This window comes from Alteromonas sp. ABH4_452 (assembly GCF_056311825.1).
The window spans coordinates 2,935,828-3,051,170 of the sequence record NZ_CM149973.1; the positions used below are offsets into that span (position 1 = coordinate 2,935,828).

The 115,343-nt window shown below is 44.4% G+C and carries 88 protein-coding genes, 7 tRNA genes and 1 pseudogene (2 of these 96 only partly in view); 33 read left to right on the forward strand and 63 right to left on the reverse strand.

All coding sequences use genetic code 11. From position 1 onward, the window contains the following. From ACYX4N_RS12605 to ACYX4N_RS12615, 3 genes are all read right to left on the reverse strand, one after another. Positions 1–1,214, reverse strand: the 5' portion of a protein-coding gene (locus ACYX4N_RS12605) for a S41 family peptidase (RefSeq protein WP_474807170.1). 442 nt of this gene lie to the left of the window's left edge; the window shows 1,214 of its 1,656 coding nt (coding positions 1–1,214); its start codon is at positions 1,212–1,214; the stop codon falls past the left edge of the window. Between the two features lie 188 nt (positions 1,215–1,402). Then, positions 1,403–4,528 (reverse strand): efflux RND transporter permease subunit, encoded by a 3,126-nt coding sequence (locus tag ACYX4N_RS12610; RefSeq protein ID WP_476054259.1) that lies wholly within the window; start codon positions 4,526–4,528, stop codon positions 1,403–1,405. A gap of 8 nt (positions 4,529–4,536) precedes the next feature. Next, complete coding sequence (locus tag ACYX4N_RS12615) at positions 4,537–5,715, reverse strand: efflux RND transporter periplasmic adaptor subunit (protein ID WP_476054260.1); 1,179 nt, start codon at positions 5,713–5,715, stop codon at positions 4,537–4,539. Positions 5,716–5,888: 173 nt separating this feature from the next. Between ACYX4N_RS12615 and ACYX4N_RS12620 the strand changes: the two genes are divergently transcribed. After that, entirely contained in the window at positions 5,889–6,839 is a 951-nt protein-coding gene (locus ACYX4N_RS12620) for a LysR family transcriptional regulator (RefSeq protein ID WP_474807175.1), read from the forward strand. A 44-nt stretch (positions 6,840–6,883) separates the two neighbouring features. On the opposite strand, the gene ACYX4N_RS12625 is transcribed toward ACYX4N_RS12620, so the two are convergent. Further along, complete coding sequence (locus tag ACYX4N_RS12625) at positions 6,884–7,960, reverse strand: SMP-30/gluconolactonase/LRE family protein (protein WP_476054261.1); 1,077 nt, start codon at positions 7,958–7,960, stop codon at positions 6,884–6,886. A gap of 226 nt (positions 7,961–8,186) precedes the next feature. On the opposite strand from ACYX4N_RS12625, the gene ACYX4N_RS12630 reads away from it, so the two are divergent. Then, a complete protein-coding gene (locus ACYX4N_RS12630; protein WP_476054262.1) occupies positions 8,187–8,765 on the forward strand; it encodes a demethoxyubiquinone hydroxylase family protein in 579 nt (192 codons plus the stop codon). A gap of 60 nt (positions 8,766–8,825) precedes the next feature. Here ACYX4N_RS12630 and ACYX4N_RS12635 read toward each other — a convergent pair whose 3' ends face one another. From ACYX4N_RS12635 to ahpC, 4 genes are all read right to left on the reverse strand, one after another. Further along, on the reverse strand, positions 8,826–10,316 hold the full coding sequence (locus tag ACYX4N_RS12635; RefSeq protein WP_476054263.1) for a PepSY-associated TM helix domain-containing protein: 1,491 nt from the start codon (positions 10,314–10,316) through the stop codon (positions 8,826–8,828). A gap of 10 nt (positions 10,317–10,326) precedes the next feature. Next, a complete protein-coding gene (locus tag ACYX4N_RS12640; RefSeq protein ID WP_476054264.1) occupies positions 10,327–10,863 on the reverse strand; it encodes a hypothetical protein in 537 nt (178 codons plus the stop codon). Positions 10,864–11,169: 306 nt separating this feature from the next. Continuing rightward, entirely contained in the window at positions 11,170–12,768 is a 1,599-nt protein-coding gene (gene ahpF / locus ACYX4N_RS12645; RefSeq protein WP_476054265.1) for an alkyl hydroperoxide reductase subunit F, read from the reverse strand. A 174-nt stretch (positions 12,769–12,942) separates the two neighbouring features. After that, entirely contained in the window at positions 12,943–13,500 is a 558-nt protein-coding gene (ahpC, locus tag ACYX4N_RS12650; protein WP_461851522.1) for an alkyl hydroperoxide reductase subunit C, read from the reverse strand. 300 nt (positions 13,501–13,800) lie between these two features. Here ahpC and ACYX4N_RS12655 point away from each other — a divergent pair, with 300 nt between their 5' ends. Then, positions 13,801–15,129 carry a DUF2252 family protein gene (locus tag ACYX4N_RS12655; protein WP_476054266.1) on the forward strand — a complete coding sequence of 443 codons (1,329 nt, stop codon included), beginning with the start codon at positions 13,801–13,803 and terminating at the stop codon, positions 15,127–15,129. 319 nt (positions 15,130–15,448) lie between these two features. Beyond that, on the forward strand, positions 15,449–18,031 hold the full coding sequence (locus ACYX4N_RS12660; protein ID WP_476054267.1) for an ExeM/NucH family extracellular endonuclease: 2,583 nt from the start codon (positions 15,449–15,451) through the stop codon (positions 18,029–18,031). Between the two features lie 170 nt (positions 18,032–18,201). On the opposite strand, the gene ACYX4N_RS12665 is transcribed toward ACYX4N_RS12660, so the two are convergent. Beyond that, on the reverse strand, positions 18,202–19,887 hold the full coding sequence (locus ACYX4N_RS12665; protein WP_476054268.1) for a response regulator: 1,686 nt from the start codon (positions 19,885–19,887) through the stop codon (positions 18,202–18,204). Between the two features lie 225 nt (positions 19,888–20,112). Then, entirely contained in the window at positions 20,113–20,784 is a 672-nt protein-coding gene (locus tag ACYX4N_RS12670) for a 2OG-Fe(II) oxygenase (protein ID WP_476054269.1), read from the reverse strand. A 408-nt stretch (positions 20,785–21,192) separates the two neighbouring features. On the opposite strand from ACYX4N_RS12670, the gene ACYX4N_RS12675 reads away from it, so the two are divergent. The 5 genes from ACYX4N_RS12675 to ACYX4N_RS12695 all read left to right on the forward strand — a co-directional run bounded on the left by ACYX4N_RS12675 (position 21,193) and on the right by ACYX4N_RS12695 (position 27,090). Continuing rightward, complete coding sequence (locus ACYX4N_RS12675; RefSeq protein WP_118495164.1) at positions 21,193–22,749, forward strand: carbon-nitrogen hydrolase family protein; 1,557 nt, start codon at positions 21,193–21,195, stop codon at positions 22,747–22,749. Between the two features lie 206 nt (positions 22,750–22,955). After that, the gene (locus ACYX4N_RS12680) at positions 22,956–23,762 is read left to right on the forward strand and encodes a hypothetical protein (protein ID WP_474856116.1); all 807 of its coding nucleotides are present in this window, start codon (positions 22,956–22,958) and stop codon (positions 23,760–23,762) included. 157 nt (positions 23,763–23,919) lie between these two features. Then, on the forward strand, positions 23,920–24,678 hold the full coding sequence (gene rluF, locus ACYX4N_RS12685) for a 23S rRNA pseudouridine(2604) synthase RluF (RefSeq protein WP_476054270.1): 759 nt from the start codon (positions 23,920–23,922) through the stop codon (positions 24,676–24,678). A 49-nt stretch (positions 24,679–24,727) separates the two neighbouring features. Next, the gene (locus ACYX4N_RS12690) at positions 24,728–26,149 is read left to right on the forward strand and encodes an MHYT domain-containing protein (protein WP_476054271.1); all 1,422 of its coding nucleotides are present in this window, start codon (positions 24,728–24,730) and stop codon (positions 26,147–26,149) included. Positions 26,150–26,259: 110 nt separating this feature from the next. Continuing rightward, positions 26,260–27,090, forward strand: coding sequence for a GGDEF domain-containing protein (locus ACYX4N_RS12695; protein WP_476054272.1), 831 nt, complete (start codon positions 26,260–26,262; stop codon positions 27,088–27,090). A gap of 95 nt (positions 27,091–27,185) precedes the next feature. Here ACYX4N_RS12695 and rpsO read toward each other — a convergent pair whose 3' ends face one another. The 13 genes from rpsO to ACYX4N_RS12760 form a co-directional block, all read right to left on the reverse strand. Continuing rightward, positions 27,186–27,455 carry a 30S ribosomal protein S15 gene (rpsO, locus tag ACYX4N_RS12700; RefSeq protein WP_012518257.1) on the reverse strand — a complete coding sequence of 90 codons (270 nt, stop codon included), beginning with the start codon at positions 27,453–27,455 and terminating at the stop codon, positions 27,186–27,188. A gap of 123 nt (positions 27,456–27,578) precedes the next feature. Further along, positions 27,579–28,550 (reverse strand): tRNA pseudouridine(55) synthase TruB, encoded by a 972-nt coding sequence (gene truB, locus ACYX4N_RS12705; protein ID WP_476054273.1) that lies wholly within the window; start codon positions 28,548–28,550, stop codon positions 27,579–27,581. Continuing rightward, positions 28,551–28,952, reverse strand: a complete 402-nt coding sequence (gene rbfA / locus ACYX4N_RS12710) for a 30S ribosome-binding factor RbfA (protein WP_118495169.1) — start codon at positions 28,950–28,952, stop codon at positions 28,551–28,553. Between the two features lie 113 nt (positions 28,953–29,065). Then, a complete protein-coding gene (gene infB, locus ACYX4N_RS12715) occupies positions 29,066–31,672 on the reverse strand; it encodes a translation initiation factor IF-2 (RefSeq protein ID WP_474856108.1) in 2,607 nt (868 codons plus the stop codon). 24 nt (positions 31,673–31,696) lie between these two features. Then, positions 31,697–33,193, reverse strand: coding sequence for a transcription termination factor NusA (gene nusA, locus ACYX4N_RS12720; protein ID WP_476054274.1), 1,497 nt, complete (start codon positions 33,191–33,193; stop codon positions 31,697–31,699). A gap of 45 nt (positions 33,194–33,238) precedes the next feature. Further along, positions 33,239–33,697, reverse strand: a complete 459-nt coding sequence (gene rimP / locus ACYX4N_RS12725) for a ribosome maturation factor RimP (protein WP_476054275.1) — start codon at positions 33,695–33,697, stop codon at positions 33,239–33,241. Positions 33,698–33,998: 301 nt separating this feature from the next. After that, positions 33,999–35,000 (reverse strand): response regulator, encoded by a 1,002-nt coding sequence (locus ACYX4N_RS12730; protein ID WP_476054276.1) that lies wholly within the window; start codon positions 34,998–35,000, stop codon positions 33,999–34,001. A gap of 14 nt (positions 35,001–35,014) precedes the next feature. After that, entirely contained in the window at positions 35,015–38,341 is a 3,327-nt protein-coding gene (locus tag ACYX4N_RS12735) for an MHYT domain-containing protein (protein ID WP_476054277.1), read from the reverse strand. 189 nt (positions 38,342–38,530) lie between these two features. Further along, a tRNA-Met gene (locus ACYX4N_RS12740) sits at positions 38,531–38,607 on the reverse strand. A gap of 53 nt (positions 38,608–38,660) precedes the next feature. After that, positions 38,661–38,737: transfer RNA gene (locus ACYX4N_RS12745), tRNA-Met, on the reverse strand. Positions 38,738–38,790: 53 nt separating this feature from the next. Beyond that, positions 38,791–38,867, reverse strand: a tRNA-Met gene (locus tag ACYX4N_RS12750). A gap of 203 nt (positions 38,868–39,070) precedes the next feature. Continuing rightward, complete coding sequence (locus tag ACYX4N_RS12755) at positions 39,071–39,373, reverse strand: 4a-hydroxytetrahydrobiopterin dehydratase (RefSeq protein ID WP_476054278.1); 303 nt, start codon at positions 39,371–39,373, stop codon at positions 39,071–39,073. Between the two features lie 193 nt (positions 39,374–39,566). Further along, complete coding sequence (locus ACYX4N_RS12760; protein ID WP_476054279.1) at positions 39,567–42,272, reverse strand: TonB-dependent receptor; 2,706 nt, start codon at positions 42,270–42,272, stop codon at positions 39,567–39,569. Between the two features lie 420 nt (positions 42,273–42,692). On the opposite strand from ACYX4N_RS12760, the gene ACYX4N_RS12765 reads away from it, so the two are divergent. After that, positions 42,693–43,676 (forward strand): mechanosensitive ion channel family protein, encoded by a 984-nt coding sequence (locus tag ACYX4N_RS12765; RefSeq protein WP_476056446.1) that lies wholly within the window; start codon positions 42,693–42,695, stop codon positions 43,674–43,676. A gap of 18 nt (positions 43,677–43,694) precedes the next feature. Next, a complete protein-coding gene (locus ACYX4N_RS12770; RefSeq protein WP_081765829.1) occupies positions 43,695–43,859 on the forward strand; it encodes an entericidin A/B family lipoprotein in 165 nt (54 codons plus the stop codon). 155 nt (positions 43,860–44,014) lie between these two features. Here ACYX4N_RS12770 and ACYX4N_RS12775 read toward each other — a convergent pair whose 3' ends face one another. After that, on the reverse strand, positions 44,015–44,470 hold the full coding sequence (locus tag ACYX4N_RS12775; protein WP_476054280.1) for a MaoC/PaaZ C-terminal domain-containing protein: 456 nt from the start codon (positions 44,468–44,470) through the stop codon (positions 44,015–44,017). A gap of 230 nt (positions 44,471–44,700) precedes the next feature. On the opposite strand from ACYX4N_RS12775, the gene ACYX4N_RS12780 reads away from it, so the two are divergent. The 3 genes and pseudogenes from ACYX4N_RS12780 (at position 44,701) to ACYX4N_RS12790 (ending at position 47,482) form a co-directional block, all read left to right on the forward strand. Beyond that, complete coding sequence (locus tag ACYX4N_RS12780) at positions 44,701–45,603, forward strand: LysR family transcriptional regulator (protein WP_474807214.1); 903 nt, start codon at positions 44,701–44,703, stop codon at positions 45,601–45,603. A 189-nt stretch (positions 45,604–45,792) separates the two neighbouring features. Next, positions 45,793–46,812 (forward strand): annotated as a pseudogene (locus tag ACYX4N_RS12785) (CobW family GTP-binding protein). 277 nt (positions 46,813–47,089) lie between these two features. Next, positions 47,090–47,482: a DUF3718 domain-containing protein gene (locus tag ACYX4N_RS12790; RefSeq protein ID WP_474856094.1), complete on the forward strand. Its 393-nt coding sequence runs from the start codon at positions 47,090–47,092 to the stop codon at positions 47,480–47,482. A gap of 151 nt (positions 47,483–47,633) precedes the next feature. Here the strand turns inward: ACYX4N_RS12790 and ACYX4N_RS12795 are convergent, their stop codons facing one another. Together ACYX4N_RS12795 and ACYX4N_RS12800 are read right to left on the reverse strand one after the other, a co-directional pair. Beyond that, positions 47,634–49,151: a mannitol dehydrogenase family protein gene (locus tag ACYX4N_RS12795; protein WP_476054281.1), complete on the reverse strand. Its 1,518-nt coding sequence runs from the start codon at positions 49,149–49,151 to the stop codon at positions 47,634–47,636. Between the two features lie 10 nt (positions 49,152–49,161). After that, positions 49,162–50,877 carry a purine-cytosine permease family protein gene (locus ACYX4N_RS12800; RefSeq protein WP_179983210.1) on the reverse strand — a complete coding sequence of 572 codons (1,716 nt, stop codon included), beginning with the start codon at positions 50,875–50,877 and terminating at the stop codon, positions 49,162–49,164. A 458-nt stretch (positions 50,878–51,335) separates the two neighbouring features. Here ACYX4N_RS12800 and ACYX4N_RS12805 point away from each other — a divergent pair, with 458 nt between their 5' ends. From ACYX4N_RS12805 to ACYX4N_RS12820, 4 genes are all read left to right on the forward strand, one after another. Further along, positions 51,336–52,031: an HAD family hydrolase gene (locus ACYX4N_RS12805; RefSeq protein ID WP_476054282.1), complete on the forward strand. Its 696-nt coding sequence runs from the start codon at positions 51,336–51,338 to the stop codon at positions 52,029–52,031. Beyond that, positions 52,024–52,980 (forward strand): sugar-binding transcriptional regulator, encoded by a 957-nt coding sequence (locus ACYX4N_RS12810; protein ID WP_474835839.1) that lies wholly within the window; start codon positions 52,024–52,026, stop codon positions 52,978–52,980. Before ACYX4N_RS12805 ends, ACYX4N_RS12810 begins: the two co-directional genes overlap by 8 nt. Positions 52,981–53,337: 357 nt before the next feature. Further along, complete coding sequence (locus tag ACYX4N_RS12815) at positions 53,338–53,736, forward strand: DUF3718 domain-containing protein (RefSeq protein WP_474807234.1); 399 nt, start codon at positions 53,338–53,340, stop codon at positions 53,734–53,736. A 310-nt stretch (positions 53,737–54,046) separates the two neighbouring features. Next, on the forward strand, positions 54,047–54,445 hold the full coding sequence (locus tag ACYX4N_RS12820) for a DUF3718 domain-containing protein (RefSeq protein WP_118495189.1): 399 nt from the start codon (positions 54,047–54,049) through the stop codon (positions 54,443–54,445). Positions 54,446–54,662: 217 nt separating this feature from the next. Here the strand turns inward: ACYX4N_RS12820 and ACYX4N_RS12825 are convergent, their stop codons facing one another. The 4 genes from ACYX4N_RS12825 to ACYX4N_RS12840 form a co-directional block, all read right to left on the reverse strand. Then, positions 54,663–55,424 (reverse strand): alpha/beta hydrolase, encoded by a 762-nt coding sequence (locus tag ACYX4N_RS12825; protein ID WP_476054283.1) that lies wholly within the window; start codon positions 55,422–55,424, stop codon positions 54,663–54,665. A gap of 152 nt (positions 55,425–55,576) precedes the next feature. Next, on the reverse strand, positions 55,577–57,376 hold the full coding sequence (locus ACYX4N_RS12830) for an acyl-CoA dehydrogenase C-terminal domain-containing protein (protein ID WP_474807236.1): 1,800 nt from the start codon (positions 57,374–57,376) through the stop codon (positions 55,577–55,579). 9 nt (positions 57,377–57,385) lie between these two features. Next, positions 57,386–58,567, reverse strand: a complete 1,182-nt coding sequence (locus tag ACYX4N_RS12835; protein WP_476054284.1) for an acetyl-CoA C-acyltransferase — start codon at positions 58,565–58,567, stop codon at positions 57,386–57,388. Positions 58,568–58,763: 196 nt separating this feature from the next. Then, positions 58,764–60,887, reverse strand: coding sequence for a 3-hydroxyacyl-CoA dehydrogenase NAD-binding domain-containing protein (locus ACYX4N_RS12840; protein ID WP_476054285.1), 2,124 nt, complete (start codon positions 60,885–60,887; stop codon positions 58,764–58,766). A 243-nt stretch (positions 60,888–61,130) separates the two neighbouring features. Here ACYX4N_RS12840 and ACYX4N_RS12845 point away from each other — a divergent pair, with 243 nt between their 5' ends. From ACYX4N_RS12845 to ACYX4N_RS12855, 3 genes are all read left to right on the forward strand, one after another. Then, complete coding sequence (locus ACYX4N_RS12845) at positions 61,131–62,045, forward strand: haloalkane dehalogenase (protein WP_476054286.1); 915 nt, start codon at positions 61,131–61,133, stop codon at positions 62,043–62,045. A gap of 61 nt (positions 62,046–62,106) precedes the next feature. Further along, positions 62,107–62,871 (forward strand): SDR family NAD(P)-dependent oxidoreductase, encoded by a 765-nt coding sequence (locus tag ACYX4N_RS12850; RefSeq protein ID WP_476054287.1) that lies wholly within the window; start codon positions 62,107–62,109, stop codon positions 62,869–62,871. A 180-nt stretch (positions 62,872–63,051) separates the two neighbouring features. After that, a complete protein-coding gene (locus ACYX4N_RS12855; protein WP_476054288.1) occupies positions 63,052–63,330 on the forward strand; it encodes a hypothetical protein in 279 nt (92 codons plus the stop codon). A 17-nt stretch (positions 63,331–63,347) separates the two neighbouring features. On the opposite strand, the gene ACYX4N_RS12860 is transcribed toward ACYX4N_RS12855, so the two are convergent. Both ACYX4N_RS12860 and ACYX4N_RS12865 read right to left on the reverse strand, forming a co-directional pair. Next, the gene (locus tag ACYX4N_RS12860) at positions 63,348–63,689 is read right to left on the reverse strand and encodes a CCC motif membrane protein (RefSeq protein ID WP_474807246.1); all 342 of its coding nucleotides are present in this window, start codon (positions 63,687–63,689) and stop codon (positions 63,348–63,350) included. A gap of 77 nt (positions 63,690–63,766) precedes the next feature. Next, positions 63,767–64,132: a DUF4870 domain-containing protein gene (locus ACYX4N_RS12865; protein WP_476054289.1), complete on the reverse strand. Its 366-nt coding sequence runs from the start codon at positions 64,130–64,132 to the stop codon at positions 63,767–63,769. A 183-nt stretch (positions 64,133–64,315) separates the two neighbouring features. On the opposite strand from ACYX4N_RS12865, the gene ACYX4N_RS12870 reads away from it, so the two are divergent. The 3 genes from ACYX4N_RS12870 (at position 64,316) to ACYX4N_RS12880 (ending at position 70,079) form a co-directional block, all read left to right on the forward strand. Beyond that, positions 64,316–66,136 carry a M2 family metallopeptidase gene (locus ACYX4N_RS12870; RefSeq protein WP_476054290.1) on the forward strand — a complete coding sequence of 607 codons (1,821 nt, stop codon included), beginning with the start codon at positions 64,316–64,318 and terminating at the stop codon, positions 66,134–66,136. Positions 66,137–66,298: 162 nt separating this feature from the next. Further along, positions 66,299–69,253, forward strand: coding sequence for a ligand-binding sensor domain-containing diguanylate cyclase (locus ACYX4N_RS12875; RefSeq protein WP_476054291.1), 2,955 nt, complete (start codon positions 66,299–66,301; stop codon positions 69,251–69,253). Positions 69,254–69,446: 193 nt separating this feature from the next. Beyond that, on the forward strand, positions 69,447–70,079 hold the full coding sequence (locus ACYX4N_RS12880; protein ID WP_476054292.1) for an SDR family oxidoreductase: 633 nt from the start codon (positions 69,447–69,449) through the stop codon (positions 70,077–70,079). Positions 70,080–70,149: 70 nt separating this feature from the next. On the opposite strand, the gene ACYX4N_RS12885 is transcribed toward ACYX4N_RS12880, so the two are convergent. From ACYX4N_RS12885 to yceD, 14 genes are all read right to left on the reverse strand, one after another. Next, entirely contained in the window at positions 70,150–70,707 is a 558-nt protein-coding gene (locus ACYX4N_RS12885) for a pyridoxamine 5'-phosphate oxidase family protein (protein ID WP_476054293.1), read from the reverse strand. 34 nt (positions 70,708–70,741) lie between these two features. After that, positions 70,742–71,521 (reverse strand): TatD family hydrolase, encoded by a 780-nt coding sequence (locus tag ACYX4N_RS12890; protein ID WP_476054294.1) that lies wholly within the window; start codon positions 71,519–71,521, stop codon positions 70,742–70,744. A 59-nt stretch (positions 71,522–71,580) separates the two neighbouring features. Further along, complete coding sequence (gene holB, locus ACYX4N_RS12895; protein WP_476054295.1) at positions 71,581–72,468, reverse strand: DNA polymerase III subunit delta'; 888 nt, start codon at positions 72,466–72,468, stop codon at positions 71,581–71,583. Continuing rightward, positions 72,468–73,157 (reverse strand): dTMP kinase, encoded by a 690-nt coding sequence (gene tmk / locus ACYX4N_RS12900; RefSeq protein WP_476054296.1) that lies wholly within the window; start codon positions 73,155–73,157, stop codon positions 72,468–72,470. Before tmk ends, holB begins: the two co-directional genes overlap by 1 nt. A gap of 81 nt (positions 73,158–73,238) precedes the next feature. Continuing rightward, positions 73,239–74,258 carry an endolytic transglycosylase MltG gene (mltG, locus tag ACYX4N_RS12905; RefSeq protein WP_476054297.1) on the reverse strand — a complete coding sequence of 340 codons (1,020 nt, stop codon included), beginning with the start codon at positions 74,256–74,258 and terminating at the stop codon, positions 73,239–73,241. A 170-nt stretch (positions 74,259–74,428) separates the two neighbouring features. Beyond that, complete coding sequence (gene pabC, locus ACYX4N_RS12910) at positions 74,429–75,286, reverse strand: aminodeoxychorismate lyase (RefSeq protein WP_474856056.1); 858 nt, start codon at positions 75,284–75,286, stop codon at positions 74,429–74,431. A gap of 219 nt (positions 75,287–75,505) precedes the next feature. Next, a complete protein-coding gene (gene fabF, locus ACYX4N_RS12915) occupies positions 75,506–76,744 on the reverse strand; it encodes a beta-ketoacyl-ACP synthase II (protein WP_476054298.1) in 1,239 nt (412 codons plus the stop codon). Positions 76,745–76,824: 80 nt separating this feature from the next. Next, a complete protein-coding gene (acpP, locus tag ACYX4N_RS12920; protein WP_012518211.1) occupies positions 76,825–77,064 on the reverse strand; it encodes an acyl carrier protein in 240 nt (79 codons plus the stop codon). A 199-nt stretch (positions 77,065–77,263) separates the two neighbouring features. Then, complete coding sequence (gene fabG / locus ACYX4N_RS12925; protein WP_476054299.1) at positions 77,264–78,004, reverse strand: 3-oxoacyl-ACP reductase FabG; 741 nt, start codon at positions 78,002–78,004, stop codon at positions 77,264–77,266. Positions 78,005–78,013: 9 nt separating this feature from the next. Beyond that, complete coding sequence (gene fabD / locus ACYX4N_RS12930; protein ID WP_476054300.1) at positions 78,014–78,943, reverse strand: ACP S-malonyltransferase; 930 nt, start codon at positions 78,941–78,943, stop codon at positions 78,014–78,016. A gap of 85 nt (positions 78,944–79,028) precedes the next feature. Then, complete coding sequence (locus ACYX4N_RS12935; protein WP_071814538.1) at positions 79,029–79,994, reverse strand: beta-ketoacyl-ACP synthase III; 966 nt, start codon at positions 79,992–79,994, stop codon at positions 79,029–79,031. Then, complete coding sequence (plsX, locus tag ACYX4N_RS12940) at positions 79,991–81,016, reverse strand: phosphate acyltransferase PlsX (protein ID WP_474807267.1); 1,026 nt, start codon at positions 81,014–81,016, stop codon at positions 79,991–79,993. The genes ACYX4N_RS12935 and plsX overlap by 4 nt, the downstream gene beginning before the upstream one ends. Before the next feature lie 15 nt (positions 81,017–81,031). Further along, entirely contained in the window at positions 81,032–81,202 is a 171-nt protein-coding gene (gene rpmF, locus ACYX4N_RS12945) for a 50S ribosomal protein L32 (protein ID WP_012518206.1), read from the reverse strand. A 3-nt stretch (positions 81,203–81,205) separates the two neighbouring features. After that, positions 81,206–81,739: a 23S rRNA accumulation protein YceD gene (yceD, locus tag ACYX4N_RS12950; protein ID WP_014976324.1), complete on the reverse strand. Its 534-nt coding sequence runs from the start codon at positions 81,737–81,739 to the stop codon at positions 81,206–81,208. A gap of 153 nt (positions 81,740–81,892) precedes the next feature. Between yceD and ACYX4N_RS12955 the strand changes: the two genes are divergently transcribed. Then, the gene (locus tag ACYX4N_RS12955; protein WP_476054301.1) at positions 81,893–82,513 is read left to right on the forward strand and encodes a Maf family protein; all 621 of its coding nucleotides are present in this window, start codon (positions 81,893–81,895) and stop codon (positions 82,511–82,513) included. Positions 82,514–82,551: 38 nt separating this feature from the next. Here the strand turns inward: ACYX4N_RS12955 and ACYX4N_RS12960 are convergent, their stop codons facing one another. After that, positions 82,552–83,259, reverse strand: a complete 708-nt coding sequence (locus ACYX4N_RS12960; protein ID WP_476054302.1) for an HAD-IA family hydrolase — start codon at positions 83,257–83,259, stop codon at positions 82,552–82,554. Positions 83,260–83,262: 3 nt separating this feature from the next. Continuing rightward, positions 83,263–84,204 (reverse strand): 23S rRNA pseudouridine(955/2504/2580) synthase RluC, encoded by a 942-nt coding sequence (gene rluC / locus ACYX4N_RS12965; RefSeq protein WP_474807273.1) that lies wholly within the window; start codon positions 84,202–84,204, stop codon positions 83,263–83,265. A gap of 812 nt (positions 84,205–85,016) precedes the next feature. On the opposite strand from rluC, the gene rne reads away from it, so the two are divergent. From rne to ACYX4N_RS12990, 5 genes are all read left to right on the forward strand, one after another. Then, the gene (rne, locus tag ACYX4N_RS12970) at positions 85,017–88,433 is read left to right on the forward strand and encodes a ribonuclease E (RefSeq protein WP_476054303.1); all 3,417 of its coding nucleotides are present in this window, start codon (positions 85,017–85,019) and stop codon (positions 88,431–88,433) included. Between the two features lie 104 nt (positions 88,434–88,537). Continuing rightward, a complete protein-coding gene (locus ACYX4N_RS12975) occupies positions 88,538–89,671 on the forward strand; it encodes a phosphotransferase (RefSeq protein WP_476054304.1) in 1,134 nt (377 codons plus the stop codon). Between the two features lie 161 nt (positions 89,672–89,832). Then, a complete protein-coding gene (locus ACYX4N_RS12980) occupies positions 89,833–91,419 on the forward strand; it encodes a sensor histidine kinase (protein WP_476056447.1) in 1,587 nt (528 codons plus the stop codon). A 27-nt stretch (positions 91,420–91,446) separates the two neighbouring features. Then, positions 91,447–92,124, forward strand: a complete 678-nt coding sequence (locus ACYX4N_RS12985) for a response regulator transcription factor (protein ID WP_474856046.1) — start codon at positions 91,447–91,449, stop codon at positions 92,122–92,124. An 82-nt stretch (positions 92,125–92,206) separates the two neighbouring features. Then, the gene (locus ACYX4N_RS12990; RefSeq protein ID WP_476054305.1) at positions 92,207–93,016 is read left to right on the forward strand and encodes a haloacid dehalogenase type II; all 810 of its coding nucleotides are present in this window, start codon (positions 92,207–92,209) and stop codon (positions 93,014–93,016) included. A gap of 150 nt (positions 93,017–93,166) precedes the next feature. Here ACYX4N_RS12990 and ACYX4N_RS12995 read toward each other — a convergent pair whose 3' ends face one another. After that, entirely contained in the window at positions 93,167–93,631 is a 465-nt protein-coding gene (locus ACYX4N_RS12995; RefSeq protein WP_476054306.1) for a GNAT family N-acetyltransferase, read from the reverse strand. Positions 93,632–93,965: 334 nt separating this feature from the next. On the opposite strand from ACYX4N_RS12995, the gene ACYX4N_RS13000 reads away from it, so the two are divergent. After that, complete coding sequence (locus ACYX4N_RS13000; RefSeq protein ID WP_476054307.1) at positions 93,966–96,290, forward strand: FdhF/YdeP family oxidoreductase; 2,325 nt, start codon at positions 93,966–93,968, stop codon at positions 96,288–96,290. Positions 96,291–96,357: 67 nt separating this feature from the next. On the opposite strand, the gene fdhD is transcribed toward ACYX4N_RS13000, so the two are convergent. The 5 genes from fdhD to topA form a co-directional block, all read right to left on the reverse strand. Next, positions 96,358–97,137, reverse strand: coding sequence for a formate dehydrogenase accessory sulfurtransferase FdhD (gene fdhD / locus ACYX4N_RS13005; RefSeq protein WP_476054308.1), 780 nt, complete (start codon positions 97,135–97,137; stop codon positions 96,358–96,360). Continuing rightward, a complete protein-coding gene (gene mobA, locus ACYX4N_RS13010) occupies positions 97,127–97,753 on the reverse strand; it encodes a molybdenum cofactor guanylyltransferase (RefSeq protein WP_476054309.1) in 627 nt (208 codons plus the stop codon). Before mobA ends, fdhD begins: the two co-directional genes overlap by 11 nt. A gap of 100 nt (positions 97,754–97,853) precedes the next feature. Further along, positions 97,854–98,669 carry a leishmanolysin-related zinc metalloendopeptidase gene (locus ACYX4N_RS13015; RefSeq protein ID WP_476054310.1) on the reverse strand — a complete coding sequence of 272 codons (816 nt, stop codon included), beginning with the start codon at positions 98,667–98,669 and terminating at the stop codon, positions 97,854–97,856. A 366-nt stretch (positions 98,670–99,035) separates the two neighbouring features. After that, on the reverse strand, positions 99,036–99,587 hold the full coding sequence (locus ACYX4N_RS13020) for a DUF2058 domain-containing protein (protein WP_476054311.1): 552 nt from the start codon (positions 99,585–99,587) through the stop codon (positions 99,036–99,038). A 137-nt stretch (positions 99,588–99,724) separates the two neighbouring features. After that, a complete protein-coding gene (gene topA, locus ACYX4N_RS13025; protein ID WP_476054312.1) occupies positions 99,725–102,385 on the reverse strand; it encodes a type I DNA topoisomerase in 2,661 nt (886 codons plus the stop codon). Between the two features lie 395 nt (positions 102,386–102,780). On the opposite strand from topA, the gene astB reads away from it, so the two are divergent. Then, the gene (astB, locus tag ACYX4N_RS13030; RefSeq protein ID WP_476054313.1) at positions 102,781–104,121 is read left to right on the forward strand and encodes an N-succinylarginine dihydrolase; all 1,341 of its coding nucleotides are present in this window, start codon (positions 102,781–102,783) and stop codon (positions 104,119–104,121) included. Positions 104,122–104,317: 196 nt separating this feature from the next. Here astB and ACYX4N_RS13035 read toward each other — a convergent pair whose 3' ends face one another. Continuing rightward, positions 104,318–107,557, reverse strand: a complete 3,240-nt coding sequence (locus ACYX4N_RS13035; protein ID WP_476054314.1) for a beta strand repeat-containing protein — start codon at positions 107,555–107,557, stop codon at positions 104,318–104,320. 114 nt (positions 107,558–107,671) lie between these two features. On the opposite strand from ACYX4N_RS13035, the gene ACYX4N_RS13040 reads away from it, so the two are divergent. Further along, on the forward strand, positions 107,672–109,018 hold the full coding sequence (locus ACYX4N_RS13040) for a dicarboxylate/amino acid:cation symporter (RefSeq protein ID WP_476054315.1): 1,347 nt from the start codon (positions 107,672–107,674) through the stop codon (positions 109,016–109,018). 329 nt (positions 109,019–109,347) lie between these two features. On the opposite strand, the gene ACYX4N_RS13045 is transcribed toward ACYX4N_RS13040, so the two are convergent. From ACYX4N_RS13045 to ACYX4N_RS13080, 8 genes are all read right to left on the reverse strand, one after another. Next, a complete protein-coding gene (locus ACYX4N_RS13045; protein WP_476054316.1) occupies positions 109,348–110,574 on the reverse strand; it encodes a lipoprotein-releasing ABC transporter permease subunit in 1,227 nt (408 codons plus the stop codon). Then, positions 110,561–111,271 (reverse strand): lipoprotein-releasing ABC transporter ATP-binding protein LolD, encoded by a 711-nt coding sequence (gene lolD / locus ACYX4N_RS13050; RefSeq protein ID WP_476054317.1) that lies wholly within the window; start codon positions 111,269–111,271, stop codon positions 110,561–110,563. Before lolD ends, ACYX4N_RS13045 begins: the two co-directional genes overlap by 14 nt. 87 nt (positions 111,272–111,358) lie before the next feature. Continuing rightward, a complete protein-coding gene (locus tag ACYX4N_RS13055; RefSeq protein ID WP_476054318.1) occupies positions 111,359–112,912 on the reverse strand; it encodes an EAL domain-containing protein in 1,554 nt (517 codons plus the stop codon). A gap of 334 nt (positions 112,913–113,246) precedes the next feature. Beyond that, positions 113,247–113,323: transfer RNA gene (locus ACYX4N_RS13060), tRNA-Asp, on the reverse strand. A 32-nt stretch (positions 113,324–113,355) separates the two neighbouring features. After that, positions 113,356–113,432 (reverse strand) — tRNA-Asp (locus ACYX4N_RS13065). A gap of 30 nt (positions 113,433–113,462) precedes the next feature. Continuing rightward, positions 113,463–113,539, reverse strand: a tRNA-Asp gene (locus ACYX4N_RS13070). Between the two features lie 30 nt (positions 113,540–113,569). Further along, a tRNA-Asp gene (locus ACYX4N_RS13075) sits at positions 113,570–113,646 on the reverse strand. 216 nt (positions 113,647–113,862) lie between these two features. Continuing rightward, positions 113,863–115,343: the 3' portion of a TIGR03503 family protein gene (locus ACYX4N_RS13080; RefSeq protein ID WP_476054319.1), read on the reverse strand. 25 nt of this gene lie beyond the right edge of the window; 1,481 of the gene's 1,506 nt are visible here — the last part of the coding sequence; its start codon lies beyond the right edge, outside the window — the gene reads right to left on this strand; its stop codon occupies positions 113,863–113,865.

Genomic DNA, 115,343 nt, shown 5'->3' on the forward strand with positions numbered 1-115,343 from the left:
ACATCTATGCCTCGAAGCGCGTTCATTACCGCTTCACTGGCTGAACAGGTTGCATCTGTTGAAATTACGTAAACACGAGTCAGTGAAAGGCTCGGTAGTAACGTATCGGTAAGCCGTCCGGCGTTGTAATCGATAACATTGCTGTAAAAAGGCGTAGGACTAATATTGTCGCCGGTTACAGGGTTAGTCGTTGGGTTCTTGTCGTTAAATTGCAAAGTTTCAAACGTAGCGTTGTTCGTTTGATTTGGACCCGCTACCATATAAGAAAGCTGAGAAGCTAACGCCAAACGTCCCCCACCGTTGTAACGCAGATCCATGACTAACTCGGTTACATTCTGCTCAACAAAGGTATCAAATGCCTCGATTAACCCTTCCTGCGCGGTAACAATGAAGGTATTAAATTGGAAGTAACCTGTTTTACCGTTTTCGGTATCGAACACCTTAACGTTTTGCACCGGCGTTTCGCTCACATCAGCAGAAGTTATATCTACAGACATAGTCGTACCGTCAATCAGCTCAAACTCAAAGCTCGTAGTGGTTCCGGCATCATCAGGAAACAGTCCATCGTTTAAAGCGTTTACACCTTGTTGGGTATTGTCATTAACGAAATCAACGCCGTTAATACTCACAACCTTAGCGCCTCGCGGCACATTCGCTGCAGCAGCAGGTGAACCAGGCTCTGTGAACCGCACCGTTAGCTCTCTTGGTACCGTGTTTGAGCCAAATTCCCAATCAAAACCAAAACCTGACGATATGCCAGATTGAGATAGCTCGTTATATTCAGCAGTATCTTGTGAAAAATGAAAATTGTCTTTAGGCGTGCCGCTTGGCGTTAATTCATTGGTTTTTAACTGGTCGAAGTATGCCAATACTGAAAAGTTTTCTGGGTCGTTGTCGTCTACTTCGTCATACCATAAGTAGGTGTCGTTAGTCCAAGAACGCAGCCAGAGCTTTTCATCCATTGCAGTACCTTGGGTATCTGGATAAGCACTTCCTGTAAAAGGGTCGATTCCAGTTCTTGGCGTTTCACATTTGGCGATGAAGTCAGATTGTGGCTCATAGACACCCGCTTCCCACTCAGGCTCAGAGGTAACGGGAGTCGTTGGTGTTGTAGCTACTGGCGAGGAATTAGATGATCCACCACCTCCCCCACACCCTGCTAATAGAGAAATCGTCACCGCTAATGCAACTGAAGAATACACATACGCTTTCATAGTTCTAACATGTCCTTATTGTAAATGGCTAACTAAGGCCTACAGCTCAATACTCAAACAATAGCATAGCCGATAATGACATATCCTTATAAACCTAACTACATAACAAAAGTTTAAAATGTTTCTAATTGTAAAATCAACGAACGTTAGCTTAAGGGCGTGGCACTGCCCTTAAGCCAAGCGCTAGGTCAGTGTTTTTTAGCTAAAAGCGCGTAAAACACAGGCGTAAATATTAATCCAAACACCGTAACGCCAATCATGCCGAAAAACACTGCGTTACCCATCGCATGACGCATTTCCGCGCCTGCACCACTGGCTAACACAAGCGGAACTACGCCTGCGGTAAACGCGAACGACGTCATTAAAATTGGGCGTAATCGCTGACGGCAGGCGGCGATAATTGCGTCCATATAATGCATACCGTCCATTTGCTTCTCCCTTGCAAATTCCACCATAAGTATGGCGTTCTTAGAGGCAAGCGCCACTAAGACGACCAACGCTATTTGGGTAAATATATTATTATCACCACCCAAAATAAATACACCAAACAATGCGGATAATATTGTCATTGGCACTATCATGATGATGGCTAACGGTAAGCGTAAGCTCTCATACTGAGAGGCCAGCACCATGAATACGAAAATAATAATAAGAGGAAACACAAAGACCATAGTATTACCGGCTAGTATTTGCTGGTAGGTCATATCCGTCCACTCATAATCAATACCCGCTGGCAAGACCTGAGTTAACACTGCCTCTATTGCCGCCTTTCCTTGGTCAGAGCTATACCCTGGTGCTGGGCTACCGTTTAATTCGGCGCTAATGTATCCGTTGTAATGTTGAACGCGATCTGGCGCGGTAATGGGTTCCACCGAGACAACTGAGCCTAAAGGCACCATATTTCCTTGAGCATTTTTAACTTCAAGCCTAAGTATTTGTTCCTCACGCTCTCTAAATTGACTGTCTGCCTGTGCAGTTACCTGATAAGTGCGTCCAAACATGTTGAAGTCATTTATGTAAGCAGAGCCCAAATAAACCTGTAGCGTTGTAAAAAGTGCCTCTAAATCTATACCCTGTATAAGCGCTTGCTCCCGGTCGATTGTTAAATTCATTTGGGGCACTTGAATACGGAAACTGGAAAATAAGCCGCTTAGCGCCGGGTTTTCGTTACCCACTTTTATAACCTCTTGAAGCGTGGCAAACATTTTCTCAAAGCCCACGTTCCCCCTATCCTCTAACTGCAGTTTAAATCCTCCGGTAGAGCCTAACCCAAGAATCGGGGGCGGTGTAAACACTGCGACAAATGCTTCGTCAATATCGGCATACGCCTTGTTAAGTTTCGCCGCAATTGCCGACGCCGTCATATCCTCGCTCTGACGCTTATCAAAGTCTTCAAGTGGAACAAACACCATTGCACTATTTGGGCTGTTACTTGGCCCGTTAATGGAGCGCCCCGGAAACGCTACAGTATTCAGCACCCCAGGTACGTCTAACGCAATTTTTTGCATTTCTACGGCGACGTCTTCAGTTCTGTCGAGGCTAGACGCATCAGGCAGCTGTGCAATTGCGATTAAGTACTGTTTGTCTTGCTGGGGAATAAAGCCCCCGGGAATAGAAGAAAATAAAGCCCCAGTTGCACTTAACAATGCAACATACACCACCATTACCGCACCGCGTTTACCCAATAATTTGCCGACAAAAGCCTCATAATACTTCGCACTTTTGTCAAATACTCTATTGAATGGCGTAAACAACCTTTTCCCAAGTAAACGATTAAGGAACAGGGTAATTTTATCGTCTGGCGCATCGTGACCTTTTAACAACAGCGCCGATAACGCAGGGGACAACGTAAGTGAATTAATGGTAGATATAATGGTTGATATGGTTATGGTTACGGCAAACTGTTTGTAGAATTGACCGGTTACACCGGTAATAAAAGCCGTGGGGATAAATACCGCACAAAGCACAAAGGCAATAGCGATAATGGGCCCACTGACCTCAGACATAGCACGCTTAGTTGCGGTTAGCGGATCGTAACCAGCTTCAATGTTTCGCTCGACGTTTTCAACCACAACAATCGCATCATCAACCACAATACCAATAGCGAGCACTAGGCCAAACAAAGACAAGGTATTAATCGATAACCCGAGCAGGTGCATTACCGCAAAGGTGCCTATTAAAGACACGGGAACAGCAATCAGCGGAATGATAGATGCGCGCCATGTTTGTAAAAACAAAATGACGACAATGACCACTAAGACAATAGCTTCGAATAAGGTATCAATAACGGCATCAATCGAGCCGCGTACAAACAGCGTGGGATCGTAAGCGATATTGTATTCCATTCCAGGAGGAAAATTTTGCGCTAACCGTGCCATGGTTGCTCTCACATCGTCTGATAAAGCGATTGCATTTGAACCCGGGCGCTGAAAAACAGGTAAACCAACCGCGGGCTCAGCGTCTAGCATAGCTCTTAATGCATAGTTTTCTGAGCCAAGCTCTATTCTGGCCACGTCTCCCAATCGGGTTAACTGGCCGTTATCGCCAACCTTAAGTACAATATTTTCAAACTCTTTAACGCTTTCCAAGCGGCCTTTTACATTAAGCAGTGTTTGAAACTGAATAGATTCATGGGCAGGTTGTGCCCCCAATGCACCCGCAGAAATCTGCTTATTTTGCGTACTTATAGCCTGAAAAACTTCACCTGCGGTAATGTTTCGACTTGCAAGCGCATCAGGGTCTAGCCACACGCGCATAGCGTATTTGGCACCGCCATTTAGCATGGTGTCGCCAACGCCAGGTAGCTTTTTAAGCTCGTCGATAATGTACATGTCGGCATAATTTGCAATGTAGCTTACATCCAGAGAGCCATCTGGCGAATACAACTGTATGCCCATAGCGAGATTAGGAGACGCTTTTTCAGCGGTAACCCCCAAGCGCTGCACTTCTTCAGGTAAGCGGGATAACGCATTGCTTACACGATTCTGGACCTGTACTTGCGCGACATCTAAATCTGTCCCTAAGGCAAAGGTTACAGTTATTGTTAAGCCTCCATCACTAGTTGCTAGTGAAGAGTGATACAACATATTTTCTAAACCATTAAGCTCTTGCTCAATAGGTGTAGCTACGGTTTGCCCGATAACCGTTGGATTCGCGCCTGGGTAACTTGCGTTGATGACCACCGTTGGTGGCACAACCGCAGGGTATTCGCTAACAGGTAATTGCTTCATTGCAATAAGCCCGGTAATGACAAACACCAAAGAGATCATTGAAGCAAAGATTGGACGTGTTATAAAAAAATGTGAAAACTTCATAGCACTTCCTAACGCTTAGCCGTAGTCGCTACAGATAAACTGGCAGCGGGGAAATCAGCAGCCAACAAACTGCTTTTCCCTACGTCGATTTGCGATTTCCTCGGTGCTACTTTAGCACCACTTGAAACACTTCCGGCGCCATGAATAGCGATGACTTCACCCTTTGATAAACCATTTTTGATTTGTCTGAACTGGCCGAATCGTTCACCAATATCTACTTTGCGATATTGCAGTACATTGTTTTCATCAAGGGTCAGTACAAACTTGTTTTCAAGATCAGTACCCAATGACGTCTCAGGTACAAACACGCTCTCTTCAGGGGCGCCTAGAGGAAGCCTCACTCTGACAAATGCGCCAGCTTTCAGGTTGTTATTGCTCTGCTCGAACACCGCACGAACGCGAAGCGTACCTGTTTGACTATCAATTTGGTTATCGACAAAGTCGATGTCGCCTATATGTGTAAATTCGCTTTCACCAAGTAACTGCATTGCTACCTGTGAATGAGGTTGTGAATCAGAAGCAAAAAATGCATTCCACGTTCGCTCGTCAATGTCGAAATAGGCGTAGCGTTTTGCGTCTGAAACAATCGAAGTGAGAACGGATTGCGCGCTAACCACATTGTTGCCCTGAGTTATAAAGGCGCGAGATACTATTCCTGAAATAGGCGCAGTGACCTTTGTATAGGATAAGTCGAGCTGAGCACTGTGAAGCTGCGCTTTTAACGCAGACAATTCAGCTTGGCGCTGATGATAAGTGGATTGACGAGCGAGGGCCTGTTCTTGCGAAAGCACCCGCTTAGCGGCCAGCTGCTCTCCTCGTTCAAACTCACTTTTAGCCTGAGCCAGTGCTGCTTCAGCACCGGCAATCTGTGACTCTATAGTTTCCACTCGACTTTTAAACTGTTCATCATCGATAGTAAAAAGCACACCCCCTTTACTTACCCTACTTCCTTCTTTAAAGCGCACCTCCTCAACAATGCCTGATATTCTCGGCATTAATTGAACGACTTCTGGCGCTTCAAGGCGAGAGGTATAGGTTTTCCAAGACTGAGCAGCGAGAACGGCAACGGGCGCTACATCCACAGCAGGCATTTTTTCCTCGACCGCTGTAGCATTATTTCCCGCCCCACAGCCCTGTAAAAACAGAAATGTGGCAATTATTAAACCTGAGGTTATGGCTGCTTTCATATTCACTCTCCCAATCTTTGTGTACCAAATTGCGGCAAGTATAAAGCGTCAATTAATGCCTAAAAACACGCATTCAGACATCAATTTGTTGCCCATTTTGCAACAAAGAATTAAAGTTTGGCGTAAGCCTTTGATGAGATAGCCGTAAAAGACAAATTAAACTGAGAACGATAATGGACACAGCAAGCCGATTACTTTTATTTTTAGACGTTGTTGAACATGGCTCACTAATGGGAGCCGCAGAATCAAGGAAGATTGATCGCTCTGTAGTGTCAAAACAAATTAGCAAGCTAGAAGATGATTTAGGTGTTCGTTTACTTAATAGAACCACACGTTCGATTTCTCTTACCGCTGCCGGTGGCGAAATGATAAAAAAGGCGTCTGAGCTTAGAATGCTAATGCAAGATACCTTTACCGTGGCAGAAAACTTTCACAGTGAACCTACGGGTCTACTGAAGATAGCGGCAGCTCCGCTAATAGGCCGGCGTTATTTGCAACCGGTTATCAATCAATTTCAAAAAGACTACCCCCAAGTCGACATAGAATTGCGTTTAGACTCAAAAGTGGCAGACGTAGTCTCTGAAGGCATCGACCTTGCTTTTCGTGTGGGAGAGCCTAAAGACGGCTCGTTCATTGCCAGGCGTATAGCCCCAAATAGGATGATCATTGCCGCGGCACCCGCATTTATAAAAACCTACGGCATGCCCTCAACAATTGGAGACCTTAAGCACCTGCCAGCAGCTACCTTTGTTAGCGCGAACGCGCGTATTAAGGAAATTCACTATTTTAACAAGCAAGGTCATCCGTGCACTCAGCCAATGAAAAGTGTGTTTAGCGCCAACGATGGTGAAGTATTAATAATGAAAACACTAACCGGTGACGCTTACTTTGCAGGTCCGTGCTTTATTCTGGGTGATGAAATTGCAAAAGGAGAGTTGATCCCATTAGTCACGGATACACACTTGGCCGAATACAGCGGCATGTACGCCGTTTATCCCCACCGTGACCTGCCAAAAAGGACACTGCTTTTTTTCAACGCAGTGCGTGAATATATTGGCGAAAAAGTCCCTATTTGGGAAAGTAATATAAAAGGCTTTGAAAATATGTATCGCGCACGTACTTAAAGCAATGCGCTTCCCTCTATCTAACTCGCTTGCATACTTTATATTTACTGATGCTGCACCGGCAAAAGCCCAACGCTCTTAGCCGTGAGACTGCTAATAAAAAGCCCCTCATCAGTTTTTATCGCGCCTGTCACAAAGGGGAAAGCGCCGGTAGGGTCTTGCCAACTTTGTGCTATCTCACCTTTTTCGCTTAATTCTATAAGGTGCCCATAAGACTGCCCTTGAGGACGCATAAAACCGGGAAGGCGCTGTACTATTTTTCGAATAAATGGTTTATCAGACAGCATATCGACAGGGGCTGAGCGCGGCGACGCAAGACCAATGTAGTAGTTGCCATTATCTGCACGGCTGATGTTGTCTGGAAAGCCTGGCAAGTTATTAATAAGCACGTCGACTTGACCTTTATTTGGTCCCATAAGCCAATAACGCAGCACACGGTATTTTCCGGTTTCGTTAATCAATATCGATTGCTCATCGTGACTAACTGCCACACCGTTCGCGAATACCAACTTATCCATGAGTATTACACTATTGCCAGTGTCGGGGTTGTACTCGATTAACCTGCCATTACCTTGGTGTTCGAATATCTCAAGCAAGCTAGCATTAAGGGTACCCCCAAAGTCTTGTGCCGGAAATTTAGTGGTCGCGTCGGTAAAATAGATGTTGCCGTTTTGAGCTATATCTACATCATCTGCATAAACGACAGGTGTATTGTTTACCTTATCAACCAGCACAGAGACCTTGCCCGCTGAATTAATTTTAAGTAACCCAAGGTGGGCGTCAGCGACAACAAGGTTGCCTTTATTGTCATATTCAATGCCTAAGGGGCGACCGCCCGTATTTACCCAAGGGGAAAAAGTATCCTCGCCTCTCTTCTTCAAAAGAATAGTGCCAGAATGACTCGATGTTGCTAACGTGCCATTTTGGTTCGAGGCAAAATCTTCTGGCCCATAGTCATTGCCCATGTTAACGAGCGTTAACTGAGATAGTCGTGTGTTTTTTGCAAATTTGCCTTCAAACCCCTTATCGACGGGTGCTTGCCAAGCAACTGGCGCTATTGGTAAAGGCCACAATAGTAGGTAAAGGACGATGGATATAGCTATGAACCACATTACTTTCATTAGAATTTTGCCTTTTAAAAACGCTTCCCATTTACAGGCGTTCAGTTTTTTCACCATACCAAGCAAAGTTTCAACACTCCCCTTTCGTTTTTGAATAGTCAACTATTACTCATGCCCTATTCCGAACCTTTTACTCGACATCGCTTTTTATGCATTACAAATTCGTAAAGTAGCATCTATAAATAACGTTCGCGCGTTTCATAATAAAATGCAGTAGAGGTACATCATGTCATTTTATTCAAGAACACTCGAAGCTTCATACGCTAAGCAGATAGACAGAGAACTAAGAGCAAGTCACGCTGGAGAAACTGGCGCGGTATGGATATATAGAGGCGCACTATGTGCTGAATTTAGTCTAAGTTTGTTTAAAATAGTGCGTCCAGCAAGTGAAACTACGGGCTTTATTTACCAGCACTTAAAAACTGAAAAGCAACACCTTGAGATTTTCGAAACTGAAATGCCACGTTTCAGAGGGAGCTTTATTCTCCCTCTTTGGATTGGGGCTGGATTTATGACAGGCTTTATTCCTCGCTTGTTGGGCAAAAATTGGTTTTTTTATACCATTTACTGTGTCGAACAATTTGTCGATACCCATTATGAAAAACAGTGTAGCCAACTCGTGATGCAACCTAACCCGCCTTCGAACGTCATCGACAGGTTTAAGCGATGCCAGATGGACGAGCAGCACCACAGAGACGAGGCAGAATCCTTAATGGCCGCAAAAGCATCGCTACCTATGAAAATGTGGGGGCGCTTGGTAAAAGCAGGCTCATCAACGGCGGTTTCCATTGCGAAGATCATTTAAGCGAGTTACCGACGTATTACATATGTAATACTGAGACCTCACATGGCGCATTTAAAACTTCTAAACACGCGCCTCTTCACTGTTAACTTGGCTCACCCGCGCATCACTATCATTCCCATCATTCTTTGCTTCTGCTCGATTAGCGCTAACGCGTTTTATTAACGTGCGTGAACGATATAAGCTCCAAATGACATAGCCCGCCATAGGAATATTTAGTTGTAGCGAAGAAATAGTGAATGCAGCACTGCCGTGAACAGCCACGTAAGCAATAAGTAAAACTAGTACGCTTAGCCCCGAAATTAGTAACCAGATTGGCTTAGTTAAGGGTTTTATTGCTACCGTCATTGCAGTATTAAGCACCACCAACCCCCAAAATACTGCAATGAGTGAACCTGCAAAGAACATATCAACCACCGCGGTTAAGGCTAACGCACTGACACTTCCCCAGACTATGCTATACCAAAGCCGACTTGCCAAAGGTGGGTGTGCTTTTTTAGACAGCCAAATTTCCATTCCAGAAACGCAAAGCATAGTTAGCATTACGCCAAGAATAAAAAACAACCATTTGCTGGTCATGCCGGCAAAGTCGCCGAAATGTAAACGATACATGGCCCAGAATATTTGCTTACCCCATTCTCCATCTTCGTAACCAGCGTCACCAATGTAGTTGCCCGCTGTATCGAAACGATAGCCTTCTGCGTAAATCATGCGGTTTGGCGCTTTGGCATAAATTTCAATAAATTGCTCTGGCTCGCCGACCTCGTGTACGGTTAAAAAAATTGGCGACTTTTCAGGCGCGAGCGTTTCCATTTGCGCGAAGGCTTTTCCAATAGCAGGTTTACCTTCTTGTGGGGCGATGACCGGGTCTGGCGTGAAAATTTGGTTTATTACCGCATCTCTATCGCCGCCATAGTTCACGGTGGCAACTAACACTAAAATAATACCGGCCAAACCAAAGTAAGTTCCTGTTATGCCAATCACTAAATGAAAGGGCGCAGCCCACAGACCAAAGCGGTTGTGCAAGTCAATCTGGGCTTGCTGGCCATTACCGCCTCTTCTCAGCTTGAATGCATCTTTGCCAATCCGTTTATGGGCAATAATCCCCGTAATAACTAAGGTACATATAATGGCACCAAGGGCACTGACTAAAATCATCCCCCAGCTATGCGGCAAGTTTAAATACAAATGCAAGTCCACCAGCATTTGCGTGAAAGACACGCTTTCTTCTTCAAGTAAATTACCTTCACTATCCGCAAAATACGCTACATGATCGTTTTCAACCACCAACCGTGGAATATCGGATGTAGGAAACACAACAAAGAGATGGTGAGACTCTTCGGTATGTTTAGCTAGGAAGCTATCCATAGCTTTTTCAATCGCCTGCGGAGAAACATTCTCCATCTCTTCAATATGAGGCTGCTCCCACCTTTCGAACTCTAGGTGAAATACGGCAACCGTTCCTGAAAGGCATACTAAAAAAAGCAGTACACTTAAAAAAACACCAACCCAAGTATGTGCGTTTAATGCATTTTGTTTTGTTATTTTATCCATCGAAATTCACCTACATGGGGAAGAAGATAAGAATTGGTACGCATAGCGCGGCCAAGCCTGCGTAAGCACCAATGACTTTAAATTTGTGAGAGGTAGCAAGGTAGTGATAAACGAATAGCCCCCACAAAACTGGCAATAGAACCGTACCAATGGCTAACTGCCCTGCGATAGAAAATGGAAGCAGCGCGCATACACCTAGCGTTATTAGAACGCTGACCACCAATAGAGCAACCAGTACCACGAAATAGTTTGCAACATTTGCCAATACAGTACCTCTTGCAAAGTCAAAGCTTCGCGGCTGAGGTACGTTTTTAGGCTGTGGCAAAAACGTTTGATTGAATGCGATGAACGGCCAGACAAGAATTGCAGGAATACATAACGCATATAGTACGCCAAACTCCCACCCTTGGACGAACGACCAGAATACCGCCGAAACTAGCCATACGGCTAAACCTAAATAAAGATAAGTTGACGCTTGCTCACGCCAGCTTTTATAAACAACCCCTAAGGCTGCGAACGTTAACCCACCTGCTGCAACTGAAAGCATGATGATTCCTTAAATGAATAAACAAGCGATGCGCTTCTCTCCTTTTTTTGAATAGAATAAGGATAGTCACCACTTTATGTATAATTTAACAAATTCTCACACAAATGATAACTAGTATCATTATTATTACCTTTAATTTAAATGCCGTTTTCTTATTAATGGTGAAAATTGGAATGAAATCGCGCACCAGAAGCAACTTCAATTAAAAAATAGCCCCAAGATATAAATTAAAGTTAGCGCACACAAAAAAGCCGAACTAACTAAGTTAGTTCGGCTTTTTTACATATTTGAGTTAGATGCTACATACTAAATGTATTCTGCAGCTTCGCTCTCGTCTTCAGTCTCAACCACTTCATGGCTAAGCAGGTATTCAAAGGCGGCTAGTGATGCTTTAGCCCCCTCGCCCATCGAAATAACGATTTGCTTATAAGGTACTGTTGTCACGTCACCCGCAGCAAAAATACCAGGTTCAGAAGTATGACATTTAGTATCAATAATGATTTCACCATACTGCGTCATCTCTACCGTGTCCTTCATGAACTGACTGTTCGGTACAAGGCCAATTTGAACAAATACACCGGAAAGTTCGCGTGTATGGACTTCATTGGTTGAACGGTCTTGGTATTCAATTGCGTTCACTTTGCCATTCTCGGCCGTGATTTGGCGTGTAGCCGCATTTTTAATAATGGTAATGTTATCGCGCTTTTCTGCTTGGTCGATAAGTACCTGGTCCGCTTTAAGCTCTGGCATAAATTCAAACACCGTTACTGATTTTACGATACCAGCCAAATCTAGTGCTGCTTCAATACCCGAGTTACCACCACCAATAACTGCAACATCTTTACCTTTAAAGAAAGGACCATCACAGTGCGGGCAATACGCTACACCATTACCTACGTTCTCACGTTCACCTGGAACACCGAGTTCTCTCCAGCGTGCGCCGGTTGCTACAATAACCGTACGGGTGCGAATTTGCTCGCCTGAAGAAAGTGTAATAGTTTTAATATTACCTTTTTCTATGCTATCGACACGTACGTGCTCTTTAAGCGTGATGTCGTAATCGCGAACGTGCTCCATTAAGTTACCTACAAGTTCAGGGCCTGTTGTTTTGGGTACAGAGATCAAATTTTCTATGCCCATAGTGTCTTTTACCTGACCACCGAAAGTTTCAGCAACAATGGCTACTTTAAGGCCTTTACGTGCACTGTAAATTGCTGACGCAACACCCGCTGGGCCGCCGCCAATAACAGTAACGTCTTGAAGCGGCAGTGCGTCGCCTTTATTTGCCTCTTTAAGGCTAGGGTCGCGCTCGATAAGTTTGTTGATAAGTACTGAACCATCAACTTTACCGTTCGCGAATAGCTCGCCATTAAGGTAAACGCTAGGTACACCTTGAATGTCGCGCTCTTGAATTAAGTTTTGATACAGCCCACCGTCAATCATTTCGGTCTTAATGTTAGGATTAATCAAAGCGAATTGATTAAGTGCCTGAACGACTTCTGGGCAGTTGTGACAGCTTAAGCTGATAAATACTTCAAAGTTAAGCGGTTCTTTAACCGCTTTAACCAGTGTTTGAACACTATCATCTAGCTTAAGTTCAGTGCCTGCTGCATGCAGCATAGCAAGTACAAGAGAATTAAACTCATGGCCACCCGGGATTCCTGAGAAACGAATTCCAGTATCTTCACCGTCAGCCTCTAATAAAAAGCTGATTGCGCTGCGTAGTTCACCATTAGTTTCACGCTCTTCTACGTTTAGCTTTTCGCTTACTGAAGCAATGTCGGACAGAAACTTCACAAGCTCTTCGCGCTTGCTATGTTCACCGGTCTGTACGACAAAGGTTACGTTTTTTTGCATTGACTCAGCATATGATTTCAATGCTTGTAAAATTTCTTTAGTTAACACGGTTATTCTGCCTTATTTTCGACACGCCGATCCCCGCCAACCATTTAATAGGTCAACAACATAAGCGGAAATTGGAAATTAATATCAGGGAGTGGAGCCCCACTCCCTATAAACTATCTGCCTAACACTTCTACTAACGTTTATCCTGTTGTGCTAGGCACTAAGCGGTGCTGCTTAGATTTTGCCTACAAGGTCAAGAGAAGGTGCAAGTGTTTCTTCACCTTCTTTCCATTTTGCTGGGCAAACTTCACCTGGGTTGTTTGCTACATATTGAGCAGCTTTAACTTTACGTACTAGGTCGTCTGCGTCACGGCCAATACCTTCAGAGGTGATTTCCATTGCTTGTACGATACCTTCTGGGTCAACAACGAATGTTGCACGGTCAGCAAGACCCATAGTTTCGCGCATACAATCGAAGTTACGCGTGATTTCGCCAGTAGGGTCGCCGATCATTGCAAACTTGATCTTGTTGATCGTGTCTGAAGAATCGTGCCATGCTTTGTGAGTGAAGTGTGTGTCAGTAGATACTGAGAATACTTCTACGCCACGAGACTGAAGTTCTTCGTACTTATCAGCGATGTCGCCAAGCTCAGTTGGGCAAACAAATGTGAAGTCAGCTGGGTAAAATACGAAAACTGCCCATTTACCTTTGATGTCTTCGCTGCTTACGTCTACGAATTCGCCGTCTTTAAATGCAGTCGCTTTAAAAGGTTTGATAGCAGTATTAATCAATGCCATGTTTAATTCTCCATTTGGTTTAAATTTTCCAGATGCTTAATGCATACGGATACAAACTTTACGTTTATTTTGTCGACATGGTTTTGCAGTTTTGTGAAGATATTCACTTGTTGCGAAATCTATGTCTCTCGAAACTGGTGATAAGAATAGCGCGCATCACTTAAAAAAACTAATTAGTAAATATGAATCGCTTAATCAGGTTATTGAATTGAACGATGAAAATAGAATCAATTAGCTAATCGGCACGCGACACAACCCTGTTTATAGCTTTAATACAAGCAGTGTGAGGAACATATGACAAATACCCGAATTCACCTCATTTCAGAAGAAATTGAGCGTATTGATAATCACAAACCATCGCGAAGCTTGCCAAAACATATAAAGATGGCTACCAGCCCCTTTGTATTTTATCGAGGCAGCGCTCAGTTATTCTACGCAGATATCAAAGCGGGCCTGATTAATTTTCCCAAAGAATGCGACTCTATACCACTTACCAGCGTGATGGGCGACTGTCATACTTCTAATTTTGGTTTTCTTACCGAAGAAGGCTCTCACGGAGATACAGTAATTTTTTCTCCCAATGATTTTGATGATGCATGTGTGGGCAAAGCACACTGGGACATACTTCGCTACCTCACCTCATTGCGTCTTGCTCAGCTACACTGTAGCGGTATAGTGGAAGGTAAGTATTCTGGGGAAGATATCGATATTACTAAACCCGTAGTTACTCATCAGCAAGTTATTAGTGCACAAAATGCATTTCTAAAGGAATACGCGCACACCTGCGACCGAGCAGTAAAGAATGCCAAAGTGCTAAACGAGGCGATAGACTATAGTCCCGCTAATGTGCCGAGTAAGCTAACAAAGCTTTACAAAAAAGCAAAAGCCCGTAGTGCTGGCGGTGAAGACTTTACGGTTAAAAGTGCGCTTGCTAAAGCGGTGAGTTTTAATGGCACGACGCTGGGCTTTAAACCCAACAGTGAAAAGTTCGCCCCTCTGAGCGAAGACGAGTATAAAACATTACACGACGCGTTTGCTCCTTACATGGACGATTCTATCGTTGATATTGTTAAACGCCTGAACGCAGGAACTGGTTCCGTAAATATGGCGCGCTATTACTTTTTAGTCGGGCCGTCTAAACCGCATAACGAAACGAGCTTTGCGCATTGTCATATTGTAGAAGTTAAACAACAGCGCGTTGCTGCACCTATTCATTATTTCCCTACCATTAACCCTGTCAATCGTCTGAACGCTGCCCACCTTACCGCACGTTGCCAACGACGAATGCAAAGAAAGCCGGACCTTGTTCTTGATGAGGTAAAATTTAGGGACGCTCATTATTTAATTCGCTCAAGACATCACGCTAAAGTGGGTATTGATCCTCAAGATATTGCAATGGGCAATAAGGCCCTTAACGGGGGCTTTGAATATTTCGCACAACTATGCGGTTATAGCTTGGCACTGGCGCATTGCCGTGGAGATAGAAGAAGCACGCGGTTTGCCCAATCAGCCTCAAATGCCTTTTCTCAATCAAGAGACTTGCTTGTGAAAATAGCAAATCTTTATGCAGATCAAGTCGTTGATGATCACGCTTTATTCTCCCGTCACCTCGAATCAAACTAAAACGAAGCTTGATGTAATAAAAACGTAATTCGCGCTCATAAAATGGCTATAGCGTTATTTAAAGGTTAGGTAAGGCTACAAAAGTGATTTAACAGTATAAGTAAGTTTACTTATACCTCCTATGCTGTTGATTTACTTAAGCTATTTTAAAAACAGCTTGAATAAGATTAAGTTATTTCTATTAATCATAAACTTCCCTACGGTAGAACAAGCAATACGAAAATTGCTCGTCACAGGGTGCTCTGCTCATTCAGACTTTACAACAAAAATACTAGTACCTGTGATTTAAAAAATAATGAAACTACAAAGGGAAAATGACGTGAGAACATCATTAACTTTACTATCTGCAGGAATAATCTCTGCACTTTCTTCTACCGCTATTCAAGCCAACGATTTAGTTATTAGTGGTGTTATTGACGGGCCATTAAGTGGCGGTGTTCCAAAAGCTGTAGAACTTTTCGTTGTTAACGATATTGCAGACTTATCTACCTATGGTATTGGTGCAGCGAACAACGGTGGTGGAACAGATGGAGAAGAGTTCACCTTCCCAGCTGGCACGTCTGCAAGCGCTGGCTCTTACATCTACGTAGCATCAGAAATTGATGGGTTTACCGCATTTTTCGGCTCTGCACCAGACTACGATACATCTGAATTAGGAATTAATGGTGACGATGCTATAGAGCTTTTCAAAGATGGCAGCGTTATTGATACGTTTGGTGATATCAACACCGACGGCAGCGGCACCGCATGGGAATACTTAGATGGTTGGGCATACCGTACGTCGGGCCAAACGGCTAATGGCGGCAGTTTTGAAGCGTCTAACTGGACTTACAGTGGTGTTGACGCGCTTGACGGTTCAACCACAAATGCAGATGCAGCCAGCCCCTTCCCTACCGGCACCTTCACCACTGAAGGCGGTGGTGAAGTTATTGAAGAACCAGAAGAGCCTGCCATTGAGCTAGGAATGTGCGGCGATGATGCAACACTAATAAGTGCAATTCAAGGCAGCGAAAGTAGCTCTGCTGAAGTTGGCAATAGCCATATTGTCGAAGCTATCGTTACTGGCACCCGTGCTGATGGTTTCTTTATACAAGAAGAAGCAGCGGATCACGACGGTGATGAAAACACATCTGAAGGTTTGTTCGTAGACGGCAGTGTTGAAGTTGAAACTGGCAACCTAGTACGCCTTTACGGTGAAGTCGAAGAAAACTACGGCATGACGACCCTTGCCATGGATAGCGATGTTGCTGCACTTGATTGTGGTGCAACTGATGCTGTTGCGGCGGTAGAGATTGCTATGCCGTACGAACTTGACCTTGAATCGGTTGAAGGTATGGTTGTTAGCGTGACTGACGCGACAGTAACAAGCACGAACAACCTTTGGCGCTATGGCGAAATCGTTGTTAGTGACACAATTAAACGCCAACCAAGCGATGTGGCAGCGCCATTGTCAGATGCTTACACAGCCGCTGTTGAAGCAAGCGAAACAAGCCTGCTTACAATTGAAGATAACAGCAGTTCTCAGTACCCAGATGCTTTGAGTTTCTTCCCTACTTTCAGCTACGCTAATGCTATTCGCATTGGTGATTCGGTTTCTGCTGCAGGTCCACTAAACTACAGCTTTGGTACTTATAGAATTAACCCTAGAGACATTATTGAAGTCACTTCAACCCGTGAAGCGAACCCTGTTGTAACAGAAGGCAACTTATCAATTGCAACTTTCAACGTGCTTAACTACTTCAACGGTGAAGTGGACGCTAACGGCGATGTAACCTTCGATTATGACGAAAACCGTGGTGCAGATGACGCAGTAGCGTTTGAATTGCAACAAGGTCGGATCGTAGAAGCTATTGTTAACCTTAATGCTGACGTTGTTGGCCTAATGGAAATTGAAAACGATGGTTTCGGTGAAGATAGCGCTATTCAGGCACTAGTTAATGCTATTAATGCAGAGCTAGGTGAAACTGAACAGTACTCATTTATTGCCACTAGCGATGGTAGCGAAGTTGGTACAGATGCTATCACTGTAGGCCTGCTATACAAAGCTTCTGTAGTAACACCAGAAGGCGACGCTATTATTGTTGATATGCCAGTACAACAAATTGACGAAGATAGTCTTGCACAAATGCGCCCTAGCCTTCTTCAATCTTTTGTACACACTGAAAGTGAAAAGTCGTTCCTAGTATCAGTGAACCACTTTAAGTCTAAGGGTTCGCAGTGCGCTGAAGACATTGCCGAAGAGCCGTCTGAAATTACTACAATTCAGGGTAGCTGTAACGCGTTTCGCGTATCGGCAGCCGTCACATTAGGTAATGCTTTAAGCGATGAAAATCTGCCAGAGCGTAAGATAATCTTAGGCGACTTGAACGCGTACAGTGCTGAAGATCCTGTTGCTGTACTTACCGACTATACACCTGAAGCTCGCGGATACACCATAACTACTGCGGTAAATACAGAAATGGACGAGGGCGCTTCTGTTGAAGTTGAATCTAGCTTCGGCTATCACAATTTAGCTGAAGAATTTGATGCAGAAGGCTTCTCGTATTGGTTCTATGGTACAGAGCAAGTAGGTAGTTTAGACCACGTACTAGCAAGTGAAGCCATGCTTGAAGACGCTATTGATGGTGCTCACTGGAATATCAACTCAGTTGAAGCCTACCAGCTACAGTACGACCAAGCGCTTCGTTATTATGCTGATGAAGACGGCTACGCGTTCACTGATGTGGGTCCATTCAGAAGTTCAGACCATGACCCGTTTGTTGCAACTTTCGATCTACAAGCGGATGTAGTTGACGATGAAGAAGACGATAACGACAGCTCAGGTGGCTCAATGGGAGGAATTCTTGCTCTGTTAGCCGCAGCAATTGGCTTTCGCCGTCGTGCTACTGTTGCTAAAAAATAACAGAAGAAAGGATTAAACCCTTCTTAAAATAAAAAAGCTGCCTTGAAATTCAAGGCAGCTTTTTTTATGTTTTCATTTTGCCGTTGTGTGTACATGATTAGCGGCGTTTAAACTTTTATCTAGCCCTTTATAGTAGCTTCGCAAGCTTTAAAAACGGACAACATTCCAAACTACGCTTTAGCGACAACCACGCCGACTAAATCCGCCGCATTGGTATCATCCACTTCAATGCCAATTCGAGCGATATACTGATCCCGTTTTTCCGCTTGGGTCGCCGATAACTCTTCAGAACAGAGTAATTTGGCGGCACGCTGCGCAGAGTTCATTTGTTCTTCACTAAGACCACTGTCTAGGTGCATTTGAGTAATGACTTTAAGCAGGCTTAACGCGATCTGTTTGTCTTTGGGTGACAAGGTCAAGGCCTGTCTTAAATTGTTATAAGCGGGAATAAGGCGATTTTCTTTGTAATTTACAGCCGCCATCTGCTTAAGCTCTTTAGTAGTAAACTGAATCTCGGTACGCTCAATAGACTCTTGATTCAGATACTCATTAACCACTTGTGAGGTAAAAGTATCACCTTCTATCTGCTTTCTCAGTTTATCTAAAATACTAACACAGTGTTCACGCATGCCCAGTTCATGGAAGGCTTTCATCTTATCTAAACTATCTTCCATTGACAGTCCATCAGTAGACGCTGAGCGATCCTTCATTAACTTTTCAGCCTCGCGTTTCTCGTCTCTAAGACATAGTACTCGGGACTTAACCACATCCATTTGCTCAGCAAGCTGATTCTGCATACCTTTCTGCTGCCTAAGCTCATCAAGCTCACTTTCGGCGCGTTTAAGGTACTTGTCACCTTCAGCGTTTCCTAAGCTTGTAGCCAAATCAATGGTAGAGCGAATAACATTGAGCGTAAGTTGAGGGGAGTCATGAATAGAATTTTTGGCAAACTTAGCCATATTCTGCACCGCAGAGAGTTGGCCAGCTTTATCATGGTTGAGCCTGGCTAGGTCCCACAAGCGCTTGTTTCGCTCAATATTACGGGGCGCAAGCCGACTTGCCTCTTTCATTTGCTCGTACGCAATATCAAACTGCTCTTTTTCAATAAAATATTGTGCGAGCAAATCAAAAGTTAAGAAGCGCGTATCGGGCCGCTGAAGCAGATCATCAACCAGCAACTGCGCTTCTTCTAGTTCATCTTGGCGTAACAATGAGCGCGTAAGACCAATATGAATCCAAGCGTGATCCATGCTCTGCAATAGTGTTCTAAAGTAATCCTCTGCTGTTTCATAGTCCCGTAACTGCAATAAACAGTCACCAATAAGGCGTTTTATTCTGGTGTGGTACTCTGAAAGCGAGGGATCTTTTAGTTGTCGCTCAGCATAATACATCGCCGTTGAATAGTCGCCAGCATGCATGCAATGCAGCATTTTATGCAGTTTCAAGCGAACTTGTATTAGGTATTCTAAGCGCGCTTCAATCTTATTGCGCTGTAATGGTTTAACCCAAAAATCATCCGGCTGCAGTTCTACAATACAGTTAACAAGCTCAGGCGATGTCTCGGCACTAAGAAAAATAACCGTTGTGGTATCGTTAATGTGGTTGAGGTGCTTAAGTTCTTCAAAAAGATGAAAGCCATCTTTATCGTGACTTACGTTAAACGCTAGTAATACAAAGTCATACTGCCTTGCCTCACATAATCTCTTGGCATGGAACGCGTTGAATGCACTACTAACGTTTTTGATCCCTATTTCCTGTAATGCTGAAGCAACAACATCGTGAACTAGCCCCTGGTTATCGATAACCAGCACATGTAGCTCTTCTCTTGGGGTGGGGGCAGGTATTTTTTCCAGCATTAGCCAATCACTTCTTACATCTTTTCCCTAAGCGACACAATAGCGTCAAGACGGCCTATTGTGGACAACACTATGCTATCGTTGTGAAGTTGCCATCAAATACAAAGCCTGTTTACTAATCACTAAGCTTTACGGACTACTCGAACTACTCGAATTTCAAGTACGGTTTTATCACAACAGATATATAGCAAATTCATATTATACATAAGTATGAGTTTTTGGATACTAGCGCGGTGGGTCGATGCTGTCATTAACACTACCGTTTACTCTGTACCATCCCGCAACAGAATGGCGCGTTCTTACTGCTGGCAAAACTTCATGAGGGAATGCTTCACTAAGAAACACAACGAATGTTCCTTTTGCTGGTAGGACTTTTGTTCCTATTTGGTCATTGTCATCCGAATACAGCACTAATTCACCGCCATCAGTCTCCTGCCAGCTTTCGTTTAGATAAGCAACAAGTGATAGCACCCTATTGCCCTGACCTTTAAACGCATCTACATGGCGCTTGTAAAATTTACCCGGTTCATAACAAGCAAAATGACTTTCAAACGAAAAAAGCCCCATAAAAAGCGAACGGTTTATATATTGCTGCATAGCTTCACACCATGACAGCCACAGGGCGCCTTCCTCAGAAGAACCGGTAATCCAGCAAATTTCGTCCCCTCTCACTTTTTCAGCCTTGTGATAATTCTCTGCGCGACCAATGCCCGCTTTTCTATATTCGGCTTCGGAGATTTTACGCTGGCAAGTCAAAAGTGCTTGTGTAATAAAATCAGGTAAACCATTCTTTTGAATAGAAAAGCCTGTAGTGACTAAGTCGTCAACGATGTTTTCAAATATGGCTTCATCAAAAACGTGTAGAGGCTGATACGACGCAAGTTGTTCTCTATTCATCAAACTCTTTTTACCTATGGGCAGTTAACTAATCGTTAAATTATTAGGAAGGTGTGGACGTAAAAAAAAAGTAGCGAACTTATACGCGGCGTTGAGCCTTGTGGCAATTGAATGATCGCACATTCTTCGCGCTATTTTTTTGTCGATAAAAGAAAAATTATTTATCGTTTGGGTGGCTAAAGAATTCGCACGTTTCTTGCTAATCTTTTATATCAGTGTACGAGTAAGCTCCGCTAAAGAGAGCTCACCCTTCAATTGTTATCTTCGCCTTTACCGAAAGAACACGAGGACTACATTTAACAGTTGAAAAAACCATTACAAGGCGTTTAAGTAGAAATATACACACTGTACGTATCAAAAGTATTTGTCAGAAGTATTTATCAAAAGCATTAGCAAAAAGAGTAACCCATGAGTCAAGACCAGACACAAATAGAAGAAACGGAACACCATCTAGACTTAAGAAACTTAAGACTGGACGACTATAACGATGTAAAAGGGTTGATGGACAAGGTATACGCAAACGTTGGCGGCGCTTGGCCTTACTCTAACTACAAAGCACAAGTCACCACGTTTCCTGAAGGACAGATATGTATTGAAGATAAAGGCAAAGTGGTTGCCTTCGCCATTTCAGTCATTGTCGATTACGACCAGTTTGGTGATAAGCATAGTTACGATGAAATAACCGGTGATGCCTATCTCACAACTCACGATCCAAACGGTGATGTGCTTTACGGCGTTGAAGTTATTGTTTGCCCAGAATACCGCGGTCTTCGTTTAGGTAGACGGTTATACGAAGCACGAAAAGAGTTGTGTAGAAACTTAAATTTAAAATCAATTATGGCTGGGGGTCGCATTCCCAATTATAGAAACTATGCGAATGAATTGTCGCCTTATGAGTACATCGAGCAAGTAAAGCTCAAGGATATTTACGACCCGATTTTAACGTTTCAGCTGTCAAACGGCTTTGAAGTAAAGCAAGTAATGACTGCATACCTCCCAGAAGATGAAGCATCAAAGGGATATGCCACATTACTTCAATGGCATAACATTTATTACGAGCCGGGCACGCCTTCGTTAATCGCAAGCAGAAAATCGAGTGCGCGCATAGGATGTATTCAGTGGCAGATGCGCTATTTCAACAATGTAGAAGAGCTGCTTCAGCAGGTTGAATACTTCGTTGACGCACTTTCTGACTATTCGTGCGATGTGGCCTTATTCCCTGAGTTTTTCAACGCGCCGCTTATGGGCCTAAGTCCGTCCGATTCATCGATTGACGCCATTTGGCACTTAGCCACCTATACCGATGAAATTTTAACTGCCGTCTCTCATTTAGCCGTATCGTACAATATTACGATTATTGCCGGATCTATGCCGGTGGTAGAAGAGGAACAGCTGTATAACGTTAGCTACATATGTAAGCGAGACGGAACGATTGAAAGCCAATACAAACTTCATCCAACCCCTCATGAAAAAGAAGACTGGATTATGAAGGGTGGAAATAGTCTTAAGACTTTTGATACCGATTTCGGGAAAATCGGCGTTTTAATTTGTTACGACGTGGAATTTCCAGAACTGGCGCGCATTCTTTCTGACCAAGAGATGCAGATTTTATTTGTGCCATTTTGGACAGACACAAAAAATGGTTATTTACGGGTTCGCCGCTGTGCACAGGCAAGGGCCATCGAGAATGAATGTTATGTAGCTATTGCGGGTAGCGTCGGTAATTTGCCTAAGGTAGATAACGTGGATATTCAGTATGGTCAGACTGCGGTATTTTCACCCAGTGATTTCGCGTTCCCCCATGATGCCATAGTGTCTGAGACGACACCCAATACAGAGATGACGCTTATCGTGGACTTAGATCTCGACAAGCTCACTAAGCTGCAAAATGAGGGCTCGGTGCGAAATTACCTAGACCGACGCCGTGATCTTTATCGGGTTGAATGGATTGGCGATAAAAACTAACCCTGTTTCTATCAATGAAAAATGCTGGGGTAAGACAAATTCCAGCTTCTTTGGCTTATGAAAAGTTAGCATTCTACATAAGCCATAGAATTTACTTCGATTTAGCGATAACATGAAACTGCGCGCAAAGAATAATGGGCTCTCTTTAAGATAAAACGTTTTAACGTCATCAAGAGAGCGCTACATAAAGAGATTATTAATTTACTATGGCAAATAATTCGAAAAACGATGAGTTTCCAACCATTAGATTGGATGAAGAAGACCGTCGAGATTATCAGACTAAAAGGCAAGCGGCCCCGACAAAGGCGACCACGCCCTCACCTTCTCCTTCAACTAACCGCCAGCCTTCAAATAGTAGTGGCGGTAACGGAGTCTGGGTTGTTTTAGTTGCCTTAATTGCCTTAGCGGCATGTGGTGGTTGTTACTACTTGTACACTATGCTTGAGCAACAAAAGGCTGTGGCTGAGCAAGCCGAAAAGCGCATTATGCAGTTAGAAAATAAGCTTTCTGCGACAGGCGAGGAAATCGGCGAATCGACGGTTGCCTTACAAGTCAAAGTTACCGAATTGTCGAACAAGACTAACGAATTGTGGGAGCAAATGGACAAGCTTTGGGCTTCAGCATGGCGTCGCAATCAAAAGGAAATCGCTGACCTTGGCGAACGTGTTAGCAATGTTCAAACTGCACTGAATAAAAATGTCAGCGCCGTTTCTGACGACGTAAAAAGCCAAGCTGCTGCAATCGGTTCTGTTAAAAATCAGCTGGCATCATTGGCTGATGAGCTACTTGCTGTAAATGTTCAACTAGAACAAGCCACAAGCGATAAACAAAGCGCTCAGCAGCGTGTGCGTAATCTTACCGATAAACTGTCAGTATTGGAGCAGCGCAACACAACGTTATCTGGACGCATTACCAGTCTAGAAAACGAGATCCGCGACATCGCCACAAAAGTAGTATCAAGTGGCAGTGCCAGTGGTGGTGCGGGCTCACCTCCCTCACCTGCTGGCAGTTAAATTACCTTCCATTGTTTGGCGTGTTGTTTTCAAGACAAACAGTACGACATAGCAATACCAGATAAATACAGAAAAAAGAAAGGGGTTAATCGCCCCTTTCTTTTTTGTCGTGATACCATTACCGCCTTCGACGAAATAAGACAGGACATACTGCGCAATGAGTGACCAAGCGCCTAAACGTTTAAATAAATATATTAGTGACACAGGCCTATGTTCGCGCCGAGAAGCGGATAAACTCATTGAGCAAAAGCGCGTTACGGTAAATAACAAACCACCAGAGCTTGGCACTAAAATTGGTGCCGGCGATATTGTCAAAGTTGATGGCAAGGTGGTAGGTGCGGTAGCGAAGGACAAATCAGATAGGGTTTATATTGTATACAACAAACCTATAGGCATAACCTGTACTACCGAACGCCATGTTAAAGGCAATATTATTGACGCTATCGGTCATAAAGCACGTATATTTCCCGTAGGTAGGCTTGATAAGCCTTCTGAAGGACTCATCATACTCACCAGCGATGGCGATATCGTAAATAAAATTTTGCGCGCTGAAAATGCCCACGACAAAGAGTATGAAGTAACGGTTAACCAGCCTATTAGTGAACGGTTTGTGAAGCGTATGTCGCGCGGCGTGCCCATTTTAGGTACGGTGACAAAGCCATGTGTTGTTAAACCGACCGGCAAAAACAAGTTTACTATTATTCTTACCCAGGGGCTTAATCGCCAAATACGCAGAATGTGTGAATTCTTAGGCTATGAGGTGACTAAACTTAAACGCACACGCATTATGCATCTAGAACTCGGGTCACTAAAACCAGGTCAATGGCGAAACTTAACAGCTCAAGAATTAAAGACGATGCAAAACGCCGTTCGTTCATCAACCAAGACAGCAGAGAAAGTAGAGTTGCGTAAATAGGTGGAACTACTACATTTAGTAGTAGTATCTAATTTAGCATTATTACGTTTTGGAACACGGACATTATCATTTTTTTTCAGTAGCAGATTTTCCTCCTAACACTGAAATTTTAGCTACCTACGATGTATTTTTCGTACTCGTTTCCGTTCTTATTGCCATATCAGCATCGCTAATTTCTTTCGTGCTTGCGGCTAAGATGGCGCAAACGGAAATGCAAAACGAGCGGGCTTTTTGGTCGCTGGCATCTGCATGCTTTTTGGGCTTTGGAATCTGGTCCATGCACTTTGTTGGCATGCTTGCTTATCAACTTCCGCTTGTGGTCTCTTACGACCCTTTTATTACTTTGCTATCCGTATTCCCTGCGATCCTCGCAAGCATTGTTGTTATGGGCAAATTGCCTTACAAGGCAAATGCGCTATGGCTTCGCAGTATTTATATGGGGGTCGGCATAGGCAGTATGCACTACATCGGCATGCTGGCGATGCAGATGGACGCCGCTATGGCTTACAATGGTTGGTATTTCTCCCTTTCGATTGTGGTTGCTGTGGGATTGGCCGGCATTGCATTAAAAACCCATGAATATGTGACTACTGCGCAGCTTCGCATTACAAAGCAAATAGTACCAGCAATCATCATGGGGTCCGCTATTTCCGGCATGCACTATACCGGAATGCTGTCTATGCATGTCTATGCCCTTCCAGAGACTAAAATACTGCAAGAGCCTGAAACCAAGAACCTAGTTTATTTAGTCATGCTAATGGTCATGCTATTTGCATTTGCTATCTTGGTATTTATTGAACTTCGCACACGAACTTTATTGCTTGAGCGATACAACGCCGTATTAAACACCGTACAAGATGGCGTTATCACCTTCGATAATTCGGGCTTGGTCGAGTTTGCAAATCCTGTGGCGTTAAACATGTTCGGCTTGAGTGACCTTACCCTTACCACGCAGTCGGTGCATATAAGAGAACTTATTAGTCCTTCTGAACATACTAGTGAATCACTAATTGTTAGCTTAAAGAAAGGGGCAAATAACAGCGTTGCGCATAGCGCCCCATTTACGTTAGACGGCATAAGAAAAAATGGCAAAGTGTTTCCTCTTTCTCTGAAAGTTAAACAGTTGCCGGGAAACCATGTCGCTTATATGTGTACTATTAAAGACCTATCGGATGTAAAAAACCAAGAAGTCTTTGCGCAAACCGTGTTTGACGCCCTGCCCAATATGTTGCTAGTAAAAAACGCTAAGACCCTTTCTATTACGCATGTTAACGATGCAGGAAGTGAGCTATTGGGTATTGATAAAGCATCGTTAATTGGGCTGTCTGATTTTGATATATTTGAAGAAAAAGAAGCTAAGGCATTTGTTAGTGATGATAAGCAATTACTGTTAAGTTCCAAGAAGCAAAACGCCCATGAATACCGACTTAATATTGGCGGCAAAGTGCGCTACTTGCACACAAAAAAATAGTCATAGGTGATAGTTACGGTGACGCACAGTTTATTTTATCCCTTTCTGAAGATGTAACTAAATGGCGTGAAACCCAGTACGAACTTAAGACGCTTAATCACAGAATGTCTATGGCTGCGGACGCTGCTCGTATTGGAGTATGGGAATGGGACATCCGAACTAACCTTCTTATTTGGGACGAGTGGATGCACAAAATTTACAATATATCCCAAAATCGTTTTAGTGGCCTTTTTAGTGATTGGGAAAACACCGTCCATACTAGTGATATCGATGGCGTAAAGAAAAAAATTGAGAAGGCGGTATTAGAAAAATCCTCTTTCGAAGCAACGTATAGAATTTTAACCTTAAATGAGCAGTATCGTCACGTCAAAGCATACGGCCGCGTTGAAGGTAGTAAGATGTTCGGTATTAACGTTGATATTACTGAGCAAATAGAAGCCGAGCAAAAAATTAAAAAGCTTGCTAATAGCGACACACTTACCGGACTTGCTAATAGACGAGCTTTATCTACTTATATGCGCAATGAACTTCCCAGGCTAGAAAGGAACGCAAAATTTTGTACCCTATTTTATCTCGATCTAAACCGTTTCAAACCAATCAACGATGAATATGGTCATGCTCTAGGTGATGAAGTACTTGTAGAGCTTGCACAAAGACTAAAAGCCTTATGCCGCTCATACGATATTGCTGCGCGTGTTGGTGGTGATGAGTTTATTGTCGTCGTCACTGAACTTAGTAAAGAATACGATATAGGGAGGATAACGACGCGGCTATTTAAGACACTGACTCAGCCTATTACTACCACTCAAGGGACATTCAACATAGGGGTAAGTATTGGGCATGCAAGCTATCCATCAGAGGGAAAAATGTTAGAAGAACTTATTCATATTGCCGATGAAAGGATGTATGAAGATAAGAAGCAACGTTCAAAGGAAAGTTGAAATTGCAGATTAGCCTAGTTCGAAGGAGAGTATCTCTTAAGTAAAAAACGGATGAAAAAAAAGCGCCCAATGGGCGCTTTTCTTGAAACCTAGTCTTATCGACGTAGACCTAGACGCTTGATTAGGTCAAGGTAACGCTCAGCGTTCTTGCCTTTAAGGTAGTCTAGAAGCTTACGACGTTGGCTAACCATACGTAGAAGACCACGACGAGAGTGGTGATCTTTCTTATGATCAGCAAAGTGACCTTGAAGCTTGTTGATGTTGTGAGTAAGCAAAGCTACTTGAACTTCTGGTGAACCAGTGTCGCCTTCTTTTACGCCGTACTCAGCAATGATTTTCGCGGTTTCTGCTTTAGTTAGTGACATATCATTCTCCTAAAATTTATGCTTCGCCGATCACTAATTCAGCAAAGCGGAATGAGCGCAGTATTATAATGACGTTTACACACTTAGCAAGCCATAAACCATCTTTATTTATAGGCGCTACGTCTATGGATAAACAACCCGGCGCTTAGGGTTAACAAACACTTCTTGTTTAGGTATGCCTTGATCTTTTGGGTCAAGCACCCCTTCTCCAACGCCAAGGAAAATACCATTTGTATCCACGCCGTGGTAAACCCGGTAGGATGTCCCTTCACGAAGTGCTTCACTGCACATGCCTTTAACCGATTGGCCATTGTCAAAGCGATTTCTTTCGGCGTCGTTAATTGTCACAAACGGTAGACGACTTACAGCGGTATCCATAGGAATAAGCAAGTCATCAAGCGCTTTGAAGTCACCGTCTTCTAGCGACTCCTGAATTTCAATTAACTTATCCAGCGACACCATTTTATCCGTAGGATAGTCAGCAACTTCGGTGCGATGTAAGCGGGTCACATAAGCGCCACAACCCAGGTTCTGTCCTAGGTCGTCTACGATAGAGCGAATATAAGTACCTTTGCTACACTTGATGCGCATATCGACATAAGGCAGTTCGATTCGCAGTATGTCCAGTTCATACACTTCAATATCACGGGGTTCACGTTCAATCTCTATGCCTTGACGCGCATAATGATAAAGCGGCTTACCTTGATGCTTAAGCGCAGAAAACATAGAAGGGATCTGCTTACTTTTACCTAAAAAAGCTAAGCAAGCATTGCGTACTTGCTCTTCCGTGACTTCAACGGGCTTCTCTTCTACCACTTCACCGTCGGCGTCAGACGTGGTTGTGCGAACGCCAAGTTGTGCCGTAACCTCGTAGGTCTTTTCCGCATCCAAAAGAAACTGTGAAAATTTGGTCGCTTCCCCCAAACACAGCGGCAGCATACCGCTAGCTAGCGGGTCAAGCGCACCTGTATGGCCCGCTTTGGCCGCCTTATATAGCCAGCGTACTTTCTGTAATAGCTGGTTTGATGACCCACCAAGTGGTTTATCAAGCAATACTATGCCGTTAATGTCACGGCCCTTACGACGTCTTGCCATCTACTCCTGCTCTTGTGAATCGTCTTCATCGCGCTTCGACTCATCTTTAGCGATGGTCTGTGACACAAGATTAGAAATACGCATACCTTCAACAATCGACTTATCTTCAAAGAAGTGAAGATCAGGTACTGAGCGCATGCGAATACGTTTTGCAAGAATACTGCGAATGAACTTTTTGTATTCGGCTAGCTGCTTAATTTGCGCTTTGCCTTCTTCTTCAGTGCTGTTGTAGATAGTCACGAAGATTTTAGCGTGAGCTAGGTCGCGCGATACATCTACATCAGAAACCGTGATTAAAGGCATATCGCCTACGCGGTGTTTGTATTCGTTTTGCAGAATGCTCGCTACTTCTTTATGAACTTGCTGAGCGACTCTGTCGGTACGTGAAAATTCACGAGCCATTGTACTCTCCTTTCCTTATTTAACGTAGGGCATGCTTGAGGCTGTTTACTTTATACAGACAAAAACGGGAGCACTCGGCCCCCGTTTTTCACATGCCGAATTAACTAAGGCAATTAAATTTCGCGTTTAACCTCAACGATTTCGAAGACCTCAATTTGGTCGCCTACTTTCACATCGTTATAGTTCTTAACGCCGATACCACATTCCATACCGTTACGTACTTCTTGTACGTCGTCTTTAAAGCGACGTAGTGATTCTAATTCACCTTCGTAAATTACTACGTTTTCACGAAGTACACGGATTGGGTTGCTACGCTTAACGTTACCTTCTGTAACCATACAGCCTGCAATTGCGCCCAGTTTCGGTGACTTAAATACGTCACGTACTTCGGCAAGACCAATGATTTCCTGCTTGAACTCTGGAGCAAGCATACCGCTCATGGCCGCTTTCACTTCGTCAATTAGGTGGTAGATAACGCTGTAGTAACGTAGGTCAATTTCTTCAGCTTCTAGTACGCGACGCGCTGTTGCATCGGCACGAACGTTAAAGCCTAGTACGATAGCGCCTGATGCAGCCGCAAGGGTCGCGTCAGTTTCGGTGATTCCACCTACACCACTACCTACAATATTAACTTTAACTTCAGAAGTTGAAAGCTTAACCAGTGACTCAGAAATCGCTTCTACAGAGCCCTGTACGTCAGCCTTAAGTACGATGTTAAGTTCGCTAACGTCACCTGATTCCATGTTCGCAAACATATTTTCAAGTTTCGCTTTTTGCTGACGAGCAAGTTTAAGTTCACGTTTCTTCTGATGACGCTTCGCTGCTACTTCACGTGCTTTACGTTCGTCTTTAACAACTGCGGCATCTTCGCCCGCTACTGGAACACCTGAAAGACCAAGTACTTCTACCGGCGTTGAAGGTCCTGCAACCTTAATCTCTTTACCGTTTTCGTCGCGCATTGCACGAACACGGCCGTACTCTTCACCACAAAGTAGAATGTCACCAGCAAGTAGTTGACCTTCCTGAACGAGTACTGACGCTACCGGACCACGACCTTTATCAAGACGAGATTCGATAACGATACCGCGACCAGAGCCTTCAGCTACCGCTTTAAGGTCAAGTAGTTCTGCCTGAAGCACGATAGCATCAAGAAGCTCATCAACACCCATACCCGTTTTCGCAGAAACGTTACAGAACTGGTGTTCACCGCCCCACTCTTCTGAGATAACTTCAAGTTGAGATAGCTCAGTTTTAACGCGGTCTGGATCAGCTGTTTCTTTATCCATCTTGTTCACTGCAACGATAAGAGGTACACCAGCAGCACGGGCGTGCTGTACCGCTTCTTTCGTTTGCGGCATTACGCCGTCATCTGCAGCAACAACAAGAATAACGATATCCGTCGCCGTAGCACCACGAGCACGCATTGCAGTAAACGCGGCGTGTCCAGGCGTATCGAGGAAGGTGATTTCTCCGTTATCTGTTTGTACTTTGTAAGCACCAATATGCTGAGTAATACCACCCGCTTCACCGTCTGCTACTTTTGCACGGCGAATGTAGTCAAGCAATGATGTTTTACCGTGGTCAACGTGACCCATGATGGTAACAACAGGAGCACGTGTCGATTTCTCGCCATCTGTGCCATCTGCTAGCAACTCATCTTCAAGCGCATTGTCATTTACAAGCTCGTACTTGTGACCCATCTCTTCGATAACAAGTACCGCAGTGTCTTGGTCTAGTACTTGGTTGATGGTAGCCATTTCGCCCATCTTCATCATCGTTTTGATAACTTCGTTAGACTTAATAGCAAGTTTACTTGCCAGCTCACCAACTGTGATGGTTGCGCCAAGCTTAACAACGCGCTCTACTGGTGCTGCAGGCTTGTTAAAGCCTTGCTTAAGATGCTCACCAGCGTTTTTCTTAGACTTGCGACGACGACGTGAAGAACGCTCAACCTGCATGTCTTCTTCGTCTTCTGCTTCTTGAGCATAGCGGTTAGAGTGCAAGTGAACTTCTTCAGCTTCTGCTTTCTTACGACGCTCTTCTTCTTCTTTCCAGCGACGCTCGTTTTCTTCAGCAAGTTTACGCGCTTCGTCAGCCGCCTTCTTCGCGTCTTCTTCAAGCTTCTTCTGCGCTTCTTCTTCCTGTGCTTTACGCAGGCGCTCTTCTTCCTGACGCGCAGCTTCTGCTTCCGCTTTTTCAGCTTCAGTTAGCTCTGGCTCGTCTGCTTTACGGGCTTCAGCTTCTTTCTTAGCTTGCTCCGCACGACGTGCACGCTCTTCATCAGCGGCTTTCTTCGCTTCTTCTGCTTTACGCGCTTTTTCTTCAGCGGCTTTCTTTGCTTCTGCTGCTGCTTTCTCTTCTGCTTCGCGCTTCAAACGTGCCTCTTCTTCAAGACGCTTCGCTTCTTCTTCCGCTTGACGTTGTTGTTCTTCAACGTCGCTGCGCTTAACGTATGTGCGCTTCTTGCGTACTTCCACTTTCACTTCTTTAGACTTACCAACACTTAATGTGCTCGTTGTCTTACGCTTAAGTGTCATACGCGTTGGTTCAGCTGCGCTGCCGTGTTGCTTACTTAAATGATCCAATAGTTTCTGTTTCTCGTCTTCGTTTACCTGTTCGCCGGCACTCTTAGAGATACCCGCGTCTTTAAACTGGCCAACCAATCGGTCAACGGTCGTACCAATGTCGCTGGCGAGCTTTTCAATAGATACATCTGCCATTACGTAATTTTCCCCCTGTTGACCTTACTCTTCTTCACTGAACCATACGATATTACGAGCCGCCATGATTAACGCACCGGCTTTCTCTTCGTCTAGTTCATCGATATCACTGATATCATCGGTACCTTGTTCTGCTAATTCTTCCAGGTCGGTAACACCGCGGCTGGCCAACACATAGGCCACGTGTTTACTCATACCTTCAAGATTTAATAAGGCTTCTGTAGGCTCTGCACCTTCAAGCGATTCTTCATTCGCTAGTGCACGCGTGGTTAAGAAAGCACGCGCTCTGTTGCGCAGCTCTTCAACCATTTCTTCATCTAACCCTTCAACCGCTAGAAGCTCACTTGCTGGCACGTATGCCACTTCTTCTAGCGTTGTAAAGCCTTCATCTACCAACACAGACGCAAACTCTTCGTCAATGTCCAAACCAGCAGTAAATAGATCAAGTACCTTCGCGTTTTCTTCTTCGTGCTTCTTGTTGAGGTCTTCAACCGTCATCACGTTAAGTTCCCAGCCTGTTAGCTGGCTAGCTAGGCGAACGTTTTGACCACTACGGCCAATTGCCTGTGCTAGATTGTCCGCTTCAACCGCTACGTCCATGCTGTTGCTGTCTTCGTCAACAACAATTGACGCAACCTCAGCGGGAGCCATTGCGTTGATAACGAATTGCGCCGGGTTCTCATCCCAAAGCACGATATCAACACGTTCACCGCCAAGTTCGCCTGATACAGCTTGTACGCGTGAACCACGCATACCCACACACGCACCAACTGGGTCTAAGCGCTTGTCATTAGTTTTAACGGCAATCTTCGCACGTGAACCTGGATCGCGAGCCGCAGATTTAATTTCTAGCGTCTCTTCTGCAATTTCAGGCACTTCCAAGCGGAATAGTTCAACTAGCATGTCTGGGTGAGTACGGCTAATAAATAGCTGTGCACCGCGTGCTTCTGGACGAATAACGTAAAGAAGACCACGTACACGGTCACCTGGACGGAAAGTTTCACGAGGAAGCATATCATCGCGGTAGATAACGCCTTCTGCGTTATTACCCAAATCAATTATGATATTGTCGCGGTTTACTTTCTTAACCGTACCCGTAACCAGCTCACCCACTTTGTCTTCGTACTCAGCAATCATTTGCTGACGCTCAGCTTCACGTACTTTTTGTACGATAACTTGCTTAGCGGTTTGCGTAGTTATGCGGTCGAATTTGATAGATTCAATCTGTTCTTCCACATAATCGCCAAGTTGTATCTCTGGCTCGTCGATTTGCGCCGCAGAAAACGTAATTTCAGCAAATGGATTTTCTTGCTCTTGATCATCTGGGATAACCAACCAGCGACGGAATGTATCAAAGTCACCAGACGTTCTGTCGATACTTACACGAACTTCAATTTCGCCTTCGTTTTTCTTTTTGGTTGCACTAGCGATTGCATACTCTAGCGCTTCAAAAATTTTCTCTCTAGGCACTTGTTTTTCATTTGAAACGGCTTCCGCCACTAACAAAATTTCTTTATTCATTTTCGCCTCTCTTATGCTTTCGTCGATGAAAGCAGAGCTGTTCCGTTAATCGAACGTGGGAACAACGTTACCTTTTTCGATATTCGCCACAGCTAACTGGAACTGCTGGCCATCCACTTCAATACTTACGATGCCGTTTTCACACGCAAGTACTTTGCCTTTAAAATTACGTCTGTCGTCCATTGGTATAGACAAACGAACTTGAACCACTTCACCTACAGCCTCGATGTAATGCTTTTCTTTGAAAAGCGGCCTGTCCATACCTGGTGATGACACTTCAAGGTTATATTCAGTGCTAATTGGATCTTCAACATCCAAAATTGCGCTAACCTGATGACTTACATCTGCACAATCATCTACGGTAATACCGTTTTCATGATCAATAAAAACGCGAAGAATTGAATGCTTCCCCGCTCGTACAAACTCGATACCAACCAATTCAAAGCCCAGTGCTTCTACACCTGGCTCTAGCATTTCGGTTAGTTTCTCTTCAAGTTTTGCCAATGCAAACCTCCAAAAACGAAAAAAGGGCCTAAAGCCCACCTGTCATCACCCGGCTCAGCGAGGCTGACTCCAGGTTTTAATACAACAAAAAGCCCCGGACTAGCGGGGCTTTTATTAAAATTCTGAACCCATACCTGCCAATGTAGGCAGTTGCAAACTTATGGGTAAAACCACCGATAGGTGATAGTTTGCTAATGATAAGTGCGTTACTTTCCTTTAATGAGGGAGCCCGCTCTCATCACTTAATGCGCACATTATACGTATAGGCGGCGCATTAAGCAACAGCGAAAAGACTTAGCGGTTAGTCCTCATCCTTAAACTTGGCTTTTATGTCGAGTATTTTAGGCATAATTTCTATCATTAATTCGACCAGTTTTGGTTCGAAATGCTTTCCCTTCTGGCTCTCCATAAAATCGACGGTTTTTTCGATACTCCATGCGTCTTTGTAAGGCCTTTTACTGGTAAGTGCATCAAACACATCAGCAATAGCACAAATGCGTCCCTCAATAGGAATATCCTCTCCGGCAAGTCCGTTGGGGTAACCCGTTCCATCCCATTTCTCATGGTGGGTCAATGAAACTGACTTTGCCACTTTTAGCAGTAAAGAATCGCCGCAATCACCGATGATCTCTGCGCCAATTTCTGGGTGGTGCTTCATAGTGGCAAATTCTTCATCGGTAAGCTTACCGGGCTTAAGCATGATGCTATCAGCAATACCAATTTTGCCAATGTCATGCATAGGTGCAGCATGTAGTAATGTTTCTGCTTGTTTTTCTGTCATGCCATAAGCTAACGCCAACTCTTTAGCATAATGACTCATGCGCATAACATGCATGCCTGTCTCATTATCCTTGTATTCTGCAGCTCTTCCCAACCGTTGAACGACCTGTAGTCTGCTATCTAAAAGCTCATCAGCCTGTACTAAACTCAAATGAGTTTTCACCCGTGCTCTCACGATTGCCGGTGATATAGGCTTAGTAATGTAATCCACGGCTCCAGCATCGAACCCCTCGGTTTCTTCATGCTCATCGTTTAACGCCGTAACAAAGATAACAGGGATGTGCTTGGTACTAGACTGCTGCTTAAGTTGACGACAGACTTCAAACCCCGTGAGCCCAGGCATCATGACATCGAGTAATATTAAGTTTGGCTGTCTAGCCTCAGTTAGCTTTAACGCTTCTTCACCATTTCTCGCGAAAACAAGCTGGTAGTCCGATGCTAAAAGTTGCTTCAAAACCCGCAAATTTACGGGCTCATCATCAACCACTAATAAAGTAGGTTTTTCAATTTCAATCTCTAACATGCCGTGTCTCTGGGCTACTCTAATTCTTGTATTAATGAAGAAATGTGTTCGTGCGCTAATTCAAACTCAAAGTCATCTATATCTAAGAGAATTTGACCAATTTGCTCGTTGTGATTAGAGCACCCTATTTCTTTTAAAAATGACAGCTCCGCTTCATCCACCATATTCTGCTCTACACTATTGAGCATAGCTTTTAGGTGACTAAGGAGCAAAGCATTGTCTATACTTTCATTAATTGCGTTTTCTGCATATAAGGGCGATTCACTTAGCATCAACTCTATCTTCTCTAGAGCGTCGCGAAGCTGATTAACTTGTTCAATATCGATGATCGATTTCAGCGCCTGCGCCTCTATCTCCTTAGTGATACGGAAGAAAGTAGTTAGACATAGGTTACCCGACGTTCCTTTTAAGCCATGAGAAAGCGACGCTACCGTTTTAAAGTCTTCTCTAATAGCTGCGTTCATCAACTCATCGACCTTTTCTCTACTTGTTGAAGTGAATTTATCCACTTCTTGCAATACCGTCTCTACACTTCCCCACAGACCAACCGCTTTCTTTAAATCTAAGGTAGCTTTATCGGCTTTAAACGCTGATTCTGAGTCATTTTCTATAGGCGTGTCGGCGGCAACAAAGGTATCGAGTTTAAGAACCCGCGCCACTTCTTCCATAAGTAAGCCAAAGTCCACCGGCTTGTTTGCAAACCCTTCCATACCGGCTTGTTGCGCCGCATGCTTATCCTGCACCAAAACACTCGCAGTCAGCGCAATAATAGGCGTTGGGGGTAACTGATGTTCTCTCTCAAACTTACGTCGTTGCTTTGCGGCCTCTAACCCGTCTAGATTGGGCATTTGCAAATCCATTAAAACGACGTCAAATGAAGCTGACTCCATTTTTTCTAACGCTTGAACACCATCGGTAGCAGTATCTACCTGATGTCCTGCTCGAGTAAGGAGCAATGACAAAAGCTCTACATTTTGTTGTACATCATCAACCACTAATACATTTAACGTTGATTGAAGTTGGGTTGAAGTCGATTCTAAAGTATCAGGTGTGTAGTCACTGACTTCAACCGCTTCTAGCGGCAACCTAAAGGTAAAGGTACTTCCTTTGCCTTTTTCACTGGTAACACAGATGTTTCCGCCCATAAGTTCAACAAGCTGTTTAGAAATAGTGGTTCCCAGGCCAGTACCGCCATATTTTCTACTCATCGACGCGTCCGCTTGCGAGAACGGGTCGAAAACGCGCTCCACTTGTTCTTGCGTCATACCAATGCCGGTATCTGACACGCTAAAATAGACAAACTTTTCGTCACCTCTCACATTAATCGACACCTCACCTTCATGAGTGAACTTAACGGCATTGCCAATAAGGTTATTAAGCACTTGCCGCATGCGCTCTGGCACACCTCTGTAACCAGTTGCCACCGAAGAATCGACATTTAGGACTAGCCCAACCTTTTTACGCTTCGCTTCTAACCAAAACGTAGAAACAACCAAATCTAATTCTTCTCGAATAAGAAAGTCGCGATAATCTAAGTCAAGCTTCCCCTTATCTAACTTTGCGCTATCCAGTATGTCGTTGAGAAGGTGCAGCAGTGAACGGGCAGAACGGTTTATCGTAGTTAGGTGAGATTTCTGCTCTTCACGCAAGGACTCCCCTAACATTAAGTCGCTAAAACCAATAATCGCGTTCATAGGCGTACGAATTTCGTGACTCATATTAGCAAGGAATGCAGTACGTGCGGCAGCCGCTTGTTCAGCTTTGTCTTTCGCAGCCTTTAACTCATCTTCCATTACCCGCCTTTGGGTTATATCTGATATAAAACCGTCGACATACAGGATATTGCCATTATCGTCTTTTACGTGAGTACCATGCTCTGTTACCCACTTTACTTCCCCTGATTTAGCTATAATGCGATATTCATAAGAAAATACATCTTGTTCAGTATTGATTTTAGAGAGTCGTTCAACGTCATCAGGATGATAAAGGTCTATAAACGAACGTTTCGGCTCTGGTAAAACAAAGTCGCTCGCCGGATAACCGGTAACTTCTAGCACAGCATCACTTACGAAAACCATAGGCCAGCCTGGCATATTTAAACATCGATAGGCCATACCGGGGATATTCGAGATTAAACTTCTAAACTTAGCCTCACTTTCACGCAACGCATCTTCCATCTCTTTGCGTTTTCGAAGGTCTGAAGCAAAAAAAACAAATACGGGCTTACCTTCTATTTGTGTGTAGCCAACGCCTAGACGAGCCGGAATTCGTTCCCCGCCCTTACGGATTATCTCAACTTCCCTTCCGGTACCGATAATTTGTTCAGTTGGCACAACGCGTTGGCTAAAAAAGTCATCGTTATATACATGCCGTCTTTCAGGCGGAACCATCTCAATGGCTTTCATTCCTACAATTTCTTGCTGGGTATAACCATAAATTTGCTCTACAGCAGGGTTCGCTGTTTTAACAATTCCTTTATCATCTACGGTCAGGATGGCATCGACAGCAGTATCAGTGATGGCGCTTTGAATTCGTTCACTTTCTATTGCGCGCAACATTACATCGCGATATTTAAATAAAAGGCTAATCCCCAATACCATGGTAATAAGCACCAGTGTTACGATAGCAATAGAAATAGCTAGATAGACGGCGATATTTGACGACTGGCCGGACGTTTCCATACCCGGTGGTAAAACAAATCTTGCCGCAGCCATACCAGTATAGTGCATACCCGCAATAGCCAACCCCATAACAGTGCTTGCGAGCACAGCGTGCTTACCCAATAACTTTCTACTTTTGGTTGCGGCAGTAATCCCAAACTTAATCCATAGCGACAGCATAGCTAAACAAACAGCAACTACGATAGAAAGTGCAAATACACCAAGGTCATAGCGAAGAAGCGGCGCCATCTCCATTGCAGCCATACCACTATAATGCATGGTGCCTATCCCAGCTCCCATCAATACGCCACCTAAAATTACTTCAGCAACGCTTATACGGGTTTTGATCAAAAGATTCAGCGCTACCCAAGCTGCAGCTACGCCCGGAATTGCCGAAAGTGCAGTTATCAAGGGGTCGTAATCGATAGGTAAACACAAGTCAAAGGCGGTCATGCCTAAAAAATGCATTGACCAAATACCGCCCCCTAGGGCTATGCTACCTGTACTAAGTAAAATATTGCGTCTTAGCTTGTCATCAGTGACGGCTGCTTGCCCTGCAACGTTAAACGCCATGAATGAAGCAAAAATAGCGACTAATAAAGACAGGACAACAAGGGGAAAGTGATAAGCGCCTTCAATTAACGCGGCGTGTTCATCAAACGTAAAAAAGCGAGCAATCATGGCGCGGCCAAACTACCTATAAGTTTAATTATTCAATGGTGGCATGACTTTAACTTAGCATACATAGGCTATGTTGTGCGGAAATTATTTCTTAGAAACTACCTTAATTACCGCCAGTTAAATCGAGAGAATGTTTACGGAGTGCACAATCAGAAAAGAAAAAACCCAGCAAAAGCTGGGTTCTAAAAGTGGTTGCGGGAGCAGGATTTGAACCTACGACCTTCGGGTTATGAGCCCGACGAGCTACCAGACTGCTCCATCCCGCGACTGTACGTTACATATTGCTTGCGCAATATTATTTAGTTCTGGTTTTACAAATTGGTTGCGGGAGCAGGATTTGAACCTACGACCTTCGGGTTATGAGCCCGACGAGCTACCAGACTGCTCCATCCCGCGACTGTACGGTAAAGCCTGCATTTGCAGTACTTTGAAATTCTGGTTATTTTCTGTGGTTGCGGGAGCAGGATTTGAACCTACGACCTTCGGGTTATGAGCCCGACGAGCTACCAGACTGCTCCATCCCGCGCCAGAAAATTAACGTTGTAACCGCTGCGTTTTGTGCCTCGCTTCAACGTGGGGCGTATTATACATAGAGACTTAATCAACACAAGTGCCAAGTCGAGAAATATTTCATTTTTCTGACTGTTAGCGGTTTAATTAACCAAGATGTGCAAAGTTAATACAAATTGCGGCCGAAACACGCCCATTTTAGCCAGCCAACTACCCTAACTATCTAAATTTTTCCATTTTTTCAGCGAGTGAAAAATCGAGTTCCGTTAGCCCATCAGCATCATGAGTAGTCAATGTCACTTCTACTTTGTTATATACGTTAAACCATTCAGGATGATGTTTTAGTTTTTCCGCCCAAATCGCGATCTGCGACATCCATCCAAATGCACGGATAAAACTTTTAAACTTAAACGTCTTTTTAATGCTATCTCCACGTTGTTCCCAAGGTGTGTCATCTGATACTAGCTCGTTTAACGCATCTAACTTTGCGGTGATTTCTTTATCTGGCAGCTTAGTCGCCATTCTTCTCTCCTTCGCTTCACGTAGTTCATAGGTAAACTATGCGGTAAGTACGCAATAATGTAATCAATCGGTTTATAAATGGAAAATGCTGTAGACGAAAAAGGAAGTGCGCAGTGGAGACTATGGTTTACAAAAAAGCCTGCCTTTAACTAGTAATGATAAAGGCAGGCTTTTCGCTTTGTTGTATGATTAACTAAAACTCAATTGCTAAGCGAGCATAGATTTGACGCCCTCTTGGATCATGAACCTTAGAATCAAAACCGCTGTTGGTAAATAATTGAGGCGGCTCTTCATCGAACAGGTTAATGGCACCTAAGGTTAGTACATAACTTTGCTCGGTATCGTACAAACCACCCAAATCAATATTGTATTGAGCATCAACCGTTAGGTGGCTATCAACTTCATAAAAGCCATTTGAGCAACCACCCACGTTTGCTGTGCCGTCTGCACAGTTTTGATCGTCATCATAAGACGAAATATAACGTAGGAAGATATTGGCAGCATGAATATCGCTCTGCCACGCTAAACCTAAATTAGCGCGCAATTCAGGAGATGACACACCAATGTTATTAAAATTACGACGTCCGGCGCCATCAATGTTACCAGCCTGAGGATCCATCAAATCGTATTTGGTAATGTAAGTTGCATTTAATGTGGGCGTAAAGTTACCAAAATCCGTTTCAATTTTATAACTCGTAACAAAATCGAGACCTGACGTTTCTAGAGAACTTGCATTAACGTAGGTGTTGTTTACTTGAAGCACAGGCCCTGTTAGCGGGTCACCCGCCCGAATTACTCTCTCTGTATTGGTCGGATCCTCATTTAGCACAGCCTGCGCATTTTCTTGAATGATCAGGTCTTCAAACTCAAAGTTCCAATAATCAACCTCAACAGAAAGGTCTCTGAAAGGCTCATAAGAGAAACCGATATTGTAAGCAGTCGATTCTTCTGGTTTTAAATCTTCATTACCTGATGTTCTAACTGCCACGAAAGCAGTTGCACCTTGAACAGGGTCAATAAGCTGTTGCAAAGATGTGGCGCCCCCCTGTGCTAGAAATACCGTTGGCGCTCTAAACGACGTGGATATTGAACCGCGTAATGAAAACTCATCAGTGGCGCGCCATGATATAGCCAGTTTAGGGTCAACTGTACTGCCAATAGAGCCGCCGTAATCTTCATAACGCACTGCTAATTGCACATCTAATTCATCATTAATGGGCAATGCAAGTTCACCAAAGGCTGCCCATACGTCTTGACTACCGTCAATATCGGGGTTGCCGATTACAAAGGTAAAGCTGTCTTGGTTAGCCAGGTCATCGTAGTCTTGGCTAAGCTGATTTTCTCGGTATTGAACGCCTAGCGCTAATGCTGCAAAGCCGCCCCCCATTTCAAACACATCAAACGAGGTAAACGCTTCGAAAACTTCAAGATCTGCTTTTGAATCTATAACCTCTGTTCCCGTAAATGAACTCACAACATAATCAGAATTCGGTGCAGTCGTATACGAGCTCGCAAACGGATTGAAGAATTCACAGTCACCCACGCCCGGCGAGCCAGCGATTGGGTCACAATTTGAGCCACCAAGTCCGTATAGCGCGAGTTGGAACTCCGTGTTAAGCACGTCGGGTACTCTAAATACAAAATCGTTCACTGCACGGGTGTAGCTGACCTCCCAGAAACCAGTATCTGTTACGCCCTGCAAGCTAGTACTGAAGCGCAAGGTATCTGATTCTGTATTGGCTGAATCACCTGGAAAACCATTACCTTCAGCACGACCAAAAAATGCCACTGGCTGACCAAATGGGTTTTGCGGGTGATAGTCTGGAACAATAGGTGAAGTCAGAATGGGGAAACTTGGTGCGCCGCCTCGCTCGGCACGGTTTCTCGCGGTACTGAATTCAGCTGTCCACGTAATGTCGTTACCAAATTCATAGTCTGCGCGCACGTAAGCATTGGTTCTACTTTCATCCGCTACATAAGAATAAAACTTACCAAAGTCAAAGCCACAAAAACCGACCTCTAACCCTGGAATAGTGCCGCTAGGGGCAAGCAGGTTTGGCGCACCGCCAAATTCTTCACATCCATAAGGGTCAATAATAGGTAGAGGGCCTGCACCAGGAATATTTAAAAAGAAAGAGCCTGGATTACCCAATGCACTCGTGTCATCTTGTGGGCGGCTTAAACGTCTATCACTTAAAAATAGTGGCGAACGGTTTGTATAACTAATAGCCGCTAATACGCTTCCATTATCACCTGTAGCACCCCATAAACCTTGCAAAATATATTCTTTGTTGTCACCGTGTGCACCGTCTTGATAGTCCACAGTCACCATTGCGCCGTCATAGTTGCGTTTAGTGATAAAGTTAACCACGCCTGCAACGGCATCTGAACCATACAAAGCAGATGCACCGTCCTTAACTACTTCCATTCTGTCGATGGCAATCATAGGTACAAGTGAGCTTGTGTCTACAAAGTTTAGCCCCTCATTAGTCGGCTGAGCGGTAACGACTTGGCGTTTATTGTTAAGGAGCACTAATGTTGATGCTACACCTAAACCGCGAAGGTTGATATTAGAGGTACCTGCGGTGGCATTTTGCGTGAAAGCGTCAGGATTATTTTCTGCACCTGTATTGATGGTTAGGGTCTGTGTAATATCGGCGATGTTTTTGGCGCCAATGGCGTCTATTGCAACACTGTCAACAACAGCTAGCGGTGATGGAGATTCAAAGTTTTCGCTTCTGCGAACAAAACTTCCGGTAACAAGGATGAGTTCTACGTCTTTCTTAGCTTCTTGCTCGGATTCAACGTCAGATTCTTGGGCTGATGCGATATAAGGAGAGCAAAATAACGCAGTACCGACCATTGCGGCTACTGCTGTCTTACGCGTTTTAAATTTCATAGTGTGATTCCAAATCTGGGCTTATCACTACCGGCACTACTACCCACACTTTCCGCTAGCAACAGGCTGTTCGATTTCGTGTTTGTTATTGTTAGAGGCCAACAGAATATTGACCTACATCACTGATACTATGCCCGAATTTTATTTTTGTAAATTTATTGTGGATAATATGTTTACATTAATTTTACACATGGTCAGACCAGATATACTTAAGACTAACAAGCAAAAATCACGTGACAGCGAGGATGGAAATAGAGTGAGAAGAACTTGCCCTAACTGCGTAATTTATTCACTAACGCATTTTTAAAGGTAATCCTGAAACTAAATTAATTTCATTCTTATCAATTAGTTACTTGATTACTGTATTCGGAACAGTTCTTGAAACGACTCGAGAAATTATTCAAGACGGTAATGGAGTCAATGGAGTTTCCTGAGATAGATGAAGTATACAAGCTTTTAAGTGAAAAACTTGAAAGCTGGATGGAAGGTGCAATCACCTTGCTACCAAACATTGTCGTTGCCTTTGTCATCGCTATTGTTTTTGGTCTTATCGCCAAAATGGTAGGAAATGTTGCAGGCAAACTGATGCGACGCACCTTCGAGTCTCGGCAGATAGCCGGTCTTCTCACATCTATTATCAAAGCCCTAGTTCTTGTCGCTGGTATATTTATCGCACTAGATTTTGTCGGCCTTAAAGGCACAGTTACATCACTTCTAGCAGGTGCAGGTATTGTTGGCCTCGCTATCGGTTTTGCTTTCCAAGATATGACTGAAAATTTCATAGCTGGCATAGCGATGGGTATTAGAAAGCCCTTTGAAATAGGCGATGTTATAGAAGCGGAAGGGGTTTTTGGTAATGTTAAAGAAATAAACCTTCGAAATACTCTTGTTGAGACCTTCTATGGCCAACTTGAAGTTATCCCTAACAAGATTTTATTCCGCAATATACTGACAAATTACTCTAGCTTGGGATATCGAAGAATAGAAGTCCCATTCGGAATTTCTTATGCCGACGATATCGAAACAGCCGCCAACGTTATAACTGATGCAATGAACGATAAAGACTACGTGATCAAAAAAGATGAAACTGCTGTTTACGCGGAATCATTTGGCGACTCGAGTATAAATTTATTGCTGTGGTTTTGGATCCGTTATCCCGGAGATCCAGGGTTTATGGTAGTGCGTCACGACGCTATCAATACGGTAAAAACCGTGCTTGAAGACAACGATATCCTGATCCCATTCCCTATCAGAACATTAGATTTTAATGCAAAAGGTGGTGATAAGCTTAACACCATGTTTAAGCAGCGCGATGAGCGAAGTTCATCTAATGATAATTCATCGTCACAAACAAACGGTGACGAAAACGCGGCTGACAATTCAAGTCAAGCCGATGATGAGTAAAACCTAAGGAGAAACAAAATGGAAATGTTAAATTCAACTACACGTAAACACACGTTTTTAGCACTGATTTTTGCAGCGAGTATCGGAAGCTTGGGCGGTTGCGCGACTATCGAAGGCGCGGGTGAAGATATTCAAAGTGCAGGCGAAGCTGTTGAAGAAGGTGCACAAGAAGCGTCAAATTAAGCCGATTATCGTGCTACTTTATAAGGTCAGATAAGGCAGTTCCTTATCTGACTTTTTTTGATTACTAACCGTTAATTAACTGAGCGTAAGATATATAACACCCTATCCCTTCGAATTTAAGCGCTAGAATCTCCGGTCTCTTCAGCATGGCTTAGTTACTTTTGCGGTTTCATGACCGCTAACATTAAAAAGCTTCCGACGAGTGCAGGGTTCCCGCTCGACTTCAATATACAGCTAGCCTCTACCTTATAGAGCTTACCCTGGGGCTTATCGCTCACATCAACAAGTTTAAATTGGTATTTTAACCCGTCATTGCACTTGACTGGTTCAAGGAATCGAAGTTTATCTATGCCATAATTTATCATTGAGGCAATTTTGTCGCTTGGAGCGAGTACCTCACCAAAAGCTTTGGGCATAAGACTGGCACTTAAAAAACCGTGCGCAATGGTTGTTTTAAATGGGCTCTCTTTTTCGCAGCGAGCCGTGTCTAGGTGAATCCATTGGTGGTCACCTGTAGCATCAGCAAATTGATTAATCATGTCTTGAGTTACAGTTAAAAAATCAGCTTGTTCAAGCACATCCCCAACCGATAAATCTAAAAGCGTCTTCATATCTAAGTCCAGTCTCCATTTATTAACGATGAAACTACTATTATTCAGTTGAATGTTTCAATTAACTTTTAATAATAGGTATTTATAAATATTCTTGTTACACTAACGTAAATTATTCGTAGATGCTATGTAGCAACAGTCTCTATAGTTGCTTGACTCTCGCTGTGAAAAAACAGCGGTTCTTCATCTATTGGCTTTTTTTCAGGGCACTCGCCCGTAAAGGACTAGTTATGAATCTCAATAGAATTGATTTGAACCTATTTGCCGTATTCGATGCTATTTATACGGCAGGCAGTTTAACCAAGGCTGCTGATGTCTTGTGTATCACCCAACCAGCGGTTAGTAACTCGTTAGCTAGATTAAGAGAAATGTTGAACGACCCACTTTTCGTGCGCACAGGTCACAGTATGACGCCTACTCCCGTAGCACAGAACATTATCGTGCCAGCTCGGCAGGCGCTTGCATTGTTACGCAAGAGCGTCCAGGAAAGCCACACGTTTGACCCACTCACTGCCGAGAAGTCTTTCAACTTTGCCAGCCGAGATTTATTAGAGGCCAGTATCATGCCTCGCCTAGTGTCTCGTTTACAGAATTTAGCGCCTAATATCGCCTTAACGAATTATGAGATCCCTCGAAGCCAAGTAGTATCAGCAATGGCTGCAGGTACGCTAGATTTCTTCGCCGATGCGTCTACGTTTACTGACCCACACCTATGTAAAGAGAAGATAGCGCAAGACCGATTTGTGGTACTCGCTCGTAAAAACCATCCAGCTCTTAAAAACGGTTTGGATTTAGATACATTTTTGCGTTTAGGGCATATCAACGTATCTCAGCGCAAATCTGGCGCGGGTCCAATAGATATTGCACTCGACAAAATGGGCAAACGAAGAAAAGAGGTTATGCGTGGGCAGCACTTCTTAACCGTGCCTAGTACCATAGTAAAAACCGATCTCATCGCCTGCTTACCGTTTCATTTGGCGAAGCACTATGATTTAGCTATTTACGAACTTCCTTTTGACCTGCCACCGGTAGAATACTACTTGTATTGGCACGTAAGTGCAGACCACGACTATGCACATATGTGGATGCGTGAGCAAATTATGGAAGTGGCAAGTAACTTCAAGCAACACTAAATGTATACATTGCTGACACGAAAAAAACGCCCTGCTGCCTGAAATGTCCGCGGGGCGTTTTGTTGTTAGATTATTTCGTTTACCACTTCGATAGGGTGTCGTGGCTTTCTTCCTTCAAAACGCGCTACTTGGCTGCGGCAGGAAAATTCAGTCACAAGTATTTGTCGCATAGTAAGAGCAAATATAAATATGATTAAAGCAGTACCTACCAACATCATCACGGGCTTTCTAGGTGTGGGAAAAACATCCGCTCTACTACACCTGTTAAAGCAAAAACCTTCGAACGAGCGTTGGGCCATTCTAATTAACGAGTTCGGCGAGATAGGTATTGATGGTGCGCTTGTACAAGGTATGCAAACTGGAAAGCCTTCTTCCATCTGAGAAAATGCGCAGAGAGTATTTATTAAAGAGGTGCCCGGCGGCTGTATGTGCTGCGCTGCAGGCTTACCTATGCAAATAGCATTACATCAATTGCTCGCCCACTCTAAACCCGACCGTTTACTGATTGAACCTACTGGGTTAGGACACCCTGTAGAAGTTATGCAAACCTTAAGCGCTGAGCACTATCAAGACGTGCTGGATATTCAGCGTACTATCACGTTAGTTGATGCAAGAAAGTTAACCGATCCTCGCTATACCACGCATGCTACGTTTAATCAGCAAATTGATATTGCTGATGTCATTGTAGGAAATAAATGCGATCTTTACGGGCCAAATGAAGAAGAAAACTTAACGCACTATGCCGTCAATAGAGGGAAGCAGAACACACCTATCGTACTTTGCGAACATGGTGAAATACCTTTTGCTGTATTACAGGGAAAATCGGATGCGCTTGTAGAAATAAATGCACATGCCCACCATCACCACAATAGCGAGCCTGCACTTTCAATTAACGAGCGACCTTTTCCCGATTCAGGCTTTTTAAAAATCGAAAATGAAGGGGAAGGTTTTAAAGCTGTGGGATGGCGCTACTCCCCCTCCATAGAATTCGATAGAGATGCGCTATTAGCCTGGATAAATAAGCTAGAAGTAGAACGCTTAAAAGCGGTAATGATCACAAGCACAGGCATATTTAGCTATAACCTTGCAGACGGCAACTTAGTTGAAAGTGAGCTAAGTGAATGTGCTGAAAGTAAAATTGAAATTATTGCTGTTAGAGTCAATACCGATTGGGATGACGAACTAGCCGGCTGTGTTCACAACAGCTAATCACTCGATCTGCAGGCGTGACTTAAGACCTTGCATATTTTATCTCGCCATTCACCAGCGTAAAGTTTGTTTCGCCATACAAGGTTTCCTTGATAAAGGGAAAGTTTTGAGACTTCGAAGCAATTAATTATGGGGTGAAACCTCTACAGTTACCTTAGCCCCCTTTTGATATGAAGATATATACCAAAGTATTAGCTTATGTATTTTTCTTAAGTCAGCTTTATCGTTTAATTCTCTCAACGAAAACAACTATTAAAATTTACTTGAGGAATTAGCCATGTTGAAAATAGTTAAAGCTTCTCTTGTTATCGCTTGTACTTTCGGTGTGTCATCAGTAGCACACGCTGACGTTAGCGAGGCATTAGCAAATATATGCACAATTGTGCAGGCGGACGATAAAGGCGAATTAAGAAAGAAGATGCGCGCAGTTCAGTCTGACTATCGAATGAAACTAAAAGACTACTATTCGGGTGTAAGCTGTAGTGGCAATAGCCTGATCCGTACAGCGATGCTAAATAACGCAGTGGAAGCCGGTGAGTTGCTGGTTAAAAAGATGCCAAAAAGCGACTTGCAAGCCCCTGAAGCAGACGGCAAAACCTTACAGGCTTGGGTTGCGGAAAACGGCTTGCAAGACAGCCCAATCGCAGCAGTACTCAAAGAGCGACTGTAAGACAATTTCACGCCATGTGAACCAGTTCAACATGGTTGCAGAGAAATCTGCACTTTAAGAAGCGACCTCCGGGTCGCTTTTTTCTTTTTAAGTTAAAAAAAATGAGAGTTAATATTAACTCTCATTTTGTTTATTTATGAGTAACTAATACCTAACTGGCCTTAGCCACCGCTAGCTTTTCTTCAGAAATTGCTTCGCTTATCGAAAGTACAGGCTCATTTTGATAGACACGCTCAAGGAATACCTTGTAGACATCAGCAAATTTTTCTTGCTGAGCAAGCTCACCAAACACTTCTTCTACCTTCAAGAAACTTAAGCTGTCCGTTTCGTTTTGTTGAGCAGCTTGATGAAGTGTATCAGACAATACATCGTTGATTTCTAGCGGCTTTCCATCTTGAGACGCGTGTTTATCTGAATAATACGACCAACACGCAACGACGAAGGCACTAATACTCACATCGCGACCTGCTACTAAGTTGTCGCGTACCGTAGGCAGCAAGAATACTGGCAGTTTGGCTGAACTTTCTAAGCAAATACGTGCCAGGGTATCCTTGATAAACGGATTTGAAAAACGAGAGATTAACGTGTCGCGATAATCAAATACATCAATGCCTTCAACCTGATCTAGGGTTGGCATTACCTCTTTTTCCATAAAGATAGACAATAGCTGCTTTAACTGCGCAGCTTCTACACTCTCATGGATAGTATCAAGACCGGCAACTGAACCCACTAGCCCTAGTACTGAATGCCCGGCGTTTAGCATGCGTAGCTTCAGCTTTTCATAAGGGGCTACATCGCTAACAAACTGTGCGCCCACTTCGTCAAACTGTGGCTTAGTGTTGCAAAAATCATCTTCAATAACCCACTGATCAAAAGGCTCACATACCACCGGCCAGCTATCTTCAATACCCTGCGCTTTTAACGAAACAATATCTTCGTTTGTCGTAGCAGGGGTAATTCTGTCTACCATAGAGTTAGGGAAGCTAACATTTTCGTTAACCCATTGGGCTAACGCTTGGTCAAATAACTCGATGTAAGCGAGCAACATTTTTTTCAGCACATGACCATTGTGCTGAATGTTGTCGCACGACATAACAGTAAATGGCTTAACATTGTTTTCTTTACGCTGTTTAATAGCAGCAACCAAATAACCAAACACTAGTTTTGGATTTTTCGGGTTTTCAATGTCATGAATAACGTCTGGGTTAGTGGTAATAAACTCCCCAGTAGACGCATCAAAGTTATAACCACCTTCCGTAATAGTTAAAGAAACAATGCGCACTTCAGGCTCAGACATTTTATCAATGACAGCTTGAGGGTCATCCGTTGCCATCATAAACCCTGTCATTGCACCTATCACTGACGCAACCCGTGAGCCGTCATTATGTTTTTCAACTAAGGTGTACAGGTTATCTTGCTCATCGAACACTTTTTTCATTGCGCGGTCGTTCTCGCGAAGACCCACGCCACAAATGCCCCAAGACAAATCGCCGGTTTTTGCCATCAGCCTGTCTACGTACATAGCTTCATGTGCACGATGAAAGCCGCCTACACCAATGTGAACAATACCTGTTTGAACATTCTCCACATCGTAGGCTGGGCGCTGAATACCAGCCGGCAACGACGGTAAATTAGCTTTGTTTAATAAGATAGACGTTTGAGATTGCATAAAAACCCTATTAGCTTTGAAGCGCTTTTTGGCGACGCATCGCCCAATACGCAGTAACGAAATAGATAACGGTGCACGCGAAACCAATATTGAAAAATAGATCTCGGTTCGATTCGTACACGGCAAGCGTGTCACTAAGAGAAAAAGTTTTAATTGCTAGCGCGATGGACACAAGTAGGCTAGCTACAGAAGTAAGGCGCAATAGCTTGGTTACAGCGCTAATATCTTCAACGTGGTCGTTTTCTAACGCGGCTTCTTGTTGTTGATGCGCTTCAACGCGTGCATCGAAAGCCTCTACCTGCGCTTCCTGCTCTGGGTATGACTGTTTTGCGCCGTACTTGGCTGCAAGCGCAGTATATACCGCAATAGTAAAGAACCAGGTTGGTATAAATAGGTAATAGAATGAAATTACATCTAAAGCATTTAAACCAAAGCCGAACACAAGTCCTAAGCCCCAGCTTGCAACCGCTGGCGTGCTATGAGTAAGACTTTGATAATGTGCCCAGTAGCGTGTATACCCAATTCGAGGGAAAATCATATGCTCAGCGAATACTATTGCACCCACTGGAACAACAAGTAACCCAGCATAAGTTAGCAGCGGTAGTAACTTGGTAAATACAAATGGGAAGCAAGCAATAGCCACCGTAACCATACCAACAACGGCAGTGGTTTTGGTACGTGATTTATCTTTAAAAATGGCCTGTGCAGCAAGTCCGGCACGATAAAGGTTAGCATTTGCGGTAGTCCAACCTGCCACGATAACAATAACAAGACCTGATAGACCTAGCGCGTGGAAAGCAACATCGCCTGGGTCGAGTTCAACAATAGATTTTTGAACGATAACCGCGGTTCCAGCGCCCATAATACCCGCTGAAATCCATGCGATATAATGACCGAACAACATACCTGCTGATGTGCAAAGGCCGTAGCGCTTACGCTTTGCAAATCGAAGTAGCGCCATATCAATAAGACCAAAATGCGTAATGGTATTCGCTGCCCAAGAGAAGCCAATAACTTCTAATAAACCAATCCCTGGCTCACCGCTTTGTGTTAACCCCGTCCAAACCGACGTACTGCCAATGTGCATAAAGTCGTTCCACGATGTTAAAAACGTTTGCCCTATTACAGATTCTGCTAGTGCAGGCATAAGAATAAGTGGACCACAGATGAACATAGTGAACAGCCAAGGTGCACAAATGCGGGAGAAGTCAGATACGGCGTTAAACCCGTACATGGCGACAAACACAACGATAACCCCTACCGCTAGAACTACGGCAACAAAGGCTAAATTAGTTGGGTACCAGTTCAACTGTGCAGGAATATTTAACGCAAAGCGCACCGCCGTTGCCGATACTGTGATCATCGCAGCAGATATTACAGTGAATATGATCACATTCGCCCAGTTATAGAGCTTTGTCATTGAATCGCCCGCTATCTTCTGAAGATAGGAGTACAAGCTTAGACGGGTTTCAACAGCGATAGGTGTAGTGATTAGTGTCCAGCTTAAAACCGCCAGTAGGTTACCGATAAGTAAGCCTAACAATATGTCGGTCATGGTGGCGCCTAGGGCGACAAACGTTGCACCGAAAACAAATTCTGTTGCGGCAACATGTTCACCGGCATACAAGCCCATGAAATGCTTCCATCCCTTTAATTTATGTTTAGCGACAGGGAGTTGCTCATCGCTTACCTGTGAAATATCAATATCGCTCGACGTTGACTTCATCTTCAAATCTCTTGTTGTAGGTGGCCGTCCCTTATTAAAAATCACTTTTGAGCATTCGCTCACCATATGGGACATATCTCATTTCGGTAGATATTTGCACATGGAAATGGAATTGTAAATACCTATTAACAAAACAAAGTGCGATGTAAGTACAAATTTAACACAATATTATTTGCTATTTTTTCGCCAATGAAGCGCTATTAAAACGCTAATCCTTTGAACTTACGGGATATTGGCGAAGCAACAATTGTTAATGAATTGAATATTAAAGATGCGCTTGCGACATGCTTATTACTAAAGTGTTTTAAAAGGTAGAAAGCAAAGCACCAATTACTTTACACTTAGGCAAATGTACACGCTGTTTTATTATGTCATTACCAAGTTGATGGTAAGTTCTTTTCCTTTTGGTAGTGAAATCTTCGTATAACTGGTGTTTTTGATATGAGGAAAAGTAACCTTTGCAAACAACTACCGTAAAGTTAGTGATCTTTGATTGTGACGGTGTACTCATTGATAGCGAAGTGCTGTCTATGGAAGCTTGGCAGGAAATTCTAAATGACTATAACATTTCATTATCGAAGCAGTTCTTTATCGCTCACTTTCTTGGTAAAAGCGTAGAACACGTAGAAAAGATACTAAAAACCGACTTCAGCTTTGAGTTGACTGAGGTGGTTAAAGAGGACTTTCACGCTTTGCTCTACGAAAAGTTTGAGCACTCGTTGCGAAGGACACCAGGCATCAATAACGTATTAACAAACCTTGATGCCCGCCACATTCCCTATTGTGTTGCCACAAGCAGTTCTCCCGAAAGAACGACTAAAGCGTTAAAAAGCACCGGCCTTTTCTCTTATTTTGACGGACGTATTTTCACGCGCTCTATGGTAAAGAGTGGTAAACCAGCACCCGACCTGTTTTTACATGCTGCCGCAACCATGGGTATAAAACCTGAAAACTGCTTAGTTATTGAAGACTCTCAGCCCGGTTTAGCCGCAGCAGTAGCCGCCAATATGCCCTGTCTTCATTTTACCGGTGGTGCACATTTACATAACGATATAAAAGCTGATATTCCAAATAACAGTAAATCTCTCAATTCATGGGACGAATTTCATTCTCTTCTCCCTGACATTTTCGACGCGAGAAAAATAAATGAGTAAGAAAGCACAAAACGAACTCAACAAACTAGACGAAGCAGCAAGAGCAGGATGGATGTATTACGTTGGGGGCAAAACACAAGACGAAATTGCAAAGACCCTTAATACATCACGTCAGAGCGCTCAGCGTCTTGTGGCATTATCTATGTCAGAAGGCTTGGTCAAGGTGCGTTTGGAGCATCCCATAGCCAGATGCATGGAGTTGGCGCAAGGGATTAAAGAAAAATTCGGGCTTACGTTTTGCGAAGTGGTACCCAACGTTGACGACGATCCTAACTCCACACAAGGACTCGGCCAAGCAGGCGCTGCCGCCATAGAGCGAGCCCTTAAATTTGATACGCCACAAACTATTGCTTTTGGCACAGGGCGTGTTCTTCGAGCGTGTGCAGATGAACTATCTATTCTTCATTGTCCCCAGCATAAAATAGTGTCGCTAGTAGGCAATATTGCAGATAACGGCGAAGCAACACGATATGATGTTGCCGTTCACGTTGCTGATAGGGTAAAAGCGCAGCATTACCCCATGCCGACACCAGTTATAGCCTCAAGTAAGTCAGAACGCGAAGTGTGGCAGCAACAACAGCATATTTCACGCATTCACGCGCTTGCTGAGCAGGCGGATATTAGTTTTGTCGGTATCGGCAATTTAGGTAGCGTGTCACCGCTTTACAAAGACGGCTTTATCGGCGATGACGAATTAGGCGTATTGTCTGACTCTGGCGCATGTGGCGAAATCATAAGTTGGATCTTTAATGAAGAAGGTGCACTCATAAAATGCGATATTAATGAAAGAGTAACGAGTTTTAAATTGAAAGCTACGCCAGAAAAGCCTGTTATTGGCGTGGCGGCGGGCGATAGTAAATTTAAAGCAATTAGGGGCGCACTTCGCTCTAAGTTTTTAAATGGCCTTATCACAACGGAGCGAACAGCATCAGCATTACTCGAAATCTAACACTATCTTCCCCCGAGTAAACAAAGGACTTTGATGTGCTTTTAGTGCCAACCCATTAAGACTAACTGGGCGCTAATTCGCTTTTCGACATAGTTAAAATGCAAAAAAAACGGCATCAAACGCTGTTTTTTTGCACTTTATTTGGTGCTTTAACAATAAATTCTAAACCGCCGTCTATCTCACCAATGCCTTATATACTAAAGGCTATAGCGCTCCCTCACCCACTTACACCTTTAGTATAAGGTATTAGCCGACATACTTAGTTATTTCAGTGAGTATTTTTTAAACGCTTTGGCTGTCTTTTAATTAATCCCGAACAAACAAACCGATTAATAAAACAAACGAAGGAATTTAACCATGTTGAAAATCGTTAAAACCTCTCTAGTAATTGCAGCCTCTACTCTAGCTTTTTCTAACTCAGCTCATGCTGACGATGTAAATGAGGCTTTGGCAAATATTTGTACTATTGTACAAGCTGACGATAAGAGCGAACTGCGTAAAAAAATGCGTCGCGTTCAGTCTGACTTTAAATTGAAGCTACGCGACTATTACGCAGGTGTTTCTTGCGGCGGTCAAAGCCTTATCCGCACAGCGCTCACCAGCAACGCTGTGGAAGTAGGCACACTGCTGGTGAAAAAAATGCCTAGCAAAGACCTAACGCAGCCAGAGTCTGACGGTAAAACCTTACAAGCGTGGATTGCAGAACAAGGCTTACAAAGCTCGCCAATTTCGGCGGAGCTTAACGACAGAATTTAGATACCACTTTCACAACGCCATGTGAACCAATTCAACATGGTAGCAGCACATGCTGCGCTTAAGGCCCCACTGCTACGGGGCCTTTTTTATTGCTCTTTACTCTACAGCTTATCCTTTGATGTTTATTGCGAATGTTTGGTAGCAAAAAAGTCGACCGAGATAATTAGCGGAGGAGCAAGCGTATATTTGAAAGGTATACTTTGGTATACCCTGTTATTTTACAACATGTTTTTCAGTAACTTAGATTCAGGTTTAATACATCTCAACGAACAAACATAATCTTAATAACAACAAACGAAGGAATTTAACCATGTTGAAAATCGTTAAAACTTCTCTAGTAATTGCGGCATCTACTTTAGCTTTCTCTAACGCAGCGCAGGCTAATGACATCAACGAAGCACTTGCGAATATCTGTACTATTGTTCAGGCAGATGACAAGGGTGAACTTCGTAAGAAAATGCGTAGTGTTCAGTCAGACTACAAATTAAAGCTTCGCGACTACTACTCTGGTATCTCTTGTAACGGACAAAGTTTGATCCGTACAGCTATTACCAACAATGCAGTTGAAGTAGGTACACTTCTTGTTAAGAAAATGCCAAGCAAAGACTTGGCTCAGCCAGAGTCTGACGGCAAAACGCTCCAAGCTTGGATTGCTGAGCAAGGCCTACAAAGCTCACCTATTTCAGCTGAACTTGACGGCAGAATTTAATACAACAAATTAATCACACCATGTGATACAGCAGTTCAACATGGTAGCGGCAGGACGCCGCACTGGAGGCCCCTTTTAGGGGCCTCACCCCTTTCTAGGTCTCTATAAAACCTATCACTTCTTTTTATACCCATTCAGGCTTTTTCCTGTGCAGCCAATGCGACTCGCTTGAATTAAACCGCTTTGTAATCGGTGGGAAATGGTGTTCAATTCTATCTCACACACTTATATCAAACGCATCAACCTGCTCTCCCCATAATAATAGCGTTGGGCAGTGAATAAATATCTCGGGTATACGAATGTCATCTAACACTTTTTTAGATACATTCATTTGAGGCACTCGTTGTGGCATTTGCCTATAGTAGCAGAGCATCGCTCTGTGGATTTCAGGGTCACGCCAATCGTTGAGTAACTCTCTTGAGTAGCTAGATTCTTGCTCAAAAAGGCAGTTTCCGATCATATTTTTTAATAGCTGAAAGTCTGTAGTTGAAAGAATGTGTTCTGCGTCCCTATCTATGAGCGTAGCGATATACTGGCTTTTTTCTCTTTGCATAGAAGAGGTTTTAATTGCACGTGTAAAACAAGATGGATGCGCAGCATTTACAATAACGAGCTTGCTTATCAATGTTTGGTGAAAAGCGGCTAATGGCCACGCTATTGCCCCACCCCAATCGTGCCCCATCAAAATAACCTGACGACCTTTTCTAACTTTCTCGATAAACGCGGCCATTCGGCTAATAAGCGATGGCACTTGGTAGTCTTTTTCCTTAGGCAGTGGGGTCGATAAATGATAACCGGGCAAATCTGGAGCGATGATGTCTAGTGAAGTCGGAAGCAACGACATTAACGCCTCCCACGTATGTGCGTTCTCTGGGAAGCCATGAAGCATTATAATTATGGGGTTCTTTGCGCCCTCTTCTTCTCGGGATAAATAATGAATTGAGGCCCCATCAACCATTGCGTATTTGGAATCAACCAATGTGCTCACTTCCTCTATGTGATTTTAAGAAACAAAAAAGCCGAGCAAAGTAAGGTATCCGATGATTACTGTTTAAATCATTTTCCCGGCTACATTATTTTCTCGGCCTTTAGTGCGCCTTTTCTTAACGCACGTGTCTGGCTTGTATGTCACTATTCGATAGCAAACATACTCTCTGGCATTGACATTAAGTTATCAGCGCCTGACTGCATTGCAGAAACCAGTGAGCGAGTACGTGTCAACAATCGGTCGAAGTAGAAGCCCGTTGTTAAAATTTTACTCTTATAAAACTCAGTTTCAGTGCTACCTGCATCAAGCTGCTCTTGTGCCTTCACCGCCATTTTAAGCCAGAAGTAAGCAACGGTGACATAACCTGAGTACATTAGGTAATCGACAGACGCTGCGCCAATTTCATCAGGGTTCGACGCCGCAGCTTTACCAATATCCATGGTAATTTGTTGCCACTCATCAAGGTGAGAATTCAGGGCATTCGTCCAAGCGCTAAACTGCGCGTTGTCGCGAAGTGAATTACAGTAGTCACGAACTTCTTGTACGAATACGTTCAGAAGCTCGCCGTTAGAGCCCATTACTTTACGACCCAGCAAGTCTACCGCTTGAATACCAGTAGTCCCTTCGTACATGGTGCAAATGCGGGTATCCCGCGCCAACTGCTCCATACCCCACTCTTTAATAAAGCCATGACCGCCGTAAACCTGCATGCCGTAGCTGGTTGCTTCTTGTGCCGTTTCGGTCAAAAACGCTTTAACAATAGGCGTTAAGAAAGCAAGTTTAGCTTCTGCGACCTGCTTTTCTGCCGCATCATCGCCGTAGAGCGTGACGTCAACCATTTGCATGCAGTAAGCCGCTAGCGCACGATTTCCTTCAGCAAACGCTTTTTGTGTTAGTAGCATACGGCGCACATCAGGATGCACAATTATTGGGTCAGCAGGGCCATCAGGATTTTTACGCCCCGTCAGTGAGCGAAACTGAATGCGGTCTTTCGCATAGCGCAATGCGCCCTGAAAAGATGCTTCAGATGCAGCAAGACCTTCTAGCCCAGTGCCAATACGGGCGGTATTCATGAAGGTGAACATGCAATTTAGGCCACGGTTAGGTGGACCAATTAAGAAGCCCTTAGCACCATCAAAGTTGATGACACAGGTAGCACTAGCTTTGATACCCATCTTATGTTCAATACTGCCGCAGGCTACAGCGTTTCTGTCTTGCTTTTCGCCTTCTTCAGATACGTTGAACTTTGGTACAACAAACAGCGAAATACCTTTAGTGCCCTCTGGCGCATCAGGTAAGCGCGCCAATACGATGTGTACGATATTTTCAGACATATCGTGCTCACCGGCAGAGATAAAGATTTTTGTGCCTGTTAAGCTGTAGCTGCCATCTTCTTGAGGCTCGGCACGGCATTTAAGCATACCTAAGTCAGAGCCACAGTGTGCTTCAGTTAAGCACATTGTGCCTGTCCACTCACCGCTAACCAGTTTTTCAAGGAACATCTTTTGCTGCAGTTCCGTGCCGTGAGCCTTAAGCGTTTCCATACAGCCCTGACTGAGCCCTGGATACATAGCCCACGAATGGTTAGCACCAGAGAACCACTCAGCAATTATGGATGACAAAGAATAAGGTAGCGCTTGACCACCGAACTCTTCTGGATGCGACATGCTTGGCCAGCCACCTTCAACGTAGGTTTGGTAAGCTTCTTTGAACCCTTTTGGCGTTGTTACTTCACCGTCAACCCACTTACACCCTTCTTCATCGCCCGATGCATTAATGGGTGCAAGGGTGTTTTCAGAAAACTTAGCCGCTTCAGCAAAAATCGCCGAAACTAGGTCTTCAGAGGCTTCGTCGAAACCCAGTTTTTGATAGTGATTTTGATAATCTAGCAACTCATGTGTTACAAACATGGCGTCACGTTGTGGAGCTTTATAACCTTCCATACCCAATACCTATATTACTTCAAATAGACCAGCAGCGCCCATGCCGCCACCGATACACATGGTGCAAACAACATATTTCGCACCGCGTCGTTTACCTTCGATGAGTGCGTGACCCACCATGCGAGCACCGCTCATGCCGTATGGGTGACCAATAGAAATGGCACCGCCGTTTACATTTAATAATTCGTCTGGAATGCCTAACTTATCGCGGCAATACAGTACTTGTACCGCAAACGCTTCGTTAAGCTCCCATAGACCGATATCGTCCATGGTTAATCCATGCTGCTTTAATAGCTTAGGAATGGCGAACACTGGGCCAATTCCCATTTCATCTGGCTCACAGCCTGCCACTGCAATACCGCGATAAATACCAAGAGGCTGCGCATTACCTTTTGCTGCCGACTGTTCATCCATAATTACTGTTGCGCTTGCACCATCAGAGAGCTGACTTGCGTTACCTGCAGTAATACAACCGCCTTCAATAACAGGGTTCAGTGCTTTAAGCCCTTCTAAGGTTGTTTCTGGGCGATTGCCTTCGTCTTTTGACAAGGTCACTTCTCGCTCAGAGGTTTCACCCGTTTCTTTATTGAATACCGCTTGAACTGCAGTGATAGGAACAATTTCGTCGTCAAATTTACCTGCTTCTTGGGCTGCTGCGGTGCGCATTTGACTTTGATAACCGTACTCATCTTGTACATCTCTGCTGATGTTGTAGCGCTTACCCACTACTTCAGCGGTTTGCAGCATAGGCATATAAATGTCTTTGTGCTTCGCAACAAGTGCAGGGTCTACGGCGCGGAACATATTCATGTTCTTATTTTGCACAAGTGAAATTGAGTCTAGGCCACCTGCAACCATAATATTGGTGTCGCCAGTACGAATTGAGTTCGCAGCAGTAGCAATTGCATACATACCAGAGCTACATTGACGGTCTAGCGTCATGCCAGCTACCGTCACGGGCAATCCACCAGCAAGACCCGCTAAGCGACCTATATTCATGCCGCCGCTGCCCTGAGTAAGTGCCGCGCCCATGACTACATCGTCTACGCTGGCAGGGTCGATACCTGCGCGTTCTACGGCATTTTGAATGGCATGACCACCTAATGAAGGGGCAGGTAAATTGTTTAGCGCACCTTTATAGGCGCGGCCTATTGGCGTACGTGCTGTACTTACAATAACTGCATCGCGCATTGTATTGTTCCTTTCAGTTGGGCTGAATGTTCAGCCTAAATTTCGCTAGCGCTTTTTGTCTAAGACCAATTTCGTAGAATCAGTTCTTAGAATCAGTTCTTAGAATCGGCTTTTAGAACAGGCGCTTTGCTTTACTTAAAATTTTCTTCGACGGCGTAAACGCTCAATGTTTGCGCCGTCAGCGTATTACCTATGTTTACTTAGGTTGATAATTTTTGAATGTGCCACCTTCCTGCGCCAACCTAACAAGTAGGTCACTTGGCTCTAGCCACATTTCCCCGTATTCACCTAGCTGGTCACGATAAGTCGTAAGCTTATCTAAAATAGTGCCAAGCCCTACCTCGTCCGCATATTGCATAGGGCCGCCGCGATACACAGGGAAGCCATAACCGTAGACATAGATCACATCAATATCGCTAGATTTTGCCGCAATTCCTTCTTCTAAAATGGCAGCACCTTCGTTTATTAGTGAATACATAACACGAACTAGGATCTCTTCATCGCTGATGTCTGAGCGCTGGACCACGCCTAAACGTTCGGCTTCCTGCTTAGCAATTTCTAATACTTCAGGATCTGGAATGGGTACTCGACTGCCGGGCTCATAGTTGTAGGCTCCACGACCCGTTTTTAGACCGTTGCGCCCCATTTCAACCAGGCGATCTGCTACAGCACCATACGCAGGGTCGTGAGAGATATGCTCTTGGCGAGACTGGCGCACATAATAGCCAATATCTAAACCTGCCATATCTCCCATGGTGAACGGGCCCATTGGCATACCAAACTCGGTAAGCACGCGGTCGACTTGCTCAGGCGTTGCCCCTTCAAGTAATAATCGGTTCGCTTCACGGCCATAGGGTTCAATCATACGATTGCCCACAAATCCGAAGCATACGCCTACTAAAACAGCGACCTTTCTGATTTTCTTAGCCATCTTCATACAAGTTTTAATAACTTCAGCAGATGTCTTCTCAGCTTTAACCACTTCAAGTAGCTTCATTACATTGGCTGGCGAGAAGAAATGAAGCCCAATGACATCTTCAGGGCGAGAGGTGGCTGTCGCGATTTCGTCAATATCTAGAGTAGATGTGTTAGAGGCTAGAATAGCGCCTGGCTTGCACACTTTATCAAGTGTTGAGAATACCGTTTTCTTTACTTCCATCTTTTCAAAAACGGCTTCGATTACCAGGTCGACATCAGCTAGATCGTCGTATGACGTTGTGCCAGAAAGAAGCGCCATTCGACTTTCTACTTGCTCTTGAGTCAACTTACCTTTTTTCGCTGAATTTTCGTAGTTCTTTCTAATAAGCGCTAATCCCTTCTCTAGCGCTTCTTCTTTGAGCTCAAGCATTGTGACTGGAATGCCGGCATTGGCGAAGTTCATAGCGATACCACCGCCCATAGTGCCTGCACCGATAATAGCGACTTTTTCAATGCTGCGCTCTGGCGTGTTTTTATCAAAATCACTTACGTGACCAGCTGCACGCTCAGCGAAGAAGAAATGCTGTTGGGCACGCGCCTGTGGCGTGTTCATGCATTCCATAAAAAGCTTGCCTTCATTTTTAAGACCGTCTTCAAACGCTAGCGTGTATGCTCCGCGTACAGCTTCAATACATTTTAATGGCGCAAAGAAGCCGCGAGCCGCTTTCTTAGTTTGTGCGGTAACTGCATCGAACACGGCCTGCGTCTCATCCGACATAGTCAGCGTAATGTCACTGGTACGCTTTATCGCTTTATCAGGTGTTAAGCCCTGTAAATACGCTTTGGTATCTTCAAGTAAATGCTCTGGCTTATCAGAAATTTTGTCGAATACACCGGGTAATTTAACGACAGAAGTTGGTTTACCCGTGACAATCATCTGCAGTGACGTTTGCGCGTCAGCTAGGCGTGGCAAACGCTGTGTACCGCCGGCACCGGGAAGAATGCCAAGATTAACTTCTGGCAGGCCGACCTTGTTGTCGGCAAAAGTAATACGGTGGTGACAAGCGAGCGCCACCTCTAGACCACCACCAAACGCTGGCCCTGGAAGCACTGCGATTACTGGTTTAGACGCATTCTCTATTTTGTCTAATACTTCAGGCAACATGGGAGATAGATCGCCGCCAGAAAATTCACTGATATCAGCGCCACCCGAAAAAATAGGGAGTGAAGAAGTAATAACAATCGCACTGACACTTTCATCATTAAGTGCGCTATCTATACCTTCTATTAGCCCTACTCTAATAGCACGGGATAGCGCATTCACGGGCGCGCTCTGCATTGTCAGTGTAGCTACGCCTTGTTGTACTGCATATTCTACGGCTTTATTTTCCATCTCGCTCATAACCATGTCCTGTTTATCACGTTAACTGGATGTTATTGCAGTGTTGTTAATCATCCAAGTTTATTGGTGTTATAGACATTTATCATAATTTTTAATAATGACCGCTACCCCTTTTATAGGCTCATCTTCCCGTGTAGCCCCTGACATAGCTTACTTAAGCTTTAATTGACAGCTTCCCTCACCAATGCTTTTGTTAACATCAATAGAGCAATATTACATTTCATTTACAAAGGATGTTTATCTATGCAGGTCCGTAAAACGCCAGAAAGTGCTTTTGACAATATCGATGATTTTCCCTACCCCCCTAAGTTTGTAGAAGTCACTGATACTATCAGTAGTGTGATTTCGATGGCGTACTATCAGTGCGGCCCTCAAGATGGACATACAGTACTGTTAATGCATGGTGAACCTACTTGGGCTTATCTGTATCGAAAAATGATGCCACTGCTAGCTGACGCTGGTTTCAATGTGATAGCACCGGATTTAATTGGTTTTGGACGTTCTGACAAGCCTGTAAGAAAAGAAGACTATTCTTATGCACGCCACGTGATATGGACAGAAGACTGGTTTACACAGGTCACTAAGGGCCCGGTGACCTTGTTTTGCCAAGATTGGGGAGGTCTGTTAGGACTGCGACTCGTTGCAGATATGCCAGACCGCTTTTCTGGCGTAATGGTGTCTAACACCGGACTGCCGACCGGTGACCACCAACCAAGTGATGCTTTCATTAAATGGCGTCGTTTCTCTCAGGACGTGCCCCAATTCCCAACTTCAACCATTATCCAAAATGCAACGACAACCGAATTAAGTGCTGCAACACTGGCTGCTTACGACGCCCCTTTCCCTGACGAGAGTTACAAGGCTGGTGCACGCATGTTCCCCCTACTTGTTCCTACAAGCCCTGATAATGCAGAGGCGCAGGCGAACAGAAATGCTTGGGAAAAACTTAAGGACTTCCAAAAACCTTTTGTTACCGCTTTTGGTGATAGTGACCCCGTCACTAAAGGTGGCGATAAGATATTTCACAAGCTGGTGCCGGGCTGCATAGGTATGTCACATACCATAGTGAAAAACGGCGGGCACTTTATTCAAGAAGATCAAGGCGAAGAGCTAGCTAATTTACTTATTCAATTTGTTAGGCAAACACAGCTTAAATAGTTTCAACGACAAACTATCAACAGACTTAACTTTCATAAATATTAGAAACTAGGAGTTTACCATGGACGCTCTACTCGATTTTACCGGGCAAGTTGTATTGATTACAGGTGCGGGCAGCGGCTTTGGCCGTTTATTGTCTTTAGGACTTGCTAACAGAGGCGCGAAGCTCGTGCTTTCTGATATTAACCAAACCGCCCTTGAAGAAACGCAGAACGATGTAAAAGCGCTAACAGATGTGGTGGTGCTAGCAGGCAATATAGCAAGCGAATCGCTGAACAAAACTCTAGCTGATAAAGCTATGGAAACCTTCGGTAGACTAGACATAGCCGTAAATAATGCTGGCATTGCCCATAATCCAGCGCCTGTGCATCAGATGACTGAAGAGATTATAGATTCACAGTTTGCTGTAAATGTTAAAGGAGTGATGTTTGGAATGAAATATCAGATTCCAGTAATGCTCGCACAAAAGCAGGGCCACGTTCTCAATGTTAGCTCACTAGCGGGGTTAGGCGGAGCGCCTAAAGGTGGTGCCTACGCAGCGGCAAAACACGCGGTGTCGGGAATTACCCGTACCGCAGCTGTAGAATATGGCCGTAAAAATGTTCGTGTTAATGCCATATGCCCCTTTTATAGCCCAACTAATATTTTAAACGTGGATGGTTACAATACCCCTGAGGCACGGGAACAGCTTGGCATGGGCAGCCCAATGAAACGTTTGGGCGAGCCGCAAGAAATCGTAAACACCATGATGCTAATGTTGTCACCAGGCAATAGCTATATGAACGGGCAAACCATAGCCGTAGACGGCGGTGTAACCGCGTGGTAGTGAACAAAATTGCTAATTAACATCTTAGCCCTAAGTATAAGAAGCTATACCTTTGTATAACACAGTGCCTTTAGGTTTTTCTCTACTTTGGGTGTAATGGAAGAGAACAAACAAAGTCGATTAAGGAGGCGAGTGCAACCGCCTCCGAGATCTTTTCTTAGTGAGAAAGAGAAGAATGCGATGAAAAACCTGATTAAAAACATTTTTTCCACTGTAGGGCTGTTTACCATTATAAGCGCCTCAAATTTCTGCATCGCACAAGAAACGACGCCTTCAATATCAGCCCTTAAGGTAACTACCGCCTCTCAGAGTTATAAAAAAATTCGTCAAAGCAAATCGTTAGCGCTAAACACCTTTAAACGTATTGATATTTTGCCGTCGCCAACTTTCGCCAAAAAGAAAGGTCAATATCTAGTCCACGACGCTTTACCTAGCGGTAGCTTCAAAGGCAAACAATAAACTTCAATAACCAGTCGCTAACGACTGTGCTGCTCGAGCCCTTCATTCCACCTGCGAACGAATTCATCAGACCATGCGTCCCAGCCAATGGTAGTCAAAGTCCAAATTGTGACACCTAAAACAGCAACGTTTAATACTAAACCTATGTAAGCAATAATTTTCCCTTTAGTAAGCGTCGATGAGTTTGAATATTGCTTGTAAGGAAGGGATAGGCTTTTCCTAGCGTTGCGAGCCAAAAATAGTGACAGCAAAGAGAACACAATTGCAAACCCACCGAAAATGAATAAGGTACAGCTCAGTACTGCAGTCCAATAAGCAGTAGCAGCACCAGGAATCTTATTATCTGTTTGATTTTGCATTGTGCTTCTCTTCCTTGATGAATAATTAAATGTCCAGCCTATGAATTGTTCAAATTACAGACAACCCACCTTTTTTGCTAGCGTTTTATAAACTGAAAGCTTAGTGGGTAGACCCATAGCTCACCTTTATTAGCTTTTACCGCTGCTATTATCGCGAAAATGATGTTCATCAAACCAAGTACGATAAATCCTAGGGCGCCGATAATGATAAAAGTAAGAATAAAACAAATCACCGAATAAACGAGCAGGCTCAGCAGCCAATTTGCCGTTACTCGACCGTGCTGATTAATATCTTCATTTTGATCTTTATGCGCTATCCAAAGCACAATTGGCAAAACAATGCCTAAGCCAGGAATAATAAAGCTGGTTAATTGCGACACGTGGATAAGAGTGCAGTAGCTGCGAGCATTAAGCCCCCAATAAACCGGTTCTTCCGTTGACATAAATTCTTCCTTATTAGTGAGTTGGTTTTATTTGATAAATATAAGCGTCTATTGTTTCGCCGCAGCGAGCTTAACTCGAACATCAAATTTGTTTTACAAAAACTGCGCAGCGTTACACAATGCTACCTCATGTCTATGTGAACGTCGATTCACTTTAAAACCAAAATAATTAAAGGACAAAGTATGCTCAATCATAAACGTACACTGATAGCAGCATTAGTAAGCGTATCGCTTATGGGGTGCGGCGAGAGTACTACTCAGACAGAAACTAAACCCGAACTTACCGCGCAAGACGCGAAACAATTCTTACAGCAAGCGCAGGATGATATTGCGAAAATGCAGGTGCCGGCTGCACATGCAGAATGGAGCTATGCAACCAATATCAATTTCGACACTGCTGCAGTTAGTGCCTATTTTAACGAAGTGCTATCAACAAAAGTGGCTAAGTTAGCTAAAGAAGCGGCTAAGTTTAATGACGTAGAGGTTGATGTAGATACCCGAAGACAACTTGATTTACTTAAAAATAGCTTAACTATGCCGCCACCGGCAGACACGGATAAAGCGGAGCGTTTAGCCAAAATTGGGTCAGAACTTAGCGCCATGTATGGGTCGGGTGAATACTGCAGCGATGATGGTAGTTGTAAGAGCTTAGTTGAAATGAGTTCTGAAATGGCTACCCTCCGCGACGCCGATAAACTGCTAGAGTATTGGACGGGCTGGCGCGAAGTCTCTAAACCCATGGCACCACTTTATGCTGAACAAGTTTCCCTTGCTAACGAAGGTGCGGCGGAACTTGGGTTTGAAAACGTAAGTGCGCTATGGCGGGGCAAATATGACATGCCGGCAGACGACTTTCCAAAAGAGTTGGACCGTTTATGGACACAGGTTGAGCCTTTCTACGAGTCTCTTCACTGTCATGTTCGTGCTAAGCTTGGTGAGCATTACGGTGAAGATGTAGTGCCCCAAGACCAGCCAATTCCGGCCCATCTTTTAGGAAACATGTGGGCGCAATCATGGGGAAACATCTACGACATCGTTAAGCCTCAACAGGAAATGAAAGTTCCTGACGTAACGAGTGCACTTGCTGCACAAGGGTATGACGAAGTAGCCATGGTAAAGCAGGCTGAGTCATTTTTCTCATCCCTTGGCTTTGAAGAACTGCCAGAGACTTTTTGGGAACGTTCAATGTTTCAAAAGCCTGAAGGTCGTGACGTGCAATGTCACGCTTCCGCATGGGATTTGGATGACAAAGACGATCTGCGCATAAAAATGTGTATCCAAAAAACTGGTGAAGAATTTAACGTCATTCACCATGAATTAGGCCATAACTATTATCAACGTGCCTATAAAGACCAGCCTCTGCTTTACCGTGGCTCAGCAAACGACGGTTTCCACGAAGCCATTGGCGACACAATAGCCCTGTCAATTACGCCTAAGTACCTTAAGCAAATTGATTTGATAGATGAAATCCCTGACGCATCAAATGATATCGGTATGCTGATGCAGGTAGCGCTTGATAAAATTGCCTTTATTCCTTTTGGTTTGATGGTTGATCAGTGGCGTTGGAAGGTCATGTCTCGTGAGGTTACACCTGAACAATACAATCAGCTTTGGTGGGAATTAAGAGAAAAGTATCAGGGTGTAATGGCACCTGTTGAACGCAGTGCTGATGCCTTTGACCCTGGAGCAAAATATCATGTTCCAGCTAATGTACCTTATACACGCTACTTCCTTGCGCATATTCTTCAGTTCCAATTCCACAAAGCACTGTGTGATATTGCCGGTGATGAAGGTCCATTAAACCGCTGCTCTATTTACGGCAGCGAAGAAGCAGGTAAAGCGCTTAACGAGATGTTAGAAATGGGAATGAGCCAACCTTGGCAGAATGCTCTAGAGACGCTAACAGGCTCACCCCAAATGGATGCAAGTACTATTGCGGATTACTTTGCGCCACTTAAAAACTGGCTGGATGAGCAAAACGCAACACGCCAGTGCGGTTGGTAATGCTTCTATAAAGATTAAATCACAGCACTATTGCTAACATTTCTAAGTAATTAAGCCCCTTTAACATGGGGCTTTTTTGTACGATTTAAACTTTTGTTCTATTGAAAGTCCCCGGCATTAGCGTAACTTACACTTATGAATAATTCTTAATGTTGCAATGATATGCGCTGTCCTTCAGCATGCCTCTTCTTTATCCTCACTTTATTGGTTAGCTGGAACCTTTCTGCACACGCACAAATTGGTGCCCCCGCTTTTAATACATTCGACATGGAAAGCGGCATCACCCATGTCACCATTTCTGACATCGCAGAAGATAAATACGGTTTTTTGTGGTTAGCATCCCAGTCAGGTATAGATAAATTTGATGGTTATACCTTTAGAAATTTTGGAATGTGGGGCGAGGATGAATCTTCAGGTCTTCAAACACTTAGTGTTCTACAATTAGAAGCAAGCTTAGACGGTCAGTTTATTTGGGTTGGTACGTTTAGTGGCCTGAGCCGCTTAAATGTCGACACTGAAAAGTTTATTCATTACGCCCTCCCCGTTTCATCGTCATTCGACAAACAGATTATCAATAGACTGAAAACCACGCACGACGGCATGCTGTGGATAATATCTGAACGAAATCTGTATCGATACCACGAGAAAACCGACAGCATAGAATTAGTCAGTTATCTCGCTGATACTACAAGTACTCTTACCGATGTAGAGCTCATTGGCAATACGCTTTATGTGACCTCCACTTCAGGTCTTTATAAGCTCGACCCTTTTAAAAGCTCGCTAGAATTAGTTGCCTATAAGGGCGTGAACTTTACTCGACTCGTCGCAGCCGAGCGCTCAAGATTTTGGTTGGGGACATCTACTTATGGCATTTGCTTGTTTAACCCCAACTCACAATTCGAGGAAATTACAAAGCAGTGTATCAGTGAAGTACAGGGGTTGTCGGATAACTCGGTTACAGATATTTTACTTCAACGCAATGGTGATATCTGGGTTGCAACCGAGAGAGGTTTAAACTTATTGAAAGCTCACAGTCCTTATACCGTATTGCGTTTCCCAATCAGTGACAGAGATTCAGGAGACGAGCGTTTATCAAGTTTATACCAAACAAATTCGGGTCTTGTGGTCGTCGGAACCAAAGATGATGGTTTCGCAATAAGCAACCCGGAACTTAGCAACTTTTATACTTCCGAAGTGGGAAATGGCCGTATTGTAGGCTCGATGACCGAATACAAGGGTAATAAAGTATGGCTAACCAATGAAAAAGGGTTATGGATTTACGATACCGTCAATAAAACTTACCAGGGGCCATTTACGTCAGATAACTCTCGAACAACCGACGATAGTGCAAGCGATAAGCTAACCAGTGTTTATTACGATAAAGATAGCGATACGCTTTGGGTTTCAACACTCAGTGGGCTGGCGAAATTAAACAATGAAACAAGACAGCTTGAAGTTGTGGCGCTGCAAGGCAAATCTAGTTATAGCATAAATATGGATGCCCAAGGCGATATCTGGTTTGGTGGCTATAGCGACGGTGTATTTGTTTACCGTCCTTCGGAGGGACGTGTTGTCAGGCAATGGCCCCTCTCCCTCACTACTCGAATTCTTTTTGAAAGTGGCGAAAGTGCATGGCTGAGCACGGTAACAGGCTTGCACTTTGCTAATAAACTTACTGGTGAGTTAACGAACATTAGCGACTACACGGACAAAATTACAGACAGTACGGTAGTGACGTGGATTTCTCGCTCAAAACGTGGCGGCTACTGGGTAGGAACACAAGCCGCCGGCTTATATTTTGTAACGCAAAATAATGATGATTTTTCTTCCATTAAGGTTACTCAGATCAAGCCAGAGAGCAGATTAAGTAAGGTCTCAATTGGTGCCATTGTCGAAGATGATGAATATGGCTTGTGGATTTCCACAATAGTAGGCATTTCTTATTTAGCGCCCGATCTCGATACTCTTTATTACTATGGCGCAGAGAATGGTGCCCTCTCTACGGGATACTACATCGGCTCTGTAGCCACTACCGAAAATAACACTATTCTTTTTGGCGGCTCCCAAGGGCTCACTCAGTTTAATCCCACCGACGTTACTAATGTAAAGTGGTCCCCTGACGTACACCTCACTAAAGTAGAAACAGTAAGTCGAGATCAGAATAATGGCACTAGCGTTCAACAGCGGCTCAATTTAGGGGAAAAGATAGAACTTACCCATAATAATATTGCGCTTTCTATTGAGTTTGCAGCAACTGATTACATGAATGCCAATGAACTGCGCTACGCTTACAAGTTGGTAGATTTCGAAAATAGCTGGCGCTTTACCGATTACAAAGCGCGGGTGGCGACCTATACGAATTTAGAGCCCGGACACTACCGTTTTACAGTAAAAGCGATAAACCAAGAAAACGTCTGGAGCAGCGATGAGGCCCAACTCGAGATTATAGTCATACCACCATGGTGGGATAAGCCTGTATGGCGTGTTGCACTGTTACTCTCTATCTTATTGTTCATTACTTCGATAGTTTGGCTGAGAATTTCGGCACTAAAAGCACGTTCAGCAGAGCTCTCACTGAAAGTAGAAGAAAAAACGCGAGACCTTGAAGCCATGGTAGAGAAATTGACGCTTTTATCTTCTCAAGACTCATTGACTGGGCTAAAAAACAGACGCTATTTCACCCAACGAGCCAAAGCTGAGTGGCACGAATTTAAACGACACAACCGCGCTTTTTCGTTACTAATCGTTGATATCGACTTTTTCAAAAGAATTAATGACGAGTATGGCCACCACGTGGGCGATGCCGTTTTGGTTCAAATAGCTAACACTCTGGAAAATAACCTACGGGAAAGTGATGTTATTGCACGTTGGGGTGGAGAAGAATTTCTAATTTTATTGCCTTCACTAAATGTACAAGAGGCCTATTGGGTCGCTGAAAAGTTACGTAAAAGTGTAGCGGAACAAGTTGTCGAGGCACCGCCGCATTCGGTCAGTGTTACCATCACATGTGGCGTTGCAGATATAAAAGACTATGACAGTGTTGATGCCTGTATTCATGCAGTGGATAAAAAACTCTACCTAGGTAAAGAGTCTGGTCGAAACGCCGTTGTTAAATAACGGTAGCCTTGCGTCAGCTCAACGCCTTACATCTGACACGTTTCGATAATTACCCCCACCAACCAATTTATGCAGCCAATCTCTTTAGCATGGCATTCCATCGCAGTTTATGATCGCATATTGCCATTGCTTCCTATGCAACCTTGTATCGATAAACGATAGATATTTTTTCAATTACAAGGAGTATAGCATTATGGCTAATGTATTAGTGATTGGCGCTTCAGGACAAATTGGCAAACAAGCTACCGTAAAGCTTTTAGATGCAGGGCACACGGTCTTAGCACCGGTGAGAAGTCCTGACAAACTATCTGACATACAAAATGATAATCTTAGTGTTGTAGAGCAAGATCTAGAGAGAGATTTTTCTTCTCATTTTGAAGGAATTGATGTGGTGGTATTCACCGCGGGCTCGGGTGGTAACACGGGTGCAGATAAAACACTTATGATCGATCTATGGGCTGCACGTAACGCAGTAAACTATGCCAAAGCGGCAGGTACACCTAAATTCATTATGGTGAGTTCTATTGGCGCAGGCGACCCTGATAGCGTAGATTCAGCAATTAAGCCTTACTTAGTTGCCAAGCATATGGCCGACGAGCACTTAATTAACAGTGGTTTGCATCATATTATCTTACGCCCGGGTACATTACAGAATGAACCAGGTACTCATTTAGTGCGCACTGACATTCCAAGCAATAAAGATGATGCGGTAATCCCTAGAGAAGATGTAGCTACAGCTATTGTTGAGAGTGTTGCAAAAGAGGGTAGTGAAAATACGATTACTTACCTGTTCAAAGGCGACACGCCTATCTCGCAAATTTTATAACACTTAAATCCCCCTCCCCTGTTTAATGACATTACAACAGCGGGAGGGTTATTCATATACCTAAAGCATCTTAGGGGATTAAAGACTGGCTCACCCAGTTACCATTGGCGTCTTTTTGATGCCATTCTCGGCTTTGTGGGTTTCCTCTTAAATTCAGGTAATCTACGCTTTCAATAGCCAATAATATCACACAGAAATGAGGCGGCACTTCATCGAAATTGCCTTCTATTTGAAGCGCTGTGCCGTCATTACGAGGCGTACCCGGCTCGCCCCATAGAAACTGCTTTTTCCCCGCGTCCGACAACTTATTCCAGTGTTGTTTAACTAAGTCAACATCCTGACTCGCAGTGATTATTGTAGCGAGGCAAGAGAAACGGTATTGCTCTCTGCTTTTAGAAAAATACCAACATATTTGTGCTTGAGCGTTTTGCTCTAGCTGGCTGTACTTTTCTGTTCGGGTATCAGAGATAACAACTAGCTGATTTTCGTCGGTCATCCCTCTAAATACTACGGTTCGGCAAAACGGAGTACCGCTGCCATCAACCGTGGCTAACTGAAAATATCGACTTTCGGGCATACTGCGGGTTTGGTGTAGACTTTTTGTCAATCCCTGTCGCCATTGGGGCATACCCACCTCCTCATGCAAGCCAACTGCTTTTTTATTACGCTGCTTTCTTATCAGCTAAAGAAAACAATGTGTAAAAGTTGCGTGTAGTGATGTCAGCTAGCTCTTTTACCGATACACCTTTAAGCTCTGCTATAAACTCAGCCACTTCCACTACATAACCAGGTTGGTTTTGCTTACCCCGATGAGGTACAGGCGCAAGCCAAGGAGAGTCAGTCTCAATAAGCAGTCGCTCTAAAGGTATAGCTTTCACCACTTCACGTAATTCATCAGCAGAATTAAAAGTCACAATGCCGGAAATAGAGATGTAAAAGTCCATTTCCATAGCGGCCTGTGCCATCTCTAATGACTCAGTAAAACAATGTAAAACGCCTTTGGTATGCGCTGCTTTGTGTTCACGGAGTAAGTTGATGGTATCTTCTCTCGCATCTCGCGTGTGGATAATAAGCGGCTTTCTGGTTTCGTTTGCTACTTTGATGTGGTCGACGAATGACGTTAACTGAATATCTTTGCTTTCTGGGCTGTAAAAATAGTCCAGCCCTGTTTCACCTATCGCCACAACTTCTTCACGCTGCGCCTTCTCTAGCAGTTCCTCATAACTGCACGCTTCATCTTGATGCAGCGGGTGCACACCACAAGATACTGAAACGTCATCAAACTGGCTAACTGCGTCTAACATGCTGTCGTAATCGCCAACCGACACGCATACGCAAAGAAAGTGCTCTACGCCTCGAGTTCTAGCAAAATTTAACGTTTCAGCCAGTTCTTCTGGCCCTTGCTTAAGTCGGTCTAAGTGACAATGAGAATCTACGAACAAACTACACCTGTATTAATAAATTGCTTTCAGACAAAAGGAACTAAAAACCTTTTTATCTGTTAACGTTGAAACTGTTTTAACAGCCCAAAAAGTACCATCGATTTATTCACCCCAGCATGTTCGAGCGTTTTTACTGCCTCTACACACGCTACATAGCGATTAAAGTCGACGGCCTGTTGACGTTTCATGTATTCGTCATGGGCCAGTTGTTGGCACCACAATGCGATTTGCTGCGCATTGCTCTGCCACTTATTTGCAAGTGTTTGCACCTGCATGTTGGCATCACCTGCTAAAAGCGCCTGCATACCATCACTGAAATTGCGATAACTAATATCTTCGTCACCAGAGAGCGCTTCTTCCACGCGAAGGGGCGCATAACCATAGGCCGCCAGTAATGCTTCGCTAGCATCTTCTACGCCTTTAGCCTTTAGGTAGTTCAAACTGTCTGGTACAGACGGAAGCGCAAGTATCTGTCGTTCACACCGACTCAATATGGTTGGCATGATCTTATTGATACTATCTGTAATCAGTAGTAAGAAAGTGTTATCTGTGGGCTCTTCTAAGGTTTTCAATAGCGCATTAGCCGCCGCCTCAGTCATAGTATCGGCTCGGGGGATCAGCAACACTTTGTTCCCCCCCATTTGCGCAGTGCCAGAGAGCTTGGCAATACCTTCGCGAATTTTGTCCACGCCTAGCTGCTTTTCACTTTCCAACACGTGAAAGTCTGGGTGATTTCCCGCCTGTCTTAAATGGCAGCTTTGACACTGCTCGCATGGTCCGTCGGTACTAGGTTGCTTGCACAATAACGCGTTGCTTAAGCCCACTGCGAGTTGATTTTTGCCGATGCCCTTTGGGCCAGTTAGCAGTAGGCCATGGTGCAGTTTCTTTGCCATATATCGCGTTAGCAAAGTCGAAAACGTTGCAGCAAACCAGGGCAGCATTTGCATTACCCTCTCTCCTGCTGACTTTCGTTTTGCACTGAATTGCTACTTTCACTTACGGTGCCAGTGTATTCTTGGTTGGTCACATAATCGGTGATAGTGGCAATAACATCTTGATGAACCTTTTCCATAGGCTGCATTGCGCTAATTACTACTATCGATTCATCTTGCTCGGCCAACGACAGGTATTTAGCACGGGTACGCTCGAAAAAGGCGAGCCCGGCTTGCTCAATGCGGTCAAGCTCGCCACGTCCGCGAGCACGTTCTAGCCCTACTGCTGGCTCAACGTCTAGGTATAGGGTTAAATCTGGCTTAAACCCTTTTAGTGCAATATCGCTAATGGCGGACATGGTTACTTCACTTACCCCTCTACCGCCACCTTGGTAGGCTTGTGAGGATAAATCGTGCCTATCGCCTACTACCCAAGCTCCTGCGTCGAGTGATGGAAATATTTTATTAGTAAGCAGTTGCACGCGAGCGGCGTACATAAGAAGCAGCTCAGTTTCTTCACTAACAACTTCATCCCAGTCGTGCTTTACACATTCTCGTATGGCTTCCGCCATAGGTGTACCACCTGGTTCACGAGTCTGCTCAACGCGCTTTCCAGCACCCTTTAATGCTTGAACAATTAGCCCTATTACAGAGCTTTTTCCTGCCCCTTCAAGGCCTTCAACTACAATAAATTTTCCGCGCATTACTTTTTAAACTCTGTTTTCATTTAGCTATAACCTACTGGCTAGATCACTGCTACGTACTATGTAGCTATAACAGCAGGGTTATCGTTTTAACTGGTATTTTCGCACAGCTGCATTGTGTTCAGCTAGCGAGGTAGAGAATTGATGGCTTCCGTCACCTTTCGCTACAAAATATAAAGCATCAGTGGATAGCGGGTGTAACGCCGCATGAATCGCCGCTTTGCCAGCCATGGCTATTGGCGTTGGCGGTAACCCTTTGATGACATAAGTGTTGTAAGGCGTTGCCGTTCGAAGGTGTTTACGCGTAATATTTCCATCAAATTTGGGGCCAATACCATAAATCACCGTCGGGTCGGTTTGAAGGCGCATGTTTTTGTTGAGTCTATTAACAAATACTCCGGAAATCATGTCACGCTCTTCAGGTACTGCCGTTTCTTTTTCGATGATACTCGCCAATACAAGTGCTTCATAGGGTGTGGCTAATGGAAGATCCGTTTTCCGTTGTTCCCACTCAACAGAGACAAACTCAATAAGCGCATGGTGAGCTCGCTTCAATAGTTCACTGGCTGTTGTACCTTTAGTAAAAAAGTAAGTATCAGCCAAATACATCCCTTCGGTCTGAGATACCTGTTCGCAACACCAATCAACACCGTTACCTTGAGTTAACTGTCCTAATTTATCCTTGTCTAAATCGAAAACAAGATTGGGGTTTTGCTTAAGTGTTTCAATCCATTGTGAGAGGGTTAGCCCTTCAACTAAGCTTACCGCAAAGAAATGCTCGTCACCTTGAGTAAAAAGCGTAAATACATCCACCAACGACTGGTAGGGGCGTAACATGTATGTGCCTGATTTAACCGAGGTGCTGCCTGCAAAAAATTTAAGCCATACTTTTGCCACAAACGGTGGCACATCAGTTATTTCTGCTTCACGCAATAACTTCACCGTGCGATAAGCATTACTACCGCTTTCTATGGTAAATAAGCTTTCATTTTCTAGCGTTAATTCAGAAGTGACCTTTCCAGACACATACATAACGCCACATGCAGCACCAATCACTGCAACCATAATAAGGGACAGTAAAATAATGACAGCCCGCTTCATACTTAGGCTTCCCTTTTGTACATTGTTTTATATTCCATTCTACTTCGTTCTACGACTAATTCTTCAATTCATTTAAGAGTGCATAAGCTCTTTTGTATGCATCTATAATGTTAATTTAAGCGCCAGCTTGTTTCGCTAGCTGCCTTTACTCTTTATTTTTGATCGCTTTTTTACTGCCCATTTTTCACTGCAATAGTAAGACGTGCCTTTAGGCGAGCAATTGCATCGCTTTTAACATCAAAATTAACCACAGAAAAATCAGTCATTCGTACTTGTTTCACCGGCATTACTCCCATTAACGCATTGGTAATGACTACTGCGCTGGCTTTTCGTAAAAAAGAAAGGTCGTAATTCCCAACGTGAAGTACACTGTTATCGTTTAACAGCGAATCGATAAGACACTGCCTTACAACACCATTTACCCCGCTACCCTTTAGAGAGGGGGTATACCATTCGTCGTTAAGATAAAAAAACAGATTACCTGCGCTCGCCTCAATAATACTATCCTGGGTATCGCAAACGATAGCGTCGTGAGCGCCAGCTTCATCTACTTCATGTTTTACAAGTACTTGCTCTAGCCTATTCATATGCTTCACACCAGCAAGCAATGGCTGAATAGCTAACCTTGTTTGAGCACATATCACACTAACACCTTTATTAGCCAAACTATCGTAATGGCTCGGGTACGGGTGCTGACTAAATCTTATAAGCGCTTCACTGTCTTCACTTCGCGCGTATCCTCTGCCTGCTTGACCACCAGAAACGTGAACTTTTAACACATACTTTGTCGATGCGTTTCCTTCTGAGGCTTTCTTTATTGCCTCAATTTGTTCAGCGATTGCGGCTTCGAGAGTATCTATATCGATATCCAGTTTGATGGCAGCGGTATCGTGCTCTAAACGTGATAAATGGTAAGGCAATAATTCTGCTTTGTGTTCATTCACCATCAGTGTGGTAAACACGCCATCTCCGTAATTAAACGCCCTATCACTTGATGAAATAGGCGTAGCGCTGGGAATAATTATCACTGCCCACTCTTGTTCGCCGTTACTATCTTTGAGGGAAGTATACCAACTTGCATTGGTCAAACAACTTATAGCTGTGACCAATTGTTTGACTCGCCAATGAAGAAAGCCTGACGCGCACAATCTTCGACATTACATTTGTTCATATAAACAACAAAAGGCAGCCGAAGCTGCCTTTTGAATGTGAGTAAAACTCAAACGTATTGTGTTAGCTAGAGCGCGTTATATACGCTTGAAAATCAATGAGCCGTTCGTACCGCCAAACCCGAATGAATTACACAGTGCGTAGTCTTCACTGAATGCCTTTGCTTTGTGTGCAACAAAGTCTAAGTCACAGCCCTCACCTGGCTCATCCAAGTTAATGGTTGGCGGAGCCATTTTGTCACGCAGTGCCAAAATAGTGAAAATTGCCTCAACTGAACCAGCGGCACCCAGTAAGTGACCTGTCATTGACTTGGTAGAGCTAACAAGTAATTTGTGAGCATGATCGTTGAATACACGTTTCACCGCAGCCACTTCAGCGATATCACCTGCAGGCGTAGACGTACCATGGGCGTTAACATAGCCAATTTCACTTGCATCCATTTTCGCGTCGTTTATTGCGTTTTGCATAGACGCGGCAGCACCTTCACCATCTTCAGGTGGTGAAGTCATATGGTATGCGTCGCCGCTCATGCCAAAACCAACAAGCTCAGCATATATGGTCGCGCCACGAGCTTTTGCGGCTTCATATTCTTCTAGCATTACCACGCCAGCGCCCTCACCCATGACAAAACCATCGCGGTCTTTATCCCATGGGCGGCTTGCGGCCTGTGGATCGTCATTACGAGATGACAACGCACGAGCTGCGGCAAAGCCTGCCATGCCTAACGGCGTAATAGACGCTTCAGCGCCACCGGCCAACATAGCATCAGCATCACCATAAGCAATGGTTCTTGCGGCAATGCCAATGTTGTGAACACCTGTCGTACATGCAGTCACAACGTTTAAATTCGGTCCTTTCAACCCTTCCATGATAGACAAAAAGCCTGAAATCATGTTGGTTATGGTTGAAGGTACAAAGAAAGGCGATACGCGCTTAGGTCCACTATTTGTCAGTTTCAAATGGTTTTGTTCGATTTGCTCTAAACCACCGATACCTGAACCAATAGCCACACCTACGCGATGCGCATTATCTTGTGAAACAGTTAAACCAGAATCGACCAAAGCTTGTTTGCCTGCTGCAATACCCAATTGGATAAAGCGGTCCATCTTCTTGGTTTCTTTCTTTTCAATGTATTCCTGCGGATCAAAATCGTTAATTTGACCTGCGAAACGGGTTGAATAGTTACTACAATCGAAATGGGTGATTTCACCGATGCCGCTTTCGCCCGCGAGCAGTTTGCGCCATGTGTCTTCGCTATTAAGACCTAATGGTGAAAGCATTCCAAGACCAGTAACCACTACGCGACGTTTTGTCACAAAAAGCCCTCGCTTTGGAACTAAGGTAGGAGATACAAAAACGGCTCTGTAAGAAGAGCCGCTTTGTCGCTACTTAAGACTTAAGCGTCTTTGTTAGCGTTGATGTAGTCAATTGCAGACTGAACAGTAGTAATTTTTTCAGCTTCTTCGTCAGGAATTTCAGTGTCGAATTCTTCTTCCAAAGCCATCACTAGCTCAACAGTGTCAAGTGAATCAGCGCCTAAATCGTCAACGAATGAAGCTTCTGCTTTTACTTCTTCTTCTTTCACGCCAAGTTGTTCAACAATGATTTTCTTAACGCGTTCTTCAATGTTACTCATAATTCTAGGTTTCCCTTAAACGTCACTAGATAATAAAAGTGCCGCTAGTTTATTTTGCAAGGTGCATCCTTGCAAGCACCAGTTTAAACAAATTTTCTGGTCAAACCAGCGACATTCGAAATTCGTAAAATACTATTTTTACATCCAAGTTCGGGTAAATACCACCCCAAACTAGGGAAAATTCGCAATTTTTGCGAATTTACCCCATATACATACCACCATTTACGTGGATGGTTTCGCCTGTAATATAGGCTGCACCATCGCTCACTAAAAAGGCAACAGTGGCTGCAATTTCATCAGGCGCACCTAAGCGGTTCGCCGGAATGTCTTTGAAAATGGCTTCTTTTTGGTCATCGGTCAGTGCTTTTGTCATATCGGTATCGATAAAACCAGGTGCCACAACGTTGATTGTAATACCACGAGAAGCTACTTCACGAGCCATCGATTTAGAAAAACCAATGACCCCTGCTTTCGCTGCAGCATAGTTTGCTTGGCCAGCATTGCCCGCACTACCCACTACAGAACCGATATTTACAATGCGACCACAACGCTTCTTCATCATACCGCGAAGTACCGCTTTTGACATTGTAAAAATAGAAGTTAAGTTGGTGTCGATAATATCTTGCCACTCGTCATCTTTCATGCGCATTAGCAGATTATCACGTGTGATACCCGCATTATTGACCAAGATATCGATACTACCAAAGGCTTCGTTAATTGCTTTTAATGTTGTATCAACGCTTTCTTTGTCAGTGACATTTAGCGCAAAGCCCTTGCCGCCAAACTCAGAAAGATAGTCGCTGATTGTTTGCGCACCGCTTTCGCTGGTTGCAGTTCCAATAACCGTAGCGCCTTGCTGTGCAAGTTGTGTGGCAATCGCTTTACCTATACCTCGGCTTGCGCCGGTAACAAGCGCAACTTTACTGTCTAATTGACTCATTGCGTTTCCTTATTGTTTTAATGCTTCAACACCATCAGGTGTATTAACTGCAAGAGCCGTAAGGCTCTTATCAATACGTTTGTTCAGTCCGGTAAGTACTTTACCAGGGCCTACTTCAATAACACGCTCAACACCCGCTGCCGCTAGATATTCAACAGTACGAGTCCATTGAACGGGGCAATAAAGTTGTCTTACTAACGCGTTTTTGATTGCATCACCTTGGGTTTCAATGGTGACATCAACATTATTAACAATATTGATTGCAGGCTCATTAACGTTCAATGACGATAGCGCGTCTTCTAATTTATCTGCCGCAGGGCGCATTAGCTCACAGTGTGAAGGTACACTTACCGCAAGAGGAAGTGCGCGCTTAGCGCCTGCTTCTTTACATGCATTCGCCGCTTGTTCAGCTGCGCTCTTTTCGCCAGCAATAACGACTTGTCCTGGAGAGTTGAAGTTAACTGGCGCGACTACATCACCTGTAGCAATCGCAGTTTGCTGGCAAATATCAGCAATGGCAGCATCGTCTAACCCAATAATGGCATACATAGCGCCCGCACCGGCCGGTACAGCTTCTTGCATATATTTACCACGAGCCTCTACAAGCTTAATAGCGTCAGCGAAATCCATGGCGCCGCCGCAAACTAACGCTGAATACTCACCAAGGCTGTGACCTGCTAAGTAATCTACATCTATGCCCTGCTCGCGAATAACACGCCAAATTGCTACGCTAGCAGCAAGCAACGCTGGCTGCGTAATATGGGTTTCGTTAAGTTTACCGTCTGCATCGTTTTGGACTAAATCCCACAGATCATACCCAAGTGCGTCAGAGGCTTCTTTAAACGTCGCCTCGATAATAGGAGAAGTCTCGGCGAGTTCCTTAAGCATACCAACGCTTTGAGAACCTTGTCCTGGAAATACACAGGCTGTCTTTGTCATGTCGATTCCTTATTATTTTTAATTTACTAGAAACGAGAAAACGTCGAAGTTGGAATGCCCTATAATAGGGCAAATCTCAGTAGGGCTAATAGCGAACAAGCGCTGACGCCCAAGCAAATCCGCCTCCGAATGCTTCTAGTAATAAATGCTGTCCGCGTTGAATGCGGCCGTCTCTTATAGCGGTATCAAGCGCTGTTGGCACGGTAGCAGCAGAGGTATTGCCATACTGTTCTAACGTAAGCACAACTTGGTCAAGAGACATATTTAGCTTTTTAGCTGTCGCTTTAATAATTCTAAAGTTTGCTTGGTGAGGCACTAACCAGTCAAGATCAGATTTTTGCATGCCGTTCGCAGCAAGGGTTTGTTCAACCACTTCTGAAAGCTTGGTGACCGCAACTTTGAATACTTCGTTGCCGCGCATCACACCCCAATTTTCGTGAACTGACTGCTCATCACCACGAGTTGGATTGCCTACGTATAGTAAGTCTCCATATGAACCTGCTGCATGAATATGTGTAGATAAAATACCAGGTTCATCACTGGCTTCTATAATAGTCGCGCCTGCGGCATCACCAAACAGAATGACCATGGTTCTGTCTTCTGGGTCTATCAAACGGCTTAGGCAGTCGGTTCCGATTACAAGAATGCGTTTAGCCATTCCCGATTTAATGTACTGATCGGCCACACTCAATGCATAACAATAGCCTGCACACGCAGCAGCCACGTCAAATGCCGGAATGCCGTCTAAATCAAGAATACGTTGAATTTCACATGCTGTGCTTGGAAGCGCATAGCGACCACTTGTGGTAGCGCACACAATCATGTCGATAGATTTTGGATCGATGCCCGCCATTTCTATGGCTTTTTTACTGGCTTCTGCCCCCATGGTAGCAGCGGTTTCATCTGCTCCAATAATACGTCGCTCTTTTATCCCGGTACGGTCAGTGATCCATTCGTCACTGGTGTCCACCATTTGCTCTAAATCTGCGTTTGTACGCACGTCGCTGGGATAATAGCTACCTGTTCCTATAAAGCGTGAATATTTGCTCAAAGCTGCTCCAACAATACCGTTTCTATCTTAGTCTTTATCTTCTCAGGTAAATGCATTTTTGCTTCTTTCATTGCTTGCACGATGGCGTAATAAAAGGCATCTTTTTGTGCATTTCCATGACTCTTGATAACAATGCCGCGCAATCCTATCAGACTCGCACCGTTATACTGGTCGGGGTTCACGCTGTTATAGATAGATTTCAGTAATGGGAAGGCAATTTTTGCCAATAATCGGGTATAAAAGTTCTTCTGTGACTGGCGTTTTACTTCATTTATCACCAGCTTAGCCAGCCCTTCGCTGGATTTGAGGGCTACATTTCCGGTAAAACCGTCTGTAACCACTACGTCCGCATGGTCTGTGAAAATGTCGTCGCCTTCTACATATCCAATGTAGTTAATACCTGGCGCATCTTTAAAAAGCTGGTCGGCAGATTTTACCTGCGCGTTACCTTTTATATCTTCTTCACCTACGTTTAATAAGGCAACTCGTGGTGATTCAATTCCCGCTACCTCTTGCGCAAGCACTGAACCCATAACGCCATACTGAAACAGGATCTCAGGCGTACAGTTTACATTAGCGCCTAAATCTAGAAGAAAAACATTATGGTGCCCTGTTGTCGGCATCATATTAATAAGCGCGGGCCTATCAATGCCTGACAAGGTTTTTAGTAAGTAGAAAGACAAGGTAAGTAGTGCACCGGTATTACCTGCACTTACGCACGCGTCTGCTTCACCGCTCTCAACGAGTTCGATAACGCGACGCATAGAAGAGTCTTTTTTATTTCGTAGCGCAGATGTAGGCGCTTCGCCCATTTCAACCACTTGTGAGCAATGCTTTATGGTAACGCGGTTGCGCTCAACATTAGTAAGGGGTTGCAAGCTCGAATTGATAATTTTTTCGTCACCGCACAATGTGAAATGCACATCGGGATGAAGTTGGATAGCCTTTACGGCTGCGGAAAGGATAACAGGGGGACCATGATCGCCCCCCATGATATCTAACGCGATGGTTAGTTTAGACAAAATGTAGTCGCCGTATTACGCGCCGATTACTTTCTTGCCTTTATAATAACCGTCAGCGGTCACGTGGTGACGACGGTGAGTTTCGCCCGACGTTGAATCGACAGACAAAGTCGCGCCTGTCAATGCATCGTGTGAGCGACGCATACCGCGCTTAGAACGCGTTTTACGATTTTGTTGTACTGCCATAACTTACTCCTGGTCTCGCTTAAGTTCTTTCAAAACCGCGAAAGGGTTTTGTCGCTCTTGTTCCGGTTCAATCTTTCCAAACGACATATCGTCCTGCTTCACTGTACACTCCGACTCTGCATGAAGGGGCACAATTGGCAAAGATAACAGTAGCTCGTCTTCAAAAATCTGAAGCAGATTAACTTCTCCGTGGTCGTTGACCTCTACCGGTTCGTAAGCCTCGGGAATGATGTCATCGCTTTCCTGTTCTTCTCCCTGCACTGGAGTAAAACAGAATTCCGCTTCCACGGGATAATCGAGTTCACCATTACACCTTTGACAGATAAGTGTTACCTGCGTGGCTAAGTGGCCGTGAAAGACAGTAAGACCCTGCGCGTCTTTTTCGAACTGTACTTCTGCGTCCACATAGTCATTGCATCGGACAACTGCTTCACTCAATCGTTCCATATCTTTAGACGCAATCACGCCCCGGTAATCGGAACGTTTCATGGCACTTTTAGTCGGTTCAACCGAATGAGGGAGTTTCACTTTCTGCATAGGGCGCGCATGATATAGGGTCAACCCCTTCCTGTCAAAGCAAAATTACGTTTTAACCTATAATAAAACACTGTATGTCGTGGGCAGTGATAAAGTAACATTGTACTACTAACTGAAACTATGCAACGTATTGATTTTATAAAAGGAGTATTTGTGGCCTCCCTTGTTCTCGCCTCATCATCGCAATACCGAAAAATGTTGCTCGCCAACATTGGAATTCAAGTAAACACCCACGCACCAGATATTGACGAAACGCCCTTTGAGAACGAAAGCCCTATTGCGTTGAGTTTACGTTTGGCTGAGCAAAAGGCACAAAAGGTTGCCGCTGAATTAGAAAAAGTAAATAACGACACTATTATTATTGGTAGCGATCAAGTGGCTTTGGTACAAACCGACACAGGGCCTCAGTTACTTGGCAAACCGGGTACGTCTGAAAATGCAGTAAAGCAACTAATCGCGTGCCAAGGTAAACAAGTGGCATTTTATACCGCACTTTGCCTTCACCAACCGAGTACCAATAAAACGGTAACTCAGGTAGATGAAACCCGAGTTTTCTTTCGTCAAAACAGCGAAGCTGCCATTCGCGCCTACGTAGAAAAAGAACAGCCGCTAGATTGCGCCGGCAGTTTTAAAAGCGAAGGGTTAGGTGTACTGCTGTTTGACAAAATAGAGAGCCGCGACCCTAACAGTCTAATAGGCCTGCCTATAATGCTGCTAAATGAACTACTGGGCGCCCACTTCAATGTCGATTTATTAGCAATGGCAGCACAATAAACCACTTTTTCTATCAGAACTGCTCTAGTAAATCTGCGCTATTTAAATAGCGCTGATTCTAGTTCACTTATTGAGTGTACAAGTGCCACAGGTGACAAGGCTTCTAAATGAACCTGAGCATGAACACCGTAAGACACCCCTATTCTATCCATTCCAATGGTTTTAGCCATTTGCATGTCATAGGTTGTGTCACCTATCATCACGGCATCTTCAATTTCAAAGCCGAGCTCATCGAGAATCTGCAACAGCATATCCGGCGATGGTTTTGATTCTGCCTCGTCAGCAGTGCGCGACGTACTGAAAAAAACGCCCGTTTCTGTTTGTAACCAAGCTCGGTCAAGTCCGCGGCGTGCTTTGCCTGTCGCCACGGCTAATGTACATCCTGCTTTTTTTAAAGTATTCAGTAACTGCTCAACACCATCAAACAACGGACACGGCGTTGTATCACGGGTAACAAACGCATCTTTATATGCTGCGACTAAACGCTCAGCTAACTCATCATCTTCAATTTTAAAAAGCTGCTTGATGGCGGGCTTTAAACTTATGCCAATAATGTGACCCACTTCGTCATAGGTAGGAATTGGCATATCACACTGTTTTGCCGCTAGCTGCATGCAGCTAACAATTTTTGCCGCCGAGTCCATCAACGTGCCATCCCAATCAAAGATAACAAGTTTGTACTTAGGCAGCTTTTCATTTAATGAAGTGAAAGGCTGTGCTGCCACAGCCTGATTCTTTGAGTGCATAACTTACAGCGCTTTAAGTGTATTTGTGAGTGTATTGTCTAAGGGTGCAGTAAAGGTCACACGCTCTTCTGTCGCAGGATGTATAAGTGAAATACTGCGAGCGTGAAGAAACAGTCTATTAAGCCCTTTCTGGCGCATTGATGCATCAAAATCCGCATCACCGTATTTTGGGTCGCAAGCAATAGGATGACCGGCGTGCAAACAGTGAACACGAATTTGGTGAGTTCGACCTGTAATAGGCGATGCCTCAACTAAGGTCGCCCCTGCGTATTCTTCTAATATGCGATAGCGCGTTTCTGACGGTTTACCGTCATCACTTACACTCACCATGCGCTCGCCCGATTGGAGTACATTCTTACGAAGCGGCGCCTTAACTTTAAATCGAGTTTTAGGCCACTCACCTGCAACAAGCGCATTATAACGCTTGTCCATTTTACCGGTGCGAAGTTGCTCGTGCATGTGACGAAGGGCTGAACGCTTTTTAGCAATTAAAATACAGCCAGAGGTATCGCGGTCAAGTCTATGTACCAGTTCCATAAACTTGGCATCTGGGCGCAAGGCTCTTAAGCCTTCAATTAAACCAAAGCTTAAACCACTGCCACCATGAACTGCCATCCCAGAGGGCTTGTTTATAACAAGTATGCGATCGTCTTCAAATAGAATGTGCGACTCAAGCGCTGCAATTTTATCGAGTTTAGGCGATGGCGCCGGTGCGCCTTCCGACACACGAACAGGTGGAATTCTGACTAAATCGTCGGCTTGTAGTTTGTATTCAGGTTTAACACGGCCTTTGTTCACTCGCACTTCACCTTTGCGTAAAATGCGATAGATCATACTTTTAGGCACGCCTTTTAACTGCGTACGCAAAAAGTTATCGATTCGTTGACCAGCCAAGTCGGCTTCAACCGTTACAAAACGTACTTTTTTGGGGGCTTCTTCTTTCATGCGCAGAGTATACCTCATTGGTATTTCTCTGGGCTAATTGAAAGTGATAAATAATTGAAAAAAGCATTTATCGACGCAATTTTAACCAAAGACATTTTTTTGCCATTCGTCTGTACTCAGTACACAGCCTACTTATTGAGATATACACAATTTATTCACTTGCTTTCCTTGCTAAATTTGCAGTTTTGGTGCGATAATTAACGACGTTTTTTGAACGGTAATATTCACAATTTAGTTTTTGATAGTAAGTGGTAAAAAAACGCCCTTTCAGAAACGTGAAACTCAGCGTTATAAAAACAACAAACGAGAACGAGATAGCAATCTATAAAGAACGACGATGCTACTCACACTTGTAAAACGAAAAAGTATGGCGTTCGCGTTGGTAGCATCCGCAATGAAAAAATATTTTTCAGACCAACCAAGCTAGAGAGGCAACGACTACACTGCCGTGATAAAGCAACCGCCATTGCTTGCGAACATAAAATAAGTTTGCCGTTAACTAACAGAATTAAATGACTAGCGAGCATATAAAAATGCTCGTAAAAAAGAATACAGTAATAAGGGCTAGTCGCTCCCGACATCCCTAAAGCAGTGTGGCCATTGCAATTCGCTTGCGATTTTGTCTGAAAATAAGACACAAGTGAAAACAGTTAAAATTAAGCGCTAAAAACGGTGCTAACATGGCCAACCACCAGGGATAATGCGACGCAACAACAAGGTCCCCGTCCAGCCGTGAGGTTGCACGGTGAGGGTTTGCACATGTCACTTTAATTTTGTGTCTTAACGGCTGTACTAAAACAGAGTTAGATACAATGAAAAGAATGTTAATTAATGCAACTCAGCAAGAAGAGTTGCGCGTTGCCCTTGTTGATGGGCAACGGTTGTACGATTTAGATATTGAAAGCCCAGGGCACGAACAGAAAAAAGCAAACATCTACAAAGGTAAAATTACCCGCGTTGAACCAAGCTTAGAAGCCGCTTTTGTCGACTACGGCGCAGAGCGTCACGGTTTCCTCCCTCTAAAAGAAATTGCCCGCACTTATTTCCCTAAAGGTTACAAATTCGAAGGCCGTCCAAACATCAAAGATGTGATTAAGGAAGGCCAAGAAGTTATTATTCAAATCGACAAAGAAGAGCGTGGCCAAAAAGGCGCTGCTTTAACTACGTTCCTATCGCTTGCAGGTAGCTATTTGGTGCTTATGCCGAATAACCCACGCGCTGGCGGCATCTCTCGTCGTATTGAAGGTGACGAGCGTACTGAGCTTAAAGAATCACTAAGCAAATTAGACCTTCCTGAAGGTATGGGCCTAATTGTGCGTACTGCCGGTGTAGGTAAGTCGTACGAAGAATTAGAGTGGGATTTAAAAGTTCTGCTTAAACATTGGGAAGCGATTTCAGAGGTAGCTGAAGAGCGCGAAGCTCCTTTCTTAATTCACCAAGAAAGTAACGTTATTGTGCGCGCTATTCGTGATTATTTACGTCGCGATATCGGCGAAATCCTTATCGATAAAACCAGCATTTATGAGCAAGCGCTTCAGCACATTCAGCTAGTGCGCCCTGACTTTGCAAATCGTGTAAAGCTTTATCGTGGTGAAGTACCATTATTCAGCCACTACCAAATCGAAAGCCAAATTGAGTCTGCGTTCCAACGCGAAGTGCGTTTACCATCTGGCGGCTCAATTGTTATCGACCCTACTGAAGCACTAACCTCTATTGATATCAACTCTGCCCGCGCAACCAAAGGTGGTGATATTGAAGAGACTGCACTTAATACTAACTTAGAAGCGGCAGACGAGATTGCTCGTCAGTTACGTCTTCGCGATTTAGGTGGTTTGGTAGTTATTGACTTCATCGACATGACGCCAGTACGTCACCAACGTGAAGTTGAAAACCGCATGAAAGACGCGGTGAGAAGTGACAGAGCACGAGTACAATTGGGTCGTATTTCTCGCTTTGGTCTTTTAGAAATGTCTCGCCAGCGTTTACGCCCTTCTCTAGGTGAATCTGCGCACCACGTGTGTCCACGATGCTCTGGTCACGGCACTATTCGCGGAACCGAATCTTTAGCACTGTCTATTCTTCGTATTTTGGAAGAAGAAAGCATCAAAGAAAACACTGGGCAAATTGAAGCACAGTTGCCTGTTCCAGTTGCGACCTATCTACTTAACGAAAAGCGTAAGTCAATTCAGCTTCTTGAAAAGCGTCACGGCGTAGATTTACTGCTTATTCCTAATGCAAACTTGGATACACCTCATTACCAGGTGTTGCGTCGACGTCCAGACGACGTTGTATCTGAAGCGAGCTACGACGTAGAGCTAATGCCTGCAGTAGAAGCTGAAACAGAAACGACGACCACGGCCCCCGTCAAACGTGAAGAACCAGCACTTAAAGGGCTTGTTGCGCCTACGGCTGCTCCTGTTGTGGCGCCGAAAGAAGAGCCGGCAAAGAAAGCTGACGATGTGCCTTCGTTGTTCGCACGTTTTGGCAAATGGATTAGTGACTTGTTTGGTAGCGAAAGCGAAGAAGAAACCAATAAAGACAAGAAAGCACAGTCTGGTAACCAAAATAGAAACAACCGCACTCGCAATAACGACGACCGTCGTCGCAAGCCGCGCAATAAAAACAACCGTCGTGGCAACCAGTCTAAAGGCCGTGACCAAGACAAAGATCAAAACCGCGATAGTGACCAGAAAGATAATCGCAAACCGCGCGGCGATCAGCGAAAAGACCAGCGTCAAGAACAACGGTCAGACCAAGACGATAAGCGTAATAACAAAGGCCGTAAGCCGCGTAAAGCACAACAGCCTCGCGATGAACAACAAAAGCCTAAGCACGAAAAGCAAGATGGCGAGCAGCAAGAAAACCAAGCGCAGAAGAAGCGTGAAGTGGCTGAACGCAGAAAACGTCGTGACAAGCGCCGTAGCGTTCGTGTGAAGAAAGATGATGCCGTAAATACTGCAGAACAAAATGACGCTCAAACATCCCCTGCGCCGAAAGAAGCACAGGTACAGCAGAAGCCTAAAGCTGATACAAAACCTAAGTCGTCTAAAGTAGAGAAAGCACAGGCGCCAGCTGAAAGTAATGTTGAGTCTAAGCAGGACGCTAATAAACCAGCGCCGCAAGCGGAACAGCAAGTAGCTGAAAAATCTGTAGACGCTAAGCCGGTAGCGGCTCAATCGGATGCGGCTAAGGTTGATAGTCAAACTTCAGTAGCTAATGACGCTGTTGAAGCGACTACTGATGCGAACAGTGAAGCCAACAGTGAAGAACAAGGTCAAAAACGTGAAGGTCGCGGTCGTTCACGCCGTTCACCTCGCCATGTTCGTGCCGCAGGTCAACGTCGTAAGAAAGAAGCACAGCAAGTTGACGACGCTGAAACTCAAGCTAAGCAGCCTGGTGAGCTTTCACCGCAAGCCCCAGAGGTTGAAGTTAAAGCGACAAGTAAAGCTGAAGCACCTATTGTTGAAGAAACGCAAGCACAGGAGCCTGGTCAACTAGCACCAGCTGACGAACAGCCTGTTTCTAACCAAGGCCAGCAAGAAAAAGCCAAGCTTGATGTTGAAGCCGTTCAGGACGAACTTCAGTTTGATGCAGAGCCTTCAGCAGGTAATGAGCCTTCAGCGGGTGAAGAGCCTTCAGCGGGTAATGAAGCTTCAGCTGAAAATAAACCTTCAGAAGATAAGCCTTCTACGACTGTAGAAACTGCAGCAGAAGATAACGCTACCACTCAAGCTGAGCAGGTCAAAGCAACTCAAAACACTGAACAATTAAGTGAATCTGAAAAATCCGTGTCGGAAGCAGACGCTGAATCTTCAGTTGAGACTGCTGATACTGACAGTTCAAGCGCAGCGCCAGAAGCTAAAGATGAATCAGCATCGCCAGAACAAGTTGAAATTAACTTGGCAGATGCGCCATCAGAACCTGAAGCAAAAGCATCGGATACGACGGCTAAAGAGCAACGTACTGTAAAGGCAGCTCCAGCTTTAAATAGCCTAGCTGCTAGCGGTAAAGGTAAACGTGGCGCATCTCACCCTATGGCATTGCCAGCGCAAGTGAACGATACCTTTGTTGATGTTGCGCTTACTGCAAAAGCTGACGATACACGACCTGCACTAGCAGTATCGGGTAAAACTGCGGCCATGTCGTACGCCAACTCGAGAGCATCAGCAAATACAACACTTCCTCAATCAGTAAGTGACGTTGCTGAAGCGCCAGCAGCGGCTGAATAAATCTCAGTTGCTAGTGGTTGACTAGCCCATGAATAAAAGCCGCTTTCGAGCGGCTTTTTTGTTTGTTAGTGTACTTTTGAAATCTAGTTCGAATTGAGAATGAAATGTCAGACACGGTAGACCAGCAATATATAGATTGGTTAAGCAAAGTGTGTAATGCCAGGGTATTAAATACGCAACTAATCCAGCCTCTTTGGAGTGGCTACGGTGCCTGCTTTCGTGCCACACTAAGCTATTCTAGTGACGACACCGCAAAAGCCAGTAAAAATGTTAGCGCCACTTGTAGAGATGAAATCCAGCACGTAAAAGATAGCTCAACTACCCAACACAAAGCCAACAACCAACCAGTTACTAAGGTTGTAGTAAAATGCGCCACACCGCCAAACACCCTTTCACACCCCAAAGGTTGGAACGGCGAGGCAAGCCACAACCGAAAATGCCAATCTTTTGCGGTAGAGAACTGTTTTTATAGCCAAGTACACCCGCAAACTGATGCCTGCTTTCCAACAGCCAAATACATAGCACACAGCCAGCAAGGCGAAGCCTCCCTTCTGGTTATGGAAGATTTAGCGCACGCTGGCTACTCACGTACAGCCTCTTCACTTACCCCAGCGCGATGCGAAACCGTTCTCAAATGGTTAGCTCACTTTCACGCGCGCTTTCTTAATGTAAGAAGTGAATTTGAAAACCGAAATATACAGCTGTGGAGCGAGGGCACTTATTGGCACTTAGCTACACGTGAAGATGAGTTTCAAGCCATGCCCGAGGGTCTGTTAAAACAAAACGCCCTGGCCATTGCTAGAACTTTAGACAGCGCTAATTATCAAACGCTAGTACATGGCGATGCTAAAGTGGCTAACTTCTGTTTTACTGAAGATTTTTCCGTCTGTGCCGCCGTCGACTTTCAGTATGTCGGTTTTGGTGTCGGCATAAAAGATGTGGCTTACTTTTTGGGAAGCGCATTACCCACTGAAACCCATATAGCCCATCGGGACGCTTTACTTAATACGTATTTCCTTGCACTAGAAGACGCACTACAAGCTCGCTCGTCAAACCATGATAACCCTTTTTATTTCAAAAGCGGTGATATTAAGCACGTCATTACCGAATGGAAAAAGCTGTACCCTTTTGCCTGCGCTGACTTTTATCGGTTCTTATCTGGTTGGAGCCCCGAGCACTGGAAAATAGATACTGAGCTTAAGTACCAAACTAATATCGCCTTAGCCGCCTTAAAGTAAAAAGATTAAAGCACAGCCCTGAATACAAAATCACGTAAGTACTAAACCCGCAATGCTCGTAAGAGTTCACACGGCTGCTCGCCGCCTTTAAAACCTAAGAAAACTGCACCATTACATTATATTAGGCGTATATAGTGGCAAACAAATACAATGTCGTTGCCATGTACAAACGCAAACTTTATCTTTTTGGGTTGTTATCTACTTTTATCTTGTTAATAGCCTTGGCAAGTGCCGCAATTTCGGCACATTTAACCCGTACTAATCTAACTCAGGCACAGCTTGCCCAGTCGCTACTGTCAGAGCATCAACAGCTATCCAGTGTTTCCTACAGGCTTTTTAAACAGCTGACAGACGAGCTTATATTTGGAAAAAATGCGAACCAAGCCAAAGTTAGAAACAAGCAACAGCAAATAGAAAACGCATTAAATCGGATAACATCGCTAGAACTCGCGCAGCGTGAAGCCTTAGGAGTTGAAGCAACGCTTGGCAGCGTAGAGGACACTGACGAACTCGAAGCACTCATTCAAAGCATAGTGGCAGAATTTAGGGCTATTGCGCTTTCTAACGATAGCACCCCACTCAACCAGCAGCAGCGCCTTCAAACATTATTAGAAGTCACCATCGACAATCAGTTTAGAGAAGCCATTAACTCTGCTGTAAATAGACAAACAGGTGTGGTATCGCGTATTAACGCTAGCATCGAAACACTTAACACCAGCATTGTATGGTTTACGATTAGTTTGGGTTTTATCACCTGCCCCTTCATTTTGCTGGGTTGCTACTGGCTATTCAATGCCCTTTATTCACCCCTTACAGTCATTCGTACTGGTACTGATGCTATCGCTTCAGGAAATTATCACTATCGCTTGCCTGAAACCCTAGACAGCGAATTTACTGACTTGGTAAGAGCGCTTAACTCTATGATTGCGCGACTACAGGAGCATGAAGCTCAGGCAGATGCCCATCGCAAGCATTTAGAGTTTGAAGTGGAGAGTCGCACTCGCGCGCTAAAAGAAGCAAATGACAAATTAACTAAGCAAGACGCAAAGCGTCGTCAGTTTTTGGCCGATGTTAGCCACGAATTGCGTACGCCGCTAACTATTATACGCGGCGAAGCGCAGGTAACCCTCAGACAAGCAGCTGCGAGCAATGAGATTTACAAAGAAACGCTGGAGACCATACTTGAGCAAGCGGTTAACTTGAGTAAGTTAGTGGATGACTTACTGCTACTGGCGCGCGCCGAGATGCACGAATTCACGGTGGATTTGGTTAAATCGGACTTACACAGCCTGCTTACTCAAAACATGCCATCGTGGCAAAAACTTACAAAGCCCAGAGATCTAGATATTAAATGGCTTGCTAAAGAAAAAGCGCAAGTGCTTATCGACAGTGACAGAATTTCGCAGGCACTAACCATTCTTATTGAAAACGCACACAAATACTCCTATCCAGATACGCCCATTTCGCTGCGTGTTGAAAGCGAAGACCAGAATATCAATGTATCAGTCATTGATTGCGGTGAAGGCATTTCTTCAAGTGATTTGCAGCACGTGTTTGAACGCTTCGTTAGGTTAAAACGCAAAGGCAATGGAATGGGGTTAGGTTTGTCTATCGCAAAAGCCATTGCAGAAGCCCACCACGGCGCACTAACTGCACACTCTACGTTAGGTAAAGGCTCTCAGTTTACCTTGACACTTCCTATGATAGAAAGCCAAGCAAATCAATCAGATTTACCTAGCGCTGAATGACATAGACGAATTAGGATTATACCAATAATGAAGATTCTTATTGCTGATGACGAAGCCCCCTTACTACGATTTTTATCGCGAGGCTTAAACGCGGAAGGTTTTGAGTGTGTCGAAGAGTCGGCATTGCACAATTTAGTCACGCGCATTCGACACGAGTCCCCTGCCATCATCGTACTCGATCGCATGTTTGGCGACGAAGATAGCGTAGAGCTGTTGCCCGCCATTAAATCTCTCCCTCATGCTCCTATGGTTTTGCTACTTACAGCTGTAGATGAGGTACGGGAGCGCGTGAATGGTTTAAAACAAGGCGCAGACGATTATCTATGTAAGCCTTTTGACTTTGACGAACTGCTAGCGCGCATAACGGCCTTAAGCCGAAGAGTGACCAACACGCCTGTTACTCAATCAGGCTTAACCGTCGGACCGTTAAACATCGATGATGAATCTCGCATTGCGACACTGTCAGGAGAAGAAATTACACTCACTAAACTAGAATACGACATGCTCTATTATTTTGCGGAAAATACTGAAAAAGTCCTTTCTCGAGAGCGTATATTAAGTCGAGTATGGCGAAGCCACAGCGACCCGCTTACCAACGTGGTTGACGTGTATATTAGTAGGCTACGTCAAAAGCTTCATAACAGTGATGCCATATTTATTGAAACCTTGCGCGGGAATGGGTATCGATTAACCACCAGAAAATAGTCATTTCGTCTCATCAACTATTGCATTAAGACCCTATTCATCCTATTTTGAACACTCGTTCAAATCTTAGTTAAGGATAATCATGGCTCGTTCACCTTCATCATTACTATCACGGATATGCTGTGCAACCGCTTTAGGCCTAGGTCTGCTGTCATCACCTGTTTTTGCGCAAACAGGAAATACCGATGCAATGCAGGTCGAAAAGAAAGAATTGCGCGCGCCCAAAGTTATCTTTTTTGATGTAAACGAGACCCTTCTTGACCTTACCGCCATGCGCAGTTCGGTGGGTGAAGCATTAGGAGGGCGAGACGATTTGTTACCGCTTTGGTTCTCTACCATGCTGCATCATTCGCTGGTCGACTCAACTACTGGTCGCTTCCATACCTTTGGAGAGATTGGCGTTGCCTCACTATTGATGGTCGCTGAAATTGAAGGTATTGAATTAACCAAAGAGCAGGCTAAAACGGCAATTGTCACGCCTTTGCGAAGCCTTCCCCCACACCCAGATGTACGTAATGGCTTACAAGCCTTAAAAGACAAGGGCTATAAACTGGTAAGCCTTACCAATTCCTCTAATAAAGGCGTGTATACCCAGTTTAAAAATGCAGACCTACTGTCTTATTTCGATGAACGACTTAGCGTTGAAGATATTAACTTGTACAAGCCAGATACACGCACTTATGAATGGGCTATTGAAAAAATGGGCATAGCAGCAGAAGACGCTATGTTAGTTGCGGCTCACGGTTGGGATATTGCTGGGGCTAAACAAGCCGGCTGGCAAGCTGCGTTTATCGCTCGACCGGGCAAAGTACTCTATCCTCTAGCGCTATCGCCTGACACTGTAGTGAGCGGGCTAGATGAATTGGTATCTCAACTACCGAAGGCGAAATAAGCATTCGGGTCTTAATTGATGGGATCTAGGTGCACTTAAAAGCACCGCTTATCGGTTGGCATGAGTGAACAAGGTCAGTTAATACTCTGACTAAACGCCTGAGCCAAAGCTAAAGCTTATGCCAACCGATTTCTCGAGCTAGGCACTAGGCTACGCTTGTGCCGTCCCTAGTCTCTTCATATCTATATGAGGGATGTCATCCTCCAAGTACATGGTTGATGTGGCTTCAAAACCAAAGCTCTCATAAAAGCGTTTTAAATATTCTTGTGCACCAATTTCAATATCACACCCCGGCGATATTGCCTCACAATGATTAATGGCTTCACGCATAAGCGCTTTACCCGCCCCTTTCCCCCGAAAGGCTTTACTGGTAGCCACACGGCCTATGCTTACCGATGGATAACTGACGCCTTCACCAATTAATCGTGCACACGCCACAAGTTTATTATTTTCAAAACCCATTAAGTGATGGGTTTGCGGATGGCGGTCTTTTTCATCTAGCTCCGGATAGGGGCAGTTTTGTTCAACAACAAAAACATCGACGCGCAGCTTAAGCAGGTCAAAGAGTTGGTGGTTCGTAAGTTCATTAAATGTAAGTGATTGCCAAGAAACCATGTTGTCCCGATGAGTTTTTATTATTAACGTTTAAATAGTGCGCTATTACTGGTGCTGTAAAACCTAAAAGTAAAAGGCTACAACTTGTTACCTACTTGCTAGTGTAACGCATAGCGTTTTACTCACAAAGCTCAAGCTCCTACTTTACCTTAAGAATATAACCGTCGTAGCACCTTTCCTGTAAAGACTGGCGACTGGAAATAAGCGTTTAATTGATGAACCCTATAATTTAGTCGGCGTAATTAATTGGAACACCATTTAAAAATAGTTAAGGTGCTTTGCTACTAGTTCTTGTATACATGAGCAAACACCCGTGCGGGCACAGGGGAAAAATATGAGTGATAAGCGCAACATCAAAACTTACGACAAACCCGCTGGCGGATGGGGCGCTTTGAAAAGCGTAACCCAAAGCTGGATCCAAAGCGAGAAGCCGCTAAAAAATTTACGGGCGATGCTTAAAACCAATCAGGATAAGGGTTTTGACTGCCCGGGCTGTGCTTGGGGTGAGTCACCTGAAAGCGGATTAGTGAAGTTTTGTGAAAACGGTGCTAAAGCGGTGAATTGGGAGTCTACCGGCCGTTATGTCGACCCTGCGTTTTTCTCAAACCATTCAGTAAGTTCGCTAAAGAAGCACACTGACTATTGGTTAGAATCACAAGGTAGACTTACACACCCAATGCGCTTCAATGCTCAAACTGATCATTATGAACCCATATCATGGGACGATGCCTTTGCACTTATCGCTAAACAATTAAATGCTCTGAGTTCACCACATCAAGCCGAATTCTATACCTCAGGACGCGCAAGTAACGAAGCCGCTTACCTATATCAACTTTTTGTACGCGCGTTTGGTACTAACAATTTTCCCGACTGCTCGAATATGTGTCATGAAGCCTCAGGGCAAGGTATGAAGCCCACCATTGGCGTAGGTAAAGGCACGGTCACGTTTAACGACTTTGAAAAAGCGGATACCATCTTTGTTATCGGACAAAACCCGGGCACTAACCACCCACGCATGTTAGAGCCACTACGCGACGCTGTACGTAGAGGGGCGCAAGTAATTTGTTTAAACCCGCTTAAAGAGCGCGGACTAGAAAAGTTCCAGCATCCTCAACACCCCATTGAAATGCTAACCAATGGCTCAACGCCAACCAATACCGCTTACTTCAGACCTGCCCTTGGCGGCGATATGGCAGTAATGCGCGGTATTGCGAAATGGTTGCTAACCTGGGAGAAGGAAGCAATAGCAAACAATGACACTCCCGTCTTCGATCATGATTTTATCAATACACATACCAACGGCATGGACGACTATTTAGCGGTAGTTGACAATACAAGTTGGGAACATATTGAAGCACAAAGCGGTTTATCGAAAAACGACATCCGTCACGCGGCTACTATGTACAAGCGCGGAGAACGGGTAATTATGTGCTGGGCTATGGGAATTACACAGCACAAACATTCTGTTGCTACAGTTCAAGAAATCGTAAATGTACAGCTATTGCGAGGAAACGTTGGCAAGCCCGGTGCGGGTCTTTCTCCGGTTCGGGGCCACAGTAATGTGCAGGGTGACAGAACGGTGGGTATTAATGAAGCTCCGCCTGAAACCTTACTCGATGCATTAGAAAGCAAGTTTAACTTCGCAGTACCCCGGGAACAGGGTCACAACACTATTCAAGCGATTCAGGCTATGGAAAGTGGCGAATCTAAAGTATTCATCGGCTTAGGCGGTAATTTTGCGCAGGCAACACCGGATACACCCCGTACACACGCTGCGTTATCAAAATGCGATTTAACGGTACATATCGCTACCAAACTAAACCGCTCTCACCTAACTACAGGTAAGGATGCACTTATTTTACCTTGTCTGGGTAGAACTGAAGTGGACATGCAGGCCAATGGGCAACAAGGTGTAACCGTTGAAGATACGTTTTCTATGGTTCATATCTCCTATGGTCAACTACCGCCGAGCTCGCCTGAACTTCGCTCAGAACCTGCCATAATCGCGGGTATCGCAAAAGCGACGCTGGGCAACACACCGGTAGACTGGGATGAGCTAATTAGCGATTACGATAATATTCGTGAACTCATTGCCGATACCATAGACGGTTTTAAAGACTTTAATACCAAACTTGCACAGCCAGGTGGCTTTCACCTAGGTAACGCAGCTAGCGAACGGAACTGGTTAACGTCTTCAGGCAAAGCTGAATTTGCCGTTAACTCGCTTCCAGATTCGCTGTTAAATGAAGACCTAGTTGCTCAAGGTGAAAAGCCCGACCTTATTTTGCAAACGCTGCGCTCTCACGATCAATACAACACCACTATCTATGGTATGGATGACCGTTACAGAAATGTGTTTGGCGCCCGTGATGTCCTTTTTGTTAACGAAAGTGATATCGAAAAACTGGGTTTTAAAGACGGCGATAAAGTGGATATTACGTCAATGTGGAACGATGGCAAGACCCGCCAAATTAAACAGTTTATGTTGGTAGCTTACGACATTCCGCCGGGCCAAGCTGCGGCATATTACCCCGAAACCAATCCGCTAGTACCTCTAGAAAGCTACGGCGATGGAACCTTCACGCCAACGTCGAAATTTATTGCGATCAAACTTTCAAAGTCCGAGTCGGATGGACGAATTGCGGTCTCTGCAGTTTAAGCTTATCGAATTTGGCCCCGAACGCGGGGCCGCTTAAATGCTCTATACCCTCTAGCTTCGCGCCCCGTTAAATTTGTGGTGAGTACGCTCTCGGTGAGTCATATTTAGGCACGTGGATAAGGGATACGCCATAGCGGTTAGCCCACTTAACTGATAATGCCGTAGGTGCTGAAAGTGTCACAAGCAAAGGTAATTTTGCTCTTATCGCTTTTTGTACTAGTTCTAAACTACAGCGACTGGTTAACACGACAAGGCAATCCTTCTGATAAAGCTTATTAGCCGCAATTGCTCCAATTAACTTATCAAATGCGTTATGCCTTCCTATATCTTCACGACACGCCAGTACATTGCGCTCGGCATCAATATAGAGCGCACCGTGCACTGCCCCACTTTGCTGCGCTAATGCTTGCGCTTGCGAAATTAGATCTCGCAACCCTTTAAACCAGCTTGCTTCTGGTAGGGGCAATGGTTCTACAGGTTGGAGTTGAGGCAAAGCGTTATCCAGCGCTTCGACACCACAAAGCCCACAGCCCGAAGCACCTGCCAATTGCCGTTTATTTTCTTTTAACTTCCAAAACGCCTGGTTCGCAATATCCACTTCAGCATTAATGTGTTCTTTGTGATGTGATAACTCAATGCCATAAAGCTGGCGGGGATGCTCGATAATATCGTTACTTAAACTAAAGCCAACAATAAAATCTTCAATGTCTTTAGGCGTAACAAGCATTACTGCATAGTTGATACCGTTGTAACTGATGCTTAATGCGACCTCTTCAGCAAGCGTAAAACGTTGAGTTTCAGGTGTGCCATCTAAAACTAATGCTTGGTATTCGGCGTTATTTGTCATCAGGCCAATCACCTGGCGTATTAACATTAAGCCATTGTGCTTCATCCATACGAGCTACTTTTTCGTTCTGTTTTTCTTGATCGCCATTTACCTTTTTGGGGCGCACAAGATTAGCTTCTTCAAGAGCAATGGCGTCTAGGCTTTCCAAGAACCCCACCACACGTCGCTTGTTTTGGTCAACCAAGTAGTGAGTTAGCATGGCTTTAGTATTCTGCTTAACCGACAAATAAAAAGGCAAAAAGCGGTTTTTCACATAAACCGACCGCTGGGCTTCTCGCCCTGCTGATACTAGCGTTTCCAAAAGCTGAGGCGTCATCTGGGGCATATCCACGGGAAGGACAAGCAATTCAATAGCGCTGTCTTTGCCCTCACTTGAATTACATAAAACATCCAGAGCTGCATGCACACCACCCAGTGGTCCTGCATCATCAATTTTATCATTTAAAAAATTTGGCGCATTACGGCTAATTAACACCTCATCACACCCTGCAGCCTTTAACAATGATGATGCATGCTCTATAAGTGTGCTTCCTTGATAACGCATAAGGGCTTTATCTTGCCCCATTCTGCGCGATTGGCCACCCGCTAACACAAGTCCGATAAGAGTTTTATTCACTTTATCCACTTTATGTTTCTCTCTTATCAAGCTTTTCCTCATTATTTATTCTAAAAATTCAAAACACTGCTTAGCAATAGAAAGCTAGGCCGTGGTTAGGTTACACAGTTTGCAGAAGGTGCGCACTAGTTCGTAGAGGCTTTTTTCTTAGTACTAACCCAAATGAAAGTAGAAATAGCCATACCGTAGCAGCCCCATCAACCGCATGAGTTACAGTTGTCAAATAACCAATATCAGCAAACGACGCTACAGTGGTATCGCTTAGCGTAATTGGATCGGGCCCTAAATAGCCGGTCATTAAGTCAGATGAACCACCAGGCCAAGGCTCGTCCCAATGACTATTGGCAGTACCTGCGCCTCCGCCAAGTTCAACAGGAATAAAGGTGGCGTCTTCGACAAACTCACGGCGGTAGATTTCCAAAGCGTATTCTCCGGTGTAGCGCCCTGTGCCATTAACGTAATTAGACTGGCTCCCTGCGATAAAAAAATCAGTCGTCCACAAAGTGCCAAACCCGATAACATGAGCCATTTCGTGCACGATAACATCGAAAAGTGTGCCGTTATTTTCCATGTTATTTAGATCTGCCGTATCAAAGCGCATGCGACCTTTATTCGCATAAACGTAAGTACTGTCGGAAAGCTGAGTAATACTAGAAGGCCCGGCATTACCTAACACCCCGCCTCTACCATCAATTGGCGCTCCACTTGCCTCTATAACAATACTATGGTCAAAAGAGCTTTGAACGCCTATTAAATATGATTCCCAATACGCAATTGCATCGTCAAATGCACTAGATTGTGAGGGGGTCAACCCTCCAAGATTATTGATAGAGATGTTGAATAGCCCTGCATTTACAGGTAGTGACATGCATAATGATATTACGACACCTAGAACCAGCTTCGGTAAACCATTCATGGCTTCCCTCCTAAATTAAGAAACAACATCTAACGCTAATCATTTGGGGCAACGATACTTATACGCATTAATAACTATAGACTAGAAAGTAAAGGTAACACCTTTCCTTAACTTTTTACTTTTAACGGCCGGGATAAGATTTTCTAAAGAGAACAATTTGTGAAAAGTCGTAATAAATACAACATTTTAGGGTTGCGCAAGCGATAGCTATGAAGGTTCTTTTATGTTCAATTGCAATAAGAACATGTAAAAAGAGAGCAGGTAATGGGGAAAGTCGTTAACACATAAGTAAATGCAGCTATGGTTGAAAGCATTTACTCACCACCGAGCTTTTTTTAAAGCCCCAAGGTGGTGAGTTTAAAAAGATTACCAGGTTAAATCGTCTGGGATTTCGTAGTCGGCATACCAGTCGTCTTCATCCTCGTCTTTTCCATCGCTGCCACTTTTATCTAGATCGGCGCGATATATAATTGAAGTTTCATCACGTTGAGCAATCTTGTCAGCAACCGGCGTTGGAACCAGTTCGTAAGCATCGTCAAGTAATACCACTGTCAAACGACCTTTCGTCACTTGCTTGTGCATTTCTTCACTCACATACATGCGTTTTACCACGTTATCATGAGTAAAATTAAGTACAGTTTCACCCTTACGAGGCTGTTTATTAACGCTGATGAGCTGTCTTACTTGCGCCGCAATTGAACGTTTTTCACGCTCTTCCTGCTGCAATTGATTTAACTCACGAGAGCGGGCTTTTTTCTCTTCCGCTGCTTTCTGAGCCGCTAACGTAGTCTCATCTACAACTGGCTGTTTTTGTTTATTTTTTTGTTTCTGCTTTTTGCGTTTGTCAGCGCGTGCTTGTTTTGCAGTCGCTTTATCAGCCAATCCGGCTTTTAAAAGTTGATCTTGTAAAGAGGCCATAACTCACTCTCTATTAATGTAGTAGTAAACCTTGCGTAAAGCGTGATGCAAGTCTTCATTGGGTGTCTTAAAACGTAATAAGCCCGAATAAAATCGGGCTTATTGTTTAGGCTTCAAAGTATTATATTAGCTTTGAATTACTTTTTCTTGGCTTTTGACTTAGCTGCAGGCTTTTTCGCTGCTTGCTCCTGCCATTTACCGTTGTCGTACCATGCCGACCAACCCGTCGCTTTGCCGTTTTCATTTTCGGACATCACATACTGCTGTTTGGTCTTTCTGCTGTAGCGAACTATCGCAGAATTACCATCAGGGTCTGTCTTTGGCGCATCAGCAAGATAATAGAATTTCGGCGAAATTCTATCTCTAAAGCGGGCAAGTTCTTCCACTTTCGGCGCACGCGTCTCACGAGATTTAGGGAAATTATGGGCTGCCAAGAAGATGCCCGACGCTCCATCCCGTAGCATGAAGTGCGCGTCAGACTTTTCACACGGAAGCTCCGGCAAATCGACCGGGTCTTCTTTCGGTGGCGCAGCTTCACCGTTTCTAAGCAGCTTACGGGTATTCTTACATTCCTCGTTGGTACAGCCGAAGTATTTACCAAAACGACCGTTCTTAAGCTCCATATCACTGCCGCACTTATCGCATTCGATAATAGGGCCGTCGTAGCCTTTAATTTTGAATGTGCCCGACTCAACTAGGGTGCCATCACAGGTAGGTGTATTACCACAAACGTGAAGCTTCCGCGTCTCGTCTACCAGGTAACTGTCCATAGCTGTACCGCACTTAGGGCAACGCTTTTTAGAGCGAAGTGCTTCTGTTTCAAGCTCTTCTTCGTCATCCACCTTCACCACTTCATCACCAGGCGTGAGGTTCATGGTGTTAGTGCAGCGTTCTTTCGGCGGTAAATTATAACCTGAACATCCTAAGAAAACGCCAGTTGAGGCGGTTCTCACATTCATCTCACGACCGCACTTGTCGCATTCAATACCCGCAGGTATTGCCTGATTTAGGCGCATACCGCCTTCTTCAGGGTCTTTTTCGGCGTTTAGCAGTTTTCCATAGAACCCGCTGTAGAACTCATTAAGAACGTCTTTCCAATCTTTATTGCCTTCAGCAATATCATCAAGATGTTGCTCCATGTTAGCCGTGAAGTCATAGCTCATGAGATCGTCGAAGTTTTCCATCAGGCGATCGTTTACTATCTCTCCCATTTTCTCGGCGTAAAAACGTTTGTTTTCTAAACGTACATAGCCGCGGTCTTGTATGGTTGAAATGATGCTAGCATAGGTTGAAGGACGACCAATGCCGCGTTTTTCAAGCTCTTTTACCAAAGACGCTTCATTAAATCGCGCCACAGGCTTAGTGAAGTGTTGCTTAGGATCAAGTGCTTTTAAGTCAAGCACATCGCCTTTCTGCACATCCGGCAACATAAGCTCTTCGTCGCCTTTTTTGCGAAGCTGTGGCTGCACACGCGTCCAACCGTCAAACTTAAGTACTCGGCCTTTTGCTGTAAGTTCGTAGTCTCCTGCCGCCACTTTAATCGTAGTGGCATCGTACTTAGCCGGTGTCATTTGACAAGCTAAGAACTGGCGCCAAATAAGCTCATAAAGACGTTGTGCATCACGCTCCATATCCCCAAGACTCGCCGCACTGATACTTACATTTGAAGGACGAATCGCTTCGTGCGCTTCTTGCGCGCCTTCTTTGCTCCCATAGCGAATTGGCGAATCTGGTAGGTATTTTCCACCAAAATTATCTGAGATATATGCTCGCGCGCTGTCTACTGCTTCTTGACTCAAATTGGTCGAGTCGGTACGCATATAGGTTATGTAACCCGCTTCATAAAGACGCTGCGCCATCATCATGGTTTTCTTAACACCAAAGCCCAACCGCGTGCTCGCTGCTTGTTGCAGAGTAGAGGTAATAAATGGCGCGGAAGGACGACTTTGCGTTGGCTTCGACTCACGGCTTTCTACCGTGTAATTAGCCCCTTCTAAGTCAGCGAGAGCTTTGTCTGTTTCAGCTTTGTTTTTAGGCTTAAACGCATTGCCTTGGTGCTTGGCAACCAACATGCGAAGCGCCGCTTTTTGCTGGCTGGTCAAATCTGCGTGAACGTCCCAGAACTCTTCTGGTACGAAGGCTTTAATTTCACGCTCTCGCTCGACAACAAGCCTAACCGCTACCGATTGAACACGCCCGGCTGAAAGCCCACGCGCAATCTTTTTCCATAGCAGTGGCGACACCATAAAGCCCACAACTCGGTCTAGGAAACGGCGTGCCTGCTGCGCATTAACACGAGATATATTTAGCTCACCCGGGTCTGAAAACGCGTCTTGAATCGCATTTTTCGTAATTTCGTTGAAAACGACTCGCTGATACGTCTTATCTTTTTTGCCTAACAGTTCTTGTAAGTGCCACGCAATCGCTTCTCCCTCGCGGTCCAAATCCGTTGCGAGATAGATAGTGTCGGCGTCTTTTGCGAGCTTTTTAAGTTCGTTGACTACCTTTTCTTTGCCCTGCAGCACCTGATAGTGAGCCTTCCAGTCTTTTTCTGGATCAACGCCCATTCTGTCTACAAGCTTCAAGTATTCGTGACGACGAAGATATTCTTGACGCTCTTCTTCGCCTAAAGTTTTGAGTTCTTTAGCCGGTTTTTTAGGCTCTACTTTGCCTAATGCCTTCGTCGGAAGATCTCGCACATGGCCAACCGAACTTTTTACGATAAAATCTTTGCCAAGATATTTATTTATCGTTTTTGCTTTGGCTGGTGACTCGACTATGACCAGTGATTTTGCCATATAATTGAACTAAACCTATTGATTTTTAATGACTATTTACGTCAAATTCTGAAAATTGGAGCAGCCCGACACTATATATAGGGTACTCGCTCTTTTTTAACATATATCTACAAAGTGAATGGAAAACAAGATCTTCTTCATACTTATTCTTCCCACCGCTCTAAACGCGCACAAAAACTGTACATTAAATAAGCAGTGCGATTGGCAACGGCCTTAAAAGCCGTATAATGCCAGCCATTCCAACCTGAACTAACGACGCGCTCAGGTTTAAAAAAGTGCTGCGTTTGCCCCTGTACAAAAGCGAAAGCGCTGCATCTGCTACCAATTTAATGGCAGTGTCTTTAAGAATGTAGCATATGGGGTCAACAGCAAAAACTACAAGAATGAGGGAAAGTATGAAGCAGTTTGAAGTTAACTTTGATGGTCTTGTTGGGCCTACCCATAACTATGCCGGCTTATCGTTTGGCAATGTCGCTTCCCTAAACAATGCGAATGCAAAAAGCAGCCCTAAGCAGGCTGCGAAACAAGGTCTTGCAAAAGCAAAAGCGTTGGCCGATATGGGAATGGTACAAGGTGTGTTAGCTCCGCAAGAACGCCCTGATATCGCGGCGCTTCGTCGCCTAGGTTTTACTGGTTCCGATGCTCGTGTGCTAGAAAGCGCTGCAAAGCAGTCTCGCGAGATTTTCTTAGCATGTTGCTCTGCTAGTAGCATGTGGACTGCAAATGCCGCCACTGTGTCTCCTAGCGCCGATACTGCCGATGGTCGTGTGCACTTTACCCCTGCAAACCTAACAAACAAGTTTCATCGCTCACTAGAGCCTCAAGTAACCGGCAATATTTTGCGCGGTACATTCGCCAATGAAAAACACTTCGCCCATCACCAGCACTTGCCAGATAACGAGCATTTTGGTGACGAAGGTGCAGCCAATCACACGCGGCTTTGCAGCAATTACGGGCAAGCTGGTGTGGAGTTGTTTGTTTATGGTCGCCATGCTTTTGATACCAGCAAACCTGCGCCAACAAAATACCCGGCTCGCCAAACACTAGAAGCGTGTCAGGCCGTAGCGCGTCTGCATGGCTTAGACGACGATGGCGTGGTTTACATGCAGCAAAACCCAGATGTTATCGACCAAGGTGTATTTCACAACGACGTGATTGCCGTAGGTAACCAAAACGTGTTGTTTTTCCACGAGCAGGCGTTTTATAACAAAGAAGCGGGCTTTAAAGAGCTGCAAGCAAAATTTGGTAGCGAGCCGCTTCATTTTATTGAAGTTCCTACTGCTGAAGTATCTGTTCAAGACGCGGTTAGAACCTACTTGTTTAACACGCAAATTATAACGCTTCCAAGCGGCGACATGACCATTATCGCGCCAACTGAATGTCAGGAAAACGAAGCGGTTAAGCGTTATCTTGATAAGCTAGTCACACTTGGTACGCCAATCAAGTCGGTTAACTATTTCGATGTTAAACAAAGTATGCGCAACGGTGGCGGCCCTGCTTGCTTACGTTTGCGTGTTGCTATGAACGACCAAGAGCTTGAAGCAGTAAATCAAAACACGCTAATCAACGATACGCAGTTTACGCGCTTAAACGCGTGGGTCGATAAACACTATCGCGATGAACTAAGCGAAGATGACTTGCGCGACCCTAAGTTACTTATTGAGTCGCGCACTGCTCTAGATGAGCTTACGCAGATTCTCAAAATTGGTTCGGTTTATCCGTTCCAGCAGGGGTAGAGAATAATTGTAAACTAGATGAACTGAAGAAATAAGTAATTAAAAGCAACATATTCTAAGCCTTATTACGTGTATTCATGTTTGTAAAGCTCTACCAAAAAAAGCCTGAACTTGAGGTGAAAATCAAATTCAGGCTTTTTTAAAGGTTTACTCTTTGTAACTCGCAGTTTTTACCAAGTTGAGCGTTACAATTACCTTAATTGAAAGGTACGCCAGTTTCACAAACTAGCTCATCATCCGTAAAATCATCGTCGCCTTCACCAAAAGGGTTTGCAGGAGGGCTGACACCTTCATCGTTAATATCATCTGCAAGAATTTCTAATCGATACTTCATAGATGCTTGAGCTTCACTACCTGTAGACTGCCCGAACACCGTTACTTCCGCGAAGTACCATACAGCATAACTTTCAGGGTAACGATATTCTAGTTCCGCATATCCGTTTTCATCAGTAATACCATCGTTGGTAAGCGTTACAGTACCCACTATCCCGGGCGTTAATTGCTCATCTTCGTTAAGATCTTCTCCGGCATCTAATATACCGTTTGAGTTTTGGTCTTCATTTGTACACTCAGTAACATTAACTGGCTGCCAGATTGAATTAACCGTATTGTATTCCCAACCTCCCCTCAGGTAAATGCCGCGTCCGCTTCGGTCATCAAATTTAACAGGTGTAATTGACGCCGTTAAATTTACGCCACTCACTGGGCGTCCCACTGAATCAGAAACAAAAATTGCGAAACGTTTAAGATAAGACGTGGTAGTAGGCGTTTCAATAACATTACCCGTACCAATTACAATATCGAATGCCCTAGCACCTACAGTCAGCATTATTTCGTCATAGACTGCTTCGTTGTCCGCTACTGTGGCGGTTATAACCACATCGTCTTCAGACGTAACGGAACCTGAGGTAAATACAGTGGTCGCTATACCTTTGCTATCTGTTGTTGCCTGAGACGGTGATACAAAACCAGTAGAAACATCAGATACGGAGAAATTAACCACGCTGTTTTTCACTAAGTTACCATCGACGTCACGCACAACAGCACTAATGGTGCTCGTTTGTCCGTCTGGTCCTAGAATATCAGGGGAAGCATCGGCGATAAGGGTAGCCGGTGTAGTTGCGATAAACTCAATTTGCGTTAATGCAGACACTAATACGTTACCATTAGCATCACTTGCTGATGCGCTAATAGATGAAATGCCTGCGTTGTCTGCACTAATTTCGATACTCGCCTGACCATCAGCATCAGTAACGACTGTGGGACCTCCAGAAATTTCGCCGCGGGAGGCACTAAAGGTAACCTCTTGACCCACTACTGGCTCGTTGTCTTGGCGCCATTGAACAGTAATCGTTTGCGCTTGCCCCAGCGGCACCTCCTCTATTGGCAGGTTAACAAAATTAAATTCATCTTGCTGAACCTGCACTGTAAAGCTTGTTTCAGCATTTAGGGCAGATGCCGTGATAGTATCTTCCCCTGATGACGTTGCAGTATATGACACCGTCGCCTGACCGTTGGTTCCTGTGTTCACTGTAGTGCTACTAAGGGTACCGCTGGTGGCGCTTAAAACAACATCTTCGCTATTGATAGACTGGCCATCGGAGTCTTGAAGACGAATAGTGTATTCAACGGTATCGTTTAAAATGACCGACGACGCACCATTAATAGTTACTTCTGTCCCAGTAATGGTGATATCAACAGTTTCAGTAAGACTGCCTGCTTCTGCTGTTACGGTGATAGTGCGGTTTGATTTATCATTTTGCGATGTCAATACAGCACGAGCTGTGCCATCGGCAAGGGTTTCAGGCTGTGTTAACTGAAGTTCAACGCCATCGCCTGTCTGTGCCGAAAAGCTTACTTCGACCCCTTCCATTAACACACTCTGTTCATTTTTAACCAAAGCTATGAGATCAACTTCATCACTACCGCTTGATGCCAGCTGAATACTGTCAGCGAAAAGCTCAAGAGATGCAGGCTCTTCGCTTACCGTGGTACTACCTTCAGAACTAAAGGTCGTAGAGTCTGCCTCACCAGTAGGTAGAGTAGCCGTTACTTCGCCGTCGCCAGCAGCGCTTCCAACCGACATACCTATTGTCGCAACACCTTCGGCATTTGTTAATGCCGTTGCCGTATCGTTTGAGAAGGTTGCAAGCTCATCATTACTTAAAGAAAAGGTAAGCAGAAGATCCGCCTGAGGCTCACCCAAAGAGTTAGTGACTTTTGCTACTGCCGTTAAGGCATTGCTAGATGAAAGGTTATTATCGGCCTCTCCACTTTCATTTTGCAACGATAATTCAACATTTATCGTTGTAGGCTCTGTTGTAACGGCTACCGCTGTAAAGGTGGTGGAACCCGATTCACCTGTTGCTAAAGTAGCAGTGACTTCACCATCACCCGATGCTGTACTGGCGTTTAAACGCAGCTGAGCAACACCCTGCGAGTTGGTTCGTGCTGTGCCTGTGTCATTGCCGAACTCTGCTAACGCGTTATTGCTCAAACTGTAAGTTAGAAGAGCATCAGTGAAAGGATTTCCATTCTGATCTGTTACAGTCGCAACGGCAAATAAGCTATTATCTTCAGACAAGTTGTTGTCCGGCTCCCCATTTTCGTTCTGAAGGCTCAAAGAAACGGATATTGTTGTAGGGTCTGTACCAGAAATTGCGGTCGCTGAAAATGTTGTTGTCGCTGTTTCACCAGTTCCTAAAGTAGCGGTAATTTCGCCTCCACCAGAGGCAGTGCTTGCATTTAGTCTTATTCTAGCTTCGCCGTTGTTGTCAGTTCTCTCAGTACCTGTGTCATTACCGAACTCGGCTAACTCATCGTTACTCAATGTGAACGCCAGCAGAGCGTCTGAAACCGGAGAGCCATTCTGATCTGACACTGTTGCTATTGCAAACAAGCTGTTGTCTTCTGTAAGGCTATTATCAATTTCACCTGCTTCGTTCTGAAGTACCAACGATATGACTAAAGAGTCAGGTTCGGTGCTGGTAACCGCTGTGGCAGAGAACGTCGTACTCCCTGTTTCACCACTACTTAACGCTGCGGTAATTTCACCATCACCCGAAGCCGTACTGGCGTTCAAGCGAATTCTAGCAACACCGCTTGAGTTGGTGCGCGCAGTACCTGTGTCGTTGCCGAACTCTGCAAGTTCATCGTTACTGAGCGTGAAAGTTAACAGTGCATCTGAGTACGGGTTACCTTCGTCATCCGTCACCGTTGCCACTGCAAACAAGCTATTGTTTTCTGATAAGTTGTTGTCGCTTGCCCCACTTTCATTTTCTAATGTTAAAGCTATCGAATAGGTAGGTGTGGTAGTACCGTCGTCTCCGCTTCCATTATCCGTGTTATCCCGAGAGACTGCAGAACCGCCTCCACCACATGCTGTTAGCATAAATATTGCGCTAATTAGGCTTAGCGCTCTCGCTAATGTCGACATAATTCGTTCCTGAACCTCTTTTATTGACAATTGCGTCGTTTTTTATGTTTAAAAATCAACTGAATCTGGCACACTACGAAAGATTAAAAATATAAAAATGCACAGGAAACATTAATGTCTTCATCTGCACATAAGTATAGTTTAACCGCCCGCATATTTATCGGCATGGCTGCCGGTATCTTGACTGGTGTCTTTCTCCAATTATTGTTTGATGATAGCGGAGATTTTACTTTTTCGGTATTCGGTTTTGAGCTCTCAACGTATAACATTCTTGTTGAAGGTATATTTTCCACTCTCGGCCAAATATTTATCGCTAGCTTAAAAATGCTGGTGGTTCCCCTCGTTTTTGTTTCTCTTATTTGTGGAACTAGTACCTTATCAGACCCGAGCAAGTTGGGAAGACTGGGTGCAAAATCGGTAGGGCTATATGTTGTCACAACCGCAATCGCCATAACACTAGCCATGAGTATAGCTTTGGTGGTTTCTCCCGGTGACGGACTGAATTTAACCACGGAAACCTCGTTCCAAGCGAAAGAAGCGCCTAGCCTGTCAGACGTTATTGTGAATATGTTCCCTAGCAACCCCATAAACTCTATGGCACAGGGCAACATGCTTCAAATCATTGTTTTTGCTGTACTGTTCGGTATAGCAATGGCGATGACAGGTGATGCAGGCAAACGTCTTACCGCTATTTTTGAAGATATCAATACGGTAATCATGCGCTTAGTGACAATCATCATGAACCTAGCGCCATACGGTGTTTACGTACTAATGGCGAAGCTCTTCTCAACCATTGGCGGCGAAACCATATTGAGTCTGGCGAAGTACTTCTTTTTAGTATTTGGCGTTTTGATCCTTCACGGCTTAGTTACTTACTCTGTTTTACTCAAAGTTTTGGCAGGTTTAAACCCGGTCATTCTGTTGAAAAAAATGCGTGACGCAGCCCTATTTGCGTTTAGTACATCAAGTAGCAGCGCAACATTGCCTGTTACCATGGAAACAGCAAAAAATAAACTTGGCGTAGGTAATTCAGTTTCATCGTTCACACTGCCTTTAGGCGCAACAATTAACATGGACGGTACAGCCATCATGCAAGGCGTGGCAACGGTCTTTATCGCCCAAGTTTACGCTGTCGATTTAAGTCTTGGCGACTATATGATGGTAGTGTTGACTGCTACGCTTGCTTCTATTGGAACAGCGGGTGTACCTGGCGTTGGCCTTATTATGCTGGCGATGGTTTTACAGCAAGTAAACTTACCCGTTGAAGGTATTGCACTTATTATCGGCGTAGACAGACTACTTGATATGACCCGTACTGCGGTAAATATTACCGGTGATTGTATGGTGTCGTGCGTTGTTGCTAAGAGCGAGGGCGCGTTAGATGAGAGTATTTATAACGACCCTAAAGCAGGTTTGAAACAAGAAGATGTGGATTTCGAACACTTCGAAAAAAACAAATAGTATAGGTTCAAGCCCACTGAGTGCGCTCTCAACATAATGTTAGTGGCGCACAGGAACAGCCGTAAAATACAAACAAGGCCAGCATAATTTGCTGGCCTTTTCATTGATTGTCTTATTTCTAGCCACTCTCCCATGGACACTAGCCTTGTAGACGTTAACCCTGTGAACCACCGTCCTTAGAACAATGCTCCGATAAACATCTATATCATTCGGATCCCTCGCCTATGTTGCTAAAACCACAACTTTGCCGAGCGTAACGGGTCGGTGAAACAGGCCGGTGATGCATGAGCTAACTATCATCGACCTGTAATAGTTCATTTTGTAATTAGCTAGTGAAGCGCAGAAGATGGCGACACTTTTGCAGCTTTTTGCGCTGGATACAACGTAGCCCCGACACTTAAAAACATGGCTACAACAACCGTTACTGCCACGTCCTGCCAGTGTAAGCTTGAAGGTAGAAAATCAATAAAATAGATATCGCCAGAGAGAATTTCTACATTTAACAACGTTTCAATAAAACGAACAATATCTGACAAGTTTGGTGCTACCAGCAAGGCAAGCGCAACGCCAACGGTAATGCCGACAACCCCGTTAATAACCCCCTGAAGTACAAAGGTATTGCGAATTAGACGGTCAGTGGCTCCCATTGTCTTTAATATCGCAATAGCAGCTTGCTTGTCTCTAACCGCCATTACTAATGATGACACTATATTAAAACAAGCAACGGAAATCACTAATGTAAGCGCAATATAAACCACTGACCGTACAAGCTGAATGTCGTTATATAAATGCCCTTGAGTACGTGTCCAGTCAGACATATAAACAGCTTGAGGGTAGCTATAGCCAATATCTCGCATGGTATCGTATGCTGAAAAAGGATCGTTAAGGGTAAACTGAATCCCTTGGGCTTTAGAGGTAATACCGATAGCTTCCGACGCAGTCGCTAGGTGCATTAACCCAAGCTGATTGTCTAACTCTCCACCAACAGATAGCACCCCTGCGATAGTCAGCGTAATAGAACGTGGCGCCTTAAAGGTTAAATCATGGGTGGCTTGAGGTATCAATAGCTGAACTGTGTCACCCACGTCTAGCGCCATTGAAGACATAATACCTTTACCAACAAGCAATCCATTAGATTGCTTGGAAAAGTTTAGCCAATCTTGACTAGCTACTCTTTCAGCATATTTATCACCAACCTGGCTTACTGGGATACCGGTAACGCTAATGGCCTTTAACTCGCCTTTTGACTGCAGCATGCCTGTTAGCCCGGTGTAAGGGGTTACTGATGCAATACGGCTATCTTGTGAAAAGCGGTAAAGCTGAGCATCTAAATTCTCTATTCCACTTTCGCTTTTACTGTATAGTTCGCCGTGTGGAACCACGCTTAAAATGCGACTCGTTAGCTCTTTTTCAAAACCGTTCATAACACTTAGCAGCACGATAAGAACAAAGCACCCAAGCCCAATACCAATAGTCGACGACATTGATATAAACGAAATAAAGCGCTGTTCGGAACGTGTTTTTCTAAATCTCTTAGCCAATTCAAGGGCGAGCATCTTGACCCTCCACAGGCAATGCTTCGCTAGCTAAACGGCCGTCTTTAATCTTCAGTACCCTATCCATTTTCGCAGCAAGGGTAGTGTCGTGGGTAACCACTACAAAGGCTGTCCCCTTTTTCTCGCTTAAGCTTTTCAGAAGCTTATAAATTTGTTGCCCTGTAGAATCATCCAAATTCCCTGTAGGTTCATCGGCAAGCACCACAGAAGGTTCGGTAACCAACGCACGGGCTATTGCCACACGCTGTCGCTCGCCCCCCGACATGGTTGAAGGTAAATGATCCATTCGATGGGAAAGCCCTACTTCTTCTAACATAGCCTGAGCTTTAGTATGGGCCGCTTTTGTGGATAGCCCTCTTATTCTAAGCGGCATCGCAACGTTTTCTAAGGCCGTGAACTCACCAAGTAGGTGATGAAACTGGTAAATAAACCCCATTTCGTCATTGCGAAGTTTAGCTAGCGCATTGCCAGATAGTTTGCCAAGAGATTTCCCGTTAAATTCGACGTCGCCGCTGGAGGGTTTATCTAACCCTCCAAGTATATGTAATAGCGTACTTTTCCCTGAACCAGAGCTGCCTAAAATGGCTACGTGTTCACCAGCTTTTATCGAAAGAGAAACATCGCGTAATACGGGGGTGGCATTACTGCCTTCTTGATAGGTTTTATTAATATTGCTGCAAATTAGCACATCTTGCATGCGACTGTTCTTCTATAGTTTCCAGACGGTGAATGGTAGCGCTAAACACTACCAACACCAACTGAAAAATAACAGCGCTAAAACGCGTTATTGTGTGTCTTGGACACTTTTAGCGAGAGCGTCGGCAGACTGAGGCTTGCCAAACAACCATCCTTGACCGTAGCCGATAGTTAAACCTTTCAATTCATTAGATTGGTCAGTATTCTCGACACCTTCCGCAATCAAGTCCACATTAAGCCCTTCGGCAATGCTAACAATATGTGGAATAAGCGAAGAACGAATACTGTTGTCTTCCATATCCATTACAAAACTTCGGTCAATTTTAAGATAGTCACAGTTCAAGGTTTTTAGCTGGCTTAGGTTAGAGTACCCCACGCCAAAGTCATCAATAGCAAATAAGAACCCTTTACTCTTTAGCGACTTAATGTGCTTAACCGCACTATGAGTTGCTATTTGTTCATCTTCGGTAATTTCCAGCACCAACTTGAAGTTTTTAACATTCATTTCCAGTGCAAAATCTAAGTCTAAACAGTCTTCTCTTGTAAAGTCGAAAGGGAATAGGTTAAAGGACACTTTAAACCCATTTGGAATATCAGGATTCTCATTAAGCTCCTTCATCGCAGTGGTAATCATATCGACAGTAAATTCCCACGTCATTTCTTGCTCTTTAACTTGCGGAATAAACTCATCAGGATAAATAGGCCCAAACTCGTCTTCAAAGCGACTTAGCACTTCGCAACCAATCACTTTGCCCGTTTCCAAATCGACAAATGGCTGATAAAGACTGTAAAATTTATGCTCTTTTAAGCCTTTACTTACTCTGGACTCCAGAGAGCGTCGACGACGTAGATAATTAAACACCAGCATGTGCGTGAGCGCGGCCGTCAACAGCATAGCGAAAACAAACAAGATAATCTTACCCGTGTGTAAATCTAATACCCTTCCGTGGTCAGACTTAACTTTTAAACAGGTGTTATTGTAGCGCTCATCGCACAAGATGAATTGTAATGAAAAATACCCTGTACGCGCTTCCATGTCATCTTGACTAAGCGTGGTATCCACAAGTCCTGGGTTACCTGCCATATGGTAAAAATGATCACCATTGTAAAAAAGCTGCCAATCTTGGGTAAAGCTGTAGCCAATAACGCTATCCATATCAAGCACAGCGTTATAGCGCCCACGTTTAACTATTGTACCGGTCGCTTGCTTATCGAAAAGTTGCAGCGGCGTATTTATCCAAAATGCATCCCCTAGCTGAGTGTAAAAATCGGGGGTTGCCTCTTGTATGGGCTCTTCAAGAATACCCAGATAGGTACTACACAACAACGCGCCGTTTTCATAGAAACCAATTTCTTTTACGAAACGGGAGCGAAAAAGAGTTTTGCGCATTTCTGCCAAGTTTTCGAGTTCACAAGACTGATACGGCAGTGCGTTGAGATAATCGAGAGTAATTTCTGCATCTCTAAAGACAACGCGTACATTATCTAAAATCTCTTTAGCACGGCTTTCCTCTTGTTCTCTAACAAACACAAACATAACTATGGCAAGAACAAATGTAACTAAGGCCACGCTTAACAGAGAAACGCCAATCGCTTTTAAATTATCAGCCAGAAAATACCGTTTTTGATCGCTTTTATTCATAATTTCCGTTGTTGTAAAACTCTAACGTCCTAACTGTAGTACAGATTCAAAAAAACACACTACGACTTTAGGGCACATGTTACTGTTTGTTAGATAGTTTTAATGCTTAACGTGTGGTTCTTGAAAATAAAAATGAAAGGTTTAAAAGCTAAGGAAATACAGATATGAAATTTTTCTGGCGCGTTTTAATAACGTCTATTATGCGAGATGCGAAAAATGCTTTTGCGGGAAAAATAACTAAAGAGGATGCTAATAAGAATTAAGCTTTGTTTTCTTGGATTAGGGGGAGAGAAACTAACTTAAATGAAAACTTGTTATGGCTCTTTATCATTAATGGCGGAGCGGACGGGACTCGAACCCGCGACCCCCGGCGTGACAGGCCGGTATTCTAACCAACTGAACTACCGCTCCGCAATAATGAAAAGCGCGCATTGTTCGATTAATGGCGGAGCGGACGGGACTCGAACCCGCGACCCCCGGCGTGACAGGCCGGTATTCTAACCAACTGAACTACCGCTCCACATAATCGAGATTGCGCTATATAACTAAATGGCGGAGCGGACGGGACTCGAACCCGCGACCCCCGGCGTGACAGGCCGGTATTCTAACCAACTGAACTACCGCTCCGAAGACCTTTTAGTTATACCATTGAAAGAGTGGCGGAGCGGACGGGACTCGAACCCGCGACCCCCGGCGTGACAGGCCGGTATTCTAACCAACTGAACTACCGCTCCACATCTTCAATGTTATCAGTGAGTTGACTTGGCTGTTGTTGCCCTGTCCCCTGACTGCGGCGCAGATAATACGTATTCCCCCATGTGGAGTCAACGCTTTTTATTAATAAAATTGTCATCTGCGGTTTGTTTGCCTGTTAAATAGACATTATGTCGAAATAAAATTCAAAGTGAACAATTTAACATCGCATAATCACAACTGTGACAAAACATGCATTAGGATTTTTCCGGTTTGCTTTCTTTTTTAAACATTCCAAATAACTTTTTCAAACCTTTCGGCTTTTCTTCCATAGAAAGATCGGCATCAGTCGTAGCTGGAGATTGTTTTGCCGGTGAAGACGACGGTTTAGGAGACGTACGCTTTTTACGCATAAAAATGATAACCGCCGCAGCAATAACACCGATAAGTACAATTGACCCATTAACCGCTATCAAGATAATGGTCAACGTTCCACTATCCATTTCTTCTTGCCCATCTAGCGAGGACTCTTCATTTTGCGTCATAGCGGCAGGGTTTAGATCAGGTGGCGCAACTAATGGTGCACTTCCATCAACAATCGGGTCTTTTCCATCTATTAAAGGGTCTTCAACTTCAGGCTCTTGCGGCCCCTCAGCAACAAAACTAAATTCAGGCACATCTAAAATAAAATCTCTGCCATTCGTTGTTGTTCCATATGCTGTAATCTTTACTCTAAAAATGCCTTCTTCATAGGCAACAATTAAATGCTCGCGAGGCTCATTGCCCCCTTCGGTCAAAGAAAAGTTCTGCATGTCTGCATTCGGGAACTTTACCTTTCCATCCACAAGCAAGGATTCGATATCCACTAGATCTCGATCAACATCAATTATGATCTTATGGTAGCCGTCACCGCCGCCATTCATTTCTACGTCAATAGAAACGGGGTTATTATGTAAGACAATAGGTTGGCTTTCTTGCTCACGGGTATACATGGGGGTGATGACACGAAAAACCGGCTTCCACTCGCCCGCCGCTATTTTTAAATTAAATTGACCGGTAAAGACACCATCTCCAGGGCGCTCGTCCATTCCTCGGCCGTCGTCTTGAAACGTAGCAATATTTTGATCGCCTGTGCCAAAGTTTCCGAAGTTAGGGTTGTTTGTGCTCTTAAATTCAATATCAAGCTCGACTACATCTCTAAACTGCTTGTTGTCAATTGGCTCGCCATTATTTGTAAGGTAGGCCGTAGATTTTAGAATTTCACCGGCAAATAGAACATCAGGTAAAGGGTCGGCATGTAACTCTATATTTGATATAACCATCACACGGCTTTCTGGCAGTACTTGGCCCACTGCTTGCCAAGGCCCGGGGACAGGATTTTTAATGGTTATCATGTCGAAGGTATCGGCATCGAACCACTCTACTTTGTCTTCGTCCACTCGCCCCTGAAACAGCTTAGATCCATCTGGTCTCACAAGTACAACCGGGGCAGAGCCATATTCTCTGAAAAAGACCATGGTGATTTCTTCAACGTTGTAATCAACCCGAAATCGGTTTTGTAAAAGCTTTATTGAGTTTGTATAGCTGTCGCCCAAGTCAGTAAGGGGCGAGGTATCAACATCTTGATTATTTGACTGAGGGTTTTGAATTGCACTATCTGCGAGCTGCCTAGCGGCATCGCGCTCGTCTTCTTGCGACTGAGCGCCAGCGCTTAAGTGTATAAAAAGCGATAAAATAA

Coding starts and splice junctions, on each gene's coding strand:
- lolD (WP_476054317.1), bottom strand. CDS start 111,271: ATGCAAGATGTGCTAATTTGCAGCAATATTAATAAAACCTATCAAGAA.
- ACYX4N_RS12755 (WP_476054278.1), bottom strand. CDS start 39,373: ATGGCGACTAAGCTGCCAGATAAAGAAATCACCGCAAAGTTAGATGCG.
- rpmF (WP_012518206.1), bottom strand. CDS start 81,202: ATGGCAGTACAACAAAATCGTAAAACGCGTTCTAAGCGCGGTATGCGT.
- ACYX4N_RS12860 (WP_474807246.1), bottom strand. CDS start 63,689: ATGCAAAATCAAACAGATAATAAGATTCCTGGTGCTGCTACTGCTTAT.
- rluF (WP_476054270.1), top strand. CDS start 23,920: ATGAGTGACCAAGCGCCTAAACGTTTAAATAAATATATTAGTGACACA.
- astB (WP_476054313.1), top strand. CDS start 102,781: ATGAAGCAGTTTGAAGTTAACTTTGATGGTCTTGTTGGGCCTACCCAT.
- ACYX4N_RS12695 (WP_476054272.1), top strand. CDS start 26,260: ATGGCTGCGGACGCTGCTCGTATTGGAGTATGGGAATGGGACATCCGA.
- ACYX4N_RS12870 (WP_476054290.1), top strand. CDS start 64,316: ATGCTCAATCATAAACGTACACTGATAGCAGCATTAGTAAGCGTATCG.
- ACYX4N_RS12625 (WP_476054261.1), bottom strand. CDS start 7,960: ATGAAAGTAATGTGGTTCATAGCTATATCCATCGTCCTTTACCTACTA.
- ACYX4N_RS12770 (WP_081765829.1), top strand. CDS start 43,695: ATGGAAATGTTAAATTCAACTACACGTAAACACACGTTTTTAGCACTG.
- ACYX4N_RS12815 (WP_474807234.1), top strand. CDS start 53,338: ATGTTGAAAATCGTTAAAACCTCTCTAGTAATTGCAGCCTCTACTCTA.
- ACYX4N_RS12655 (WP_476054266.1), top strand. CDS start 13,801: ATGACAAATACCCGAATTCACCTCATTTCAGAAGAAATTGAGCGTATT.
- ACYX4N_RS12635 (WP_476054263.1), bottom strand. CDS start 10,316: ATGGATAAAATAACAAAACAAAATGCATTAAACGCACATACTTGGGTT.
- mltG (WP_476054297.1), bottom strand. CDS start 74,258: ATGAAGCGGGCTGTCATTATTTTACTGTCCCTTATTATGGTTGCAGTG.
- ACYX4N_RS13055 (WP_476054318.1), bottom strand. CDS start 112,912: ATGAATAAAAGCGATCAAAAACGGTATTTTCTGGCTGATAATTTAAAA.
- ACYX4N_RS12990 (WP_476054305.1), top strand. CDS start 92,207: ATGGCTCGTTCACCTTCATCATTACTATCACGGATATGCTGTGCAACC.
- ACYX4N_RS12975 (WP_476054304.1), top strand. CDS start 88,538: ATGTCAGACACGGTAGACCAGCAATATATAGATTGGTTAAGCAAAGTG.
- ACYX4N_RS12665 (WP_476054268.1), bottom strand. CDS start 19,887: ATGCTGGAAAAAATACCTGCCCCCACCCCAAGAGAAGAGCTACATGTG.
- ACYX4N_RS12980 (WP_476056447.1), top strand. CDS start 89,833: ATGTACAAACGCAAACTTTATCTTTTTGGGTTGTTATCTACTTTTATC.
- topA (WP_476054312.1), bottom strand. CDS start 102,385: ATGGCAAAATCACTGGTCATAGTCGAGTCACCAGCCAAAGCAAAAACG.
- nusA (WP_476054274.1), bottom strand. CDS start 33,193: ATGAATAAAGAAATTTTGTTAGTGGCGGAAGCCGTTTCAAATGAAAAA.
- ACYX4N_RS12640 (WP_476054264.1), bottom strand. CDS start 10,863: ATGCTTTCAGTTGCAGCAGGTGGGTTAACGTTCGCAGCCTTAGGGGTT.
- tmk (WP_476054296.1), bottom strand. CDS start 73,157: ATGCGCGGAAAATTTATTGTAGTTGAAGGCCTTGAAGGGGCAGGAAAA.
- ACYX4N_RS12865 (WP_476054289.1), bottom strand. CDS start 64,132: ATGTCAACGGAAGAACCGGTTTATTGGGGGCTTAATGCTCGCAGCTAC.
- ACYX4N_RS13020 (WP_476054311.1), bottom strand. CDS start 99,587: ATGGCCTCTTTACAAGATCAACTTTTAAAAGCCGGATTGGCTGATAAA.
- acpP (WP_012518211.1), bottom strand. CDS start 77,064: ATGAGTAACATTGAAGAACGCGTTAAGAAAATCATTGTTGAACAACTT.
- truB (WP_476054273.1), bottom strand. CDS start 28,550: ATGGCAAGACGTCGTAAGGGCCGTGACATTAACGGCATAGTATTGCTT.
- rpsO (WP_012518257.1), bottom strand. CDS start 27,455: ATGTCACTAACTAAAGCAGAAACCGCGAAAATCATTGCTGAGTACGGC.
- ACYX4N_RS12630 (WP_476054262.1), top strand. CDS start 8,187: ATGTCATTTTATTCAAGAACACTCGAAGCTTCATACGCTAAGCAGATA.
- ACYX4N_RS12875 (WP_476054291.1), top strand. CDS start 66,299: ATGCGCTGTCCTTCAGCATGCCTCTTCTTTATCCTCACTTTATTGGTT.
- ACYX4N_RS12845 (WP_476054286.1), top strand. CDS start 61,131: ATGCAGGTCCGTAAAACGCCAGAAAGTGCTTTTGACAATATCGATGAT.
- ACYX4N_RS13000 (WP_476054307.1), top strand. CDS start 93,966: ATGAGTGATAAGCGCAACATCAAAACTTACGACAAACCCGCTGGCGGA.
- rluC (WP_474807273.1), bottom strand. CDS start 84,204: ATGAAAGAAGAAGCCCCCAAAAAAGTACGTTTTGTAACGGTTGAAGCC.
- ACYX4N_RS12810 (WP_474835839.1), top strand. CDS start 52,024: ATGAGTAAGAAAGCACAAAACGAACTCAACAAACTAGACGAAGCAGCA.
- ACYX4N_RS12675 (WP_118495164.1), top strand. CDS start 21,193: ATGAGTCAAGACCAGACACAAATAGAAGAAACGGAACACCATCTAGAC.
- ACYX4N_RS12835 (WP_476054284.1), bottom strand. CDS start 58,567: ATGCGCGATGCAGTTATTGTAAGTACAGCACGTACGCCAATAGGCCGC.
- ACYX4N_RS12790 (WP_474856094.1), top strand. CDS start 47,090: ATGTTGAAAATAGTTAAAGCTTCTCTTGTTATCGCTTGTACTTTCGGT.
- ACYX4N_RS13035 (WP_476054314.1), bottom strand. CDS start 107,557: ATGTCGACATTAGCGAGAGCGCTAAGCCTAATTAGCGCAATATTTATG.
- infB (WP_474856108.1), bottom strand. CDS start 31,672: ATGGCAGATGTATCTATTGAAAAGCTCGCCAGCGACATTGGTACGACC.
- fabD (WP_476054300.1), bottom strand. CDS start 78,943: ATGACAAAGACAGCCTGTGTATTTCCAGGACAAGGTTCTCAAAGCGTT.
- ACYX4N_RS12885 (WP_476054293.1), bottom strand. CDS start 70,707: ATGCCCCAATGGCGACAGGGATTGACAAAAAGTCTACACCAAACCCGC.
- fabG (WP_476054299.1), bottom strand. CDS start 78,004: ATGAGTCAATTAGACAGTAAAGTTGCGCTTGTTACCGGCGCAAGCCGA.
- ACYX4N_RS12985 (WP_474856046.1), top strand. CDS start 91,447: ATGAAGATTCTTATTGCTGATGACGAAGCCCCCTTACTACGATTTTTA.
- ACYX4N_RS12855 (WP_476054288.1), top strand. CDS start 63,052: ATGAAAAACCTGATTAAAAACATTTTTTCCACTGTAGGGCTGTTTACC.
- yceD (WP_014976324.1), bottom strand. CDS start 81,739: ATGCAGAAAGTGAAACTCCCTCATTCGGTTGAACCGACTAAAAGTGCC.
- fdhD (WP_476054308.1), bottom strand. CDS start 97,137: ATGACAAATAACGCCGAATACCAAGCATTAGTTTTAGATGGCACACCT.
- ACYX4N_RS12840 (WP_476054285.1), bottom strand. CDS start 60,887: ATGAGCGAGATGGAAAATAAAGCCGTAGAATATGCAGTACAACAAGGC.
- ACYX4N_RS13015 (WP_476054310.1), bottom strand. CDS start 98,669: ATGAATGGTTTACCGAAGCTGGTTCTAGGTGTCGTAATATCATTATGC.
- ACYX4N_RS12610 (WP_476054259.1), bottom strand. CDS start 4,528: ATGAAGTTTTCACATTTTTTTATAACACGTCCAATCTTTGCTTCAATG.
- ACYX4N_RS12850 (WP_476054287.1), top strand. CDS start 62,107: ATGGACGCTCTACTCGATTTTACCGGGCAAGTTGTATTGATTACAGGT.
- ACYX4N_RS12820 (WP_118495189.1), top strand. CDS start 54,047: ATGTTGAAAATCGTTAAAACTTCTCTAGTAATTGCGGCATCTACTTTA.
- ACYX4N_RS12960 (WP_476054302.1), bottom strand. CDS start 83,259: ATGCACTCAAAGAATCAGGCTGTGGCAGCACAGCCTTTCACTTCATTA.
- ACYX4N_RS13040 (WP_476054315.1), top strand. CDS start 107,672: ATGTCTTCATCTGCACATAAGTATAGTTTAACCGCCCGCATATTTATC.
- ACYX4N_RS12830 (WP_474807236.1), bottom strand. CDS start 57,376: ATGGAAGGTTATAAAGCTCCACAACGTGACGCCATGTTTGTAACACAT.
- ACYX4N_RS12795 (WP_476054281.1), bottom strand. CDS start 49,151: ATGCAATCTCAAACGTCTATCTTATTAAACAAAGCTAATTTACCGTCG.
- ACYX4N_RS12760 (WP_476054279.1), bottom strand. CDS start 42,272: ATGAAATTTAAAACGCGTAAGACAGCAGTAGCCGCAATGGTCGGTACT.
- ACYX4N_RS12765 (WP_476056446.1), top strand. CDS start 42,693: ATGGAGTTTCCTGAGATAGATGAAGTATACAAGCTTTTAAGTGAAAAA.
- rbfA (WP_118495169.1), bottom strand. CDS start 28,952: ATGGCTCGTGAATTTTCACGTACCGACAGAGTCGCTCAGCAAGTTCAT.
- ACYX4N_RS12800 (WP_179983210.1), bottom strand. CDS start 50,877: ATGAAGTCAACGTCGAGCGATATTGATATTTCACAGGTAAGCGATGAG.
- ACYX4N_RS12780 (WP_474807214.1), top strand. CDS start 44,701: ATGAATCTCAATAGAATTGATTTGAACCTATTTGCCGTATTCGATGCT.
- rne (WP_476054303.1), top strand. CDS start 85,017: ATGAAAAGAATGTTAATTAATGCAACTCAGCAAGAAGAGTTGCGCGTT.
- ACYX4N_RS12615 (WP_476054260.1), bottom strand. CDS start 5,715: ATGAAAGCAGCCATAACCTCAGGTTTAATAATTGCCACATTTCTGTTT.
- holB (WP_476054295.1), bottom strand. CDS start 72,468: ATGCAAATGCTGCCCTGGTTTGCTGCAACGTTTTCGACTTTGCTAACG.
- ACYX4N_RS12735 (WP_476054277.1), bottom strand. CDS start 38,341: ATGATTGCTCGCTTTTTTACGTTTGATGAACACGCCGCGTTAATTGAA.
- ACYX4N_RS12995 (WP_476054306.1), bottom strand. CDS start 93,631: ATGGTTTCTTGGCAATCACTTACATTTAATGAACTTACGAACCACCAA.
- ACYX4N_RS13045 (WP_476054316.1), bottom strand. CDS start 110,574: ATGCTCGCCCTTGAATTGGCTAAGAGATTTAGAAAAACACGTTCCGAA.
- ACYX4N_RS12775 (WP_476054280.1), bottom strand. CDS start 44,470: ATGAAGACGCTTTTAGATTTATCGGTTGGGGATGTGCTTGAACAAGCT.
- ACYX4N_RS12680 (WP_474856116.1), top strand. CDS start 22,956: ATGGCAAATAATTCGAAAAACGATGAGTTTCCAACCATTAGATTGGAT.
- ACYX4N_RS12880 (WP_476054292.1), top strand. CDS start 69,447: ATGGCTAATGTATTAGTGATTGGCGCTTCAGGACAAATTGGCAAACAA.
- ACYX4N_RS12670 (WP_476054269.1), bottom strand. CDS start 20,784: ATGAATAGAGAACAACTTGCGTCGTATCAGCCTCTACACGTTTTTGAT.
- ACYX4N_RS12620 (WP_474807175.1), top strand. CDS start 5,889: ATGGACACAGCAAGCCGATTACTTTTATTTTTAGACGTTGTTGAACAT.
- ACYX4N_RS12730 (WP_476054276.1), bottom strand. CDS start 35,000: ATGTTAGAGATTGAAATTGAAAAACCTACTTTATTAGTGGTTGATGAT.